The sequence below is a fragment of the Paracoccus methylovorus genome (genome assembly GCF_016919705.1).
Classification (GTDB): Bacteria; Pseudomonadota; Alphaproteobacteria; order Rhodobacterales; family Rhodobacteraceae; genus Paracoccus; species Paracoccus methylovorus.
On the sequence record NZ_CP070368.1, the window covers coordinates 1005118 to 1117986 of the forward strand.

Annotated in this window: 109 protein-coding genes, 2 tRNA genes and 1 pseudogene (1 of these 112 only partly in view); 41 read left to right on the top strand and 71 right to left on the bottom strand. The window is 64.0% G+C overall.

The genetic code is table 11. The features are described from left to right. Positions 1-108, top strand: partial view of a citramalate synthase gene (cimA, locus tag JWJ88_RS05025; protein ID WP_205295005.1) — the 3' portion only. 1515 nt of this gene lie to the left of the window's left edge; the window shows 108 of its 1623 coding nt (coding positions 1516-1623); the start codon falls outside the window, past its left edge; it ends in the stop codon at positions 106-108. Then, entirely contained in the window at positions 105-866 is a 762-nt protein-coding gene (locus JWJ88_RS05030) for a squalene/phytoene synthase family protein (protein ID WP_205295006.1), read from the top strand. The genes cimA and JWJ88_RS05030 overlap by 4 nt, the downstream gene beginning before the upstream one ends. A gap of 48 nt (positions 867-914) precedes the next feature. On the opposite strand, the gene eno is transcribed toward JWJ88_RS05030, so the two are convergent. The 4 genes from eno to JWJ88_RS05050 all read right to left on the bottom strand — a co-directional run bounded on the left by eno (position 915) and on the right by JWJ88_RS05050 (position 4875). Next, positions 915-2192, bottom strand: coding sequence for a phosphopyruvate hydratase (eno, locus tag JWJ88_RS05035; RefSeq protein WP_205295007.1), 1278 nt, complete (start codon positions 2190-2192; stop codon positions 915-917). Between the two features lie 65 nt (positions 2193-2257). Next, positions 2258-3040 carry an endonuclease/exonuclease/phosphatase family protein gene (locus tag JWJ88_RS05040; RefSeq protein ID WP_205295008.1) on the bottom strand — a complete coding sequence of 261 codons (783 nt, stop codon included), beginning with the start codon at positions 3038-3040 and terminating at the stop codon, positions 2258-2260. A gap of 18 nt (positions 3041-3058) precedes the next feature. Then, positions 3059-4474, bottom strand: coding sequence for a protein adenylyltransferase SelO (locus JWJ88_RS05045; RefSeq protein ID WP_205295009.1), 1416 nt, complete (start codon positions 4472-4474; stop codon positions 3059-3061). 62 nt (positions 4475-4536) lie between these two features. Beyond that, on the bottom strand, positions 4537-4875 hold the full coding sequence (locus JWJ88_RS05050; RefSeq protein ID WP_205295010.1) for a DMT family transporter: 339 nt from the start codon (positions 4873-4875) through the stop codon (positions 4537-4539). A gap of 128 nt (positions 4876-5003) precedes the next feature. Between JWJ88_RS05050 and obgE the strand changes: the two genes are divergently transcribed. Together obgE and proB are read left to right on the top strand one after the other, a co-directional pair. Then, positions 5004-6038: a GTPase ObgE gene (gene obgE / locus JWJ88_RS05055; protein WP_205295011.1), complete on the top strand. Its 1035-nt coding sequence runs from the start codon at positions 5004-5006 to the stop codon at positions 6036-6038. Next, positions 6026-7138 (top strand): glutamate 5-kinase, encoded by a 1113-nt coding sequence (gene proB / locus JWJ88_RS05060; protein WP_205295012.1) that lies wholly within the window; start codon positions 6026-6028, stop codon positions 7136-7138. The genes obgE and proB overlap by 13 nt, the downstream gene beginning before the upstream one ends. 151 nt (positions 7139-7289) lie before the next feature. Here proB and JWJ88_RS05065 read toward each other — a convergent pair whose 3' ends face one another. Next, complete coding sequence (locus tag JWJ88_RS05065; RefSeq protein WP_407673895.1) at positions 7290-8177, bottom strand: 1-acyl-sn-glycerol-3-phosphate acyltransferase; 888 nt, start codon at positions 8175-8177, stop codon at positions 7290-7292. Between the two features lie 70 nt (positions 8178-8247). Next, complete coding sequence (gene pepN / locus JWJ88_RS05070) at positions 8248-10797, bottom strand: aminopeptidase N (RefSeq protein WP_205295013.1); 2550 nt, start codon at positions 10795-10797, stop codon at positions 8248-8250. A gap of 152 nt (positions 10798-10949) precedes the next feature. Between pepN and JWJ88_RS05075 the strand changes: the two genes are divergently transcribed. The 6 genes from JWJ88_RS05075 (at position 10950) to JWJ88_RS05100 (ending at position 18194) form a co-directional block, all read left to right on the top strand. Next, entirely contained in the window at positions 10950-11624 is a 675-nt protein-coding gene (locus tag JWJ88_RS05075) for a hypothetical protein (protein ID WP_205295014.1), read from the top strand. A 167-nt stretch (positions 11625-11791) separates the two neighbouring features. After that, positions 11792-13939 carry a malate synthase G gene (locus JWJ88_RS05080; RefSeq protein WP_205295015.1) on the top strand — a complete coding sequence of 716 codons (2148 nt, stop codon included), beginning with the start codon at positions 11792-11794 and terminating at the stop codon, positions 13937-13939. Further along, positions 13936-14382 (top strand): methyltransferase family protein, encoded by a 447-nt coding sequence (locus JWJ88_RS05085; RefSeq protein ID WP_240200202.1) that lies wholly within the window; start codon positions 13936-13938, stop codon positions 14380-14382. Before JWJ88_RS05080 ends, JWJ88_RS05085 begins: the two co-directional genes overlap by 4 nt. Positions 14383-14394: 12 nt before the next feature. Then, positions 14395-15075 carry a D-lyxose/D-mannose family sugar isomerase gene (locus JWJ88_RS05090; RefSeq protein ID WP_205295016.1) on the top strand — a complete coding sequence of 227 codons (681 nt, stop codon included), beginning with the start codon at positions 14395-14397 and terminating at the stop codon, positions 15073-15075. 94 nt (positions 15076-15169) lie between these two features. Continuing rightward, positions 15170-16744, top strand: a complete 1575-nt coding sequence (locus JWJ88_RS05095; protein ID WP_205295017.1) for a Re/Si-specific NAD(P)(+) transhydrogenase subunit alpha — start codon at positions 15170-15172, stop codon at positions 16742-16744. Between the two features lie 10 nt (positions 16745-16754). Next, complete coding sequence (locus tag JWJ88_RS05100) at positions 16755-18194, top strand: NAD(P)(+) transhydrogenase (Re/Si-specific) subunit beta (protein ID WP_205295018.1); 1440 nt, start codon at positions 16755-16757, stop codon at positions 18192-18194. Positions 18195-18281: 87 nt separating this feature from the next. On the opposite strand, the gene JWJ88_RS05105 is transcribed toward JWJ88_RS05100, so the two are convergent. Beyond that, positions 18282-18575 carry a hypothetical protein gene (locus JWJ88_RS05105; protein WP_240200203.1) on the bottom strand — a complete coding sequence of 98 codons (294 nt, stop codon included), beginning with the start codon at positions 18573-18575 and terminating at the stop codon, positions 18282-18284. 116 nt (positions 18576-18691) lie between these two features. Then, positions 18692-19201: a L,D-transpeptidase family protein gene (locus JWJ88_RS05110; RefSeq protein WP_205295019.1), complete on the bottom strand. Its 510-nt coding sequence runs from the start codon at positions 19199-19201 to the stop codon at positions 18692-18694. Between the two features lie 180 nt (positions 19202-19381). On the opposite strand from JWJ88_RS05110, the gene JWJ88_RS05115 reads away from it, so the two are divergent. Next, positions 19382-20677, top strand: coding sequence for a DUF3422 family protein (locus JWJ88_RS05115; protein WP_205295020.1), 1296 nt, complete (start codon positions 19382-19384; stop codon positions 20675-20677). Between the two features lie 106 nt (positions 20678-20783). Beyond that, on the top strand, positions 20784-21128 hold the full coding sequence (locus tag JWJ88_RS05120) for an arsenate reductase family protein (protein WP_240200204.1): 345 nt from the start codon (positions 20784-20786) through the stop codon (positions 21126-21128). A gap of 19 nt (positions 21129-21147) precedes the next feature. Here JWJ88_RS05120 and JWJ88_RS05125 read toward each other — a convergent pair whose 3' ends face one another. The 9 genes from JWJ88_RS05125 to JWJ88_RS05165 form a co-directional block, all read right to left on the bottom strand. Next, positions 21148-21753, bottom strand: a complete 606-nt coding sequence (locus JWJ88_RS05125; protein ID WP_205295021.1) for a YitT family protein — start codon at positions 21751-21753, stop codon at positions 21148-21150. Between the two features lie 49 nt (positions 21754-21802). Beyond that, positions 21803-22813 (bottom strand): ABC transporter substrate-binding protein, encoded by a 1011-nt coding sequence (locus tag JWJ88_RS05130; RefSeq protein WP_205295022.1) that lies wholly within the window; start codon positions 22811-22813, stop codon positions 21803-21805. 69 nt (positions 22814-22882) lie between these two features. After that, positions 22883-24304: a mannose-1-phosphate guanylyltransferase/mannose-6-phosphate isomerase gene (locus JWJ88_RS05135; protein ID WP_205295023.1), complete on the bottom strand. Its 1422-nt coding sequence runs from the start codon at positions 24302-24304 to the stop codon at positions 22883-22885. A 144-nt stretch (positions 24305-24448) separates the two neighbouring features. Then, a complete protein-coding gene (locus tag JWJ88_RS05140; protein ID WP_205295024.1) occupies positions 24449-25369 on the bottom strand; it encodes a 2-hydroxyacid dehydrogenase in 921 nt (306 codons plus the stop codon). A gap of 12 nt (positions 25370-25381) precedes the next feature. Continuing rightward, the gene (gene rodA, locus JWJ88_RS05145; protein ID WP_205295025.1) at positions 25382-26524 is read right to left on the bottom strand and encodes a rod shape-determining protein RodA; all 1143 of its coding nucleotides are present in this window, start codon (positions 26522-26524) and stop codon (positions 25382-25384) included. Between the two features lie 3 nt (positions 26525-26527). Next, the gene (gene mrdA / locus JWJ88_RS05150; protein ID WP_205295026.1) at positions 26528-28471 is read right to left on the bottom strand and encodes a penicillin-binding protein 2; all 1944 of its coding nucleotides are present in this window, start codon (positions 28469-28471) and stop codon (positions 26528-26530) included. Positions 28472-28474: 3 nt separating this feature from the next. Continuing rightward, positions 28475-29005 carry a rod shape-determining protein MreD gene (locus JWJ88_RS05155; protein WP_205295027.1) on the bottom strand — a complete coding sequence of 177 codons (531 nt, stop codon included), beginning with the start codon at positions 29003-29005 and terminating at the stop codon, positions 28475-28477. Beyond that, positions 28998-29936: a rod shape-determining protein MreC gene (gene mreC, locus JWJ88_RS05160; RefSeq protein WP_205295028.1), complete on the bottom strand. Its 939-nt coding sequence runs from the start codon at positions 29934-29936 to the stop codon at positions 28998-29000. Before mreC ends, JWJ88_RS05155 begins: the two co-directional genes overlap by 8 nt. 13 nt (positions 29937-29949) lie before the next feature. After that, a complete protein-coding gene (locus tag JWJ88_RS05165) occupies positions 29950-30984 on the bottom strand; it encodes a rod shape-determining protein (protein ID WP_313351206.1) in 1035 nt (344 codons plus the stop codon). Positions 30985-31240: 256 nt separating this feature from the next. Between JWJ88_RS05165 and JWJ88_RS05170 the strand changes: the two genes are divergently transcribed. Then, positions 31241-32080 (top strand): putative rhamnosyl transferase, encoded by an 840-nt coding sequence (locus tag JWJ88_RS05170; RefSeq protein WP_205295029.1) that lies wholly within the window; start codon positions 31241-31243, stop codon positions 32078-32080. 30 nt (positions 32081-32110) lie between these two features. Here JWJ88_RS05170 and JWJ88_RS05175 read toward each other — a convergent pair whose 3' ends face one another. Beyond that, positions 32111-33673 carry a 2-isopropylmalate synthase gene (locus JWJ88_RS05175; protein WP_205295030.1) on the bottom strand — a complete coding sequence of 521 codons (1563 nt, stop codon included), beginning with the start codon at positions 33671-33673 and terminating at the stop codon, positions 32111-32113. Positions 33674-33999: 326 nt separating this feature from the next. Next, positions 34000-35262, bottom strand: coding sequence for a phosphoribosylamine--glycine ligase (gene purD / locus JWJ88_RS05180; RefSeq protein ID WP_205295031.1), 1263 nt, complete (start codon positions 35260-35262; stop codon positions 34000-34002). Between the two features lie 114 nt (positions 35263-35376). Between purD and xseA the strand changes: the two genes are divergently transcribed. Together xseA and JWJ88_RS05190 are read left to right on the top strand one after the other, a co-directional pair. Beyond that, complete coding sequence (gene xseA, locus JWJ88_RS05185) at positions 35377-36936, top strand: exodeoxyribonuclease VII large subunit (protein ID WP_205295032.1); 1560 nt, start codon at positions 35377-35379, stop codon at positions 36934-36936. A 137-nt stretch (positions 36937-37073) separates the two neighbouring features. Beyond that, a complete protein-coding gene (locus JWJ88_RS05190; RefSeq protein ID WP_205295033.1) occupies positions 37074-37397 on the top strand; it encodes a 2Fe-2S iron-sulfur cluster-binding protein in 324 nt (107 codons plus the stop codon). Between the two features lie 9 nt (positions 37398-37406). On the opposite strand, the gene JWJ88_RS05195 is transcribed toward JWJ88_RS05190, so the two are convergent. The 5 genes from JWJ88_RS05195 to JWJ88_RS05215 all read right to left on the bottom strand — a co-directional run bounded on the left by JWJ88_RS05195 (position 37407) and on the right by JWJ88_RS05215 (position 41957). Then, positions 37407-38042, bottom strand: a complete 636-nt coding sequence (locus tag JWJ88_RS05195) for a TetR/AcrR family transcriptional regulator (protein ID WP_205295034.1) — start codon at positions 38040-38042, stop codon at positions 37407-37409. A gap of 84 nt (positions 38043-38126) precedes the next feature. Then, entirely contained in the window at positions 38127-39947 is a 1821-nt protein-coding gene (gene typA / locus JWJ88_RS05200) for a translational GTPase TypA (RefSeq protein ID WP_205295035.1), read from the bottom strand. A 252-nt stretch (positions 39948-40199) separates the two neighbouring features. Continuing rightward, positions 40200-40628, bottom strand: a complete 429-nt coding sequence (locus JWJ88_RS05205; RefSeq protein ID WP_205295036.1) for a TIGR01244 family sulfur transferase — start codon at positions 40626-40628, stop codon at positions 40200-40202. 93 nt (positions 40629-40721) lie between these two features. Next, the gene (gph, locus tag JWJ88_RS05210; RefSeq protein WP_205295037.1) at positions 40722-41405 is read right to left on the bottom strand and encodes a phosphoglycolate phosphatase; all 684 of its coding nucleotides are present in this window, start codon (positions 41403-41405) and stop codon (positions 40722-40724) included. After that, entirely contained in the window at positions 41406-41957 is a 552-nt protein-coding gene (locus tag JWJ88_RS05215; RefSeq protein ID WP_205295038.1) for a thioredoxin family protein, read from the bottom strand. A 313-nt stretch (positions 41958-42270) separates the two neighbouring features. On the opposite strand from JWJ88_RS05215, the gene JWJ88_RS05220 reads away from it, so the two are divergent. Then, entirely contained in the window at positions 42271-42513 is a 243-nt protein-coding gene (locus JWJ88_RS05220) for a BolA/IbaG family iron-sulfur metabolism protein (protein ID WP_205295039.1), read from the top strand. A 52-nt stretch (positions 42514-42565) separates the two neighbouring features. Then, positions 42566-42928, top strand: a complete 363-nt coding sequence (gene grxD, locus JWJ88_RS05225) for a Grx4 family monothiol glutaredoxin (RefSeq protein ID WP_205295040.1) — start codon at positions 42566-42568, stop codon at positions 42926-42928. A gap of 88 nt (positions 42929-43016) precedes the next feature. Here grxD and JWJ88_RS05230 read toward each other — a convergent pair whose 3' ends face one another. The 3 genes from JWJ88_RS05230 to JWJ88_RS05240 all read right to left on the bottom strand — a co-directional run bounded on the left by JWJ88_RS05230 (position 43017) and on the right by JWJ88_RS05240 (position 45366). Continuing rightward, positions 43017-43694 carry a phage holin family protein gene (locus tag JWJ88_RS05230; RefSeq protein WP_205295041.1) on the bottom strand — a complete coding sequence of 226 codons (678 nt, stop codon included), beginning with the start codon at positions 43692-43694 and terminating at the stop codon, positions 43017-43019. A gap of 8 nt (positions 43695-43702) precedes the next feature. Next, positions 43703-44131 (bottom strand): DUF883 family protein, encoded by a 429-nt coding sequence (locus JWJ88_RS05235; protein WP_205295042.1) that lies wholly within the window; start codon positions 44129-44131, stop codon positions 43703-43705. Positions 44132-44238: 107 nt separating this feature from the next. Beyond that, the gene (locus JWJ88_RS05240) at positions 44239-45366 is read right to left on the bottom strand and encodes an aminotransferase class V-fold PLP-dependent enzyme (protein WP_205295043.1); all 1128 of its coding nucleotides are present in this window, start codon (positions 45364-45366) and stop codon (positions 44239-44241) included. Positions 45367-45507: 141 nt separating this feature from the next. Here JWJ88_RS05240 and JWJ88_RS05245 point away from each other — a divergent pair, with 141 nt between their 5' ends. From JWJ88_RS05245 to JWJ88_RS05255, 3 genes are read left to right on the top strand one after another with little or no spacing between them, the layout of a single operon-like run. After that, positions 45508-46218, top strand: coding sequence for a type 1 glutamine amidotransferase (locus tag JWJ88_RS05245; RefSeq protein ID WP_205295044.1), 711 nt, complete (start codon positions 45508-45510; stop codon positions 46216-46218). Further along, positions 46215-47573 carry a glutamine synthetase family protein gene (locus JWJ88_RS05250; RefSeq protein WP_205295045.1) on the top strand — a complete coding sequence of 453 codons (1359 nt, stop codon included), beginning with the start codon at positions 46215-46217 and terminating at the stop codon, positions 47571-47573. The genes JWJ88_RS05245 and JWJ88_RS05250 overlap by 4 nt, the downstream gene beginning before the upstream one ends. Then, complete coding sequence (locus JWJ88_RS05255; RefSeq protein WP_205295046.1) at positions 47570-48880, top strand: NAD(P)/FAD-dependent oxidoreductase; 1311 nt, start codon at positions 47570-47572, stop codon at positions 48878-48880. The genes JWJ88_RS05250 and JWJ88_RS05255 overlap by 4 nt, the downstream gene beginning before the upstream one ends. Here the strand turns inward: JWJ88_RS05255 and JWJ88_RS05260 are convergent. The 4 genes from JWJ88_RS05260 to folK form a co-directional block, all read right to left on the bottom strand. Then, positions 48877-49521 carry a DUF2062 domain-containing protein gene (locus JWJ88_RS05260; protein ID WP_205295047.1) on the bottom strand — a complete coding sequence of 215 codons (645 nt, stop codon included), beginning with the start codon at positions 49519-49521 and terminating at the stop codon, positions 48877-48879. The genes JWJ88_RS05255 and JWJ88_RS05260 overlap by 4 nt on opposite strands. 12 nt (positions 49522-49533) lie before the next feature. Continuing rightward, positions 49534-51651 (bottom strand): RelA/SpoT family protein, encoded by a 2118-nt coding sequence (locus JWJ88_RS05265; RefSeq protein ID WP_205295048.1) that lies wholly within the window; start codon positions 51649-51651, stop codon positions 49534-49536. A 21-nt stretch (positions 51652-51672) separates the two neighbouring features. After that, positions 51673-52029 (bottom strand): DNA-directed RNA polymerase subunit omega, encoded by a 357-nt coding sequence (gene rpoZ, locus JWJ88_RS05270; RefSeq protein WP_205295049.1) that lies wholly within the window; start codon positions 52027-52029, stop codon positions 51673-51675. A 70-nt stretch (positions 52030-52099) separates the two neighbouring features. Next, positions 52100-52693, bottom strand: coding sequence for a 2-amino-4-hydroxy-6-hydroxymethyldihydropteridine diphosphokinase (folK, locus tag JWJ88_RS05275; protein ID WP_205295050.1), 594 nt, complete (start codon positions 52691-52693; stop codon positions 52100-52102). 12 nt (positions 52694-52705) lie between these two features. Between folK and JWJ88_RS05280 the strand changes: the two genes are divergently transcribed. Then, positions 52706-53257, top strand: coding sequence for a LabA-like NYN domain-containing protein (locus JWJ88_RS05280; RefSeq protein ID WP_205295051.1), 552 nt, complete (start codon positions 52706-52708; stop codon positions 53255-53257). Between the two features lie 100 nt (positions 53258-53357). On the opposite strand, the gene JWJ88_RS05285 is transcribed toward JWJ88_RS05280, so the two are convergent. The 3 genes from JWJ88_RS05285 to JWJ88_RS05295 all read right to left on the bottom strand — a co-directional run bounded on the left by JWJ88_RS05285 (position 53358) and on the right by JWJ88_RS05295 (position 57024). Next, the gene (locus JWJ88_RS05285) at positions 53358-54749 is read right to left on the bottom strand and encodes a peptidoglycan -binding protein (protein ID WP_205295052.1); all 1392 of its coding nucleotides are present in this window, start codon (positions 54747-54749) and stop codon (positions 53358-53360) included. Further along, the gene (locus JWJ88_RS22045; RefSeq protein ID WP_205295053.1) at positions 54739-56385 is read right to left on the bottom strand and encodes a hypothetical protein; all 1647 of its coding nucleotides are present in this window, start codon (positions 56383-56385) and stop codon (positions 54739-54741) included. Before JWJ88_RS22045 ends, JWJ88_RS05285 begins: the two co-directional genes overlap by 11 nt. A gap of 84 nt (positions 56386-56469) precedes the next feature. Next, a complete protein-coding gene (locus tag JWJ88_RS05295) occupies positions 56470-57024 on the bottom strand; it encodes a gamma-glutamylcyclotransferase (protein ID WP_205295054.1) in 555 nt (184 codons plus the stop codon). A 101-nt stretch (positions 57025-57125) separates the two neighbouring features. Here JWJ88_RS05295 and JWJ88_RS05300 point away from each other — a divergent pair, with 101 nt between their 5' ends. Continuing rightward, on the top strand, positions 57126-58124 hold the full coding sequence (locus JWJ88_RS05300; RefSeq protein ID WP_205295055.1) for a DUF2125 domain-containing protein: 999 nt from the start codon (positions 57126-57128) through the stop codon (positions 58122-58124). On the opposite strand, the gene JWJ88_RS05305 is transcribed toward JWJ88_RS05300, so the two are convergent. The 11 genes from JWJ88_RS05305 to yajC all read right to left on the bottom strand — a co-directional run bounded on the left by JWJ88_RS05305 (position 58121) and on the right by yajC (position 66414). After that, complete coding sequence (locus tag JWJ88_RS05305) at positions 58121-59056, bottom strand: prephenate/arogenate dehydrogenase family protein (protein ID WP_205295056.1); 936 nt, start codon at positions 59054-59056, stop codon at positions 58121-58123. The two genes, JWJ88_RS05300 and JWJ88_RS05305, sit on opposite strands and share 4 nt — an antisense overlap. Continuing rightward, a complete protein-coding gene (hisC, locus tag JWJ88_RS05310) occupies positions 59056-60159 on the bottom strand; it encodes a histidinol-phosphate transaminase (protein WP_205295057.1) in 1104 nt (367 codons plus the stop codon). Before hisC ends, JWJ88_RS05305 begins: the two co-directional genes overlap by 1 nt. Before the next feature lie 135 nt (positions 60160-60294). After that, entirely contained in the window at positions 60295-60813 is a 519-nt protein-coding gene (locus JWJ88_RS05315) for a DsbE family thiol:disulfide interchange protein (RefSeq protein WP_205295125.1), read from the bottom strand. 13 nt (positions 60814-60826) lie between these two features. Beyond that, complete coding sequence (gene ccmD, locus JWJ88_RS05320) at positions 60827-60970, bottom strand: heme exporter protein CcmD (protein WP_205295058.1); 144 nt, start codon at positions 60968-60970, stop codon at positions 60827-60829. Further along, on the bottom strand, positions 60967-61692 hold the full coding sequence (locus JWJ88_RS05325; RefSeq protein ID WP_205295059.1) for a heme ABC transporter permease: 726 nt from the start codon (positions 61690-61692) through the stop codon (positions 60967-60969). The genes ccmD and JWJ88_RS05325 overlap by 4 nt, the downstream gene beginning before the upstream one ends. A gap of 52 nt (positions 61693-61744) precedes the next feature. Then, complete coding sequence (ccmB, locus tag JWJ88_RS05330) at positions 61745-62401, bottom strand: heme exporter protein CcmB (protein WP_205295060.1); 657 nt, start codon at positions 62399-62401, stop codon at positions 61745-61747. A gap of 10 nt (positions 62402-62411) precedes the next feature. Continuing rightward, complete coding sequence (ccmA, locus tag JWJ88_RS05335; RefSeq protein ID WP_205295061.1) at positions 62412-63044, bottom strand: heme ABC exporter ATP-binding protein CcmA; 633 nt, start codon at positions 63042-63044, stop codon at positions 62412-62414. Beyond that, positions 63041-63397 carry an Mth938-like domain-containing protein gene (locus JWJ88_RS05340; RefSeq protein ID WP_205295062.1) on the bottom strand — a complete coding sequence of 119 codons (357 nt, stop codon included), beginning with the start codon at positions 63395-63397 and terminating at the stop codon, positions 63041-63043. The genes ccmA and JWJ88_RS05340 overlap by 4 nt, the downstream gene beginning before the upstream one ends. Beyond that, positions 63397-64389 carry a protein translocase subunit SecF gene (secF, locus tag JWJ88_RS05345; protein ID WP_205295063.1) on the bottom strand — a complete coding sequence of 331 codons (993 nt, stop codon included), beginning with the start codon at positions 64387-64389 and terminating at the stop codon, positions 63397-63399. Before secF ends, JWJ88_RS05340 begins: the two co-directional genes overlap by 1 nt. A gap of 12 nt (positions 64390-64401) precedes the next feature. After that, complete coding sequence (secD, locus tag JWJ88_RS05350) at positions 64402-66066, bottom strand: protein translocase subunit SecD (RefSeq protein ID WP_205295064.1); 1665 nt, start codon at positions 66064-66066, stop codon at positions 64402-64404. Positions 66067-66081: 15 nt separating this feature from the next. Continuing rightward, complete coding sequence (yajC, locus tag JWJ88_RS05355) at positions 66082-66414, bottom strand: preprotein translocase subunit YajC (protein WP_205295065.1); 333 nt, start codon at positions 66412-66414, stop codon at positions 66082-66084. A gap of 180 nt (positions 66415-66594) precedes the next feature. Here yajC and mazG point away from each other — a divergent pair, with 180 nt between their 5' ends. Next, positions 66595-67431: a nucleoside triphosphate pyrophosphohydrolase gene (mazG, locus tag JWJ88_RS05360; RefSeq protein WP_205295066.1), complete on the top strand. Its 837-nt coding sequence runs from the start codon at positions 66595-66597 to the stop codon at positions 67429-67431. Beyond that, positions 67391-68359 carry a phosphotransferase gene (locus tag JWJ88_RS05365; protein WP_240200205.1) on the top strand — a complete coding sequence of 323 codons (969 nt, stop codon included), beginning with the start codon at positions 67391-67393 and terminating at the stop codon, positions 68357-68359. The genes mazG and JWJ88_RS05365 overlap by 41 nt, the downstream gene beginning before the upstream one ends. On the opposite strand, the gene dusA is transcribed toward JWJ88_RS05365, so the two are convergent. Both dusA and JWJ88_RS05375 read right to left on the bottom strand, forming a co-directional pair. After that, complete coding sequence (gene dusA, locus JWJ88_RS05370; protein ID WP_205295067.1) at positions 68343-69350, bottom strand: tRNA dihydrouridine(20/20a) synthase DusA; 1008 nt, start codon at positions 69348-69350, stop codon at positions 68343-68345. The two genes, JWJ88_RS05365 and dusA, sit on opposite strands and share 17 nt — an antisense overlap. A gap of 24 nt (positions 69351-69374) precedes the next feature. Beyond that, positions 69375-69451 (bottom strand) — tRNA-His (locus tag JWJ88_RS05375). 114 nt (positions 69452-69565) lie between these two features. Here JWJ88_RS05375 and JWJ88_RS05380 point away from each other — a divergent pair. Beyond that, positions 69566-69793, top strand: coding sequence for a DUF6324 family protein (locus tag JWJ88_RS05380; protein ID WP_205295068.1), 228 nt, complete (start codon positions 69566-69568; stop codon positions 69791-69793). Here the strand turns inward: JWJ88_RS05380 and JWJ88_RS05385 are convergent. From JWJ88_RS05385 to JWJ88_RS05420, 8 genes are all read right to left on the bottom strand, one after another. Further along, positions 69774-70250, bottom strand: a complete 477-nt coding sequence (locus JWJ88_RS05385) for an MmcB family DNA repair protein (RefSeq protein WP_205295069.1) — start codon at positions 70248-70250, stop codon at positions 69774-69776. The two genes, JWJ88_RS05380 and JWJ88_RS05385, sit on opposite strands and share 20 nt — an antisense overlap. A 329-nt stretch (positions 70251-70579) precedes the next feature. Next, the gene (locus JWJ88_RS05390; RefSeq protein WP_205295070.1) at positions 70580-71491 is read right to left on the bottom strand and encodes a DUF481 domain-containing protein; all 912 of its coding nucleotides are present in this window, start codon (positions 71489-71491) and stop codon (positions 70580-70582) included. A 425-nt stretch (positions 71492-71916) separates the two neighbouring features. Continuing rightward, positions 71917-72222, bottom strand: a complete 306-nt coding sequence (locus JWJ88_RS05395; RefSeq protein ID WP_205295071.1) for a hypothetical protein — start codon at positions 72220-72222, stop codon at positions 71917-71919. 102 nt (positions 72223-72324) lie between these two features. Next, positions 72325-72825: a transcription antitermination factor NusB gene (gene nusB / locus JWJ88_RS05400; protein ID WP_205295072.1), complete on the bottom strand. Its 501-nt coding sequence runs from the start codon at positions 72823-72825 to the stop codon at positions 72325-72327. After that, the gene (locus tag JWJ88_RS05405) at positions 72822-73373 is read right to left on the bottom strand and encodes a 6,7-dimethyl-8-ribityllumazine synthase (protein ID WP_205295073.1); all 552 of its coding nucleotides are present in this window, start codon (positions 73371-73373) and stop codon (positions 72822-72824) included. Before JWJ88_RS05405 ends, nusB begins: the two co-directional genes overlap by 4 nt. A gap of 4 nt (positions 73374-73377) precedes the next feature. Continuing rightward, positions 73378-74496, bottom strand: a complete 1119-nt coding sequence (ribB, locus tag JWJ88_RS05410; protein WP_205295074.1) for a 3,4-dihydroxy-2-butanone-4-phosphate synthase — start codon at positions 74494-74496, stop codon at positions 73378-73380. After that, positions 74486-75052 (bottom strand): hypothetical protein, encoded by a 567-nt coding sequence (locus JWJ88_RS05415; protein WP_205295075.1) that lies wholly within the window; start codon positions 75050-75052, stop codon positions 74486-74488. Before JWJ88_RS05415 ends, ribB begins: the two co-directional genes overlap by 11 nt. Then, complete coding sequence (locus JWJ88_RS05420) at positions 75052-75645, bottom strand: riboflavin synthase (RefSeq protein WP_205295076.1); 594 nt, start codon at positions 75643-75645, stop codon at positions 75052-75054. The genes JWJ88_RS05415 and JWJ88_RS05420 overlap by 1 nt, the downstream gene beginning before the upstream one ends. A 316-nt stretch (positions 75646-75961) precedes the next feature. Between JWJ88_RS05420 and JWJ88_RS05425 the strand changes: the two genes are divergently transcribed. The 3 genes from JWJ88_RS05425 to JWJ88_RS05435 all read left to right on the top strand — a co-directional run bounded on the left by JWJ88_RS05425 (position 75962) and on the right by JWJ88_RS05435 (position 80543). Beyond that, positions 75962-77266 carry a capsule biosynthesis protein gene (locus JWJ88_RS05425; protein WP_407673896.1) on the top strand — a complete coding sequence of 435 codons (1305 nt, stop codon included), beginning with the start codon at positions 75962-75964 and terminating at the stop codon, positions 77264-77266. Between the two features lie 98 nt (positions 77267-77364). Beyond that, positions 77365-78543 carry a polysaccharide biosynthesis/export family protein gene (locus tag JWJ88_RS05430; RefSeq protein ID WP_205295078.1) on the top strand — a complete coding sequence of 393 codons (1179 nt, stop codon included), beginning with the start codon at positions 77365-77367 and terminating at the stop codon, positions 78541-78543. Between the two features lie 5 nt (positions 78544-78548). Next, complete coding sequence (locus JWJ88_RS05435; RefSeq protein ID WP_205295079.1) at positions 78549-80543, top strand: capsular polysaccharide biosynthesis protein; 1995 nt, start codon at positions 78549-78551, stop codon at positions 80541-80543. Here JWJ88_RS05435 and ribD read toward each other — a convergent pair. Next, a complete protein-coding gene (ribD, locus tag JWJ88_RS05440) occupies positions 80540-81517 on the bottom strand; it encodes a bifunctional diaminohydroxyphosphoribosylaminopyrimidine deaminase/5-amino-6-(5-phosphoribosylamino)uracil reductase RibD (protein ID WP_205295127.1) in 978 nt (325 codons plus the stop codon). The genes JWJ88_RS05435 and ribD overlap by 4 nt on opposite strands. 14 nt (positions 81518-81531) lie before the next feature. Beyond that, positions 81532-81996 (bottom strand): transcriptional regulator NrdR, encoded by a 465-nt coding sequence (gene nrdR, locus JWJ88_RS05445; protein WP_205293127.1) that lies wholly within the window; start codon positions 81994-81996, stop codon positions 81532-81534. 245 nt (positions 81997-82241) lie between these two features. Here nrdR and JWJ88_RS05450 point away from each other — a divergent pair, with 245 nt between their 5' ends. After that, the gene (locus JWJ88_RS05450; RefSeq protein ID WP_205293128.1) at positions 82242-83366 is read left to right on the top strand and encodes a TRAP transporter substrate-binding protein; all 1125 of its coding nucleotides are present in this window, start codon (positions 82242-82244) and stop codon (positions 83364-83366) included. 72 nt (positions 83367-83438) lie between these two features. Here the strand turns inward: JWJ88_RS05450 and JWJ88_RS05455 are convergent, their stop codons facing one another. From JWJ88_RS05455 to cobU, 5 genes are all read right to left on the bottom strand, one after another. Beyond that, positions 83439-85223 (bottom strand): TRAP transporter large permease, encoded by a 1785-nt coding sequence (locus JWJ88_RS05455; protein ID WP_205293129.1) that lies wholly within the window; start codon positions 85221-85223, stop codon positions 83439-83441. After that, positions 85220-85843, bottom strand: a complete 624-nt coding sequence (locus JWJ88_RS05460) for a TRAP transporter small permease subunit (RefSeq protein ID WP_205293130.1) — start codon at positions 85841-85843, stop codon at positions 85220-85222. The genes JWJ88_RS05455 and JWJ88_RS05460 overlap by 4 nt, the downstream gene beginning before the upstream one ends. A gap of 134 nt (positions 85844-85977) precedes the next feature. Then, positions 85978-86745, bottom strand: coding sequence for an adenosylcobinamide-GDP ribazoletransferase (cobS, locus tag JWJ88_RS05465; protein ID WP_205293131.1), 768 nt, complete (start codon positions 86743-86745; stop codon positions 85978-85980). Continuing rightward, a complete protein-coding gene (cobT, locus tag JWJ88_RS05470) occupies positions 86738-87694 on the bottom strand; it encodes a nicotinate-nucleotide--dimethylbenzimidazole phosphoribosyltransferase (RefSeq protein WP_205293132.1) in 957 nt (318 codons plus the stop codon). Before cobT ends, cobS begins: the two co-directional genes overlap by 8 nt. Before the next feature lie 10 nt (positions 87695-87704). After that, positions 87705-88220, bottom strand: coding sequence for a bifunctional adenosylcobinamide kinase/adenosylcobinamide-phosphate guanylyltransferase (gene cobU / locus JWJ88_RS05475; RefSeq protein ID WP_205293133.1), 516 nt, complete (start codon positions 88218-88220; stop codon positions 87705-87707). Positions 88221-88351: 131 nt separating this feature from the next. On the opposite strand from cobU, the gene JWJ88_RS05480 reads away from it, so the two are divergent. The 6 genes from JWJ88_RS05480 (at position 88352) to JWJ88_RS05505 (ending at position 94478) form a co-directional block, all read left to right on the top strand. Beyond that, complete coding sequence (locus tag JWJ88_RS05480; protein ID WP_205293134.1) at positions 88352-89956, top strand: peptide ABC transporter substrate-binding protein; 1605 nt, start codon at positions 88352-88354, stop codon at positions 89954-89956. A 70-nt stretch (positions 89957-90026) separates the two neighbouring features. Continuing rightward, a complete protein-coding gene (gene oppB / locus JWJ88_RS05485; RefSeq protein ID WP_205293135.1) occupies positions 90027-90944 on the top strand; it encodes an oligopeptide ABC transporter permease OppB in 918 nt (305 codons plus the stop codon). 3 nt (positions 90945-90947) lie between these two features. Further along, complete coding sequence (locus JWJ88_RS05490) at positions 90948-91871, top strand: ABC transporter permease subunit (protein ID WP_205293136.1); 924 nt, start codon at positions 90948-90950, stop codon at positions 91869-91871. Between the two features lies 1 nt (position 91872). Next, positions 91873-92940: an oligopeptide/dipeptide ABC transporter ATP-binding protein gene (locus JWJ88_RS05495; RefSeq protein WP_205293137.1), complete on the top strand. Its 1068-nt coding sequence runs from the start codon at positions 91873-91875 to the stop codon at positions 92938-92940. After that, positions 92937-93950, top strand: a complete 1014-nt coding sequence (locus JWJ88_RS05500; protein ID WP_205293138.1) for an ABC transporter ATP-binding protein — start codon at positions 92937-92939, stop codon at positions 93948-93950. Before JWJ88_RS05495 ends, JWJ88_RS05500 begins: the two co-directional genes overlap by 4 nt. Before the next feature lie 42 nt (positions 93951-93992). Next, positions 93993-94478 (top strand): HugZ family pyridoxamine 5'-phosphate oxidase, encoded by a 486-nt coding sequence (locus JWJ88_RS05505; RefSeq protein ID WP_205293139.1) that lies wholly within the window; start codon positions 93993-93995, stop codon positions 94476-94478. Between the two features lie 36 nt (positions 94479-94514). Here the strand turns inward: JWJ88_RS05505 and JWJ88_RS05510 are convergent, their stop codons facing one another. Both JWJ88_RS05510 and JWJ88_RS05515 read right to left on the bottom strand, forming a co-directional pair. Further along, positions 94515-96809 (bottom strand): glycosyl hydrolase family 28-related protein, encoded by a 2295-nt coding sequence (locus JWJ88_RS05510; RefSeq protein WP_205293140.1) that lies wholly within the window; start codon positions 96807-96809, stop codon positions 94515-94517. Between the two features lie 139 nt (positions 96810-96948). Beyond that, the gene (locus JWJ88_RS05515) at positions 96949-98538 is read right to left on the bottom strand and encodes a lysine--tRNA ligase (RefSeq protein ID WP_205293141.1); all 1590 of its coding nucleotides are present in this window, start codon (positions 98536-98538) and stop codon (positions 96949-96951) included. A 91-nt stretch (positions 98539-98629) separates the two neighbouring features. Here JWJ88_RS05515 and JWJ88_RS05520 point away from each other — a divergent pair, with 91 nt between their 5' ends. Then, positions 98630-99052 carry a tellurite resistance TerB family protein gene (locus tag JWJ88_RS05520; protein WP_205293142.1) on the top strand — a complete coding sequence of 141 codons (423 nt, stop codon included), beginning with the start codon at positions 98630-98632 and terminating at the stop codon, positions 99050-99052. Here JWJ88_RS05520 and JWJ88_RS05525 read toward each other — a convergent pair. The 7 genes from JWJ88_RS05525 to JWJ88_RS05555 all read right to left on the bottom strand — a co-directional run bounded on the left by JWJ88_RS05525 (position 99049) and on the right by JWJ88_RS05555 (position 108812). After that, positions 99049-100509: a D-alanyl-D-alanine carboxypeptidase/D-alanyl-D-alanine-endopeptidase gene (locus JWJ88_RS05525; protein ID WP_205293143.1), complete on the bottom strand. Its 1461-nt coding sequence runs from the start codon at positions 100507-100509 to the stop codon at positions 99049-99051. The two genes, JWJ88_RS05520 and JWJ88_RS05525, sit on opposite strands and share 4 nt — an antisense overlap. Further along, complete coding sequence (locus JWJ88_RS05530) at positions 100506-101123, bottom strand: nicotinate-nucleotide adenylyltransferase (RefSeq protein ID WP_205293144.1); 618 nt, start codon at positions 101121-101123, stop codon at positions 100506-100508. Before JWJ88_RS05530 ends, JWJ88_RS05525 begins: the two co-directional genes overlap by 4 nt. 3 nt (positions 101124-101126) lie before the next feature. After that, positions 101127-102794: a formate--tetrahydrofolate ligase gene (locus JWJ88_RS05535; RefSeq protein WP_205293145.1), complete on the bottom strand. Its 1668-nt coding sequence runs from the start codon at positions 102792-102794 to the stop codon at positions 101127-101129. 68 nt (positions 102795-102862) lie between these two features. Beyond that, positions 102863-103996, bottom strand: a complete 1134-nt coding sequence (locus tag JWJ88_RS05540) for an OpgC domain-containing protein (protein ID WP_205293146.1) — start codon at positions 103994-103996, stop codon at positions 102863-102865. Beyond that, the gene (gene mdoH / locus JWJ88_RS05545; protein WP_240200101.1) at positions 103993-106173 is read right to left on the bottom strand and encodes a glucans biosynthesis glucosyltransferase MdoH; all 2181 of its coding nucleotides are present in this window, start codon (positions 106171-106173) and stop codon (positions 103993-103995) included. The genes JWJ88_RS05540 and mdoH overlap by 4 nt, the downstream gene beginning before the upstream one ends. After that, complete coding sequence (locus tag JWJ88_RS05550) at positions 106170-107750, bottom strand: glucan biosynthesis protein (RefSeq protein ID WP_205293147.1); 1581 nt, start codon at positions 107748-107750, stop codon at positions 106170-106172. Before JWJ88_RS05550 ends, mdoH begins: the two co-directional genes overlap by 4 nt. A 189-nt stretch (positions 107751-107939) precedes the next feature. After that, positions 107940-108812 (bottom strand): hypothetical protein, encoded by an 873-nt coding sequence (locus tag JWJ88_RS05555; protein ID WP_205293148.1) that lies wholly within the window; start codon positions 108810-108812, stop codon positions 107940-107942. 128 nt (positions 108813-108940) lie between these two features. Here JWJ88_RS05555 and JWJ88_RS05560 point away from each other — a divergent pair, with 128 nt between their 5' ends. The 5 genes and pseudogenes from JWJ88_RS05560 (at position 108941) to JWJ88_RS05580 (ending at position 112727) form a co-directional block, all read left to right on the top strand. Continuing rightward, positions 108941-109348, top strand: coding sequence for a PepSY domain-containing protein (locus JWJ88_RS05560; RefSeq protein WP_205293149.1), 408 nt, complete (start codon positions 108941-108943; stop codon positions 109346-109348). Next, entirely contained in the window at positions 109345-110007 is a 663-nt protein-coding gene (locus tag JWJ88_RS05565; protein ID WP_205293150.1) for a response regulator transcription factor, read from the top strand. Before JWJ88_RS05560 ends, JWJ88_RS05565 begins: the two co-directional genes overlap by 4 nt. Then, positions 110004-111344 carry a sensor histidine kinase gene (locus JWJ88_RS05570; RefSeq protein ID WP_205293151.1) on the top strand — a complete coding sequence of 447 codons (1341 nt, stop codon included), beginning with the start codon at positions 110004-110006 and terminating at the stop codon, positions 111342-111344. The genes JWJ88_RS05565 and JWJ88_RS05570 overlap by 4 nt, the downstream gene beginning before the upstream one ends. 46 nt (positions 111345-111390) lie before the next feature. Then, positions 111391-111480, top strand: a tRNA-Ser gene (locus JWJ88_RS05575). Positions 111481-111966: 486 nt separating this feature from the next. Then, a pseudogene (locus JWJ88_RS05580) lies at positions 111967-112727 on the top strand (IS5 family transposase). Positions 112728-112869: the final 142 nt, after the last annotated feature.

Genomic DNA, 112869 nt, shown 5'->3' on the forward strand with positions numbered 1-112869 from the left:
CGCTGGTCCACCGTTGGCGTTTCGCCCAACATAGTCGATGCCAGTTTCGAGGCGCTGGTCGATGCGATCCGCTGGAAGCTGATCCGCGACCGGGTGACCCCGGCATGAGCCTTGAAGACTGCGCCAACGCTTTGCGCGCACATGACCCGGATCGCTTCGGCATTTGCCTGATGGTGGCATCCGAAGCGCGGCCTAAACTTCTGACGCTTTATGCGCTGAATCTGGAACTGGCGCGCGCACCGCTCGCCTCGACCGAGCCGCTGATCGCCGAGATGCGGCTGCAATGGTGGATCGAGCGGCTGGAGGATATCGGCGCGGGTAAACCGCAGTCGCACGAACTGTTGACGCCGCTTGCCGAAGCCTGGGGTCCGCGCGCGGCCGCCTTTGCCACCTTGGCCGAGCCACGGCGGCGCGATGCCGCGCGTGAGCCGCATAACGGGCCTGATGCAGTCGCCGCCTATGTGCGGGATACGGCCGTGCCGTTGGCGTCATTCGCCGCCGAGGCCCTAGATGGGCCGACGGCGGCGACGCCTGCCATTGCCGCGCAGGCCGAGGGGGTGGGGCTCGCCCATTGGCTTGTGGCCTTGCCAGCCTTGCAGGGGTTGGGGTTGGGTCTTTGGGATCCTTCGCCGCAGGCTTTGGGGCAGATCGCCACCAAGGCCCGCACGAAACTTGCCGAGGCAAAAGCGCAGCGCCGGGCAGTGCCGCGCCGTCTGGCGCCCCTGCTGTTTCCGGGTGCAGGCATCCAGGCGGCGCTGCAGGCCGCCCCGCAAGGTATCGAGGCGCTGGCCGGGGCCGCGCCTTCCGAATTCCGTCGCAGGCTTGCGCTTGGCGCCTTTGCGTTGGGCCATCGCTGGTGGATATGAAAAGGGCGGCCATCGGGGCCGCCCTGCATCATTCATCCGTTGCGGAAATCACCCGCGCAGGATCGTGCGGCCTGCATATTCCGCGGCGGCACCCAGCATTTCCTCGATGCGGATCAACTGGTTGTATTTCGCCAGCCGGTCGGAACGCGCGAGGCTGCCGGTCTTGATCTGGCCGCAGTTGGTCGCCACGGCGAGGTCGGCGATGGTCGCATCCTCGGTCTCGCCCGAGCGGTGCGACATCACGCTGGTATAGCGCGCGCGATCGGCCATGCGCACCGCGTCCAGCGTCTCGGTCAGCGTGCCGATCTGGTTCACCTTGACCAAAAGCGAGTTGCCGCAACCCTTGGCGATGCCTTCGGCCAGACGCGCGGGGTTGGTCACGAACAGATCGTCGCCGACCAGTTGCACGCGGCTGCCCAGCGTGTCGGTCAAAAGTTTCCAGCCATCCCAATCGTCCTCGGCGCAGCCGTCCTCGATCGACAGGATGGGGTAGTCGTTGCACAGCGCCTCAAGATAGGCGACGTTTTCGGCCGAGCTCAGCGACTTGCCCTCGCCGGCCATCTCGTATTTGCCGCCCTTGAAATATTCGGTCGAGGCGCAGTCCAGCGCCAGCATGATGTCGTCGCCGGGCGTGTAGCCGGCTTTTTCGATCGCCTTCAGGATGAAGTCCAACGCATCGCGGGTCGAGGACAGGTTGGGCGCAAAGCCGCCCTCGTCGCCGACGCCCGTGGCCAGACCCGCCGCCGAAAGCTCTTTCTTCAGCGTGTGGAACACTTCCGAGCCCATGCGCACGGCTTCGCGGATGTTTTCCGCGCTGACCGGCATGATCATGAATTCCTGAATGTCGATGGGGTTGTCGGCATGTTCGCCGCCGTTGATGATGTTCATCATCGGTACCGGCAACACGCGTGCGCCAGCGCCGCCGACATAGCGGAACAGCGGTTGCGCACAGGTCTCGGCCGCAGCCTTGGCCACCGCCAGCGACACGCCGAGAATGGCGTTCGCGCCCAGCCGACCCTTGTTGGGCGTGCCGTCCAGTTCACACATCATCCGGTCGATGGCGACCTGTTCGGTGGCATCCTCGCCGATCAGGTTCTCGGCAATTTCGCCGTTGACGGCCGCGACCGCCTCGAGGACGCCCTTGCCCATGTAGCGCGCCTTGTCGCCGTCGCGCTTTTCCACCGCCTCATGCGCGCCGGTCGAGGCGCCCGAGGGCACGGCGGCGCGGCCCATGGTGCCGTCCTCCAGCGTCACATCCACCTCGACCGTGGGGTTGCCCCGGCTGTCCAGAATCTCGCGCGCGAAAATGTCGATGATGGCCGTCATGTCTGCGTCCCTCTGCCTGACGAGTTTGGCAGGTGTTTACCCGACGGGGGGCAGGGGGAAAAGCGTCATTCTGCCCCGGTCACTCCATCCTCGCCGGGAATGCGCGAGGTGATGCGGGCCGGTTGATAGCCGCATGGGACGTCCTCATGCGCGTCGACAGCAAGATCGGCCCAGATCGGCAGGTGGTCTGAGGCCTGCCGGGCCATGTCGCTGTCCAGAACGCCGCAGTCCAGCACCTCGATACTGCGCGAGATGGCGAAACGGTCATAGCGCAGGCGCGGAAAGGGCGCGGGCCAGCTTGGACCGGGGGCGACGACGCGCAACGCATCCAGCGCCTCGAGCCCGCGCGAATCATGCCATTCGTTGAAATCGCCAGTCAGCACCAGCCGGTCGTGGCCAATGCGCCGCGCACGGGTGATGATGCGAGACAACTGAGCGCGGCGCGATGAACGCATCAACCCCAGATGCACCGCCACCACCGTCAGCCCCGGCAGGCGCAACACCAGCGCGCCGCGCGGTTCGATCCCCGGCAGCGGCAGCCGGCGGATTTCGGCCCGTTCGTGCAGATCCGGGCGCAGCAGAATGGTCTGTCCGTGCCAGCCCAGCGAGTTTTCGCCCGTGCCCAGAAAGGGGGCGGGGACCATGCCTGTGGTCTTTTCGATCAGCGCGCGGGGCAGGGCCTCGGGCCGGGCGCCAAAGCGGAAATCGACCTCTTGCAGCGCGACGACATCGGCACCCAGATCGGCGATGACGCTCAGATTGCGCTCGGGCGCATGCGGACCGGTCATGCCGCGGCACTTATGCAGGTTATAGCTGGCCAGTCTCAGGCGATCGGGACTTCTCGGCATGGGGCCTTTCGCTGTTTCTCAGGTGCCGCAAAAGGTGCGGCGCACGATCTCTTGGGGTTGCGGGGCCAGCGCATAATCGCGCCATTCCGGCCGATCCTCGAACGGCGCGCGCAGAGCGGCATCAAACGCGTGGAAGGGCGCATAATCACCCTCGCGTGCGGCCGTGATAACCTCTTCGATACGGTGGTTGCGCGGGATGCGGCGCGGATTGGCGCGCGCCATGACCTGTTGTGCGTCCGAAAGATCGCGGATACGCGCCTGCCAGTCCCGCGCCCAAGCGTCGAACTGATCGGTTGCGGTGAATTCGTCCCGTGCGCTGCCGTCCGACAGGCCGGCAAAGACACGGGTGAAATCGGCCTGCTGGTCCGCCATCAGTGCCAGCAATCGCTCGATCAGGGCACGATCTTCGGGGCGCGGGGCGCCGATGCCCAGTTTGGCGGCAAAGCGGTTTAGCCATTCGCGCTGGTAAAACTCGGGAAAACTGTGGACGATGCGGGTCGCCTCGGTCACCGCCGCGTCGTCATTACCCATCAGCGGCACGAGGCAACTGGCGAATTGCGCGAGGTTCCAAACCGCGATGTTTGGCTGTTCGTTCCAGGCGTATCGGCCCTGCGCGTCGATCGAGCTGAACACCATGTCGGGCCGGTAGCCGTCCATGAAGGCGCAAGGACCATAGTCGATGGTCTCGCCCGAGACAGACATGTTGTCGGTGTTCATCACCCCATGGATAAAGCCCAGTGCCAGCCATCCGGCGATGGTCGCCGCCTGCCGGGCAACCACGCCCTGCAACAGATCGCCCGCGCCCGCGGCATCGGGATAGTGGCGGGCAATGACGTGATCGGCCAGAAGCTGCAGCCGCTCGCGGTCACCGCGCGCGGCGTAGAATTCGAAGGTGCCGACGCGAATATGGCTGGAGGCGACGCGGGTCAGCACCGCGCCGGGCAGGATCGTCTCGCGGATCACGGTTTCGCCGGTTGTGACGGCTGCCAGCGCCCGCGTGGTCGGGATGCCAAAGGCCGCCATGAACTCGCTGACCAGATATTCGCGCAGCACCGGACCCAGCCAGGCGCGACCGTCGCCCCGCCGCGAAAAGGGCGTCGGCCCCGCGCCCTTCAACTGGATGTCGAAGCGCGCACCGTCGGGGGCCACCACCTCGCCCAGAAGAACCGCACGGCCGTCGCCAAGCTGCGGCACGAAGCCGCCGAACTGATGGCCGGCATAGGCCTGGGCGATAGGCTCTGCACCCTCGGGCAAGGCGTTTCCCGCAAGCACGGCCACGCCCTGCGGGCTGGCAAGCCAGTCCGCATCAAGTCCAAGCCGCTCGGCCAGCGGCCGGTTCAGCGCAATAAGCTTGGGATCGCGCACCGGAGTGGGACGGGTGCGGGTAAAGAAACCCTCCGGCAGTCGGGCATAGCTGTTGTCAAAGCGGATCATCGCGGCCCTCCTTCCTGATATTATCTAGCGGCGATTACCGGAATGTTAAGGGCGGAACGGTTTCAATGCGTCACGCTGGTCGAGAACATGTTCACGATGATGACACCGCCCACGATCATGGTCAGGCCGATGACCGCCGCCAGATCCAGCCGCTGGCCAAAGAGGAAAAGCCCGATCAGCGATACCAGTACGATCCCAAGCCCGCTCCAGATCGCATAGGCGATGCCCAGCGGCATGGCGCGCAAGGCCAGCGACAGGAAATAAAACGAGCCCGCATAGCACAATCCCATCAAAAGCGTCGGCATAAGCCGGGTGAACTGTTCGCTGCGCTGCAGGAACGTGGTGCCGACAACTTCCAGCGCGATGGCCGTGAAAAGCGTGGCATAGGTCAGGATCGGCATGGCGTCTCCGTTCGGTCATGGCCGGCCCATCTAGCCCGTCGGCAGGGGGAAAGTCACGCCGCCCTTGAACCGGCGGGTCCAAGCGCGTATCCCACGCTCTGCCCGCTTTCGCCGCAAGGATGCCACCCGTGAAATTTCTCGATCTCGCCAAGGTCTACATTCGCTCGGGCGGCGGAGGCGCGGGTTGCGTGTCTTTCCGCCGCGAAAAATTCATCGAATACGGCGGTCCCGACGGCGGTGACGGCGGTCGCGGCGGCGATGTCTGGGCCGAGGCGGTCGAGGGGCTGAATACACTGATCGATTTTCGCTTTCAGCAGCATTTCTTCGCCAAATCGGGCGGTCACGGCATGGGTGCGCAGCGCACCGGGGCGTCGGGCGACAATATCGAGTTGCGCGTGCCGGTCGGCACCGAGATACTGGACGAGGATCAGGAGACGGTGATCGCCGACCTGACCTACGCCGGCCAGCGGGTGCTTCTGGCCCGGGGCGGCAATGGCGGTTTCGGCAACCTGCATTTCAAAAGCTCGACCAACCGCGCACCACGCCACGCCAACCCCGGCCAGGCGGGGGTCGAACGCACGCTGTGGCTGCGGCTCAAGCTGATTGCCGATGCCGGTCTGGCAGGTTTGCCGAACGCCGGGAAATCGACCTTCCTTGCCGCGGTATCCAATGCACGGCCCAAGATCGCGGATTACCCCTTTACCACGCTGCACCCCAACCTGGGTGTGGTCGGTGTGGACGGGCATGAATTCGTCATGGCCGACATTCCCGGCCTGATCGAGGGCGCATCCGAGGGCAGGGGGCTGGGCGACCAGTTTCTGGGCCATGTCGAACGCTCGCGTGTGCTTTTGCATCTGGTCGATGGCACCGCCGAGGATGTGGCGCAGGATGCCCGCACCATCCTGACCGAGCTGGAAGCCTATTCCCCGGCGCTGATCGAAAAGCCCCGCGTAACCGCGTTGAACAAGATCGACGCGCTGGATCCCGAAACTCTGGCCGAGCGCAAGGCAGCGCTCGAGGCCGAGATCGGTGGGCCGGTGCTGCTGATGTCGGGCGTCTCGCGCGAGGGCGTGACCGAGGTGCTGCGCGCGCTTTGGTCGCGGATTGCACCATCGCGCAAGCCCGTTGCCGAGGACAGGGAAGACAAACCGTGGCAGCCCTAACACCCGAGCTTGGCCGCGCGCAGCGGCTGGTGGTCAAGATCGGCTCGGCGCTTCTGGTAGGCGCGGACGGGCTGCGCGACGCATGGTTGCGAGGCCTTTGCGAGGATGTCGCGAAGGCACGGGGACGGGGCACGGATGTGGTGCTCGTTTCCTCCGGTGCAATCGCCTTGGGGCGGCAGGTGCTGGGCCTGCCCGCCGGTCCGCTGCGGGTCGAGCATTCGCAGGCAGCCGCTGCCGTGGGCCAGATCAAGCTTGCGCGCGCCTATGAAGAGGCCTTGGCCCCGCATGGCGTCAAGACCGCGCAACTGCTGGTGACGCTGGACGATACCACCGACCGGCGCCGCTATCTCAACAGTCGGGCGACCATGCAGACGCTTCTTGGCCTGGGCGTCGTGCCCATCGTGAACGAGAACGACACTGTGGCGACCGACGAAATCCGCTTTGGCGACAACGACCGGCTGGCGGCGCAGATCGCAGTTACCTGCGGTGCGGACCAGCTTTTGCTGCTCTCGGACGTCGACGGGCTCTATACCGCCAACCCAAAAACAGATCCGACCGCGCGCCATCTGCCGCTAGTCGGGCAGATCACCCCCGAGATCGAAGCCATGGGCGGAGACCCGATCTCGGGCGTCAGCAAGGGCGGCATGAAGACCAAACTGCTGGCGGCACGCACTGCGGTGGCCGGCGGCTGCGCCATGGCGATCGCCGAAGGTTCGGTGCTCAACCCACTCTCCGCCGTTGCAAATGGGGCGCGCGTGACGTGGTTCCTGCCGGACACCGACCCGCAGGCCGCGCGCAAGCGTTGGATCGCGGCGATGAAATCCAAAGGCGAGATCACCGTCGACGCCGGCGCGGCACGGGCATTGGGACAGGGAAAATCGCTGCTGCCTGCAGGCGTAACCGCCGTTTCAGGCCGCTTTGGGCGCGGCGATCCGGTGGTGGTCCAGAGTGATGCAGGTGTGCGCTTGGCTTCGGGCCTGGTGCGCTATTCTTCAACTGAGGCGCGGGCGATCGCCGGGCATCGCAGTGACGAGATCGAGGATATTCTCGGCTATCCCGGCCGCGCCGCGCTGATCCATCGCGACGACATGGTGGTGTGAACCCCATTGGGGATGCGGTCTCTGCGTTTCTGTCGCATGGGTATTTTTACAACGAAGAAGTTCAGGGAACATCCCCAATTGGGTCCGTACTGCTCTTCTTCGTTGTAAAAAATACCCATCTGCAACCTGGGTTAATAGGGCGCCGCGCTGCTCATTCGACGGGATGCGGCTTGGCAAGGCCGTGGCGACGTTGGAACAGCCCACGGATATGCGACATGCGCACGGCGCTCTGCCCCGGTGCGGGCAACGCCAGAACCGCGTTCCGCAATAGCGCGATACCATCTTCGCTGCGGTTGGGCAGGGTTGTGGGCTGGATCGGGGCGCCGATTGTGACCCGGAAGGGCTGCCCGGCCTTGTTCAGCACCTCGTTGAACAGTGTTACATCGCGCAGCGTCGGGTGGATTGCATCCAGCAGATAAAACAGTGCCGAGTTCCGGGCCCGGATCCGCAGCGGGATGATGGGCGCGTCGAACTTGCGCGCGATCATCGCTGCGCTGGTCATCCAGGGCCGTTCCTGCAGCGTCAGGCCCTGACGCTTGGCCAATCGCCCGGAGGGGAAGATAAGTCCGATCCTGCCGCGGCCCAGTGCCTCTCGCGTGTAATCCAGTGTGGCCCGGGTTTTGGCGTGGCTGCGCTTTTCGGCTCTCCATTCGACCGGGGCGATCAGGCTGTCGAATTGCGGCAGGATGCGCAGGATGTCGTGGTTGGCATAGACGAAAAGATCGTCGCGCACCGCCGAGATCACCGCGTTCAACACGATGCCGTCAGCGATGCCGGTCGGGTGGTTCGACACGATCAGTGCCGGGCCGGTGGCGGGGATATGCTCCAGCCCCTCGACCATCAGATCACGCAGGATCAGCCCGGCGATGCGGCGCATGATCTCATCATTCGGCAGATCGCGGTATTCGGTCGCCAGCTCCAATGTGCGGGGATAGCGTAAAAGCCACATCAGTGCCTGACGGGCCAGTGCATGATGCCGATGGCCCGAAAAAAGCCATGGCGCCCGCTCGGCAATCAGCGGATCGAGACGGCGTTTCATATCCTCGCGGGCATCCATGGGGGCAGTATTGCCGCGCCCGCAGGAGACCCGCAAGGTGGTTCGATCATCGTCAGGCGGCGCCGGCAAGGATGCGCGTAACCATTTCGGCGGTGTTGCGCGACAGGCCCGGCATGGCGGCAAGACGGCTGAGGGCCGCGCGTGCATGCGCTTGCCGGCCAGCGTCGTAACGCGTCCAGGTTTCAAAAGCCGAACACATGCGCGCCGTGGTTTGCGGGTTCACCGGATCAAGCCGCATCAACCAATCCACGACGAAACCGTAGCCCGAACCATCGGCTGCGTGGAAGGCGGCGTGGTTCCCGGTCAGCCCGCCGATCAGGGCGCGAAAGCGGTTCGGATTCTTCCAGTCGAAATCCGGCGGCGCTGCAAGTTCGCGCGCGCGCGCTACTGCCAGGCCAGGTGCCGTGCGCAAAGGCTGGACCATGAACCATTTGTCCATGACCAGCCGGTTGGAGCCGAACTCCTGTGCGAAGGCAACGAGCGCGTCGCCATCCTTGCCGGTTGCGATCAGGCATTCAAGCGCACCCTGCCGCTCGGTCATGTTCGAGGCCGCGCCGAACAGTGTTCCGGCCCGTTTGCCGGCGTCGATCCGCGACAACAGGCCAAGGCAGGCCAGACGCAGACTGCGCCGCGCGCCCCCTTCGGCGTCGGGCCGATAGGGGCCGGGGTTGTCCATCGCGTCATAAAGCCTCGCCAGCGCCTGTTCATGGGCTGAGGCAATGTCGCGCGCTAGCGCCTCGCGTGCGGCATGGATCGCATCGGGGTCGGGGGTAAGGCCGCGGGTGGCGATGGTGGTGGCGATTTCCTCCTCGCCCGGCAGCCACAGGCAGAGCGCGGCAAAGGCCGGGTCCGATTCGGCGTCCGCAAGCAACCCGCCGATGGCGTGGCGGAATTCGGCGCCATCCGTGACGCCGGTTGCCCGCGCAATCAGCGCGTCCAATGCGAGGTCGTGCCCCGCCTGCCAGCGCGCGTATGGATCGGTGTCATGCGCCAGCAGCAACGCCTGCTCATCCGCGGTGATTTCGCGCGAGACGGTCACCGGGGCCGAAAAGCCGCGCAAGAGCGAGACGACCGGCCGCGCGCCAAGCCCGTCGAAGCGAAAGCTCTGCTCGGCCCAGGTCATCTCCAGCATCGTGGTCGGCAGCACCTCGTCACCGTTCGGGCCGATCAGGCCAAGCGCGATGGGGATCACGCGCGGCGGCTTGTCCGGTTGGCCGGGGGTCGGCACGGTTTCCTGCCGGAAGTTCAGCGTTAACGTGCCGTCGCGCCATTCTTCGGACAGCGACAAACGCGGCGTGCCGGCATCGGTATACCAGCGCTTGAACCGGGTCAGGTCGCGGCCGGTGGCGTCTTCGAAGACCGTGATCCAGTCTTCGATGGTGCAGGCTTGGCCGTCGTGGCGATCGAAATACAGGTCGAGCGCCTTGCGATAGCCTGCCTCGCCCACCAGCCGCTTGAGCATGCCGATGACCTCGGCGCCCTTTTCATAGACGGTGGCGGTGTAGAAATTGTTGATTTCCTGATAGTGATCGGGGCACGGCGGATGCGCCAGCGGCCCGGCATCCTCGCGGAACTGGCGCGCGCGCAACGTCTGCACGTCATGGATGCGCTTGACCGCGGCCGAGCGCATGTCGCTGGTGAACTGCTGGTCGCGAAAGACCGTCAGCCCCTCTTTCAGGCAAAGCTGGAACCAGTCGCGGCAGGTGATGCGGTTGCCGGTCCAGTTGTGGAAATATTCGTGGCCGATCACGCCCTCGATGCGCTCATAGTCGCCGTCCGTGGCGGTTTCCGCGCTGGCCAGCACCAGCTTGGAGTTGAAGATGTTCAGCCCCTTGTTTTCCATCGCGCCCATGTTGAAATCGTCCACGGCGACGATGTTGAACACGTCCAGATCATATTCGCGCCCGTAAGCCTCTTCGTCCCATTTCATCGAGCGGATCAGCGATTCCATGGCATAGCCGGCGCGGTCCTGATCGCCGGGCCGCACCCAGACGTTCAGCGCGACCTTGCGGCCCGACATGGTGGTGAAACTGTCGGATATCGCCACCAGATCGCCCGCGACCAAAGCGAAAAGATAGGCGGGCTTCGGCCAGGGATCGTGCCAGACCGCCTCTTTGGTTGTGTTCGACATCGGGTTGCCGTTCGACAGCAGCACCGGCTTGTCCGAGCGGATGGTGACGTGGAACGGCGCCATCACATCCGGCCGGTCGGGATACCAGGTGATGTGGCGAAACCCCTCGGCCTCGCATTGCGTGCAGAAGATGCCGCCGGAAAGATAAAGCCCCTCCAGCGCGGTGTTGGCCTCGGGGTCGATTTCGACCTCGGCTTCGAAGGTAAAGCTTTCGGGCAGGTCGGCGGCGGGGATCACCAGCTTTTCCTGGTCGGCGCGGATCAGTCCCAGATCAAGCGACCGCCCGTCTATGGCCAGCGACAGGGTTTTCAGCCCTGCACCGTCCAGCACCAGATCGCCTGTGTCCTTGCGGCGAAACCCGATTTGCGAACGCACCCGCGTTGTTCGGGGGGCAAGGTCGAATTCCAGCCGGGTCTGGGTGACCTCGAAGGGATAGGGGCGCCAATCGGCGAGATATTGCGTGACGGTCATGGGGCACCTTATGGGCAGGTGAAAAAAATTAGGCGATACGGGGAACTTGTGTGAAACCCAAGTGTTAGACGCAGGATAGCCGCGTCGCAAGCCGGGGTCTTGTCCTGGCCGACCAGCCGCAAAGCACGAACCAGAAGAGCGAGGAACCCTGAATGGCCCATTATGATCCCAACGATCCGAAGCGAACAGAAGGCATCGATCCCGAGCGTCCGGCTGTTGCGCCAGAAACCTATGTCGAGCCGGTCGAGCGGCGTGCCTCGCCCTTGCCGCTGATCATCGGCGTCCTGCTGGCGCTGGCCATCGCGTATTTCGTGCTGCAATATTTCATGGGCCGCGACGAGGGTGCGACCACCGGCGAAGATGCCGCCGTGACCACCACCGAGCCCGCCGACAGCACTGCCACGCTGCCCGCTGACACCACCACCGAACCTGCACCGGTTGAACCCGTCGAAACCCCGGCGGAAGCTGCCTCGGATGCGGCAAACGATGCGGCCGATGCGGCTGGCGAGGCCGCTGAAGCCGCTGGTGAGGCCGCCACCGACGCAGCCACTGCTGCCGGCGAAGCCGCCGAGGCTGCGGGCAATACCGTGAACGAGGCTGTCGATGATGCCGCAACTGCGGCGGGCGAAGCGGCCGAGGATGCTGCCAATGCTGCCGGCGAGGCGGCAAGTGCTGCCCAAGAAGCCGGCGAGAACGCCGCCGAAGCCGCGGGCGAGGCCCTTCAAAACGCGGGCGATGCGCTTGACGATGCCATCAGCGTCGAGGAACCCGCCGGCACCGTTACCACACCGCCGGCTGGCGAAACGACGACGCCTTCGGCGAACTGATCGACCGCTGGAAAGTCATGCCGCCGCCCGTTCGCTCGGGCGGCGCTTTCAATTTTTTCGCAAGGCTGAATCGCGGGAATGTTAAGGATCGGGCCGGTTGAAACATTTTTCCGTTTGGCATACCACGGTGCACCAAATCAGCCGGACATTGAATAAGGGGATGTGCGATGGGTCGCGTGGAAAAGGCAGGATTGCGGGTGGACGAGACGCTTGCCGCCTTCATCAACGAGCGTGCGCTGCCTGGCAGCGGGGTTGAGCCGCGCCAATTCTGGGAGGGGCTGTCGACTCTGATCCATGAGTTCGGCCCCCGCAACCGCGCGCTTCTTGACCGTCGCGAGGAACTGCAATCGGCCATCGATGCATGGCACATCGCCCATCACGCCGAACCGGCGGACGCGGGCGCCTATCGCGATTTTCTGGCCGAGATCGGCTATCTGGTTCCCGAAGGCGAGGATTTCCAGATCGAAACGCCCGAGACCGACCCGGAATTCGCCAGTGTCGCCGGCCCGCAGCTTGTCGTGCCGATCACCAATGCCCGTTATGCGCTGAATGCCGCCAATGCCCGCTGGGGCAGTCTTTACGACGCGCTTTACGGCACCGATGCCTTGGGCGACCTGCCGCAGGGCAAAGGCTATGATGCCGCACGTGGTGCCCGGGTGATCGCCTGGGGTCGGGACTTTCTGGATCAGGCGGTGCCGCTGGCCGGTGGGTCGTGGACCGCGATCACGGGGCTTTCGGTCCAGAACGGCGCCTTGGTTCCCGCGCTGCGCGACGGTGCCAAATTCGCTGGCTATCGCGGCGAGGCTGGTCAGCCCAGCGATATCTTCCTGACGAACAACGGCCTCTTGATCCGTATCGTCATCGACCCTTCGACCCCGGTTGGCGGGCAGGATGCGGCCGGCATCGCGGATATCGTGATCGAATCGGCGCTTTCCGCGATCATGGATTGCGAAGATTCGGTCGCCTGCGTGGATGGCGAAGACAAGACGTTGGCCTATTCCAACTGGTTGGGCCTGATGGACGGCACGCTGACCGAAGAGGTCGAGAAGGGCGGCAAAACCTTTACGCGCCGCCTGAATCCCGACGTGACCTTTACCGCGCCCGACGGCTCGGAAGTCTCCGCCAAGGGTCGCTCCCTGATGCTGGTGCGCAACGTCGGCCATCTGATGACCACGCCTGCCGTGCTCGACCGCGAAGGCAACGAGGTTTACGAGGGGCTGCTGGACGCCATGTTGACGGCGCTGTGCGCCAAGCATGATCTGAACCGCGAGGGGCCCAAGAACTCGGTCGCGCAGTCGATCTATGTGGTGAAACCCAAGATGCACGGACCGGACGAGGTGGCATTCGCCTGCGAGATATTCGATTTCGTCGAAGGCGTGCTGGGTCTGCCGCGCCATACTGTCAAACTGGGCATTATGGACGAAGAGCGCCGCACCTCGGCCAATCTCAAGGAATGCATCCGCGTGGCCAAGCACCGCGTCGCCTTCATCAACACCGGCTTCCTTGATCGCACCGGGGACGAGATCCACACCTCGATCGAGGCGGGTGCCATGCTGGCCAAGGGCGAGATGAAATCGCAGCCCTGGATCAGCGCCTATGAAGATCGCAACGTCGATATCGGGCTGGCTTGCGGACTGGCCGGCAAGGCGCAAATCGGCAAGGGCATGTGGGCCATTCCCGACCGCATGGCCGACATGCTGGAGCAGAAAATCGCCCATCCCATGGCCGGCGCGAACACCGCATGGGTGCCCAGCCCGACCGCCGCGACCCTGCACGCGACGCATTATCACAAGGTCGATGTCTTTGCCCGTCAGGCCCAGATCGCCGCGCTGCGCCGCCCGTCGCGGCTGGAGGACCTGCTGACCATCCCGCTGGCCGGCGGCCGCAACTACAGCGAGGCCGAGATTACCCGCGAGCTTGAAAACAACTGCCAAGGCATCCTTGGCTATGTCGTGCGCTGGATCGATCAGGGCGTCGGCTGCTCGAAAGTGCCCGACATCAACGATATCGGTTTGATGGAGGACCGTGCCACGCTGCGTATTTCGGCGCAGTCGCTGGCGAACTGGCTGCATCATGGCGTGGTCAGTGACCGGCAGGTCATGGACACCTTCCGCAAGATGGCCGTGGTGGTGGACTGCCAGAACGCCGATGACCCGGCCTATGTGCCGATGGCGCCGGGCTACGACGGCGTCGCCTTCCAGGCGGCTTGCGATCTGGTCTTCCTGGGTCGGATGCAACCCTCGGGCTATACCGAGCCGGTGCTGCATGCCCGCCGCCTGCAAGCCAAGGCCGAGCAAACCAGCCGCGCCGCATGATCGCCCGGCTGGCCGCCCTGCCGCAGGTCTGGCTGGTGCTGTTCGCATTGGCCGGGGCGGCGCTGGGGCGGCTGGTTCCTTTGGGCCTGCCCTTCGCCTTGCGCGGGGCGGGCCTTTTGCTGATCGTCGCTGCGCTTGCGCTGATGCTTTGGGCAGCCCTGACGATGCGGCGTGCCCGCACCACCGTCATGCCGGGTCGTCGGCCCGATACGCTGGTGACGGATGGCCCGTTCCGCTTTTCGCGCAATCCGATCTATCTGGCCGACCTGATTCTGCTGGTCGGGCTGATGCTGGCACTGCGGGTGCCAGCGGGATTGGTCATGGCGCCGGCATTCGGCCTGTTTCTTCAGCGCCGCTTTATCCTGCGGGAAGAGGTCGTGATCGCCGCCGCTTTCGGTCCGGCCTATGACCGCTATAGGATGCAGGTCAGGCGCTGGATCTAGGGAGGGGGCATCGTGGAACGCTCGCGCATCAATCGCATCATGACCGAGGCGGCCGAGATGATCGGCAAGGCGGGCTTTCACCTGCCGCCCTTTGCCCACTGGAGCCCGGAGGAGTTCCGCAGCCTTGCCACCCCCGCGATTCGCGATGGACGGCTGGGCTGGGACATTACCGATTACGGCCAAGGCGATTTCGACAGGCTGGGACTGTTCCTGTTCACGCTGCGTAACGGCCGGCTTGCCGACCTGCAGGCGGGCAGGGGCATGGTCTATGCGGAAAAGCTGCTGATATCGCAAGAAAACCAGATCAGCCCGATGCATACCCATGTCATCAAGACCGAAGATATCATCAATCGCTGGGGCGCCACGCTGGCCATCCGGCTTTGCGGATCGGATGCCAAGGGGCGTATGGACCGCACCGCGCCTTGCCGGGTCGATTGCGACGGAATCACGCGCGAGGTTGCGCCGGGGGGCGTGTTGCGGTTGGCACCGGGCGAATCCGTCACGCTGCGGCCCGGCGACTGGCATGAATTCTGGGCCGAGGGCGGGTCGGTGCTGATCGGCGAGGTCTCGACGGTGAACGATGATTTGACCGACAATATCTTTGCCGCGCCCATCGGACGCTTTGCCCGGATCAGCGAAAATGCGCCGCCGTTGCACCTGCTGGTAAGCGATTACGATTCTGACGTCAGGTAACGTTCCGGGAAAATGCCGCTTCTCACTCTCTTGTGAAAGATTGTTGCGCTCTGCTATGGGGGACGCTGAAAGTCGCTAACAGGGGAGACGGCCCGTGAAGATCGGCGCTTTGAAAGAGAGTTACGAGGGGGAGGCGCGGGTTGCGGTGACTCCGTCCTCTGCGGCCCATCTGCAAAAATTGGGCCATGAGGTTTATGTGGAATCGGGCGCCGGCGTGCGTGCGGGCTTTTCCGACGCTGCCTATCAGGCCGCCGGGGTAACGGTCGAGCCGAATGCCGCCGCGCTGATCAACGATGTCGATGTCGTGGTCAAGGTCCGCACACCCAGTGCCGCCGAGATCCGGGCGATGCGCCGCAGCCAGACGCTGATCTCGCATTTCTGGCCGGCGCAGAACCCGGACCTGCTGGAGCTGGCGCGCGAACAGGGCGTCACCGCCATCGCGATGGACATGGTGCCCCGCATCTCTCGCGCGCAAAAGATGGACGCGCTCAGCTCGATGGCCAATATCGCCGGCTACCGCGCGGTGATCGAGGCGGCGAACAATTTCGGCCGCTTCTTCACCGGGCAGGTGACGGCGGCGGGCAAGGTGCCTCCGGCCAAGGTGCTGGTGGTGGGCGCGGGCGTCGCCGGTCTTGCCGCCATCGGTGCGGCGACCAGCCTTGGCGCGCAGGTCTATGCCTTCGACGTGCGCCCCGAGGTGGCCGAGCAGATCGAATCAATGGGCGCCGAGTTCGTCTATCTCGACTTTGCCGAACAGACGCAGGACGGCGCGGCGACGGGCGGCTATGCTGCCCCCTCAAGCCCCGAGTTCCGCGAAAAGCAGCTTGAGAAGTTCCGCGAACTTGCGCCGCAGATGGATATCGTCATCACCACGGCGCTGATCCCCGGCCGTGACGCGCCCAAGCTTTGGACCGCCGACATGGTCGCGGCGATGAAGAACGGCTCGGTCATCGTCGACCTTGCGGCCGAACGCGGCGGCAACTGCGACCTGACCGTCCCGGACGAGCGTATCGTCACCGAGAACGGCGTGGTCGTCATCGGCTATACCGACTTTCCCTCGCGCATGGGCGCGCAGGCGTCCGAGCTTTACGGCAACAACGTCCGCCACATGCTGGCCGATCTGACGCCCGGCAAGGACGGCGTGATCGTGCAGAACATGGAGGACGACGTCATCCGCGGCGCCACCGTCGCCTTTGACGGCGACGTGACGTGGCCACCGCCGCCGCCCAAGGTCGCGGCCATCGCCGCCGCCAAACCGCGTGAAAAGGTCAAGGAACTGACCCCGGAAGCGCGACGCGAAAAGGAAATCGCCGAGTTCCGTGCCCAGACGCGTTCGCAGGTGACCCTGCTGGGCGTCGGCGCGGTGCTGATGCTGCTGGTCGGCATGTTCGCGCCCGCCAGCTTCCTGTCGCATTTCATCGTCTTCGTGCTGTCGGTCTTTGTCGGCTTCCAGGTGATCTGGAACGTCAGCCATTCGCTGCACACGCCGCTTATGGCGATCACCAACGCCATTTCCTCGATCATCATCGTCGGTGCGCTCTTGCAGATCGGCTCGGGTGGCTGGCTGGTGGTGCTCTTGGCGGCGCTGTCGGTGCTGATGGCTGGCGTCAATATCTTTGGCGGCTTCCTGGTCACGCGCCGGATGCTCGCCATGTTCCAGAAGTCGTAAGGAGGGGATGATGGAATACGGATTCACCACCGCTGCCTATGTGGTCGCCGCAGTCCTGTTCATCCTGTCGCTCGGCGGGCTTTCGGGACAGGAAAGCGCCAAGCGCGCGGTCTGGTACGGCATCGTCGCCATGGCGCTGGCCGTGGTCGCGACGCTGATCGGGCCGGGCTATGGCAATTGGGGCCTGACGCTGATCATGCTGGCCATCGGCGGCGCCATCGGCTGGGTCGTTGCCATGCGCGTGCAGATGACCGAGATGCCGCAACTGGTCGCTGCCATGCACAGCCTTGTCGGTCTTGCCGCAGTGCTGATCGGCTTCAACGCCCAGTTGGAGCTGGGCCGCGTGCTGCGCGCCCGTGCCGCCGACGCAGCGGCCGAGTTCCACGGCTTTGCCGCCGTGCTGGCGCACAAGACCCCGGCCGAGATCGCCATGCTCAAGGTCGAGGTGGCGCTTGGCATCTTTATCGGTGCGGTGACCTTTACCGGCTCGATCGTGGCGTTCGGTAAGCTGGCGGGTAAAATCGACGGCAAGCCCAAGAAACTGCCGGGCGGTCACCTGCTGAACGCAGGCGCGGCCGCGCTGTCGGTTTTGGCAGTGATCCTTTACTGCACCGCCGGCGCGCCGGTGTTGTGGCTGGTGCTGATCACGCTGCTGGCGTTTTTCATCGGCTATCACCTGATCATGGGTATCGGCGGGGCGGATATGCCGGTCGTGGTCTCGATGCTGAACAGCTATTCCGGTTGGGCGGCGGCGGCCATCGGCTTTACGCTGGGCAACGATCTGCTGATCGTGGTCGGCGCGCTGGTCGGCTCATCGGGTGCGATCCTGAGCTATATCATGTGCAAGGCGATGAACCGCAACTTCGTCAGCGTCATCCTTGGCGGCTTTGGCGGCGAGACCGGCCCGGCCATGGAGATTGAGGGCGAGCAGATCGCCATCGACGCCGACAGCGTGGCTGCGGCGCTGAACGAGGCGGATGAGATCATCATCGTTCCCGGCTATGGCATGGCGGTGGCACAGGCCCAGCAATCGGTTTCCGAACTGACCCGCAAGCTGCGCGCCAAGGGCAAGAAAGTGCGCTTTGCCATCCACCCGGTCGCCGGGCGTCTGCCGGGGCACATGAACGTGCTCTTGGCCGAGGCCAAGGTCCCCTATGACATCGTGCTGGAAATGGACGAGATCAACGAGGACTTCCCCTCGACCGACGTGGCTATCGTCATCGGCTCGAACGACATCGTGAACCCCGCAGCGCAAGAAGATCCCAACAGCCCGATCGCCGGCATGCCGGTGCTGGAGGTCTGGAAGGCGAAACAGGTCTTCGTGTCGAAACGCGGCCAGGGCACGGGTTATTCCGGCATCGAGAACCCGCTGTTCTATAAAGAAAACACCCGGATGTTCTACGGCGACGCCAAGAAATCCATCGACCAACTGCTGCCGATGATCGAGTGATCGGGCGTCAGCCATGAAACGACGAAAGGCGGGCCTTGTGCCCGCCTTTTTCATGGGCGATCCGTGCACCCCACCGATTTCGCCCGATTAAGTTGCGTCCAGCATCGACTTGACGACATCGGCCGGCAGCGACGGATGCACCGCAAGCTTGCGGGTGCGCTTGCCCTTGCGCGGAATCAGCAATGCGCAGCGGGTGGCGATAGCCCGCGACTGCTGGGCCGAACTGGCGACGATCACCCCCGCGCGCCAGCGTGATTGCGGGCTGAAACGCAGGACGCTTTCAATGATTCCGGGGACATAACCGTCGGTCTCGGCGGTATCGATGAGGGCGTCGTGAATAATGGGGGGCAGGTACATGTGGTGGGGACTTGCGATTGACATTTTGGCGCATTGTTAGCCGCTAACACCATAGATGGACACCTGCCCTTTTAAACAGGACTGCCATACAAGTTAAACGCGTGTGCCCGAGCAGCCGCTCACCCTATAGCAGAGATCCCCTATGGCGTGATCAGGATCGGCGTCCCGTCGCGGACCATGGCATAGATATCCTCGACCTCGGCGTCGGTGACGGCGATGCATCCCACTGTCCAGTCGCGACGCGACTGTGAAAGTGCACGACCTTCGGGGCCTTGCCCGTGGATAAAGATATCGCTGCCCGCGCTTTGTCCCAGCGCCGCCGCCAGCGCCGCGTCCTGCGGGTTGGGGTAGGAGATACCGATGGACAAGTGATAGCGGCTGTCGGGGTTGCGGCGGTCGATATAGTATAGCCCCTCGGGTGTCTTGCCATCGCCTTCGAACTGCTTGTGGCCGATGGGTTCGTTGCCCAACCCGATACGATAGGCTTTCAGCAGCGTATTGCCGTTCAGCAGCAGCATTTGCCGCGCGCCCTTGTTCACCACGATCTGGGTGACCGGCGGGCCGGAATAGGTTTTGAACTTGCTGGGCCCGCAAGCGGCAAGCCCCAGCAAAAGCGCAAGCGCCACGATACGTCCCAGCCAGCCCGTCATTGGTGTCCGCCCCTCGATCCGGTATTTTGCGCTATTTTGCCCGCACGGGGCCTGCCGGGCAATGCAGCAGTGCTTCACGAAATCCTGATGCGCTGCCGATCGCGTGGCAGATTTGCCAGAGCCGCGGAATCGCAGGGTTTTCCTGTTGCGGGAAAACGTCCTGCCGCTCATCATGCGCGCATGAACGATGAAGACGAACACCCCCAGCGCTATGCCTTGGTGAATGAGTTGCATGCCCGGCCCTCGCCTCGGCTTTCCGCGCCCTGCACCGCCGTCTATCTGGCGATCAAGGAGCCGCGCGACGCCGCCAACCGGGACCGGGGCAGGGATGTCGCGCATCTGGCCGAGCTTTGCGCCCGGCACGGCGCGCCCCGCCCCGACACCAGCGCCGGCCATTACACCGCCCAGTTGGGCCGTCACCAGTTGCGCTGGGAAAGCCATACCGAATTCGTGACCTATGCCGCCTTTGCACCGGGGCTGCCGCCGCGCCCCTTCGACCCTTCTGCCGCGGCGGTCTTTCCGCAGGACTGGCAGCATCACGCGCCCGGCAAACGCGTTGCCGCGGTGATGATCCAGATAGATATCCTGCCCGATAATCCCGGCGATATCCTGCCGCGCCTGACCGAGTGGTTCGCGGCTGACAGCCTTGCCTCGGTCTGGGTGCTGGAAGAAGCCGCGGTGGTCGCCGGCGATTTCCGCATCGATCCGGCCGGCTGGATGCGCTTTGCGCTGTTCGTCAGGCCTGGCACCCAGGCCGGCCGGATCGGGCGCATCGTGCAACGGCTGCTGGATCTGGAAACCTATCGCGCCATGTCCATGCTGGGCCTTGGCCGCGCGCGCGACCTGACCCAGCAGCTCAATGCGCTGGACCCGCAGCTTAGCGACATCGTGCAGGGCATGAGCGATGAAAGCCGCCCGGCCGATGCCGTGCTGCAAGACCTGCTTTCCGTCTCGACGCGGTTGGAAAGCGCGGCGACGCAGCATGCCTTCCGCTTTGGTGCCAATGCCGCCTACGAGGCGATCGTCATGGACCGCGTCGCCTCGCTGCGCGAGTCGCGTTTCATGGGCGGACAGATGCTGACCGAGTTCATGGCACGGCGCTATCTGCCGGCCATGCGTACCGCGAAATCGGCCGAGAACCGGCTGGCCGCCATGCTGGACCGGAGCGAGCGGGCGGGCGAGTTGCTGCGCACCCGCGTCGATGTGCAGCGCAGCGCCCAGAATCAGGAGTTGATGCAGCGCATGGACCGGCGCGCCGACCTGCAACTGCGGCTGCAACATACGGTCGAGGGGCTGTCGGTGGTGGCCATCAGCTATTACGCGGTGGGCCTGTTGGGTTATGCGCTTTATCCTCTGGCGCAGGCGCTTCACATCGACAAGGCGGTGCTGGTCGCCGCGCTGACCCCCATCGCCGTGCTGTCTGTCTGGCTGGGCATGCGGCGCATCCGGGCGCGGTTGCATGACGGCGGCCATTAGCCGCCGCCCTTGTAGATACCCGAACCCGAAGCCCGAACCTGAAGAAGGAGAGAAACGTGAAATATTCCCTTTTCCCCATGTGCGGCCTTGCAAGAGGTGTTCGGTAATGGCGGGCCGGCTTGATATGTATGGTCTTGGCCATTGCTCGACCTGCCAAAAGGCGCAGGCTGAACTGGAGGCTGTCGGCTGGAAGGTCGATTTTCGCGACGTGGCCAAGGCACCGCTGGATCAGGACGAATGGCAGCGCATGATTGCCGAATTCGGCGAAAAGCTGGTGAACCGGGCCAGCCTGACCTGGCGCGGCATGTCCGAGGACGAACGCGCCGGCACACCCTTGCAGATGCTGTCCTCCAAGCCTTCACTGATGAAACGTCCCGCCATCGTCGAAGGCGATAAGCGCCTGCTAGGCTGGACCGCCAACGTGAAACGGGCGCTGGGGGTGACGGCCTAACAGTCGCCCCTATGCCGCTCTATACGACATAGCGGTCGCGGCGGTGATTGATGGCGATCACCAGATTCAGCACCAAGGCGCCCAGAAAGGACCAGCCGACGGTCTGCCAGTCCCGCAGCAACAGCGCGCAGGCAAAGATGCAGGCATCGAAAATCAACTGTGTCCAGCCGGCACGAAATCCCGTGGCGTCCTGCAAATACAGCGCCACGATGCCGACGCCGCCCAGCGAGGCACCATGGCGAAACAGCGCCAGCAAGGCCGAGCCGGTCAGAAAACCGACCAGCAACGCGCCCACTGCCGGATGGACATGGCCAAACTGCAATGTCGGCGGCAGGATGGCGACCAGCACCGACATGGTTGCCACTGCGGTAAAGGATTTCAGCATGAAACCCAGCCCAAAGCGCCGGTAGCCCAGCCAATAGAACGGCAGGTTCACCACGAAGAAGACCGGCGCGAAGCCCCAGCCCGTGCTATAGGAAATCAGGATCGCCAGCCCCGCCGTCTGGCCGGTGACGAAGCCCAGATGCGTCAGCAGCAGCACGCTGACCGCGGCCATGAAGCTGCCGTAGGCCAGACCCTGCGCATCCTCAATCGGGCTGTGACGTTGGGAAGATGTATCGCTCATGCGCCCTCTCTTGCCTGCACCCGACAAGGTCGGCAAGGGGGAGGGTGCATCAGCGCAGCGGCGTAGGGTCCGGCCCGGTCGTGGCGGCGGATGCGGCCGGTGCGGCGCGATCGCTGATCGCGGTGGTAAAGGCGCCCCGGGGTTCGCGGCGAAGCACGGCGTTCGGGCCCCCGGCACGCAGGTTCTCGACCGTGCGGCGATATTCGCCCTCGTCCAAAGCGCCGGTGACAGACAAAAGCCCGTCGATGCGGCGCAGCATCCCGGCCTGCCGCTGCAAGGCATCGGGGTCCGGGTCGGGGCCAAGGATCAGCCGGGCGCTGGTCTCGGGGTCGGCCGTCGCATCGCGCCAGCCTTTCATACTGGCGCGCAGGAACCGCGCCAGCCGGTCTTCGGCTGCCGGATCGGACAGTTGCCCGGACAGGGCGTAAAGCCCATCCTCCAGCACCGATGCGCCCTGGCTGTGCGGATCGAGTTCGACCAGCCCCTCGCCCGCGACCGGATCATAGCTGAGCGTGCTGATGCAGACGGCCTGTTTGTGACGCAACATCTCGGCCCCCGGCGGCCATTGCGCAAGCAAGGCCACGCCGGACAGGCTGTCGTCGGCCACCAGCCCCAGCCGGTTCAACCATGCCAGCAGCGGGTATTCCTGACCGTTGAACCAGTTGGCGATGGACTTGCCACGCAAGTCGGCGGCCCCCGTCACGCCTGCTTCGCGCAGGCATGTCAACCGCAGCGCCGGGCGGTCGAATAACTGCGCGATATTGACCACCGGCAAGCCGTTTTCCCGCGCAACCAGCGCGGTGGGCATCCATGCCACTGCCAGATCGGCCTCGCCCCGCGCCAATGCCTCGAAAGGCGGGGTATTATCGGCGGGGCGCAGATGGACGGTCAGCCCCTCATCGGCGTAATAGCCGTGCGCCTCGGCGACCAGAAAACCAGCGGATTCTGCCAGCGCCGGGCCCCGCAGTTGCACGGTCAACTCTTCGGCCTGCGCGGAAAGCGCGGCAAGAGCCAGCATCATGGCCGGTAAGGTGGCCGGAATCAGCGATATCGGTTTCATCGCCGGCCATGGTTAGACGGCCGGCATCATGCCCGCAAGCCGCTGCCCTGCACGATGCCGCGAGCGGTGTCAGTCGCGTGAATAAACATCTTCGTAACGGATGATGTCATCTTCGCCCAGATAGGCGCCGGTCTGCACCTCGATCAGGACCATCGGGACCTTGCCAGGGTTTTCAAGCCGGTGGACCGCGCCCAGCGGCACATAGATCGACTGGTTTTCGGTAAGCAGCGTCACCGTGTCGTCCACCGTCACCCGCGCGGTGCCGGAAACCACGATCCAATGTTCCGAGCGGTGGAAATGCGATTGCAACGACAGCGCCCCGCCCGGGTTGACGACGATACGCTTGACCTGAAACCGGTCTGCCAGCGCCAGGGTCTCGAACCAGCCCCAGGGGCGGTGATCGCGCAGGAAATGTTCCGCCTGACGCGCACCCTTGGCCTTGAGCGCCGAGACCGCCATGCGCACCTCTTGCGCACGATCCATGCCGGCGACCAGCACCGCGTCGTCGGTGGCCACGACCATCACGTCCTTCAGCCCGATGCCCACGACCTCGATCCCTTCGTCCTGCGAACGCAGCAGGACGTTGTCGCAGTCGATGGCGGTCGAGCGGTTGTCGGTCACGGCGCCGCGTTCGGCGGGCTCGGTGTCCTGCGTCTCGCGCCAAACCGCATCCCAGCCGCCAAGGTCGGACCAATGACCGGAAAAACGCACGACCGAAAGATTATCGGCTTTTTCCAGTACAGCGTAATCGACAGAAAGATCGGGCAGCCGGTCCCATGGTTCGGGTGCCAGACGAAGGAAACCCAGATCGGTATGCGCCTCGGTCAGTGCGGCCTGCACCGGTTCCAGGTATTCGGGCGCATGGGTGCGAAAGGCCTCGATCATCGTGCGCGCGGCGAACAGGAAAATGCCGGCGTTCCACAGGAAATTGCCCTGCGCGATCATCCGCGCCGCATTCTCGGCATCGGGCTTTTCGACAAACCGCTTCAACACCAAGGGGCCGGCGCCATTTCCTTCGGCCTCCATATAGCCATAGCCGGTTTCGGGGCGGGTTGGGGTGATGCCGAAGGTGACGATGCGACCGGCCTCTGCGGCGGGCAGACCCAGTTCGACGGCACGGCCGAAAGCCTCGGCATCGGGCACCACGTGATCCGAGGGGGCGACCAGCAATACCGCCTCGGGGTCTTTTTCGGCGGCGGCGAGTGCGGCGGCCAGAATTGCCGGGGCGGTGTTGCGGCCGGCCGGCTCGATCATGATGGCTGCCGGAGCGATGCCGATCTGGTCCAGTTGTTCGGCAACGATAAAGCGGAAATCGGCATTGGTCATCACCAGCGGCGCACCATAGCGCGCCCCCGAAAGGCGACGCGCGGAGGCCTGAAACAGGCTTTCCTCGCCGACCAGCGGCGCGAATTGCTTGGGAAAACTCTTGCGCGAGACGGGCCAGAGCCGGGTGCCCGACCCTCCGGCAAGCAAAACAGGGGTGATCGTCATGAAAATCGCTCCATCGGCACCGGGCCGCTAACATCAATTCCCGTTATCCGCCGGGCGCCTTGCCTGCGCAAGCTGCGCAAAACGTCAGGATCGCCGGTGCTTATGCCAGATAACATGCAGCGTGCCGCCCGACAAACCGGTGCGTCAATAGCCGTGTATCCGGTCCACCAAGTGCAAAAGCGGCTCACCCCGCATCGCGCGGCGCAGGTTTTCGGCCACCACTGGTGCGGCGCTGGCCGGGCGCGTATCAGCGGCGACATGCGGCGTCACGGTGACGCGCGCATGCGCCCAGAAAGGATGGTCGGGCGCAAGCGGCTCGCTGCGAAACACGTCCAGCACCGCATGCCCCGGCCGGCCAAGGTCCAGCGCCTTCAGCAGGGCCGTTTCGTCTATCAGCGTGCCGCGCCCGGCATTGATGATCGTGGCGCCGGGCGGCAAAAGCGCCAGCCTTTCGGCATCCAACAGGTTCCGGGTCTGGGCGGTATCGGGCAGCAGGCAGATAAGGATTTCGGCGCGGCTCAGGGCTTGGGGCAGGGCGGGACCTGCCAGAACCTCGATCCCCTGCACCGGACGTCCCGACTGCGACCAGCCGGTGACGCGAAAGCCAAGGCCCGACAGTGCTGCGGCCACGGCCCGGCCCAGCTCACCCATGCCCAGCACCGTTATCCGCCGTTGCGAGGCCAGCGGCGGTGTCAGATGGTTGCGCCAGATGCCGTCCTGCGCATAGCCGTCCATTCCCAGATGCGCCCGCAGCGCCCAGCCGGTGCAATATTCCACCATGCCCTGCGTCAGCCCCGGATCGACCATTCGGCACAGCGGCTGGGTCAAGGTGGGGTTGGTTACGATACGCTCGACCCCCGCCCACAGGCTTTGCACCACCCGCGCACGGGTGAAGGCCGAAAAGTCCAGCGTGCTGCCGTCCTCGGGGTAGCCGGGCGCGTAGATCAGCGCGTCAAAGCTGTCGGGCCTGCCTTCGCGGCACAGTTCCATCTCGGGGCAGGCGTCGCGCAGGGCCGGGGACCAGAGGTCCCATTTGCGCGCAGGGGCGGCGAAAAGAACCTTCATGCGTGCGATCCGTCAGCCACGGGGACGATGGACATGCGCCGATTGCACGATGCCAAAGGCCATCAGCAGGATCATCAGCGAGGTTCCTCCGTAACTTACCAGCGGCAGGGGCGAGCCCTTGGCGGGCAGCATGCCCATCACCGTTGCCATATTGATGGAAAAGTAAAGAAAGAACGTCCCCGCGATGCCGATGGTGACAAGGCTGGCGAAACGGTCGCGGTTGGTCAGCGCCGAATACAGACAGAACCCCAGGATCAACACGTAAAGCATCAGCAGGCTGAAGGCGCCAACAAAGCCGAACTCCTCGGCCAGCGAGGTGAAGATGAAATCGGTGTGCTTTTCAGGCAGGAAGTTCAGTCGCGATTGTGTGCCCTGCATGAAGCCGCGCCCCGACCAGCCCCCCGAACCCAGCGCGATCTGCGCCTGGGCGATATTGTAGCCCGCGCCCAGCGGGTCCGAGCCGGGGTCGAGGAAGGTGTCGATGCGGCGGAATTGATAGTCGTGCAGCAATTGCCAGTCGGTGCCCCGGCTTTCCAGCACGGTCGTGACGCCGGCAACGACGATGGCGATGACGGCGGCGAAATACCACAGGCTGACGCCCGCCGCGAACATGACGATCCCGCCGCCCGCTATCAGCATGATCGAGGTGCCAAGGTCGGGCTGCATCAGCACCAGCCCCGTCGGCAGCAGGATCAGGATGACGGGGATCAACACCCAAAGGGGGCGAGAGACCTTGTCGACCGGCAGCCAGTCGTAATAGGCCGCCAGCGTCAGCACGAATGCCACCTTGGTCAGCTCGGAGGGCTGGATGCGGATCGGCCCCAGAACCAGCCAGCGCTGCGCGCCCATGCCGACATGGCCCATCACCTCGACCAGCACCAGCAGGCCGACGCAGATCACGTATGAGGCGACCGAGATCGATCGCCAGAACCAGATCGGCACGAAGGCCAGCGCAAACATCAGCACCATGCCGGCCGCGAAACGCTCCATCTGCGGGCCGGCCCATCGGTCCAGATCGCCGCCCGAGACGGAATACAGCATCAGAAAACCGATGCAGCTTACGGCGGTAACCAGAAAGACCAGCGGCCAGTTCAGATGCAGGATCTTGCGCCAGCCCGTCGGAACCTGTGCGACATGATAGTCCAGATAGCTCATGCGTCAGGCCCTTGCACGGCCCTCGCCCTTGCGGGTCGAGGGGGTCAGCTTCATGCCCGACCAGATCTCGCGCACCTTTGCGCGCTCGCCCTCGGGATAGGCGGACAGCGGCGGCAGCCCGTCCGCCAGCGCATAAAGCAGGATATCGCGGGCGATGGGCGCGGCCACGGCGCCACCGCCGCCGCCATGTTCGACCACCACCGAAACCGCATAGCGGGGCGCGTTATAGGGGGCGAAGCAGACGAACAAAGCATGGTCGCGCCGGTTCCACGGCAACTGGTCGTTCGAAATCACGCCGCGGGCACGTTCGGCGGCGGTGATGTTGCGCACCTGACTGGTGCCGGTCTTGCCCGCCATCTGCCATTCCGGCGCAACAATGCGCGAGCGCCGTGCGGTGCCCCGCGGAGAGTTCATCACCGCGTCCATGCCACCCCTTGCCGTGCGCAGATGCAGCGGATGGATGTCCAGCGCAGGCCATTCCGGCACCTGCTCGGCCTGCCCATCGATGGCGCGCACCAGACGCGGCGAGACCGCGCGCCCCGTCGCCACCCGCGCGGTCATCACCGCAAGTTGCAGGGGCGAGGCCAGCACATAGCCCTGACCGATAGAAGCGTTAAGCGAATCGCCTACCTGCCATTCCTGGTCATAGCGCGCCCGCTTCCATGCGCGGTCAGGCGCGATGCCTTCGGCGATGGCGGACATGGGCAGGTCGTGGCGCACGCCAATCCCAAGTTGGCGCGCCATGGCGGCGATGCGGTCGATGCCGACCCGCTGCGCCAGTTCGTAATAATAGACGTCGCAGGAATGTTCCAGGCTGTGCAGGGCATCGACCATGCCATGGCCACCCCGGCTCCAGCAATGAAAGCGGCGACCGGCGACCGTCGTGTAGCCCGGGCAGTAAAAGCTGGAACCCGAGTTGATGACCCCCGATTCAAGCCCCGCCAGCAGCGTCACCATCTTGAAGGTCGAACCAGGCGGATAGACGCCTTGCACGGTCTTGTCGGCCAGCGGGCGGTGGTCGTGTTCCATCAGCGCGCGATAATCCGGCCCGGAAATGCCGCGCACGAATTTGTTGGGATCGAACACCGGCGAGGACGAGATGGCCAGAATATCGCCATTGACCACGTCCATCACCACCGCAGCGGCGCTTTCGATGCCAAGTCGCTGGGTCGCGAAATTCTGCAGCCCGGCGTCCAGCGTGGTTTGCACGGTGGCGCCCTGCTGCCCCTCTTGCCGCGACAGCTCGCGCATCTCGCGGCCGGCGCTGTTTACCTCGACCCGGCGCGAACCGGCCTTGCCGCGCAGCGCCTCTTCCAGCTTGGTCTCCATCCCGACCTTCCCCAGTTGGAATTCGGGCAGGCGCAGGACGGGATCGGGGTTCTCGATCTTGGACAGGTCGTAATCGGACACCGGGCCGACATAGCCCAGCACATGGGCGAAATCGCCGCCGCGAGGATAGCTGCGCGACAAACCAGCCTCGGGCGTCACGCCGGGCAGGGCAGGTGCATTCAACGCGATCGAGGAAAAGGCCGGCCAGCTTAACCTGTCGGCGACAAGGACCGGCGTAATGGCACTACGCTTATGGATTTCTTCAAGGATATCAGCGGCCTGCCGGTCGGTCATCGGGATGATATGGCGCAACCGCGCGATGACGGCCGAGACATCGCCGGCTTCCTCGCGGGTCAGCGTGACGCGATAGTTCTGCTCGTTGCCGGCAATGATTGTGCCGTGCCGGTCCAGAATCAGCCCCCGCGCCGGTGGCAGCAGCCGGATCTTGATCGAGTTGCCGTCCGACAGCATGCGGTATTCGTCTGCATGCTCGACCTGCATCGAGCGAAGCTTCAGCCCCAGCGCCGAGACCACCGCGGCCTGAATAACCCCCAGCATCAGCACCCGTCGGGTGATGAGACGGTTGCTTTCGACGACTTCGCGTTCGGACTTGCGCATGGCTCAGCGGTGCCTCGTGTCTAGTTCGGCGCGGTGACGCGGCAGGCCCAATGCCCAGCCGGCAAGACCCGCGACCAGCGGATAGGCGGCCAGCGTGGCGATAAATTGCAAGATGACCTGCCCAAGCGGCGGCAAGGGCAGGAAAAAGACCGCCAGCAGCATCCTGTTCGCCACCATCATCAGCGCGATGAGCATACCCACGCGCAACCATTCAATCATGAAAGGCAGTTCGCGCCAACGCTGCTCGCGCTTTCTTGCGGCCTCGGTTCCGATCACAGCCAGAGCAGCGCCCAGACCCAGCGGCCGCATGAGCAGGATGTCCTCGATCAGAAACAGAAGCGCAATGGTCAGGACCGGAACCTGCTCGGGGCGGCGCAGCACCCAGACCAGCACCAGACACAAGGCCAGGTCCGGCCCCGGCCAGCCGATGCGGCCCGGTGCCAGCGGCACGAGACGCCAGAACAGGATCGCCAGAAACAGCAGCACGAACAGTGCCTGCCCAAGGGTCCGCTGGCGGCGCGCGGGCTCAATCATCCGCGGCCTCGGAATCGGCCTCGGCGGTCGCGGCTTGCAGATCGGCAAGCGGTGGCATGGGCGGGCCGATAAAGTCCTGCCGCGGCGGCGGGATCAGCATGCCGGTATCGGCCAGTTGCTCGGCCGGATGGCTGCGCAGCACCCGCAGAAACTCCAGCCGGCCGTAATCGGCAGCCAGCCGCACCCGCAGCCGGCCGTCGCTGGCTTGCGCCACCTGTCCGACCGGCAGGCCCGGCGGGAACACTCCGCCATCGCCCGAACTGACCACCCGGTCGCCGGGCCGCAGGTTTTCGGGGCTTTCGATGAAATCCAGCGCGGGCAGGGCGGTGTTGTCGCCTGTCAGCAACGCATGCTGACCCGAAGGCAGAATGGTCACCGGGATGCGGCTGGAGGGATCTGTCAGCAGCATCACCCGGCTTGTCGATTGCCCCACGCCAGAGATGCGCCCGACCAGCCCCAGCCCGTCCATGGTCGCCCAGCCGTCGACGATCCCGTCCCGCGCGCCGACATTCAGCAGCACCGACTGCCTGAAAGCGGTGCCGCTGTCGGTCAGCACCACACCCGAGACCGAGGTCAGCGCCGGGTCGATACGCACGCTGTTTTGCGCAAGAAGCTTGGCGTTTTCCTGTTCCAGTTGCACCGCGGCCTCTTTCCAGGCCGACATCTTTTGCAACTCGCGCCGCAGTTCCTGGTTCTGCTCGTAAAGTCGGGCATAGGACTGAAAGCCCGCGACCATCCGCGAGACCCGGGTCACAGGCGCCATCACCCATTCGAAACTGGGCACGAAGCGGTCGATAAAGGCCGCACGCATCCGTTCGGCTCTGGGACTGTCGATCTGCCAGAACAGGAATACCGCCAGCAACACCAGCACCAGCAGCGAAACCAGAATGCGACGGACCGGAGCCGCGTAATCAGGGCCCTTGCGCGCCATGGGCCGAACCCGCTTAACTGTCGTAGTCGATCACGTGGCGCAGCTGCTTTTCGAATTCAAGCGCCTTGCCGGTGCCAAGCGCCACGCAACTCATCGGCTGATCGGCAAGGCTGATCATCAGGCCGGTCTGCTCGCGCAGCGCCAGATCCAGTTCGCCCAGCATCGCGCCGCCACCGGTCAGCATGACGCCGCGATCGACGATATCGGCGGCAAGGTCGGGGGGCGTTGCCTCCAGCGCCACCATCACCGATTCGCAGATCTGCTGAACCGGCTCGGACAGGGCTTCGGCGACCATGGCCTGGGTGATTTCCATCTCTTTCGGGATACCGTTCAACAGGTCGCGACCGCGCACCATGATCGCGGCTCCGCGCCCGTCGTCGGGCATGCGGGCGGTGCCGATCTGGGTCTTGATGCGCTCGGCCGTGGAATCACCGATAAGCAGGTTATGATTGCGGCGCAGATAGTTGATCAGAGCATCGTCCATCCGGTCGCCGCCAATGCGGACCGAACGGGCATAGACCACATCGCCCAAGGACAGAACGGCGACCTCGGTCGTGCCGCCACCGATGTCCACGACCATGCTGCCGGTAGGTTCGGTGATGGGCATGCCGGCACCAATCGCGGCGGCGATGGGCTCGGCAATCAGCCCGGCGCGGCGTGCACCGGCGGAAAGGACCGACTGGCGGATGGCGCGTTTCTCGACCGGGGTGGCACCATGGGGAACGCAGACGATGACCTTGGGCTTGGAAAAGCTCGTGCGCCGGAACACCTTCTTGATGAAATGCTTGATCATTTCCTCGGCGCTGTCGAAGTCGGCGATGACGCCTTCGCGCATGGGCCGGATGGCTTCGATCGAACCGGGGGTGCGGCCCAGCATCAGCTTGGCGTCCTCGCCCACGGCCAGGACCTGTTTCTTGCCGTCCTTGACGTGATAGGCAACGACCGAAGGCTCATTCAGGATGATGCCCTTGCCCTTGACGTAGATCAGCGTATTCGCGGTCCCCAGATCGATCGCGATGTCGGTGGAAAACAACCCGCCAAAGGCCATGTGAATACCCCTTTCGCCGTCCCTGCCATGACGGCCGTTTCGCCGTTCTTTTCGAACGGCCATTGCCCGATACCCCGACGAGTTGCCCCGTCGAAGGTGTCGGACATATAGGCTGTGCCCGAGCGCGGGGAAACCCGAAAAAATGAACCGCACCGTGCTGCGCAGCAACGATCCGCGTGGCCAGCCCCGTAGCTTGACCGGACGGCGCGGCCTGATAGGGTTTCGGCGGTTCGGGTGACGATAAAAGGGGCAGGGTTTGCGGGACGATATCGTGGGGATCTGCCGCTTTTCCTTTCTGGGCAGGTGCGACTGGGCCGGAACGGCGGGGCAGGCGGTCAGTATCGCCGATCTTCTGGCGCAGCGCCGCGCCATGCTTTATGCGCCCGAGCGGCTGGAGCGACGCTTTATCGCCTTTGAGACGCTGTGCCTGCCCTCGGTCATGGCACAGACCGACCCGGATTTCCGCTTCTGGATCCTGACCTCGCCCGAAATGCCGCGACCTTCGCTGGACCGGCTGCGCGATCTTTGCGCCGGAGTGCCGCAGATCCGGCTGATCGTTTCGGACAAGCGCGAGACGGTGAATGCGCTGCGCGAACCCCTGCGCGAAGCGGCCGAGGCGGCCGGCCAGCCGGTGATCCAGTTCCGGGTCGATGACGACGATGCCCTGAGCCGCCATCACGTTGACCGCATCCGTCGCCACGCCCGGCGCTTTTCAGACCTGCCGGGCTTTGCCATCAGCTATCCGCAGGGACTAGTCATGGGCAGCTATGAGGGGCAGCCGATCAGCTACTGGCGCGCGCATCAGCCCTTTCTGGGGGCAGGTGCCGCAGTGCGCATGCGCGGGCCGGGGCGCTGCATCTATGCCTATAACCACTTTCAGCTGCCCAAGCACCTTCCCGCCTTCACCGATATCGACGGTCTGGGCTATGTGCAGACACGCTGGGACGAGGGCGATTCCGTCGCCACCATCGTCGCCAAATTTCCAAAATGGTTCCAGCAACTCAGCCCGGCCGAGTTCCAGCATGAACTGGCCGACGATTTTCCCTTTCTCAAGGGCATCGACCTTGGCTTCGTAGAACGCAAAGGGGCGGCCTGACCGCCGCCCCTTGCCTTTAATCGTTCAGCATCAGTGCGAATACATGCTGACCTGCTTGGCATCGGCGCCTTCGCCGACCATGTCGCGACGCGCTTTCAACCGGTTCAGCGCCCCGACATAGGCCTTGACGCTGGCCAGGATGGTATCGGTGTCCGAGGCTTGCCCAGTCGCGATCCGCCCCTCTTCCTCCATCCGCACGGTGACGGTGGCCTGGGCGTCGGTGCCCTCGGTCACGGCGTGAACCTGATAAAGCTGCAGGCGCGCCTTGTGCGGCCAGATCATCTTGACGGCGTTGAAGCACGCATCGACCGGGCCGTCACCCTCGGCATGAACGGCCTGTTCCTCGCCGCCGACCAGCATCGTCAGATCGGCGGATTGCCCGTCGGTGCCGCAGACGACGCGCAGATGCTTGACCTGCAGATAATCGTCCTCGGTATTCGTGGTGGTATCCTGCACCAGCGCAACCAGGTCGTCGTCGTAGACCTCTTTCTTGCGATCGGCCAGCGCCTTGAAGCGGACAAATACATCCCGCAACTGGTTGTCGCCCATCTCATAACCCAGCTCTTTCAGCTTGGCGCGCAGAGCGGCACGGCCGGAATGCTTGCCCATGGCAATATTGGCCTCGTGCAGGCCGATATCGGCGGGCTTCATGATCTCGAAGGTTTCGACATTCTTCAGCACGCCATCCTGATGAATGCCGGATTCGTGCAGAAAGGCGTTCTTGCCGACCACGGCCTTGTTCGGCTGCACCAGAAAGCCCGAGGCCTGCGATACCCGGCGCGACAGGCCCATGATCTTGGTGGTGTCGATACGGGTCGTATAGGGCATGATGTCGTGACGCACCTTCAGCGCCATCACCACTTCTTCCAGCGCGGTATTGCCGGCGCGCTCGCCCAGTCCGTTGATCGTGCATTCGATCTGCCGTGCCCCTGCCTCGACTGCGGCCAGCGAGTTCGCCGTCGCCATGCCCAGATCGTTGTGGCAATGCGTGGCAAAGATCACCGTATCCGCGCCCGGCACCCGCTCCAGCAGCATACGGATCAGCTCGGCGGATTCGCGCGGCGCAGTATAACCTACGGTATCGGGGATGTTGATGGTGGTTGCGCCGCATTTGATGGCGATCTCCACTACCCGGCACAGATAGTCATGCTCGGTTCGGGTGGCATCCATGGCCGACCATTGCACGTTGTCGCACAGGTTGCGGGCATGGGTCACGGTCTCATGAATGCGCGCGGCCATCTGGTCCATGTCCAGATTGGGAATGGCGCGATGCAGCGGCGAGGTGCCGATAAAGGTGTGGATGCGCGGCTGTTTCGCGTGCCTCACGGCTTCCCAGCAACGGTCGATATCGGGGATTTGGGCGCGGGCCAGACCGCAGATCACCGAGTTCTTCGCGCGCTTCGCAATCTCCGAAACAGCGGCGAAATCGCCTTCCGAGGCGATGGGGAAACCGGCCTCGATCACATCGACGCCCATCTCGTCCAGCATTTCGGCGATGTCCAGCTTTTCGGTATGGCTCATGGTGGCGCCGGGCGACTGCTCGCCATCGCGCAGCGTGGTGTCAAAAATCAATACGCGGTTCGGATCGGTCATTTGGGAATCCTTCTTCAAGCTTGCAGGGTCCGGGCACGAACCTGACTGAGCGGCGGCCCGGAGACCCGCTCAGCGCAGCGTAAGAAGAAGGAGACCGCGGAGGTTCACAGCAGGCCGCGTGCCGTCATGGGCGTGCGGGTCCGTGGCAATGATCTGCTGCATCCGAGTCATGGCGCGGACTATAAGTCCGCCGCCACCCGCTTGAAAAGACAAAAAACACGCAGGATTTGAAATCATCCGCCCGGAGCCGCACAGATGCACCGCCACACCGCGCAGATTTCTTCGTTGCCCAAATACCCATGCGGCCGCGCCAACTGCGCAACGCCTCAAAGTGCGCGCCAGCCGATGTCGCGGCGGCAGAACCCCTGCGGCCAGTCGATGGAATCGACCAGTGCATAGGCGCGCTCATGCGCCTCGGCCAGCGTCGCGCCACGCGCGGTCGCGGCCAGCACCCGACCGCCGGTAGCAACGATCTGCCCCCCCCGACGTACGGTCCCGGCGTGAAAGACCATGCGGAAACTATCCTCGGCCAGAGTATCCAGCCCACGGATTACGCTGCCCTTTTCATAAGCACCGGGATAGCCCTGCGCGGCCAGAACCACGGTCAGGGCATGATCATCCGCCCAACTGACCGTCATGCCGGAAAGCCGGCCCTCGGCGCAGGCAAGGATCAGGTCCAGCGCCTGCGCGCCCAGCCGCATCATCAGCACCTGGCATTCGGGATCGCCGAAGCGGACATTGTATTCCACCAGCCGCGCGCGACCGTCCGCGATCATCAAGCCCACGTAAAGCACGCCCTGGAACGGTGTGCCGCGCCGCGCCATCTCGGCCACGGTTGGGCGCACGATCTGATCCATCACCTGATCCTGCAGGGCTTGGGTCAGCACAGGCGCAGGGGAATAGGCCCCCATGCCGCCGGTGTTCGGCCCGGTGTCGCCGTCGCCCACACGCTTGTGATCCTGAGCCGTGCCGATGGGCAGACAGTCCTTGCCATCGCACAGGACGAAAAAGCTCGCCTCCTCGCCTTCCATGAACTCCTCGATCACCACCTCGGCGCCCGCATCGCCGAACGCGCCGCCGAAAGCATCATCCACGGCGGCAATGGCTTCGGCCTCGGTCATCGCAACCGTGACACCTTTGCCGGCGGCAAGCCCGTCCGCCTTGATGACGATGGGCGCGCCCTTTTCACGGATATAGGCGCGCGCCGGGTCGGCGGCGTCAAAGCGCGCCCATGCTGCGGTAGGTGCGCCGCAGGCATCGCAAACCTCTTTGGTAAAGCTTTTCGAGGCTTCCAGCATCGCGGCCGCCCTGGACGGGCCAAAGGCCAGTATTCCGGCCGCCCGCAAAAGATCGGCTATGCCCGCCGCCAGCGGGGCCTCGGGGCCGATCACCACCAGATCGATGGCATTTTCTTCGCAAAAGCCGATCACGGCGGGGCCGGACAGGATGTCCAGATCCGCAAGCCGCGCCATATGCTCCATCCCGGCGTTGCCCGGCGCGACGAACAACCGGTCGCATTTGGGATTTTGCCGGATCGCCCAGGCCAGCGCATGTTCGCGCCCGCCGCTGCCCAAGATCAGGATGTTCATGCGAAAGGCCCCTTTGCGAATGTCTGGGGCCTTCTAGGAACTGGTCCGCGCGGGATCAATAGCCAAGGCATCCGGCCCCTTGATCCCACGCGCACCACGCGCCACAACCGGGGTATGGAACTTTTCGAAGACACCGCCCCCAGCAATATCCATGAATTCACCGTATCCGAGATTTCGGGGGCGGTGAAACGCGTGCTGGAAGGGGAATTTGGCCGCGTCCGGGTGCGGGGCGAGATCGGCCGCGTCTCGCGCCCCTCGTCGGGGCATCTTTACTTTGATCTCAAGGACGACCGCGCGGTGATTTCGGCCGTGACCTGGAAAGGGCAGGCGGCGCGTTTGTCCACCCGCCCCGAAGAGGGGATCGAGGTCATCGCCACCGGCCGGCTGACCACATTTCCCGGCCAGTCGAAATATCAGCTGATCGTCGAAGAGATCGAGCCGGCCGGCGCCGGCGCCCTGATGATGATGTTGGAAAAGCGCCGCAAGGCGCTGGCGGCCGAGGGGCTTTTCGACGAATCCCGCAAGCGCCCGCTGCCTTATCTGCCGAGGGTGATTGGTGTGGTGACCTCGCCCTCGGGTGCGGTAATCCGCGATATCCTGCACCGGCTGCGCGACCGTTTCCCAACGCATGTGCTGATCTGGCCCGTGGCCGTGCAGGGCGAGGCCTGCGCACCTCAGGTCACTGCCGCGATCCAAGGCTTCAACGCGCTGCCCAAGGACGGCCCTGTCCCGCGCCCCGACCTGATCATTGTCGCACGCGGCGGCGGCAGCCTTGAAGATCTGTGGGGCTTCAACGAGGAGGCGGTGGTCCGTGCCGCAGCCGACAGCCAGATCCCGCTGATCTCGGCCGTGGGGCACGAAACGGACACCACGTTGATCGACTTCGCCTCGGATCGCCGCGCGCCGACGCCCACCGCCGCTGCCGAGATGGCAGTGCCGGTGCGTGCCGAACTGGCCGCCCGCGTGACCGAGATTCAGGTCCGCATGATGCGCGCCGCGCAGACCCGCAGCCAGCGCCAGCGCCAGCGGCTGACGGATCTGGGCCGCGCGCTTGGCCGGCCGCAGGCGCTGACTGCCCCGGCCCGGCAGCGGTTCGACCTGTTCGCCGAACGGCTGGAGCCGGCGCTAAGGGGTTTCGTACGCGCCCGCCGCGACCGGTTGAGCGCGCTGCCGCTGTCGCTTTCGGCTTTGCGCGGCATGCTGCGCAACCGCAGCGATACGCTGCAAGCGCAGGCACAACGTCTGCCGCTGTGTCTGGCCCGGCTTAATCAGCGCCGGGCCGAACGTCTGGCCGATCTGGGCCATCGGCTGGAGCGGGCGCGGGGAAGAATGCTGGCCGACACCGCGCGCCAGATCGCCCGGGACCGCGGCACGCTGGACCGGCGGGCGGCAAGGCTTTCCGCCGTGGCCGTGCGCATCCTGCCGCCGCGACGCGAGGCGCTGGAGCGGCTTGACCGGTTGCGTCAGACGCTGGGTTACAGGGAAACCTTGCGCCGGGGATTCGCGGTTGTGCATGGACCCTCGGGGTTACTTGTCAGCGCAACAGAGGCTGCGCAGGCGCCCCGTTTCGAGATCGAGTTCCTCGATGGTCGGTTGGTCGCACGGCCCGACACACCCCCGGCCAAATCACCTCGCAAGCCGCCAGAGCCCAAGGGCCAGAAATCACTGTTCTGACCCGTCCGCCCGGCGGAAAATCGGGCTGGCGCCATTTGCCGGATATCGGCGGAATGCCGGAAACCAAGACAGGGGGCAGGGCTTTTATCTGGCGGCGCAATGACCTATTTGCGACGGAAAGCGCAAGGAAGGCACCCATGGCCAAGATCACTTATATCGAGCACAACGGCACCGCCCATGAAATCGACGTCAAACCCGGCATGACGGTGATGGAGGGCGCGCGCGACAACGGTGTTCCCGGCATAGATGCGGATTGCGGCGGCGCCTGTGCCTGTTCGACTTGCCATGTCTATGTCGCGGCGGAATGGGTGGACCGGCTGCCGCCCCGCGATCCCATGGAAGAAGATATGCTGGATTTCGCTTGGCAACCCGATCCGGTGCGTTCGCGCCTGACCTGCCAGATCAAGGTGACGCCGGAACTGGACGGGTTGGTCGTGAACCTGCCCGAACGCCAGATCTAGGCGGAAATCTCAGCCGTCCTTGCCGGCGGCCACGGCATTGGCCCGAACCAGATTGCCCATGAACTCGGCGAAAATCCTTTCGGAAAGTTCGCGGGTCGAGCGGGTGTCGCCATCGAACCAGGGATCAGTGCTGCGTGTCAGGAACATCATGTTCCCGCCCTTGACCAGGCAATGCAGCATCATGATCGTAAGCTCAATGTCCGTATCTTCGGCCAGGATACCCAGCCGCTGCGCCTCGGTCAGCTTGCGGTGATACAGATCGCGCATCGAACTGGTGTAACGGTGCAGTGCGCTGTCCGGCTTGATCGGGCCATTAAGCCCCTCGACCATAAGCCGGAACAGCGTCGGGTTCCGCTCTGCCCAGTCCAGATAGCTGTGCGCGATCGAATGCATCTGTTCGATAGGATCGCTGGCATTGGCCTTGATCACACCCTCGCGCAGCGCATCGTTCAAAAGCGTGACCGTGTGATAGATCAACGCCTCATGCAGCTCTTCGGTCGAGCGGAACATGCTGTGAATTTCGGCCTCGGTCGCCTCTGTGCGCCGCGCAAGCTCAGCAGGATCTGCCGGAAGACTCCCGGTTTCCTCCAGATGCTTCTGGGCTGCGAAAATCAAGCTCTGATAGATATTGCCCCGGCCTTCCATTCGCCGCTCCCGAAGCGATTTGCACTAAATCTAACAGGCTTTCGTCAATACGAAAGCCTGTAATCCATTGGCGATGAAATAAGTTCAACCTTCGGCGCGGGATTGGCGCTTGCGTTCATGCGGGTCCAGATAGCGCTTGCGCAGGCGAATGCTTTTCGGCGTGACCTCGACCAGTTCGTCATCGTCGATATAGGCAATGGCCTGTTCCAGCGACATGCGGACCGGGGGCGTCAGGCGCACGGCCTCGTCCGTGCCCGAGGCACGCACGTTGGTCAGCTTCTTGCCCTTGAGCGGATTCACCTCAAGATCGTTGTCGCGCGAATGCTCGCCAATGATCATGCCCTGATAGATCTGTTCCTGCGCGCCGATGAACATCTTCCCGCGCTCTTCCAGGTTCCACAGCGCATAGGCCACCGAAACCCCGTCTTCCATTGAGATCAGCACCCCCTGACGGCGACCCTGGATCGAGCCCTTGTAGGGTGCCCAGCCGTGGAAGATGCGGTTCAGCACCCCGTTGCCACGCGTGTCGGTCATGAAATCGCCATGATAGCCGATCAACCCGCGCGAGGGCACATGGGCGATGATGCGGGTCTTGCCATGGCCAGCGGGGCGCATGTCCACCATCTCGCCCTTGCGATCACCGGTCAGCTTTTCGATGACTACGCCGGTATATTCGTCATCGACATCGATGATGACTTCTTCGATCGGCTCCAGACGCACGCCGTCTTCTTCGCGGAAGATCACCCGCGGGCGCGAGATCGACAGCTCGAACCCCTCGCGGCGCATATTCTCGATCAGGACGCCCATTTGCAGTTCACCGCGGCCGGAAACGATAAAGGCATCGCCGCCGGGCGTGTCCTCGACCTTGATTGCGACGTTGGTTTCGGCCTCTTTCATCAGCCGCTCGCGAATCACCCGGGACTGCACCTTGCTGCCGTCGCGACCCGCAAGGGGGCTGTCGTTGATGCCGAAAGTGACGCTGATCGTCGGCGGATCGATGGGCTGCGCGGGCAGGGCGGTGTCCACCTCGACAGCGCAAAGCGTATCGGCCACGGTGGCCTTTGACATGCCGGCAAGGGTGACGATGTCGCCCGCTTCGGCCTGCTCGATCGGCTGCTGGGTCAGGCCGCGAAAGGCCAGAACCTTCGAGATGCGGAACTGCTCGATCCGCTCGCCGTCACGCGACAGCGCCTTGATCGTATCTCCGGCCTTGGCACGCCCGGCCTCGACCCGCCCGGTCAGGATGCGGCCGATAAAAGGGTCGGCGCCAAGCGTCGTTGCCAGCATCTGGAAGGGTTCGTCCTGACGCGCGATCTGCTTGGGCGGCGGAACGTGGCGCAGCACCAGATCGAAAAGCGCGGACATGCCATTGCGCGGTCCGTCAAGGGCTTCATCTGCCCATCCGCCAATGCCCGAGGCGTAAAGATGCGGGAAATCAAGCTGTTCGTCACTGGCGTCGAGGTTTGCGAACAGGTCGAAGACCTCGTCCAGCGCCTTGTCGGGGTCGGCGGCGGGTTTGTCGACCTTGTTCAGGATCACGATGGGCCGCAGCCCCAGCGCCAGCGCCTTCGATGTGACGAACTTGGTCTGCGGCATGGGACCTTCCGCCGCATCGACCAGCAGGCAAACACCGTCCACCATGCTGAGGATACGTTCGACCTCGCCACCGAAATCGGCGTGGCCGGGGGTGTCCACGATATTGATGCGCGTGCCTTTCCACTCGACCGAGGTGGCCTTGGCTAGGATGGTGATACCGCGCTCGCGTTCGATATCGTTGCTGTCCATCACGCGTTCAGCCACAGCTTGGTTTTCGCGGAAACTGCCCGATTGCTTCAGCAGCTGATCGACCAAGGTCGTCTTGCCATGGTCGACGTGGGCGATGATCGCGATATTGCGGATGTCCATATGGGGCCTTTTTCAGAATTTGCGCCTCCGGTAACGCAGAGGGGCGCGAAAGGCCAGCACAATCGCAGGTGACGTCAGCGTAGACCAAGAAGTCCAAGGATGAACAACACGACGACGACAAGGCCAACAAGATAGATGATCGAGTTCATGGCAATTACTCCGTTGGGCGGGCCAAACGGGGTATCCGTCCTGCCGCAGGCCGTTGCATGGGAAACCCGTCAACGGCCTCGCAGGTTCCAGATCGCGGGCAGATCAGTCGCCTTGCCGGGCCAGTGATTCGAGCAATGGCCGGACCCCCGCAAGATCGTAACCCGCACGCGCTGCGGTTTCGAGCAGGTCCGACACCGGCTCTTGCCCGGCACGCGCCAGTGCCCAAAGCACGGTCGAGCGGTTGCCCGAGCGACAATAGGCCAGCTTTGGACCGGGCGACGCCAGCGCCTGAGCCTGGGCCGAGATCATCTGCGGGGTGATCTGCCCGGGGGTAAAGGGGTTGAAATGGTATTCCATCCCTGCCGCTTCGGCCGCCGCGCGCATCGCCTCGTGATCCTCTTCCGGGCCGACCTCGTCATCAGGGCGGTTGTTGATCAATACGCGAAAACCGGCCTCGGCCAGGGCGGGCAGGTCCTCGGGGTGGATCTGGGGCGCGACGGCAAGGTCGGGGGTCAGTTGTCGAAGGTCCATGCAAAGCTCCTTGGGCTTCGGTCCGGCCGGGATGGCGGCATGCGGCGACGGATCGTTCCGTTTCGGCGTTCTGTCAAGCACCCGCAAGCAGACCTAACCGACGGCTGCGGTCTCTTCCACCAGCAGGGGCAGGCTTGCGAAATCGTCGAAGGTGCCGTGATGCGTCATCTTTTCCACCGGCGTCTTGCGATAGCCGCGGGTGAACAGCAGGAAAGGCACGCCGGTATTGCGGGCGCATTCCTCGTCGAATTCACTGTCGCCGACATAGACCCCGCGCGGCTTGTGCGGATCGGCGCCCAGCCCGGCGAATGCCGCAAGCAACGGCGCCGGATCGGGCTTGCGTTCAGGCAGGGAATCGCCGCCCACGACCACGCCGAATAACTGCGCTAGGCCGAAATGATCCAGAATCGCCCGTGTCGGTCCCAAGGGTTTGTTGGTGCAGATCCCCAGCGGATAGCCCCGATCAGCCAATACCCCCAAGGTCTCGGCCACATTGGGGTAAAGCCGGGTCAGGCCGGTGGCGTCGTGATAGCGGGTCATGAACGAGGCCACCAGATCACGATGCGCTTCGGTCGGCAGCCGGGTTGCGCTGATGACCCGGCGCCACAGCAGATCGACGCCACCGCCGACGAACCCGCGGACCTGATCCAGTGTCAACGGGGAAACGCCATGAAGGCGCAAGACCGCGTTCACGCAGGCATGAATGTCGGGGACGCTGTCGATCAGCGTGCCATCAAGGTCGAAAACCACGGGGCAGGGGGCAAAGCAGATATTCATTCACGCCTTCCATTTGATTGAACAGCCCATCGAGGCCACCTGTTCGCGCGGACCCTGCCCGGTTTCGGCGATCTGCGCCATGGCCTCGAACAGCTCGCGCCGGGCATCTGGTGGTGCCGGATTTCGTCCCGAGGCATCGAGCCTGCCGCGATACTGCAATTCTCCGGCGGCATTGTAGCCAAAGAAATCCGGCGTGCATTCGGCACCATAAGCGCGCGCAACCGCCTGACTTTCATCGTAAAGATACGGGAAGGTAAAGCCGTGCTTTCGGGCTTCGATCTTCATCTGCATGGGCGCATCCTGCGGGTATTCATCGGCATCATTGGCCGAGATCGCCACCACGCCCACGCCAAGTTTCTGCAGCTCGTCCGCGTCGCGCCGGATGCGGTCAATCACTGCCTGCACATATGGGCAATGGTTGCAGATGAACATCACCAGCGTGCCGCGCGCGCCCGAGATGTCGCCGTATGAAAACATGCGCCCATCAGGATCTGGCAGCGTGAAGTCCGGCGCCTTGGCACCGAAATCGCAAACCGGAGGACGAACGGCCATGGGATCTCCTTGCATATGATCGCCGCTTGGCGTGATTGCGGAAATTACGGTGGATTCGCTTCGCAGGCTATGCCCCGAAGGCAAGGAAAGAAAGTGCTGGTGCGGGAATTGGATAATAAGTCGTAAACTGGGCGGATGAAGCAAATCGGGAGCCATTTATATTACATAATCCCGGTTATCAATATAAACTCCAGACACGCCGGCGAGCTGTCTTCTTCGGGCATGGTCGGGTCCGGCAGCAATGCCGCAGCGGTCGATCTTGCGGCCCGCGCGGGCATCCCCTACATCATGGAGAACAAAGAAAGGATCCGCCATGGCGATGGAAGCCCAGGACATCGAAAACCTGATCCGCGCTGCATTTCCGCAAGCCAAGATCACGATCACCGACCTTGCCGGGGACGGAAATCATTATGCCGCCGAGGTGATCGACGAAAGCTTCCGCGGCCAGAACCGCGTGCAGCAGCAGCGGGCTGTCTATGCCGCCTTGCAGGGCCATATGGACGGGCCCAGCGGGGCTTTGCACGCACTGGCGCTGACCACCAAGGCACCGGAATAAGATCAACCGTAAGCGTCGCAACCGCGGCGGCGCTTTAGTAAGGACCAGCAGAATGACCGACGCACGCCAGCAGATTCAGAAGACGATCGACGGAAACGATGTCGTCTTGTTCATGAAAGGCACCAAGGAAATGCCCCAATGCGGCTTTTCCAGCCGGGTTGCCGGGGTACTGAATTATATGAACGTCCCCTATCAGGACGTGAACGTCCTTGCCGATGAAACGGTCCGGCAAGGGATCAAGGATTTCTCGGATTGGCCAACGATTCCTCAGCTTTATATCAAGGGCGAGTTTGTGGGAGGCTGCGACATCATTACCGAGATGACGCTGTCGGGCGAGCTGGACCAGCTTCTGGACAAGGCTGGCATCGCCTATGACAAGGATGCCGCCAATAAAATCCGCGAGGCGAATGCCTGACAGCAGGCTCCTGCCCCGGAACAAAGGACCCCGCCATCGGCGGGGTCTTTATTATCAATTGGTTGCAAATACTTCTTAGTAAGAGTCGTCAGTCCCAATCCTTGGCACCGTTGTCGCGGTGTCGCCGGTTTTGCAGACGCGTGGCCAAAGTGATGCCCACGGCGAAAGCTCCGATCAGCGGCGCGAAGGGAGCGGCGCGCGATTGCGATGCCTCGTGCAACTGACCCGAGGCCCGGCGCAATGTATCAGGCGATAACCCCAGCTTGTCGGTGACGGTTTCGCCTGCCCTGCGGGCTGCCCCATAAACCCGCGCCTCGGCCCGGTCGACCATCAGATCGGCCTTGTAGGACAGGTTATCCGTGACAGAATGCACCCTTTGTTCGGCCTGCTCCATCAACCGGTTGGCTTTTTGCGAGGCACGCTCTAACGCTGCATCTGCCGCGCCGGTGGCTTTGCCGATGGCTGCATCGGCAACCAGCATCAGCCGCTCTTCCACCTCGGATTTCAACTCGTCGGTGGTGGGCACCGGATGGCGTTCCTTTTTCGCCATCAGCATCACCACCAGCCCGATCAGGACAAAGCCGATGCCGATGGCCAATGAAGCGCCCAGCGACCCCCAACCCAGATGATGCGCAAGCCAGGTCCATAACGCCGCCAGCAGAAAGCCCGCCCCGACCAGCAGTGCAACCCCTGCCCCGGCGCCAAGCCCGGCGCGGCGCAGCTTGTCCGTCAGGGCAAGCTGCAGGTTTCTGGAATAGTCGAACATCCCGGTTCTCAGCGACGCGCGATGATCAGGCCCAGTAGGAAGCCGACACCGGCCGCGATACCCAGTGCCTGTGCGGGATTGCGGCGCACCATGTCCGAGACCTCGTCGTAATATTCCTCGGCATGGGCTGCGACTTCACCGGCCTGACGCTCGCCCTGCCTGTAAAGACGGCGGGCCTCGTCACGGGCGCGTTCGGCATATTCATGGCCGCGTTCACGCACCGTTTCCGCATATTCCGCACCGCGTTTCTTGGCCGTCTCGACGTATTCGGCCCCTTTCTCGCGAGCCGTCTCGTAAAGCTCGGCGCCTTTTTCCCGGGCGGTGTCAAGGGCCTCTCCGGCCTCGTCGGCCGCACGGCGGGCGTGGCGGCCGACGTCGTCAGCCGCGTCACGTGCCTTGGCTTTCAACTCGTCTGCGGTGGCTTCGTGATTTGCCATGATAATGTCCTTTCAGAGGGTGTATCCATTTTCAGATGACAAACCCGCAAGGAGCGCAGATCGTTCCCGGCGGGCCGCGAATTCCTGCCCGCCGGGAAAATATCGGGTCAAAGCGCCGCGTCAAAGGCCGGGATCAGCCGTGCCAGCGTTCCGTCGACGTCGCCAAGCTTGTCGAGCCCGAACAGCCCGATACGGAAGGTGCGGAAGCCTTCGCCTTCGCCGACTTGCAAGGGCACGCCCGCCGCGATCTGATAGCCGGCGGACAGGAACTTGCGCCCGTTTTGCACCTCGGGGTCGTCGGTATAGCAAACGACGACGCCTGGCGCGGCAAAATCCGACGCCGCGACCGAGCGCAGCCCGCGGCGCGCCAGCTCTTCGCGCACCGCATCACCCAGCCGCCATTGCGCCTCGCGGGCCGCCTCAAAGCCGAAATCGCGTGTCTCGTTCATCGCATCGCGCAGGCCCAGCAGCGCATCGGTGGGCAGCGTGGCGTGATAGGCATGGCCGCCGTCTTCATAAGCCTTGGTGATCGCGCGCCATTTTTTCAGATCCAGTGCGAAGCTGTCACTGGTCGTCGCCTCCAACCGATCTGCACCGCGCGGCGACAACATCACCATCCCGGCCGAGGGCGAGGCCGACCAGCCCTTTTGCGGCGCCGAAATCAGCACGTCCACGCCGGTCTTGCGCATATCGACCCAGATCGCGCCCGAGGCGATGCAATCCAGCACCATGATCGCCCCCACCTCATGCGCGGCATCGGCCAGCGCCTTGATGTAATCGTCGGGCAGGATCATGCCGGCCGCCGTCTCGACATGCGGGGCAAAGACCGCATCGGGGCGGGTTTCGCGGATCTTGGCCACCACCTCGTCAATCGGCGCGGGGGTAAAGGGCGCGCGGGGCTCGTTGCCCTGAGGCCGCGCCATCATCACCGTGGTCTGGCGCGTGAAACCGCCGGCCTCGAAGATCTGGCTCCAGCGATAGCTGAAAAAGCCGTTGCGGACGATCAGCGCATGGGCGTCGCGGCCGAATTGCCGGGCGACCGCCTCCATCGCGCAGGTGCCGCCGCCCGGGACCAGCGCTACCGCCTCGGCCCCATAGACCTCGCGCAGCGTTGCCGAGATGTCGCGCATCGCGCCCTGGAACTTCTGCGACATGTGATTGAGCGAGCGGTCGGTGAAAACGACCGAGAATTCCTGCAACCCATCAGGGTCAACATCGGGGCGAAGTCCAGCCATGGCCGATCCTTTCTGCTGATTTCGCCGCAACCCTAGCGCGCGTCCAGCCCAACGGCCAGCCCCGCCAAAAGGGCTACGGCCTCTTGCCCGGAAGGCCGCGCCCGACTAGCTTCGGGGGGAACAACCGACAGGCCAATCATCATGCGCATCGGCATTCTCAAATGCGGCCAATCGCCCCAGGAACTCCGTGGCGAGTTGGGCGACTATGACACCATGTTTGAACGGCTTCTTGCCGGCAGGGGCTTTAACTTCGACAGCTATCATGTGGAAAACATGGAGTTTCCGCATAGCGTCCACGACGCGGAGGGCTGGCTGCTGACCGGCTCGCGCCATGGGGTCTATGAAGATCATGCCTTCATCGCCCCGCTGGAGGGGTTCATCCGCAGCGCCTATGCCGAACATATCCCAATGGTCGGCATCTGTTTCGGCCATCAGATCATCGCCCAGGCGCTAGGCGGCAAGGTGGTCAAGCACCCGCGCGGCTGGGCCGTCGGTGCGCAGGATTACGATTTCGGCGGCGAACGCGTGACGCTGAACGCCTGGCATCAGGATCAGGTCATCGACCGGCCCGACGGCGCCGAAGTCGTCGCCAGCAGCCCGTTTTGCGAGAATGCAGCACTTGTCTATGACGACCATGCCTTTACCGTGCAGGCGCATCCGGAATTCGACGATACCTTTATCCATGGCCTGATCGAGCACCGGGCCAAGGGGAACGTGCCCGAGCCGCTTCTGGACGGCGCGCGCGCGCGCATGGGCGAGGCGCGGCAATCCGCAGGCATCGCCGACCGGATCGAGGCCTTTTTCAAGGCGCCGCGCGCTTTTCGAGAACATATCAAACAGGGGGCGGCATGAAACCGCATTGGATCGAGGAAACTCCGCAGGCCGCCCAGGACTATGTGGCCGGCCGCCGGCTGGACGAGGTGGAATGCATCGTCGCTGACATTGCGGGGGTGGCGCGCGGCAAGGCCATGCCCGCCTCGAAATTCGCGCATCAGGAACGGTTCTATCTGCCGAATTCGATCTTTTTGCAGACCATTACCGGCGATTGGGCCGACAACCCCTCGGGGGCGTTCACCGAGCCGGACATGATCCTGACGCCGGATTTCTCGACCACGGCCGCAGCGCCATGGACGGCGGACGTGACCTTGCAGGTGATCCACGACGTCAGCGATCAGAATGGCAACCCGGTGCCGATTGCGCCGCGCAACGTGCTCAAACGCGTGGTGGACCTGTATCGGCAGCGCGGCTGGCGCCCCATCGTCGCGCCCGAGATGGAGTTCTTTCTGGTCGCGCGCAACATCGACCCGAACCAGCCGATTATGCCGCCCATGGGCCGCACCGGCCGCCGCGCCGCCGCCAAGCAGGCCTATTCGATGTCGGCGGTGGACGAATACGGCAAGGTGATCGACGACATCTATGACTTTGCCGAGGCGCAGGGGTTCGAAATCGACGGCATCCTGCAGGAAGGCGGCGCCGGTCAGGTCGAGATCAACCTGAACCACGGCGATCCGGTGCATCTGGCCGACCAGATCTTTTTCTTCAAACGCCTGATCCGCGAGGCGGCACTGCGCCACGACTGTTTCGCCACTTTCATGGCCAAGCCGATCGAGGGCGAACCGGGCAGCGCCATGCATATCCACCACTCGGTCGTGGGACTGGCCGACGGGCGCAACATCTTTTCCGACGAACAGGGACGCGAGACCCCGGCCTTCCTGCATTTTATCGCCGGTATGCAAAAGCACCTGCCCGCGTCGGTCGCGCTGCTGGCGCCCTATGTCAACAGCTATCGTCGATATGTCCCTGATTTTGCAGCGCCAATCAACCTGGAGTGGGGGCGCGACAACCGCACTACCGGGCTGCGCGTGCCGGTTTCGGGCACCGAGTCGCGGCGGGTGGAAAATCGGCTGGCCGGTATGGATTGCAACCCCTATCTGGGGCTCGCCGCCAGTCTTGCCTGCGGCTATCTGGGCCTGATCGAAGCCGAGAATCCGCGCCCCGAATGTCTGGGCGACGCCTATATGTCCGAGGACGAGTTGCCCTATAACCTGGGCGACGCGCTGGATCTGATGGATGAGAACCCGGCGATGCGCGACGTGCTGGGCGCCGAATTCATTGCCGTCTATCAATCCGTCAAGCGAAATGAATACAAGGAATTCCTGCAAGTCATCAGCCCGTGGGAACGCGAGCATCTGTTGCTGAACGTATGAACCTGCTGTTTTCCAACGACCGGCTTGGGGAATATCCGCCCAGCCTTTACGCCGCGAACCGCGACCCCCTGCCCGGCTTTCCCCAGCAGCGGGGTGAAGAGCGCGCCGACGTGGTGGTGATCGGCGCAGGCTATACCGGCCTGTCCGCCGCGCTGCATCTGGCCGAGGCGGGGCGCGACGTGATGCTGCTTGAGGCGCATCGCGTCGGCTTTGGCGCGTCGGGGCGCAATGGCGGCCAGCTCGGCTCGGGCCAGCGGCTGGAGGTCGATGAACTGGAAAAACTGGCCGGTATCGAGACCGCACATCGGCTTTGGGACATGGCCGAAGAGGCCAAGCGTCTGACCCGCGATCTGGCAACGCGCTCTGGGGTGCCGGTTGCCGACGGCATCGCGCATGCCTTCCGCAAGTCGGCCGAATTCGACCATGCCTGCGCGATGATCGACAAGCTTTCCCGGGACTACGGCTATGACCGCATCGAGGCGCTGGATCGCGACGCCTTTCGCGCTCTGGTCCCGTCGCAGGCCTATATCGCGGGCGAGCTGGACCATGGCGCCGGACATCTGAACCCGCTGGATCTGGCCATCGGCATGGCTCGTCTGACCGATGCCGCCGGTGCCCGCATCCGCGAACTAAGCCATGTCCACCATATCCGCCACGCAAGGCGCGCGGGCGAAAAGACCGTAGTGCAGACCGACAAGGGCAGCGTGACCTGCGATCATGTCATTCTGGCGACCAATGGTTATCTGGGCAATCTCGATACCCATGTCGCGGCCCGCGTCATGCCGATCAACAATTTCATCGTCGCGACCGAGCCTTTGGGCGCGCGCGCCGCCGAGGTGCTGACCCGGGATATCGGCGTGCATGACACGAAATTCGTGGTGAACTACTGGCGGCTGGACCCCGAGGGCCGGCTGATCTTCGGCGGTGGAGAAAACGTCAGCTATCGCTTTCCCGCCGATATCTTTTCCAAGGTGCGCAAGCCGCTGTTGCAGATCTATCCCGGTCTTGCCGATGTGAAGCTGACTCACGCCTGGGGCGGCACGCTCGCGATCACCATGAACCGCATGCCCTGTTTTGCCCGGCCTGCGCCGAATTGCCTGTCGGCCAGCGGCTATTCGGGGCATGGGCTGGCGCTGGCAACGCTTGCCGGCAAGCTGATGGCACAGGCGGTTCTGGGTCAAGGCGCGGGATTCGATACCATGGCCGCCCTGCCCTCACCGGCATTTCCGGGCGGGGCTGCGTTGCGCTGGCCACTGCTGGTCGCCGGCATGAGCTGGTATTCGCTGCGCGACCGTCTGGGTTTTTAGCGCTTTTGCGCCAGTTCCTGCTCGCGCCGGGCCTTGGCGCGGGCAATACGCTCGGCCATCTGCTTTTCGCGATGGCGGTGATAGGCGCGGATCAGCGGCACGGTCATGTAATGCGCCGCGATCGCGACGGCCAACCCGGGCAGGATACCCCCCACCAGATAGGGCAGGAAGATCTGCTCGTTGAATTGCAGCAACTGGTCCCAATGCGCTGTGCGTTCGGCACTTAGCGGGGCCAGCAGGTTGTTCCACAACTCACTGCCCGCACGGGCGAATTCGTCAAAGATCAGGTGCGGGGTGAACTTGCCTTCGGTCCCCAGCATCCAGCGACCCAGCCCGACCGAGGTCAGCGCGATAAAGGGCGTGGTCAGCGGATTGCCGATGAACGTGCCCAGCAGTGCCGCCAGGATATTGCCGCGAATGATCCAGGCCAGAGCCGCGGCACCCATGAAGTGAAAGCCGAAAAGGGGCGTGAAGGAAATGAAGATGCCGCAAGCCCAGCCGCGCGCCACCCGATGCGGCTGATCCGGCAAGCGGCGCAGCCGATGCAGCACATATTTCGACGCGCGCTTCCACCCAGAGCGTGGATAAAACATTTCGGTCCACATCTGAGCATAGCTCAGCGGCTTGCGTCTTTTGAACATGCCGGTCCCGCCTCAGCTAAGGTGGGCGGAAGGATCGCGGATGCGCGAAACCTGCGCCACGTCGCTTTCGGTTTCCAGTGCCGTCAGCAGCGCGTGCAGATGTTCGCGGTCGCGCAATTCGACCTCGACCCGCAGGCGATAGAAATCCGGCTTGCGATCAAGAAATTCCAGATCCGAAATATTCGCGCCCTGCGCGCCGATCAGCGTGCAGATCCGGCCCAGCACGCCCGCGTCATGGCGAATGGTCAGCGACAGCATGGTCGAATACGCCGCCGGGTGTTGACCCTCGCGCCAGTGCAGATCGACCCAGCGTCCCGGGCTTTCCTCGAACTCGGCCAAGACCGGGCAGTCGATGGCATGGATCACCACGCCCTTGCCGCGATAGGTGATGCCGATGATACGCTCGCCAGGCAGCGGATTGCAGCAAGGCGCGCGGGTGAATTCCTGATCGGCTTCCAGCCCCGCCACCGCGCGCTTGGCGTCGATCTCGCTGCGCTTTTCGGCCAGTTCGGGATAAAGCGTGGTCAGCACGTCATGGGCCGAGATCTCGGCACTGCCGATCCGCGCCAGCAGCTCATCCGCATCCGGCAGCGCCATGGTCTTGGCCGCGGTGCGCAATGCCTTGTCGCTGACCTTGCGGCCCATGTGTTCAAAGGCCACCCGGACCAGTTCCGAGCCAAGACGGATAAAGCGCGTCCGATCCTCTTGCCGCAGCGAACGCCTGATCGCCGCCTTGGCGCGGCCGGTGACGACGATATCCAGCCAGGTGGCCTGCGGGCGCTGGCCGGAAGCGGCGATGATATCGACCGACTGTCCGTTCTTGAGCCGCGTCCACAGCGGCACGCGGATGCCGTCCACTTTGGCCCCGACGCAGGAGCTGCCCAGCCGGGTATGGATGGCATAGGCGAAATCCAGCGGTGTCGCGCCTTTCGGCAGCGGGATCACGTCGCCCTTGGGCGTAAAGCAGAATACCTGGTCGGAATACATTTCGAGCTTCACATGCTCGAGGAATTCGTCGTGATCCTCTTCGCCGAAACGCTCGGTCAGGCTGGCGATCCATTCGCCCGGATCGACGGCAAAGGGGTTTGCCGTGCGCACCCCGTCGCGATAGGCCCAATGCGCGGCCACGCCGGCTTCCGCAACCTCGTGCATCTGACGGGTGCGGATCTGAACCTCGACCCGCTTGCCGTCCCGGCCCGAGACGGTGGTGTGGATCGAGCGATAGCCGTTCGCCTTGGGCTGGCTGATGTAATCCTTGAACCGGCCCGGCACCGCGCGCCAGCGGTGATGGATCACGCCCAGCGTGCGATAACAGTCCGGCTCGGTCCGGGTAATGATGCGAAAACCGTAAATGTCCGACAGCCGCGAGAAGGAAAGCTGCTTTTCCTGCATCTTGCGCCAGATGCTGAAGGGACGCTTGGCGCGGCCATAGACATCGGCCTCGATCCCCTCGCGTTCAAGTTCGGACCGGATATCGGCGGTGATCTTTGGGATGACGTCGCCGGATTCGCGTTGCAGGCTGACAAAGCGGCGGATGATGGAATTGCGCGCCTCGGGGTTGAGAACCTTGAAGGCAAGGTCTTCCAACTCTTCGCGCATCCATTGCATGCCCATGCGGCCGGCCAGCGGCGCATAGATGTCCATGGTCTCGCGCGCCTTTTGCGATTGCTTGTCGGTGCGCATCGACTTGATGGTCCGCATATTGTGCAGACGGTCGGCCAATTTCACCAAAATCACGCGAAGATCGCGCGACATCGCCATGAAAAGTTTGCGAAAATTCTCGGCCTGCTTGGAATGCGCGCCCGAAAGCTGCAGGTTGGTCAGCTTGGTGACCCCGTCGACCAATTCGGCGATTTCGCGCCCGAATATCTGCGCAACCTCGGCCCAGGTCGAGCGTGTGTCCTCGATCGTGTCATGCAAAAGCGCGGTGACGATGGTGGCATCGTCCAACCGCATTTCGGTCAGGATGGCAGCGACGGCCACAGGATGGGTGAAATAAGGCTCGCCCGAGTGGCGGAACTGCCCCTCATGCATGCGACGCCCGTATTCATAGGCATCGCGGATCAGATCGGCGTTTGTGCGCGGATTGTAATTGCGGATAAGCGCGATGAGGTCTTCGACGTCGATCATGATGTGCCGAAGACCTTTGGATCAGTTCCTGCCCTGGGCTTCCAGCATCATGCGCAGCATGCGCTCTTCCGACTCTTCGTCGGCGGGCTTGGGACGGTCGATCTCGGCGCCAAGCAGCAGGGCCATCGCGTCTTCTTCGGGCTCATCGACCTCGATCTGGGTCTGATTGGCCTCGATCATGCGTTCGCGCAGCTCGTCCACCGGCTGGGTTTCATCCGCGATCTCGCGCAGCGAGACAACGGGGTTCTTGTCGTTGTCACGATCGATGGTCAGCGGGCTGCCAGCCGCGATTTCACGCGCGCGATGGGACGCCAGCATCACCAGGTCAAAACGGTTTGGAACCTTATCGACGCAATCTTCGACTGTAACGCGGGCCATCGGTCACCTTATCAGCTGGAATCGGGGTGCAGGGGCAAAGCCGGATATTTGGGGGCTTGTCGTGGAAATGTCAAGCACCCGCAGGCCTCATTCCTGCCAAAGCTTCGGGTGGCAAAGCAGCAAGCATCTGCGCCACGCTTAGCCCCAATGACGGATGCACCCAGCCCGGCGCGATCTCGGCCAAGGGCGCCAGGACGAATCCGCGATCCTGCATGCGGGGATGGGGCAGGATCAGCCGCTCGGGGGCCAGCAGCGCCTGTTTTGTGGGCGGCAGGTCGCGCCAGTGCTGCTGCATCGCGGCATCGGGCAGCACCAGATCGCCGTGGGCCAGCAGATCCAGATCCAGCCCGCGCGCCTGCCACCGCGCGCCGTCGCGCTTGCGGCCCAGTTCAGCCTCGATCGCGTGCAGCTCGCGCAAAAGTTGTTCCGGCGGATAGGCGCAGCGAAAAGTGGCCGCGGCATTCACATATTCGGGACCCGAACCGGGGGGAAAAGCCGGCGTAATCCAGAGACGGCTTACGGCAAGCGGCACAACCTGAGGTAATTCCAAGATTTTACCCAAGGCAAACCGCAGACTGTCCGCCGGCAAACCTGCCGAACTAGTCAGGTTTGCACCCAGCGCAACGAGGACTAAGTTCGCATTCTGATTTAGGTTTCGAGACATCTCGGGGGAAACGTGTTTTACAAGGACGACCGGCTGGCGTTGTTCATTGACGGGTCGAATCTATATGCCGCGGCAAAGTCGTTGGGATTTGATATCGACTACAAATTGCTACGACAGGAATTCGAACGGCGCGGAAAACTGGTCCGCGCCTATTATTATACGGCACTGCTGGAGAACGAGGAATATTCACCAATTCGCCCTTTGGTTGATTGGCTGCATTACAATGGCTATTCCATGGTAACGAAACCTGCGCGCGAATATACCGATGCGCTGGGTCGCCGCAAGGTCAAGGGCAACATGGATGTCGAGTTGGTGGTCAATGCCATGGAGCTGGCGCCACGACTGGACCACGCGGTCCTGTTTTCGGGCGACGGCGACTTCCGACCGTTGGTCGAGGCGCTTCAGCGCCTGGGCGTGCGTGTCTCGGTGGTGTCGACCATGCGCAGTCAACCACCGATGATCGCCGACGAATTGCGTCGTCAGGCCGACAATTTCATTGAACTCGACGCGTTGCGCGACATTATCGGACGCCCGCCACGCGAACCCGCACCGCAGGAAAGCTGATCCCGCAGCGCGCCGCCCGGCCTGTGACCGGGGCCAGAGGGCGGTTCATACTTGCTGCGGGAATAATCCATTAGGCGCGACCGATGCGTCGTCATCGTGCCTAGCGTTCGGTCAGTTTCAACTCGATCCGGCGATTCTGGGCCCGGGCCTCGGGCGTGTCCCCCTGTGCCACCGGACGGGTGTCGGCAAAGCCGGCAGGTGCAAGGCGGGTCGCCGGGAAGCCCAGCTCATCCACCATGTAGCGCACCACCGCCAGCGCCCGGGCCTGGCTGAGTTCCCAGTTGTCACGATAGCGCCCCAGCCCCGAAAGCGGCAGGTTGTCGGTGTGCCCGTCGACGCGGATCATCCAGTCGATTTCCGGCGGTATATCGCCGGAAATCTGCTTGAGCATGTCCGCCACCCGGGCGATCTGCGCCTGACCTTCGGTCGAGAGCGTTGCCTCGCCCGTCGCAAACAGCACTTCGGATGAAAAGACAAAGCGGTCGCCCACGACCTGCACGCCTTCGCGTCCCGCAAGGATCTGCGACAGCCGTCCGAAGAATTCAGAACGATAACGCGCCAGATCCTTTGCCTCGGTTTCGGCCTTCACGCGCGCCTCTTCTTCCAGTGCACGGCGCTTGCGTTCCTCTTCGGTGGCGCGCAGCAGGGCGAGGTTCAGTTGCCGCCCCAGATCCTCGGCCCGCAGATCGGCCTCCTTGCGCTCCTCGCCGGTCGCGTCCAGCACGGCGCGGAGGCTGCCCAATTGGTCGTTCAACTGCGCCACCTGCTGATTGAGCAACGCGACACGGCGCTGATCCTCGGTCGAAAGCGCCTCTTGCTGGGAAAGCTGCTGCTGGGCCAAGGCCAGCAGGGCAGCCTGTTTCTGGGCCTCGCTGGCCTGGGCTTCCGCCTGCTCGCCCAGTTCCGATTTCGCAGCCTCGGCGGCGGCAAGCAGGGTCAGCGTTTCCTCGGCCTGCTTACGCGCCGCTTCCAGTTCCAGCGTGGTGGCGTCAAGCTCGGCATCGGCATTCGCCAGACGTTCGCGCAGGGCCTCGGCGGCAGCAGCATCTGTCAACCGCGCGGCTTGGGTTTCGTCCAACTCCTGCTGCGTTTCAGTATTACGGCGCCGTAAATCGACGATCAACGCCTCCAGCGCCTCGCGTCGGGCGGCTGCCAGCCGCGCCGCCTCGGTCTGGGCGTCGATTTCGGCGCGGGCGCTGGCCACCGCCTGTTCCGAACTCAATAGGCGCGCGCGCTCCGCCACGAGGTCACGGTCAAGCGAAGCGGCCTGCGCCTGCGAGGTGGACAGGGCCTCGGAAAGCTGGGCCACCTGTTGGCCAAGCTGATCCAACTCGCTGTCCTGCGTGACGATCTGGTCGCGCAGCACGGATTGCACCAGCAAAAAGATGGTCAGCACGAACATGATGACCATCAGGAGTGCCGTCATCGCGTCGACGAATCCCGGCCAGATCGTCGCCGAAAACCGGTTGCCGCCGCCTCGGCTAAGCCCCATCGCCGCGCTCCATATTGCGGATGGCGCGGGTCAGGGCCGCCAGATCGCTGCGCAACTCGGCAATCAACCCATCGCGGTTGCTGGCCGTTTCTTCGACCAGCCGGCCCAGTTGCACATCGATCGAACGCAGCCGCATCCGTGCCTCGGGATCGTCGCCCGCGGTTGGCCGCTGCGCGCCAAGTTCCAGAATACGATCCTGCCCCTCGGCAAGCCGCTCCAGCGCACGAACCAGCCGCGAGTTGTCCACTGCCGGCACGGGCGCCTCGGCCAGTGTCACCAGCCGGGCCTGCCCATCGGCCAGCCGATCAAGCACCCCGTCCAGCGCGGAAGGATCGAAGGCGGGTGGAGGCGGCACTTCGGCCAGCGTAGCAAGCCGAGCCTGACCTTCGGCGACCCGCTCGACCGCCGCCAGCAGCGCCGGATCATGCCGCGGTTCGGCCGCCAGCCGGTCCAGCGCGGCAAGCAGATCTGGGTCGCGTCGCGGCTCGGCCAAGGCCGCAACTGCACGTTCCACACCGGCCAGCGCCTGCGCCGTCACCTCGCGTTCAGCGGCAAGGGCTGCGCCCAGTTCGTCACGGTCCGAGCCAAGCAGTCCGGCCAACCGCTCCACCCCCTGCGCCAGCGCCAGCGAGCGTTGGTCGGCGGCAGTGGCCTCTTCGTCGCGCAATTCATCGCGCTGCAGATAGAATTCCTGCATGCCGGCAAGCTGCGCCTCGACGCGCTCGACAAAGCCGGCCAACGCCGCCTCGCCCAGTCCCTGCCCTTCTGCACCGCCAAGTCCGATGCGGGTGAACCCCGACATCCATTCCTCAAGCTCGCGATAGAAGCGGTTCTGGCCATGGCTCACGAACAGTTCCAGCAACCCCACCACCAGTGAGCCGGCGAGGCCCAGAAGCGAACTGGAAAAGGCGGTCGCCATGCCGCCAAGCTGCGTTTCCAGCCCCGACATCAGCTTGTTAAAGACTTCAAGCCCGGTCTCGCCCTCCTTGGGCGACAGCGCGCGGATAGTGTCGACCACCGCAGGCACAGTGGTGGCGAGGCCATAAAACGTCCCCAGCAGACCCAGAAAGATCAACAGGTTGGCCAGATAGCGGGTGATGTCGCGCGCCTCGTCGATCCGGGTCGCCACGGATTCCAGCATCGAGCGCGAGGATTCGGTTGAGATCGCCCCGCCCGCCGGCCCACGCTGGCCCAACAACGCGGCCAAAGGCGCCAAGAGGCGCGGCGCATCGTCGGGGCCGGTCGGTTCAGCCGCGTCGATGCCCCTTTCGGCGGCATTGCGGCGGCGGGCTGCGAAGCGCTCGATCCAACTGACGGATTTGACGAGTTCGGCCACCTGCAGAAAGCACCCCAACACGCCCATGACAAAGACGGCGAGGATCAGCCCGTTGAGGTATTCGTTCGAGTGAAAGATCGAAACGATCCGGCCATAGGCGAACCATGCCCCGGCCACGACCAGCACGAGGACGATCAGCATCAACAGGATCTGCCGTACGGGCTGCGAGAATTGCGGCTGCGAAGGGCCGCCCCCACTTGGTCCCGCGTCGCGCGTGGCCGCCAGTCGGGCGGCGCGAGAGCGGCGGCCTTCGGGTGTGGCGGGTGGACCCTCGGGCGGTTCAGCGTCAGTCCGGGACAAGTTCGACCCCCATGCTGCTATTCGACCCCGACTGTAGAGGCCGCACCCGCGCCTGCCAAGCGTCCCCTGTGGGGGAAATCGCGTCTATTTCCCACCCGGTTGCAACAAGCCCCGCACCTGTTGCGCCAATTCATCCATTACCCGATCCTCGACCCCCATCTGGGCCAGATGCCGGGTGGTGTTGAACAGGTAATCCGCGTTGGCCCCGCGCCCGCCTCGTGCCCGTGCGATGATTCGGGCCTGTTCCTGCAGGTTCAGCGGGCCGCTATACTGGTCGTGATCGCGCCGGATGACATAGGTGATGGCCTCGATGGCCCGGCCGTCCTCCAGCACCAGCGGCAAAACCAGTTCGGCATAGGCGTTGGTGGTCAGTTCGCGCTCGCGCAGGCCAAGCAGCGTCTCGGGCCAGTCCGGCTCGGCCACGCGCAGCGCAAGGCCGCGACAATGTGCCTCGGGATCGGCGTCAAGCCCCAGCACCAGCCCCGGCGCCTCGATGGTGCCACGATAGACAACCGAGCGCAGGCAGAAGCTGCGGGCATAACCGTCAAGCCGGGCCAGGACCATCTCTGCCACGGGAAAGCCCGGGTCCCACATCAGCGAGCCATAGGCAAAGACCCAATGCTCCGGCCGTTCACCCATTCTTTACTCCGCCGTCCTAGATAATACAGTCGGGAAAAACTTAGGACAGCAGGACCGGCGTTCCAAGACGCCATGACAACCGCGAGGATATGATGCGCCGAATGCTTGCCCTGTTGGTCGCCCTTGCCCTGGTTCTGGGCGGGCTTTGGCTGGGTGGCGAAAGCCTGCTGGCGCAGCAGATGCGCCGCCTTGCGGCCGAACAGCCCATGACGGATCTGGGCGCAGTGCAGGAATTGCGCGATCCGGGCCGATTTGGGGTGCGAGCCTTGGGCCTTGAATTGCAAACCGATGCCGGACGGCTTGGCTTGCAGCAAGCCGAGCTTTGGCTGAGCCCCCTGCACCCCACCACCTTGCGATTTGCCCTGGCACCCAAGGGCATGCTGGATGCTGGTTCTGGCCCGTTGGAGCTGGGTCTGGGCGATGCCATGGCCCAACTGCGCTTCTCACCGTGGAACGGACTGGGTCTGGCAGCAGCCCAGATCAAGGCTGGACCCTTGACCATCGCGGGGACAGAGCTTGCGACAGCGGTGCGGATCAATGCTGTGGGGCGCACATTGGATCAGGATGCGCCAAGCGGGGCCGCAGTCAGCTATGATCTGAACCTGACACTGCATGGGCTGGACCCCGGCGCGTTTGCGACCTTATCCCTGCCCGGCCCGTTAAACGCGACCGCTACGGGACGGATCTGGCTGGATGCCCTGCCCCAGCCATGGACGTTGACGCCCGATCTGGCCCCCCTGCCCGTGGGCTTGCGGCTGGACGAGGTGGAATTGCAATTGGGCGGGTTGCAGGCACGTATCATCGGCCGGGTCCAAGCCGATGCGCAGGATCGCGCCGAAGGTCGGCTCGTGCTTTACACCACCGACGCCAAGCCGCTTTTGCAGGCGGCTGCCAGTGCCGGGCTGATTCCGTCCAGAGTGGTGAGATTGGCCGGCACCATGTTGAAGACCATCTCGGACCTGCCATTGCCGGACGAGGACGGCCAGCGCTTTCCACCCCCGGCCGAGGGTGAGTTGCGCCTGCCGCTGCGATTTGCCGATGGCAAGGTCAGCCTCGGGCCGCTGACGCTCGGTCCGGCGCCAGTCTTTCCACGCCGCTAGGGTTTGGACGTATCGCCCGCTGCCAGACTGCGGCCGAAATCCGGCGCCGCCGTGTCCTGCCCGGCCTCGATGATGCCGCGGCGGATCGCCCGTGTGCGGGTGAAGTAATCGTGCAGTTGCTGACCGTCACCCATGCGGATGGCGCGCTGCAGCACGAAAAGCTCCTCGGTGAACCGGCCGAGGATGTCCAGCACCGCATCCTTGTTCTGCAAGAACACATCGCGCCACATGGTCGGATCCGAGGCCGCGATGCGGGTAAAGTCCCGAAACCCGGCGGCGGAATATTTGATGACCTCGCTTTCGGTGACCCGCTTGAGATGATCGGCCACGCCGACCATGGTATAGGCGATCAGATGCGGCGTATGGCTCGTTACCGCCAGCACCAGATCATGATGCGCTGCATCCATGGTTTCGACATTGGCCCCCATAGCGCGGATCAGCGCCGAAAGCCGTTCCACCGCTTCCAGCTCACCACCTTCGACGGGGGTCAGAAGCCACCAGCGGTTCTGAAACAGCGAGGCAAAACCCGAACGCGGCCCGGAATGTTCAGTCCCTGCCAGCGGATGGCCGGGAATAAAATGCACGCCCGCAGGAATATGCGGAGCAACCTCGTCTATGACCGCCTGCTTGACCGAACCCACATCGGTCACCGTCGCGCCCGGCTTCAGATGCGGCGCGATTTCGGCCATCACCGCGCCCATGGCGCCAACAGGAACAGCCAGAACCACCAGATCAGCGCCGGCGACGGCCTCGGCTGCGGTTTCGGTCACCTGATCGACCAGCGCGATCTCGCGCGCAACGGCGCGGGTCTCGGGACTGCGGGCATGGCCGACGATCTCGCCCGCCAGCCCCGCCTCACGCATGGCCAGCGACATGGAGCCAGCGATAAGGCCAAGCCCGATCAGGGCAACGCGATCATAGATCGCCGCCATCAGCGACGCCCCGCGCGTTCGGCCATGAACTGGCCGACGACATGGGCCACGCGCCGGCAAGAGGCCTCGTCGCCCACGGTGATGCGCAGGCACTGCGGCAGGCCATAGCCGCCGACCCGACGCACGATCAGCCCCTGGGCCTTGAGGTATTCGTCGCAGGCCTCGGCCGTCATCACATCGGCAAAGCGGGCCAGAATGAAATTCGCACAAGAGGTATCCGAAGGCACCCCCTTCTCGGCCAGCGCCTCGGCCAGCCACGCCCGCATCCTTGCGTTTTCGGCTTGGCAACGGGTGATATGTTCACGGTCGCGCATGGCAGCCTCGGCCCCTTCCAGCGCGATACTGGACAGGTTGAAGGGACCACGGATACGATTCAACACATCCACGATCTCGCGCGGACCATAGCCCCAGCCGACCCGCAGCCCGCCAAGCCCATAAATCTTCGAAAAGGTCCGGGTCATGAACACATTGGGCAGCCGACTCGCCAGTTCGGCACCGCCGTCGTATTCCTCGACATATTCCGCATAGGCCGCATCGACCACCAGGATCGCCTGCGGCACGGCGCGTGCCAGCCGCTCAAGCTCGGGCAGGCCGATCATGGTGCCGGTCGGGTTGTTGGGATTGGCGACGAAAATCAGCCGTGTCTGTTCGGTTGCGCCCTCGATCAGCGCGTCGACGTCGGTTACCCGGTCGCGCTCGGCCACCTGAACCGGGGTAGCGCCTGCGGCATGGGCGCTGATGCGATACATCAGGAAACCATGTTCGGTAAACAGCACCTCGGTTCCCGGCCCGGCATAGGCCTGGCACAGCAGGTGGATGATCTCGTCAGAGCCCACGCCGCAGATGATCCGATCGGGGTCCAGCCCATGCACCTCGCCGATCGCACCGCGCAGACCGGCGTGGTCGGTGTTGGGATAGCGATGCATACTGTGTGCAGCCCGGATCACCGCTTCGCGCGCCTTGTCCGACGGGCCAAAGGGATTCTCGTTCGAGGAAAGCTTCACGACATTCTCGACCCCCGCCACCTTGGAAGCCCCGCCTTCGTAAAGCGAGATCTCCATGATGCCGGGTTGCGGAGCGATGGTCGTCTGGTTCTGCGACATGGCGGTCCTCTTGCAAGCCCGGCTGTCTTAGCGCCCGCAGCAGGGCTTGGAAAGCCTTGTCCACAGGCGAACCGCCAACTGCTTCTTCGTTGCCCAAATACCCCATGAAAGGGCGCCAATGGGCCAAAGCGGGTCTCACTCGGCCGCCAGCGCCTTTTCCAACTCGGGCAGGAATCGGCTCTGGTAATCCTCGCGCACCAAGGGCCCGGCATAGCGGTAAAGGATCTGTCCCTTGCCATCCACGATAAAGGTCTCGGGCGGCGCGGTCACACCCCAGTCTATGGCGATGCGCCCGCGTGGATCGGTGGCCAGCGCGTGATAGGGATCGCCATGTTCGGACAGAAACCCCAAGGCGGCGGATTCCGGATCCTTCAGATCCACGCCATAAACCGGCAGGCTCTTGGAAAGCTCGGTCAGGGTCGGATGCTCGGCCCGGCAAGGAGGGCACCAACTGGCCCAGAAATTCACCAGCTTCACGCCCGGTTCGCGCAGCATTTCATCGGTCAACTGGGTCTTGCCTGGCAAGGTGGTCTCGCCCACCGCGGGCGCCTCGCGCCCGATCATGGCCGAGGGCAGCGCATCGGGATCGTTGCGCATCAATGCCCAACCGGCAAGTCCGGCAAAACCGGCAAACACCGCCACCGGCAGCAGCATCATCGGTGAAAACCTAGCCACGGCGCTCGTGCTCCTGCAATTCGCGGCGGGCACGGGCATTGGCCAGCACGGTCTGCACGATAATGCCGATCAGCAGCACCAGAGTTGCGCCGTAGGCAGCCAGAACGGTTCCGGCATATCTGCCAAGTTCGGTCATGCACGGTTCTCCCTTGCCAACAGCGCGGCGAGGCGGCGGCGGCGGATCTCGGTCCGGGTGCGGATCAAGAGCAGCGCCAGAAACAGCAGGAAGAACCCCGCCATGCTCAGATAAAGCGGATAGCGATAGACGGCCGCCATCCGCTCTCCGGGCGCCAAGGACAGCGAGGCGCCCTGATGCAGCCCCTGATTCCAGAAATTCACCGCATAGCGCGACAAAAGCGCAAAGACCGAACCGACAAGGCACAGCACTCCGGTCAGGTCGGCGGCGCTGTCGGGGTTTTCGACCGCCTCCCACAGCGCCATATAGCCCAGATAGAACAAAAGCAGAATCAGGAACGAGGTCAGTCGCGGATCCCATTCCCACCATGTTCCCCACATCGGTTGGCCCCATACCGCGCCGGTGATCAGCGCGATCAGCGTCATCACCGCCCCGACAGGCGCGGCGGCCTTGGCGGCAAGCGCGCTGACATGGTGGCGCCGGATCAGCCAGATCAACGAGGTCACCAGCATCATCAGCCAGATGTTGATCGCCATCAGCGCGGCAGGCACATGCAGGAAGACGATCTTGACGGTCGATCCCTGCTTGTAATCCTCGGGGGTCAGAAAGCCCCAGACCAGCCCGGTCACGGTGCTGAGCACCGCCGCGGCAATCACCCATGGCAGAACCGCGCCCGACGTGCGCATGAACTTGACGGGGTTGGCATATTCCCAAATCGACATGCTAGTTCCCTACTCTGGCCTTGCCGCCCGCTCAAGTGCCCAGACGCCGCATTCACCGCAGATTGACACGCAGTGCGGCGGCTGCGGCAAAAGGTGACAGGGCCAATGTGGCCAGCGTGATCCCCGCAAGAAAGACCAAAGGCGTGCCTGCCTCGGCACCTACGGCACCGCGCCGCACCGCTTCGGCTCCGAAGATCAGTGTCGGCATATAAAGCGGCAGCACCAGCAGCGATAAAAGCAAACCGCCGCGCCGCAGCCCCACCGTCACCGCCGCACCAAAGGCCCCCAGCATCGACAGAGCCGGAGTTCCCAACACCAGCGAGGCGACAAGCCAGGGATAGGCCGGCCCCGGCAGATGCAGCAGCAGCGCAAAGACCGGCGCAGAAAGCGCAAGCGGCAGACCGGTCACCAGCCAATGGGCCAGCGCCTTGATCGCCACGGCGCCCTCCAGCGGCAGGGGCGCGGTGGCCAACAGGTCAAGGCTGCCATCCTCGAAATCCAGCGCGAATATCCGGTCCAGCGACAGCAGGCAGGACAGAAGCGCGCCCACCCACAGGATACCGGGCGCAATCCGCGACAATGTGCCGCCCTCGGGACCGACGCCGAACGGCACCAGCGTGCAGACGATAAGGAAAAACGCCAGCGCCAGCCCAAATCCTCCACCGGCACGGGTGGCAAGCCGCAGGTCGCGGATCAGTAGCGCCTTCATCCGCCCATCCTCATCCGAATGCCTCGTTGAAACCGGCTGGCCTTGATTCGCAACGCAGGTTCGCGGCACGGAATGTGCCAAGCTCAAGAATCCCGGCTTCGGGCAGGCCCAGTTCGATATGGGTGGCGATCACCGCCGCCCCGCCGCGCCCCAGATGGTCGCGCAGCATCGAAACGAGCAGCGCGACCGAATCGTGGTCCAGCGATACCGTCGGTTCATCCAGCAGCCAGACCGGCCGTCCCGTCACCATCAACCGCGCCAGCCCAAGCCGCCGTTTCTGCCCGGCGGAAAGCGCATGGGCCGGCCGCGCGGCCAGTTCGCGCAGGTTCATTGCCCCAAGCGCCGGCGCAATTTCCCGACTGCCAAAGATATCGGCCCAGAAGCGCAGGTTCTCGGTCACGGTCAAGGCCGGTTTCAGCCCGTCGGAATGGCCTGCATAGGCGATGGCGTCAGGCGCAGCCTCGACCGTGCCCGCGACAAGGGGCTGCAAGCCCGTCAACGTCCGCAAAAGCGTGGTCTTGCCGATACCGTTCGGCCCCCGCAGCACCAGCGCGCTGCCCGCGTTCAGGATGAAACTGACGCCCTCGATGGCACGTAGCCCACCCCGTGCCACAGCGACGTCGCGGACGGAAAGCAGGCTCATAATGGGATCAGCGCACAGGCCACGCGCCGGCCTTCGGACAGCGTGACGTTATAGCTGCGCGCGGCCGAGGGGGAATTCATCGGCTCGGCCATCACCCCTGCTTCTTCCAGCGCAGCGCTCAGCGCGCGTGGCGGAAAGGCGATCTCGGCCCCCATGCCTAGAAACAGCACATCCACCCGACCGGCCAGCGCCAGCAATCCGGCGTGATCGTCAAGTCCCCCCCAAGGTTGCACACCGTCAGGGGTGACGATCACCGACCCATAATGCACCACGCCGCCGACACGAAAAAAACCGGGCCCGTAGCCGTCCACCGGCACGGCCCCAGAAAATTCGGTCGGCGTCATCGTGGGCATCAGGGCGCGTCCCGGAAGGCGGCTGGAATGTCCTCGCCCGGCGCCTTTTCCTTGGGATCGGGTTTGGACCAGTCGCGTTTGACGCCCAGCCACAGCACGATGTTCTTGGCGACGTAGATCGTCGAGTAGCAGCCGACGACCACCCCCCAAAGCATGGCGATGACGAATTCGCGCACCACGTCGCCACCAAAGATCAGCATGGCGGTCAGCGCAATGGCGGTGGTTACGGCGGTCATGATGGTGCGCGACAGAGTTTCGTTCACCGTCAGGTTCATCACGTCGATCAGCGGCATGGTCTTGTATTTGACCAGATTTTCGCGCAGCCGGTCAAAGACCACCACGGTATCGTTGACCGAATAGCCCAGCGTGGTCAGCAGCGCCGCAATGGTCGTCAGGTCGAAACGCAGCTGGAACGCGGCGAACAGCCCGACCGTCAGCAGCACGTCGTGGACCAGCGCGACCACGCCGCCAAGCGCGAACTGCCATTCGAAGCGCAGCCAGATATACAGCAGGATGCCAATGGTCGCCGCGCCCACGGCATAGAAAGCCGTCTTGATCAGCTCACCCGACACCTTGGGCCCGACCGATTCGACGGCGGCAAAGACCACCTGCGGATCGACGGTTTGCAGCGCCGCCTCGATCTCGTTCAACTGCTCGGGTGTAACCGATCCGGTCTCGTCCATGGTGCCGATTCGGATCATGGCGACATGCTTGGTCGTGCCAAAACTGGGATCGAAAACCTCGGTGATCGAGACGTCGCCCAGATTCAACTCGTTCAGGGCCTGACGATAGTCGCCGACTTCAAAGGCGGTGGGGCTTTCGGTGCGGATCGTGGTGCCGCCCTTGAAGTCGATGCCGAAGTTCAGTCCCATCGTCAGGATGAGCACCACCGAGGCGACCATGGCCACGGCCGAGATGCCGAAAGTCAGCCATTGCCAGCGAAAGAAGTTATAGCTCGTATTGTCGGGAACGAGTTTCAGACGAAATGCCATGGTCCTGCTCCCTTACAAGATCAATTCTTTGGGTTTACGCCATTCCAGCCAGAACACGATCAGCAGCCGCGTCAGATAGATCGCGGTGAAGACCGAGGTGACCAGACCGATGGTCAGCGTGACCGCAAAGCCTTTCACCGGACCGGAGCCGAGGAAGAACATCACCGCCGCGGCGATGAAGCTGGTGACGTTGGCATCGATGATTGCGCTCATCGCCTCGCTGAAGCCGTCGTCGATGGCTTTCACCACCCGCTTGCCGGCGCGCAACTCTTCACGGATGCGTTCATAGATGATGACGTTGGCGTCCACGGCGGTGCCAACGGTCAGCACGATACCCGCGATACCCGGCAGCGTCAGCGTTGCCCCCATCATCGACATGATCGACAGGATAAGGATGATGTTGACGATGACCGCGATCGAGGCGAAGGCACCGAAAAGACCATAGCTTGCAATCATATAGGCCACCACCGCCACCGTGGCGATGACCGCGGAAAGCCGTCCGGCGTCGACGGAATCCTGCCCCAGTTCCGGGCCGATGGTGCGTTCTTCCAGGAAGGTCATCTCGGCGGGCAGCGCGCCGGCGCGCAAAAGCACGGCGAGCCTTGTGGAATCCTCGACGTTCATCGCGCCCGAGATCTGGCCCGAGCCGGTGGTGATCGCCTGCCGGATCACAGGGGCCGATATCACCTGATTGTCCAGCACGATGGCGAAGGGCTGGCCGATATTGGCCGAAGTATATGCCCCGAACCGCTTGGCGCCCGAAGGGCCGAATCGGAATTCCACCGCCGGAGCGCCGTTCTGGTCAAAGCTGGGCCGGGCGTCGGTCAGATCCTCGCCGGTAACGACGGGGCTTTCCTCGATGATGTAAAAGACGCCGGGCTCATCCATCGAGGGCAACAGGACATTGCCGGGACCGGGGCGTGCATTGGCGTCCGAGGTGCGGCTGATGACCGGGTTGAAGGTCAGTTTCGCCGTGGTGCCGATCAGTTGCTTCAGCTCTTCTGCCGAGCCGATGCCGGGCACCTGGATCAGGATGCGATCCTTGCCCTGCCGCATGATCGTTGGTTCGCGCGTGCCGACCTCGTCGATGCGGCGGCGGATGATTTCCAGCGACTGCTGTACCGTGCGGTCGTCGGTCGCGGCCTTTTCAGCCTCGGACAACTGCACGCTCAACCGGTTGCCGTTGGCCGAGATCGCAAGATCGCTTTGCCCCGCCCCTGTCAGCGAGGCGACCGGGGTGGCAAGACCACGGGCGATTTCGACCGCCTTGGCCATCTGATCGGGATTGCCGATCTCGACCGCAAGCTGGCCGTCGGGCGCCTGAACGCGGCGAACCGCGCCCACGACATCGCGCTGCGCCGCCAATGCATCGCGCAACTCGGGCCAAAGCGCATCCATACGCGCCTTGTAGACATCCTGGACATGCACCTCGCCCAGAAGATGGGCCCCGCCGCGCAGGTCGAGGCCCAGATTGACCAGACCCGAGGGCAGCCAGTTCGGCCAGCCCGCGCGGGCCGCAGCCTCGTCGGGGGTTTCGAAACCGTTGCGTTCGACGGCGGCGATGGCGTCGTTATGCTGCTCGACCCGATTATAAAACAGGTTCGGCGCGGCATAGAGCAGTCCCAGGGCGACAAGCCCCAGGATCAGCAGACGCTTCCAGAATGGGATGTCCAGCATTGTGCGTGATGGGCCTTAGCTGTTGGCGGCGGCGGGTTGGGTGCGGTTCACGAGGCCGGTCACGGTCGAGCGGACGACGCGAACCTTGACGCCGGGCGCGATCTCGACTTCCAGTTCGCTGTCGCGAACCGAGGTGACCTTGCCGATCAGACCGCCTTGGGTCACGACCTCATCGCCTTTTTTCAGCGCCTCGACCATGGCGCGATGTTCTTTCATGCGCTTCTGCTGCGGGCGGATCATCAGGAAATACATGATGACGAAAATCAGGACGAGCGGCAGGAACGAGGCGAGTCCAGCAGCGCCGGAGGCGCCTCCTGCGGCCTGAGCATAGGCGGGGGTCACGAGCATTAAGTCTATCCCTGTGCTGTCGTTCTCCGGGAGATCCCCCGGCGGAATTGGCGCGCACCCTATCCCCGGCCGGAACCGATGGCAAGAAAGCCCGGTGCCCAGCACGGTGGGTAACGCGACGTGGACATGGGCCCGCGCATGTGGCAGGTCAACGCGACAAGCCGACCAAGAGGGATCACGATGGATCAGGATAACGCGACCCATCCCGCACTGGCCCGCGATGCCGCGGATCGCACCGGCATCCGCCGCCTGCTGGCGATCATGGCCGCATTGCGCGACCCGCAATCCGGTTGTCCCTGGGATGTCGAGCAGGATTTCTCCTCGATCGCGCCCTATACCATCGAAGAGGCGCATGAGGTCGCCGATGCCATCACGCGGCAGGCCTGGGAAGAGTTGCCGGGCGAGTTGGGCGATCTGCTGCTGCAGGTGGTTTTTCACGCGCAAATGGCCGAAGAAGCGGGAATGTTCGATTTCACCGACGTGGTTCGCGCAGTTTCGGACAAGCTGATCTTCCGCCATCCGCATGTGTTCGGCGACGAATCGCGCGACAAATCCGCCCAACAGCAGATCAAGGATTGGGAGGCGATCAAGGCCCGTGAACGCGCCGCCAAGGCGGAAAAGGGCGTGCTGGACGGGGTGGCGCTTGGCCTGCCGGCGCTGACCCGTGCGATCAAGCTGCAAAACCGTGCCGCCCGCGTCGGTTTCGACTGGCCGGGTCCCGCCGACGTGCTGGACAAGATCGCCGAGGAAAGCCGCGAACTGGTCGAGGCAAAAGACAGTACCGATCACGCCCATTTGACCGAGGAATTCGGCGATCTGATGTTCGTGATGGCGAATCTGGCCCGGCATCTGGACATCGACCCCGAAGAGGCGCTGCGTCTGGCCAATGCCAAGTTCACCCGCCGCTTCGGCGCCATCGAGGCCGCGCTGGCCGCGCAAGGCCGCCACCCCGAGGACAGCGACCTTGCCGAGATGGATGCGCTTTGGAACGAGGCCAAGGCTGCCGAGCGCGCCTGATCCCTCGCCGATCCTGCCGGAAATCGCGCAGCTTGCCGGGGCCCGGTCGTTGCGCCTGTTGCGTGACCGCCCCGACCGGCTGGTGGTGCAGATCAGGCTGGGCGACGGCCGCATCGCCTGGCTCAAGCAATTCCGCAACACCGATCCGGCCGCCAGCGTGGATCAGGCCGAAGCGCGTCTGCAAGAGGCGGCACGGGCCTTGGGTCAGGGCTTCGATGCCGTTGCCCCACCCCTGCTGGCGCTGCCCGAACAGGGCATCCTGATCACCGCACCTGCGCCGGGTCAACCGGCCGCGCTGGCCTTGGCGGATGCGGATGATGCGCGGCGCTCCGAGTTGATCGCCCGCATGGGGATATGGCTGCGCAATCTGGCAGCCACCACCCGGACACGCGGCACTTTTGGTCCCCGCTATTGGATTGGCGGGCTTGAGGCGCGGGTGGCGGCGGCCGCGGGCGGGTGGATAGATCGCGATCTGGTCGCCCGCCATATGCAGCGGATGCGTGCCGCGGCCGAGCCGTTGCGCGCTGCCGCCGTCGAGCGCGGGCTTTGCCATGGCGACCTGACGCCGGACAATTTGTTTCTGGACACCCCTCGTCCGGGCGCAACGCGGCTGACCGCCATCGACACGCAGGGCAGCACCGTCATGGCGCTGGCGCGCGACATGGCCCGGCTGCTGGTTTGGCTGGAAAGCCGGCGCAATGAACCGCCGCCCAAGACCCGCGATGGCATCGCCCTGCCCGACTGGCAGGCGTTGACCGGGGTGCCGGGGCTTTTGGCACCCGATCAGGCCCCTATCCTGCACTTTCTGATCGGAGAGCTTATGTTGGCCTATTATCTCGACAGCGCCCGCCAGCCGGTGCGACGCAGGGCGCTGGTCCGGGGAATGCAGGCTTGGGCAGGCGACCCGGAGGTCAGGCCGGGGCCATGACCTCGGCCAGCGCTGCATCATAGACCGCCAGCGCCTCGGCCCGATCATGGGCACGCGATGCGCCTTCGGACAACTGCCGCCGCCAGCCCCGCGCGCCGGGACGTCCGTGGAACAGGCCCAGCATATGGCGCGTCACCTGATGCAGCCGACCGCCCAGGGTCAGATGCGCATCGACCAGTTCGCGCAATGCCCGCGCCGCCTCCAGCGGATCTGCAAAGCGCGGCTCCTCGCCCCAAAGCCGGTCGGCCTGTCCCAATATATCCCAAGGCTGGTGATAGGCGGCGCGTCCGATCATGACCCCATCCATGGCGTCCAGATGCCCGCGCGCTGTGTCGAGCGAGGCGATTCCGCCGTTGATCGACAGATGCAATTCGGGAAACTCCCGCTTCATCCGGTGCACCAAGGGATAGTCCAGCGGCGGGACTTCGCGATTCTCGCGCGGGGACAGCCCCTGAAGCCAAGCTTTGCGGGCATGGATGGTTATCCGCCGCACACCTGCGTCGCGCATGCGATGCAGGAAATCGGGCAGCACATCCTCGGGCGTCTGGTCGTCCACGCCGATGCGGCATTTCACCGTGACCTCGACCGGGCTGGCCGCCATCATCGCCGCAACACATTCAGTGACAAGGTCCGGCCGTGTCATCAGCACGGCGCCGAAGCAGCCCGATTGCACCCGGTCGCTGGGGCAGCCGACGTTCAGGTTGATCTCGTCATAGCCCCAATCGGCACCGATCCGCGCCGCTTCGGCCAGTTGCGCGGGATCGGAGCCGCCAAGTTGCAGCGCGACGGGGTGCTCGGTTGCGTCGAAATCCAGAAGCCGGGCGGGATCGCCGTGGATCAACGCCTGTGCCGTCACCATTTCCGTATAAAGCAGTGCGCGGCGCGACAGCAGCCGATGCACGCGCCGGCAAAGGCGATCAGTCCAGTCCATCATCGGCGCGACGGAAAGCCGCGCCGCATCCGCGATGCCATTGTTCTGGACCGGGGTCATGGATTTCCGACTGCCTGATTGCGATGGTACCGCCTGCCCGGTTCGAACGGGCGACCTCTAGATCCACAATCTAGCGCTCTAACCAACTGAGCTAAGGCGGCACTGGCGGCTATCTAGCGCCAGCCTCCCTCCTGTGCAAGCCCGTCTTGCCGGATTTTCGCCTGCGGGTTAAGGAAAATCCCCAGATCCACAGGCTAAGCGCCAGGAGAGCCAGCATGAGCATCAACAGCCAAAGCGATATCGCCGCGAATATCCAGATCGGCCCCACCGACCGCGGCATGGTCAGGATCTATATCGAGGCAGAGAATGTCGACCTGCCGCTGGATTTCGACCCCGAAGAGGCCGAGGAAATCGCCGAGGAACTGCTTGCCGCCGCCGAAGCCGCGCGCAGCATGGGCAGCCCGGGCAAACCCGGCAAGGGCGTCAAGAAGCCGCGTCGCTGATTCCCAGCGGATCGGTCAGCGCCAACAACCGCAAAGTCGAGATGCGGGCGATGTCGCGCAAAAGCCTTGTGCGCCGGGCGCCCGCCAGTCGTGATTCGGGCGCCATGCGGATAAGTTCGGCACCCCAGGAATCGGCGCGGATCAGGCCCGAGCCCTCGGGCAGCAGCTCTTCGGGGAAATCCGCGTCCACCGCCCAGAAAAAGCGGTCGCAGAACTCCAGATAGCCCTGCCATTTCCGGTCCGAGACAAAATCGGCCCGGCAGCTTTTGCATTCCACCACCCAGATCTCGCCCCGTGGCGATACCGAGATCACATCGACCCGCAGCCCGCCGGTCGGCACGAATTCCGGCAGCGCCGCATGGCCAAGCCCGGTCAGCATCCGCGCCACGCCGCGCGTAAGCCTCTGCCCCGGCAGCGCGGGCAAAAGATCATCGGTCTGATCGGCAGGCATGCTCATGCGCAAACCATGAACGAAACGGAAACATCATGCAAGCCCACCCTGCCCTTGCGGCGGACGGGCCAGAGTCCTATCTACGAAGGTGGCGGGTTTCTGCTCTTCTCGTGCGTGGCCATTTTTCTCACTGGCCTATAATTTCACCGAGGGGGCTGGCTCTGTCGGGGCCCTGGTCCCGTTATCCGGCTCCCACCTGGACATCCAGGCTTTCGGGGAAACCTGCGCCGCCACGGTTGCTGCGGTTCCCGCCACCTCTTCCCTCCTGCCTCTTGTGAAAAAAAGGGCGACCCGAAGGCCGCCCCGAGAGAGAGGAGGGATCGTCTTTCCGAAGATCAGAAGCCGTAGACCAGCGACACGCCAAGCGTGTTGTCGGTGCGGATCGCGCGATCCGAGACATATTCGGTCTTGTAGGACACGCGGGTCGCCAGAGCATCCGACATCTTGAAGTTCAGACCCAGCTCGTTGGTGGCCGTGTCGTTGCTGTCCGAGGTCAGATAGTCGGTGTCGTTGGTCACGAAGAAGGTTTCGTTGATGCGGTGATAGAAACGCGACGACAGGATGTAGCCGACTTCCGTGTCCGAGGTGAAGGTAGAAGGATCGGTGTCTTCCAGCTCCACTTTTTTCGTGTAGCGGATACCCACACCGGCTTGGACGCGCCATGCGGTGGTGTCGTTGTTCACGATGCGATAGCCCGGACCAACGCCAAGGAAGGCGTCGCGTTTCAGACGACCCTGCTGATCGGCAATCTCTTCCGCCGTCAGCCCGTCAAAGTCGCCGGCCAGGCCGTCGGTCGCAAGACGACCCAGGGCAAATGCATAGAAGCGATCGTTGACGTTATAAATACCATCATAGATCACATAGGTCTTTTCGGTGTCGGTATCGCCGTCGTCGTCTTCGCCATATTCAAGCAAGATGCCGACAGATTGCGAGAAGGCACCCTGGTTATGCGACAGGCGGCCGGCCAGGCTGAAGTCCTGGTTTTCATTGTTGCCGGTGCGGCCGGTATAGGTCAGGGCGACCGAGCCGAAAGTGCCTTGGCGGCGCTCGGGGTTGCCAAAGCGATAAGCGTCCGATGAGCGGTCGAAATCGTCGCGAACCGCGTCTTCGACATCTCTCATCTGTTCGCTGACTTCCGAAATGCCGGTGGCGTTGGCACCCGTGGCGATCTCGGATTGTGCAAAAGCTGGGGCCGAGAACGAGGCGGCCAAAGCCGTGGCACCGACGAGGTAAGCTAGCGTTTTCATTTTTGTCAGTCCTTTTCCGAACCGTTTCGTGTCCGCGGCTCCGGCGTTCCGGGACCACGAGCATCTCTGCTGGGTCAGAGGTAGAGCCGTCCCACCGGTCCATAAAGGGGGGCGAAAAACAGCACAGAAGATCGCAAAAACGTGAAATTTCCCGGGAACCAAACGGTCGGCGGAAAAGGGATCACGCAAAATCGTGATGAAACTTTTTCTCCTGAAGGTTGCGCAGAAATTTCCGGCGCGACGTCAGTCGGTAAAAGGGCACCACACCCCTCACGAAAGATGAATATCCGGAAACATGCAGAGGACAGTGTCCGCATGCATAAAAAAAAGGCACCCTCAGGGTGCCGATTTTCAGGTAAAAATGTTGCGAAAGGTCCACAGTGGCGAGGTAAAAATATCGCACCTCTCTAAACTGGATGTGAAGATCAGGGCTGGCGAGGGCGCACAGTGGCCAGCGCAGACACGGTTTGGCGGCGAATCCGCTGCCGCAACCCGCCGCGCGGATCGTCCGGTCGGGCCATCAGCATGACCCGGATGCCGAACTGCACGCCGGAAAACAGGACGGTATGGAAAAAGACCAGCATCAGCACCGCGATCCAGCCGCCGCGCGTCGCCGTCACCAGATGCCGCAGCGTGCCGATATCCAGCGCCAGCAGCAGTGCTGTGAACACCAGCGCCAGCACAAAGCCTATGGCGATGCTGATGATATACAGCCGGACGAGTTTCGGCATGACTTTCCCCGGGATCAGATGACGCGGACCCATCTTAGCGCGGATCACGGCAAACCCCGAGGAGAAAATACCGCCCGCGCCCTGTGTCAGATCGTCCCGCGTTCAGAACGCTTCCGGCCGCGCCTCGCGCGCCATGTGGTCCAGCACCGCATTGACGAATTTCGACTCGCGCCCCTCGGCAAAGAAGGTCTGCGCCAGCCGGACATATTCGGTGATAACCACCTTGGGCGGTGTCTTTGGCGTCATCAGCTCCGCCCCCGCCGCACGAAAGACCGAGCGCAGCACCGGGTCGATACGGTTGATCGGCCACTTCGCCACCAGCGCACGGTCGGTCATCTGGTCGATCTTCGACTGCCAGGTGACGGCATCGTCCACGATGCGGGTGAACAGCGCCTGATCCGCCTCGTCCGATACGATATCGTCGTCCTCGTCCTCGCGGCCGATGCGCCAGTTCAGGAATTCGCGCTGCACACGGTCGGCCGACACGCCTGCCGCCTCCATCTGAAACAGCGCCTGCACTGCATAAAGCCGCGCGGCCGCTGCGCGGGCCTGCCGCGCCTGACGGTCGCCGGAGCGGCCCGATTTATCGCCCGAGCCACTCATGCGCTGCCCGGCCCGTCGATTTCGCCCGCCAGCCGGATCACGTCCTTGGGCACCGCCGCCTTGTCACGCGACGTCTGCGTCTCCCACCCCCGTTTGAGCGCGATCAGATGCAATGCCGCGGCAGCAGCGCCGCCGCCCTTGTTCTGACCCAGAGGATCGGCGCGCACCTCGGCCTGGGGCATGTTCTCGACGGTCAGGATGCCGTTGCCGATGCAATGCCCCTGCAGGCCCAGCAGCATCAGCCCGCGTGAGCTGTCGTTGCAGACGGTGTCGTAATGGGTCGTCTCGCCCCGGACGATGCAACCCAGCGCGACATAGCCGTCGTAAAGATTGCGGCTGGCGGCCAGCGCGATAGCGGTGGGGATTTCCAGAGCACCGGGCACCTCGACCAGATCGACAGCGGCGCCGGCGCCTTCGGCCACGGCGCGCGCGCCGGCGATCAGCCCGTCGGCGATCTGACGGTAATAAGGCGCGACCACGATCAGCAGGCGCAGGCTGCCCTCGATCCGGGGCAGCGGCAGTTGGTCATGTTCGATGCTGGCAGCCATTGAGTCACTCTTTGGGAATCGAACGCGTGGAATGGATCGAAAGCCCGTAGGCGTCAAGCCCGACCGCCCTGAGCGGCGCGGAATTGGTCAGAACCACCAGTTCCGACAGGCCAAGCGCCGACAGGATCTGCGCGCCCAGCCCGTATTGCCGCAACACATGCGAAGAGACCTCGTCCTGACGCGGCAGCCGCGACTCGAGATCGCGGAACAGCACGACGACGCCCCTGCCTTCCTGAGCGATCAGGTCCATGGCGGCGCCAAGCGTGCCGGCGTTCTGGCGACCGATGCCCAGTACGTCATGCAGCGGGTCCAGCACATGCATGCGCACCAGAACCGGGCCGGGGGCGGTCAGGTCGCCCTTGGTCAGCACCATATGCTCGGCGCCCGTGGTTTCGTCGGCAAAGATGCGCATCATCCATTCGCCGCCAAAAGTCGAGTGCACTGCACGCTGGGCGCGCTCGGCGATCAGATTGTCATGGCGGCGACGATAGGCGATCAGGTCGCTGATGGTGCCGATCTTCAGCCCGTGACGTTGTGCAAAGGCGACCAGATCCGGCAGCCGGGCCATCGAGCCGTCCTCGTTCATGATCTCACAGATCACGCCCGAGGGGTTCAGCCCGGCCAGCCGCGCCAGATCGACCGCCGCCTCGGTATGGCCGGCACGCACCAGCACGCCGCCATCGCGGGCACGCAAAGGAAAGACATGGCCGGGCGTGGCGATATCGGCCGCACCCTTGCTGGGGTCGATGGCCACCGCGACGGTATGGGCGCGGTCATGGGCCGAGATGCCGGTGGTCACGCCCTCGCGCGCCTCGATCGACATGGTGAATGCGGTCTCGTGCCGGCTGGAGTTCTTGGGGCTCATCAATTGCAGGCCAAGCGCGTCGATGCGCGTGCCGGGCATCGCCAGACAGATCAGGCCGCGGCCATGAGTCGCCATGAAATTGACTGCCTCGGGCGTCGCCATCTGGGCGGGAATAACCAGATCGCCTTCGTTCTCGCGGTCTTCGTGGTCGACGAGAATGAACATACGACCGTTGCGGGCCTCGTTGATGATCTCCTCGGTCGGAGAGATCGCTTCGGACCAGTCGCGCTCGACGGGTCCCGGCTTGTCATAGTTCATCCGCCGCTCCTGCAAAGAACTGCTGGCCGGTGACGAACCCCGCCAGCCCGGCCGCTATCATCATTTCGCGCTCATGTTCGGTTTCGCCGATCATCAGCACCGCATCCCCGGGCAGGCCCTGCGTCCGCAGCCAGCCTTTCATCCTGTCCCGCATCGCCGACCAGCTGGTGCCAAAGGGCGGCAGGCTTCCGGCCGAGATCGCACCGATTTGCACCGCGATCACATCCGGCGCAAGCCCCGGCGCGCAACCCAGGTGCGGTGCAGCCGCGCTTTGCGCAATGCGGCGGCGTTCGGCGGGGGCGACCTTGTGGTCGTTGCGAAATACCCCCAGCGCGTTCGTCGAATAAAGAAAGGCGATCAGATCGCGGCCGGTCGTCGCCCGCACACCGGCATAGGTCTTGTAATCCAGCCCCAGGTCTTTCGCGCGGCGCAGGTGCATGCGCACCACCTCGACCGGCAACCGCGCGCCCAGCAATTCGCGCCGCGCGACCGACCAGCAATGGGTGCGAAAGCCGCTGCCGGCGGCGGGGCCGCGATTGTGGCCGATCCCGGCCATCACCCCGCCTCGGCCAGCCGCGCGACATAGCGCGCCAGCGTGTCGATTTCCAAATTGACCTGATCGCCCGGCTGAGCCTCGCCCCAGATGGTCACGGCCTGCGTATGCGGAATCAGGTTCACGCCGAAACGGCTGCCCTGCACCTCGTTGACGGTCAGCGAGGTGCCGTTCAGCGCCACCGACCCCTTGGATGCGATAAAACGGGCCAGCGCATCGGGGGCGCGCAGGGTGATACGAGTGCTGTCGCCCTCGTCATGCATCTCTTCGATGACGGCGACGCCATCGACATGACCCGAAACGATATGCCCGCCCAACTCGTCCCCGACGCGCAGCGCGCGTTCAAGGTTCAGCCGCTTGCCCGGCGCCCAGCCATTGGCGCCGATATTGGTCTTGGAGAGGGTCTCGGCCGAGATATCGACGTCGAACCAGTCCGCCCCTTTCTCGACCACGGTCAGGCAGATGCCGTCGCAGGCGATCGAGGCACCCAGATCGACCCCCGCCATCTCGTAATGGCAGGAAATCCGCGCCCGCATGTCGCCGCGCATCTCGACCCGGGAAACCTCGCCGATATCGGTGATGATGCCGGTAAACATGGACGCTCCCCTTCTTTTGCTGCCCGAGAAGTAGAGCCTTGGCGCGTGATCTTCAAGCAATGCCGCAACGTGATATCGCGTTACATCAGGAAAGGTCGTGACAGCGGCGGGATTTTGGTGAAATCAGAAAGTGCATGACCTCGGTGGTAGGGCCCCGCCTGTAGCGAAAAGCCCAATTCCTGTATCGTTTCCAGTTGCCAAGGTTCCCATGCTTAGCCCCACGCCCCGTACGCGCGATCATCGTGACGTTTCCTCTGCGGCGACCCCGACCAGGAAGACGGTCAAGCCGACATTGGCAACGCCCAAGCTTGCGCCAGTGACTGCCACGGCCTCGCTGCCCGCGGCGAAGCGGGTTTTTCTGTTGCTGCAAGGTCCGCATGGCCCGTTCTTCGACGGGGTCGGCCGACTTTTGCGCGATACCGGGGCGCAGGTCTGGCGGGTAGGCTTCAATGCGGGCGACGAATTCTTCTGGTCCGACAAGGCCTGCTTCATCCGCCATGGCAGCGGCCCCGAGGATTGGCCCGAGCATCTGGAGCGTATCATCGTCGAAAAAGGCGTGACCGACATCATGCTTTACGGCGATGTGCGCCCGATCCATGCCGCCGCACGCGAGGCGGCGCAGCGTCACGATCTGGTGCTGCATGTCTTCGAGGAAGGCTATCTGCGTCCGTTCTGGATCACTTACGAGCGCGGCGGCTCGAACGGGCACTCGGCCCTGACGCATATCCCGCTGCGAGAGATGCGCAATGCGCTGCACGACCGTATCGCCGAGATGAACCGCCCCCCTGCGCGCTGGGGCGACATGCGGCAGCACAAATTCTATGGCGCGCTTTATCATTTTCTGGTGCTGGCGGCGAACCGGCGTTATCCGGGCTATCGCACGCATCGCCAGATCGGCGTGTTCCAAGAGTTCCAGCTGAACCTGCGCCGCTTTCTGCTGACGCCCTTTGACATGTTTGCCCGCATGCGCGAGGCGCGCGCGGTGCGTCGCGGCGGCTTTCCCTATGTTCTGGTGCTGATGCAGCTTGAACATGATTCGAATTTTGTCGCCCATTCGCCATACTGCCGCATGTCGGAATTCACCGATGAGGTGCTGACGGCCTTTGCCCGCTCGGCGCCTGCCCACCACCGCATCGTCTTCAAGGCCCATCCGCTTGAGGACGGGCGCGGCGGTATTCGTCACGCCATCATCGCCAAGGCCCGCGAACTGGGGATCGAGCATCGGGTGCATTTCGTGCGCGGCGGCAAGCTGGCAGGGCTGCTGAATCAGGCCCGCGCGACGGTGACGGTCAACTCTACCGCCGCACAACAGGCGCTGTGGCGCGGCCTGCCGGTCAAGGCCATGGGACATGCGGTTTTTGACAAACCCGGCCTTGTATCTGACCAAAGCCTTGACGAATTCCTGCGCGATCCCCGTCCGCCCCACGCCCCGGCCTATCGCCGCTATCGCGATTTCCTGTTGGAAAGCAGTCAGGTGCCGGGGGGATTTTATGCCGCACGCTCGCGCGCCCACGCACTGCGCATCGTGGTGGACATGGTTCTGGCGTCCGAGGATCCTTATCAGGCGCTTTTTGCCGGGCGTGGTAAATATCGGCAACAGATGGGCGTCAACGACGATTAAACAGGGCAAAAATATGGAAAACCCCCGGATGCTGCGCTAACGTGCCGGAAAATAATGCCTGCGATCCGGGAATCGCGCGAGAGGACAGGAGTAACAGTTTGACGCAAGCAGCTTTTTCACCCCTTCGAACCGGGACGGCACCGGTTCGCGCGCGCCGTATCGCCGCCCGGCTGGGGCGGGCCATGATTCTGGGGGGGATGCTTCTGGTGTCGGCCTGCGGGCTGCCGCGCTCGGGTCCCACCAAGGGGCAGATCCTTTCCAGCTCGGTCGAAAGGGGCGGCACCACTCATATCGTGAATGTCGACGACCGGGTGAACCGCGCCGCGAACTATACTCCGGCCTACGGTTTCTCGGCAGATTTCCGCGCCGCCAGCGCGGTTGCCGCCGATGATATCCGCCCCGGCGACGTGCTGGGCCTGTCGATCTGGGAAAACGTCGATGACGGCCTTCTGGCCTCGATGGGGTCAAGCTCGACCCAATTGTCGGAACTGCAGGTGGACAGCCAGGGCTATATCTTCGTGCCCTATGCCGGCCGGGTTCTGGCCGCAGGCAACAGCCCCGAGGAGCTGCGCCGCATCATTACGCAAAAACTGGAAACCCAGACCCCCGACCCGCAGGTCATGGTGACCCGTGTGGCCGGCGATGGCGCAACCGTTTCGGTCATGGGCAAGGTCAACTCGCAAGGCGTCTTCCCGATCGAACGCCCGACTCGCACCCTTTCGGCAATGCTGTCGCGGGCCGGCGGCGTTTCCATCGAGCCCGAGATTGCGGTGGTCACCGTCAAGCGCGGTAACTCCAGCGGCAAGGTCTGGCTGCGTGACCTGTATTCCAATGCCCGCAACGACATTGCGCTGCGCCCCGGCGACGTCATTCTCGTCGAAGAGGATGAACGCAGCTTTACCGCGCTTGGCGCGCTTGGCGGCCAGACAAAGGTGCCGTTGGGCAACGACCAGATCAACGCGATCGAGGCAGTGGCGATGGTCGGTGGTCTCAGCACCACGCTGGCCGATCCCAAGGGTGTGTTCGTCCTGCGCGACGAGCCGCAAAGCGTGGCGCGCGCCGTGCTGGGCCGTCAGGACATCTATGGCAACCAGCGTGTCGCCTATATCCTGGACCTGACCAAGCCCGACGGCATGTTCCTGGCGCGAGATTTCGTCATTCGCGACAGCGATACCGTCTATGTGACCGAGGCGCCCTTCGTCCAATGGAGCAAGACGCTGCGGTCGATGCTGTCCCCCGCCACCGAAATCGCTTCGGTGAACAACTCCTTCGACTAAGGGGCATGGAACCTGTGAACAAAGCCGCCGGGGATTCCCGGCGGCTTTTCATATGCAACGGCGGTTTCCTGACCCGGCCGCGCCTGCGCCGCATCCTGCAACTGGCGGGCTGGTCCCTGCGCGTTGGCCTGCCCGGCCCCGGCGATCATGTCGGCATCTGGGGCAACAGCCCGACCGCATGGCGGGGCAAGGCATTGGCCGAATGGCGTGGTGTTGGACTGGTACGGGTCGAGGATGCCTTTCTGCGTTCGGTCCTGCCGGGGCGGGCGCGTGGCGCGGTGGCGCGGCGCGGGCCCATCGGTCTGTTGATCGACCCCATCGGGCTGCATTTCGACCCCGAATCCCCTTCGCTGATCGAAACCCTGGTCCATGCGCCCGCATCGCAGGCGCATCTTGACGCCGCCCGACAGGGTATCGCGCGGCTGATCGCCGCCGATCTGTCGAAATACAATGCGCATCTGCCCGAGGTCGCACCGCCCGAGCCCGGCTACGTTCTGGTCATCGACCAGACACGCGGCGATGCCTCGCTGCTGGGTGCAACGCGCGCAGATTTTCTGGACCTGCTGACCGCTGCCCGCGACGAAAACCCCAGTCTGCCACTGGTGATCCGCAGCCACCCCGAGACCGCCCGCGGCCTGCGTCCCGGCCACTTCACCCCGCAGGACCTGCGCCCGGGCGAGGTTTTTTGCGAAACTGCCGTCTCGCCCTGGGCGCTGTTGCGCAATGCCGCACGGGTCTATGCGTTCTCGTCGCAGATGGGATATGAGGCGATGCTGGCCGGCCATCGGCCCCGCATCTTTGGCCGTCCGTTTTATGCCGGCTGGGGGCTGAGCGACGACCAGAGTCCTATCCCTCGCCGCAGCCCTGCCAGTATCGAGCAGCTTTTCACCGCCAGCCATCTGCTGGCCCCGGTCTGGTATGACCCCTGCCGCGACCGGTTGACCGATTTCGAAGGTGCGCTTTGCCAGATCGAGGCCGAGGCCCGCGCCTGGCGGCAGGACCATGCCGGTCATCTGGCCTATGGCATCCGGCTGTGGAAGCGTCCCTTCATGGCACGGTTTTTCGGCAGCGGCCGGGGTGTGCGCTTTACCGCCAGCCCCGGCCCCAATGTCACCCTGGCCTGGGCCAACCGCGCCAAGGAAGTATCGGGCGCGCTGCAGGTCGAAGATGGCTTTATTCGTTCGCGTGGCCTTGGCGCCGCGCTGGTGCCGCCCCTGTCTTTGGTCGCCGACGATCTGGGCATCTATTACGATCCCGGCCGCGAAAGCCGGTTCGAGCGGTTGATGGCCGAACCCCTGCCCCCCGGTGGCCGTGAACGCGCCCTGCGGCTTGCCCACGATCTGATTGAGGCCGGGATCACCAAATACAACCTGTCCGGCCAGCCGCCCGCCCTGCCTGCCGGGCATCGCATTCTGGTGCCGGGACAGGTCGAAAATGACGCCTCGATTCGGCTTGGTGCGACGGGGGTGTGCACCAACCTTGCGCTGCTGGAACGCGCGCGGGCCGAGAACCCGCAGGCCGTGCTGATCTATAAACCGCATCCCGATGTCGAGGCCGGCCTGCGCCCGGGCCTGATCCCCGAGGCCGACCTGCTCCGGCTGGCGGATATTGTTGCCCGCAACACAGCAGCCGATACGCTGATGGCCGAGGTCGATGAGGTCTGGACCATGACCTCGACCCTGGGTTTCGAAGCATTGCTGCGCGGTATAGCCGTTACGACGCTGGGCGCGCCTTTCTATGCCGGTTGGGGGCTGACGCGCGACCTCGGGCCGGTCCCGGCACGGCGGCGCATGCAGGCCGATCTGGCGCAACTGGCTCATTGCGCGCTGATCGCCTATCCGCGCTATTTCGATCCGGTCAGCCGTCTGCCCTGCCCGCCTGAAGTTGCGCTGGAACGGCTACGCGATCCGCGCTTTGGGGCTGCGGGCGGCCCGGCGCTGCGGCTGCTTTCCAAGGCGCAGGGCCTGCTGGCCGGTCATGCGTGGATCTGGCGGCGCTAGTCGCGCAGCCAGCAATGCATGATATCCGGCCCGATCCGGCGCATCTCGGCCAGTCGAAAGCGCGGCGCATCGGCCAGATGCTCCAGTCCCAATGCACCGATCCCGGCCCGGCCGTCACTGCCCAGCACGACCCCGGCGCTATAGCCGATCAACTGATCGACCAGCCCGGCGCGCAAAAGACTTGCCGCCAACACTCCGCCGCCTTCGCAAAACACCCGGGTCAGGCCACGCGCGCCAAGCTCGGCCATGAATGCCTCGGGAGCACCCGACACCTGCCACAACGGGCCGTGTTCAGCCCCCTCGGCCGGCAGGTCCGGCAAGGGGCGCGACGAAACGACGATCCGCACCGGCTGACGCAGCGGGCCAAAGCCGCGCACGTTCAGTGCCGGGCGGTCGGCGCGGGCCGTCTTGCCGCCCACCATCACCGCATCATGGGCAAGACGCAGAGCATGGACGTGGCGACGGGCCTGCGCATCGGTGATCCACTGGCTTTCGCCAGACGCGGTGGCGATACGGCCATCGAAACTGCTGGCCAGTTTCAGCGTCAGCATCGGCCGGCCATGCTGAAGGCGGGTCAGGAAACCGCGTTGCACCTCGCGCGCCTCGGCTTCCCAGACGCCCTCGCTGACCGTGATCCCGGCCGCGCGCAGGATGGCATGACCGCGTCCCGCCACGCGCGGATCGGGATCGGTCAGCGCAGTCACAACGCGCGCGACACCGGCCCGGACCAATGCCTCGGCGCAAGGGGGGGTCTTGCCGTGATGGGCACAGGGTTCAAGCGTGACATAGGCCGTGGCGCCCTTCGCCGCCCTGCCCGCCTGAGCCAGCGCCATGGCCTCGGCATGGGGTCGCCCGCCGGGCTGGGTCCAGCCGCGTCCGACCACGACTCCTTCGCGGACCATCACGCAACCCACCGCGGGATTCGGCCAGACATTGCCCAGACCGCGCCGCGCAAGCGCAAGCGCATGGCGCATGTGGCGGCGGTCGCTCACTCTTCGACGAGGCCCGGCCGCAGTTCCGAGACGAATTTGTCGAAATCGTCCGCCGCCTGAAAATTCTTGTAAACGCTGGCAAAGCGCACATAGGAGACGGTATCGATCCGGGCCAGAGTCTCCATCACGATCTCGCCTATGACTTTCGAGGGGATATCGGTGTCGCCCATGCTTTCCAGCCGGCGCACGATGCCCGAGATCATCTGGTCGATCCGCTCGGGCTCGATGGGGCGCTTTTGCATGGCGATGCGGATCGAGCGTTCCAGCTTGATACGGTCGAAATCCTCGCGACGGCCGCTGGATTTCACGACCACCAGATCGCGCAACTGCACCCGTTCATAGGTGGTGAAACGCCCGCCGCAGGCCGGACAAAAGCGGCGTCGGCGTATCGCCACGTTGTCTTCGGCCGGACGCGAATCCTTGACCTGCGTATCGACATTTCCACAGAACGGACAGCGCATCCCTTGTTCCCCCAAAGCCCCGGACCCCTGCCAGTATAGGCAAGCCCAAACCACTTGGGTAGTCCGTTGAGCATACTACAAGATCGGCGATGGTCCGACCCGGTCACCTGACGCTGCGACAATGCCGCACGCTTGCGCGCATCCGGTAAAAATCGGGTGCGGGCGTCTCGACAGGGTATCGGTCGCATGCAACATTCCCTGCGACATCGGCCGGCAGAAAAAGGCCAATCCAAGCGGAGGAATCCATGAAGACCAGCAACCAGTTCGACCGGCGCGCCTTTCTGACCCGCGCCACGGTTGGCGGCGCAACGGCAGCGGCCGGGGCCGCTTTGGCCGCGCCCGCCATCGCGCAGGAAATGCCCGAGATCACATGGCGCATGACCTCGTCCTTTCCGAAATCGACCGAGGCGCTTTACAATACCGGCCTTTACCTGAGCAACGCGCTGGCCGAAGCGACGGACGGCAAGTTCCGCCTTCAGTCCTTTACCGCGGGCGAAATCGTCGGCGGGCTTCAGGCCGCCGACGCGGTGATGGAGGGCACCGTCGAGGCCGCCCACACCGTGGGTTATTACTATTGGGGCAAGGACCCGGCCTGGGCGGTGGCATCGGCCATCCCGTTCTCGCTGAACTATCGCGGCATGAATGCCTGGAACTATGCGGGCGGTGGGGTTGATCTTTACAACGAATTCCTGGCGGGCCATGGTCTGGTCGGCTTTCCGGGCGGCAATACCGGCGTGCAGATGGGCGGCTGGTATCGCAAGGAAATCAATACGCTGGACGACCTGAAGGGGCTGAAGTTCCGCGTCGGCGGCTTTGCGGGCTATGTCCTGGAACGGCTGGGCGTCGTGCCCCAGCAGTTGGCTGGCGGCGACATCTATCCGGCTCTGGAAAAAGGCACGCTGGACGCGGTCGAATTCACCGGCCCCTTCGACGATGAGAAGCTGGGCTTCTTCAAGGTCGCACCCTATTATTATTCGCCGGGCTTCTGGGAAGGTGCACCGACCGTGCATTTCTTCTTCAACAAGCAGAAGTTCGAGGAACTGCCGAAAAATTACCAGGCGATCCTGCGCAATTGCTGCCGCGCCGCCGATCAGGAAATGCTGGCCCTATACGACTGGAACAACCCCAAGGCCCTGATGCGGCTGGTGCAGCAAGGGGCACAGTTGCGGACCTTCTCGCCCGAGATCATGTCGGCCGCCTTCGACGCCGCCAACCAGATCTATGCCGAGATGTCGGAAAAGCACGAATGGTTCAAGAAGCTGTGGGACTCGATCACGGCATTCCGCTCCGAGCATTACACCTATACCCAGCTCGTCGATTTCCAGTATGATTATTACATGATGCAGTTGAACGGGCAGCAGCGGCTGTAAAACGCCGTCGCGCTGGTTTCGATATGCCGGCGAAACGAAAAAGGCCCCCGGATTTCCGGGGGCCTTTTGGTTTCAGTTCGAAGGATTCAGTCCGGGGGGCGGCGCCAGCCCCGGCAGGCTGTTCGCCGGCGCAATCGCAGGGGCGGCTGGCGGGGCCATGCCCTCCAATCCCGGCGGTGCCGCAAGTCCGGGCAGACCGCCCGTCACGTCGCCCAATCCGCCCGGCAGACCCGGAGAGGGAAGAGTGCCGCCAAGCGCAGGCAGTTCAAAGGCGGATTCCGGGGCCAGACGCTCGGGTTCGGCGCTGGTGACCAGCCCGGGGAAGAATACCACCGCGGCCGCCATCGCAAGCTGGATCAGCATGAAGGGGATCGCGCCAAAGTAGATCTGTCCCGTGGTCACTGGCTGCATCCTGCGCCCGGTCACACTGTCCACATAGGGCCGACGCGGCGCGACCGAGCGCAGGAAGTGCAGCGAAAACCCGAAGGGCGGATGCATGAACGAGGTCTGCATGATCAGTGCCAGGATCACCCCGAACCAGACAAGGTCGATGCCGATGGCCTTGGCAGGCATCACCAGCAGCGGCACGATGATGAAGGCAAGTTCGAAATAATCGAGGAAGAACGCCAGGAAAAAGATCAGCGCAGCCACGAAAAAGACAAAGCCCATCTCACCGCCGGGCAAAGACACCAGCAGGTGCTCGATCCACAAATGGCCGTTCACACCGTAAAAAGTCAGCGAGAACACGCGCGCGCCCATGATGATGAACATCACGAAAGCCGAAAGCCGTGCCGTGCTTTCCAGCCCTTGCCGCAGCAGGCTCCAGGTCATCCGCTTCTTGGCGATGGCCATGATCAGCGCGCCGGCCGCGCCCATGGCGCCGCCCTCGGTCGGCGTGGCGATGCCTAGAAAGATGGTGCCCAGCACCAGAAAGATCAGCGCCAGTGGCGGTATCAGCACGATCACCACCTGCTGCGCCAGATGGGACATCAGTCCCAGCTTCAGGTGCCGGTCAGCCAGCGCCAATACATAGGCCAGGGCCGCGCCGGCCATCACGCCGACAATATCGGCATCGACGCCCATTGTCGGATGAAGCCAGTTGAAGGCCGCATATGCAGCACCTGCGGCAATGGCGATCACCACCAGCAGCGAGATCACGCCCGAACCAAGCGTGCGCGCCTCGGGCGGCAGGGCGGGAACGAAATCGGGCCGCACGAGCGACAGGATAAAGACGAAAATGGCATAGCAGCCCGCCAGTATCAGCGAAGGCAGCAGCGCGCCGGCATACATCGAGCCGATATCCACCGTAAGCTGGTCGGCCAGCACGATCAGCACCAGCGACGGCGGCACGATCTGCGCCAATGTCCCGGAACTTGCGATCACCCCACTTGCCACCCGGCGGTCATAGCCATAGCGCAGCATGATCGGCAACGAGATAAGCCCCATTGCGATGACGGAAGCCGCGACCACGCCGGTCGTTGCGGCAAGAAGTGCGCCCACAAGGATCACCGCATAGGCCAGACCGCCGCGGATTGGGCCGAAAAGCTGGCCCACCGTGTCCAGCAGGTCCTCGGCCATGCCGGATTTCTCCAGCACGATCCCCATGAAGGTAAAGAACGGAATGGCCAGCATCGTGTCATTGGAAAGCTGCTGCCACATCCGGTTCGGAAGCGTGCCCAGCAGCGACCAGTCAAGACTGATGACGCCCCCCGAAAGCGGCGCAAGCTCGACGCCAATGATAAAGAAGAACAGCCCGTTCGCGGCCAGCGCGAAGGCAACCGGATAGCCGAAGAGCAGAAAGAACACCAGCGAGGCAAACATGATCGGCGCCATGTTCTGCGCGATGAAAACCATCATTTACGGGTCTCCTCGCCCTGCTTTTCATCTTCAAGCGCGGCCGCCATCTCTCGTGCCAGAATATCGCCTTCCATGGCGGCAGCTTCGTGCGTCGAGATGAAGGGAGTCGGATCCTCGATGATGCCCCGCATGATGGCGATTTTCTTGATGATTTCGGAAATACCCTGAAGGAACAGCATGATAAATCCGACCAGCAGAAGCATCTTGGCCGGCCAGACCGTCAACCCGCCGGCATTGGTCGAAACCTCACCACTACGCCAGGACCGCATCACCCATGGGTAGAGATACCAGATCATCACCGTGGCGAAGGGCATCAGGAAAAAGACATGCCCGATCAGGTCGATCCAGTGCTGCCGGCGGCGGGTCCATATGCCGTAAAGGATGTCGATGCGGATATGTTCGTTTTCCTTGAGCGTATAGGCTGCGGCGCCCAGAAATGCGGCGCCGTAGAGATACCACTGCAATTCCAGCCAAGCATTGGACGAGGTTTGAAACACCTTGCGGATGATCGCGTTACCCGCGCTGACAAGCACGGCGGCCAGAATCAGCCAGCTTACGCCTCGACCGATGATTGTATTGACGCGGTCGATGCCGCGAGAAAGCCCCAGCAGGGCACCCATATGAGAAACCTCCCTATATATCGGCCGCCCCTTGGCTTGGAGAGCAGCAGGTAGTCTCGACCTCTTCATGTAGGCGCTGGGTATGGGTGAACCGCCAGAACGCGTCAAGAAGAACGCGACGCGACGTAACGACCCTAGGCAAGCGCCGTCAGGACCACCAAACCCGCGACCTCGCCCACCTGCTGCATGGCGCCCAGCACGTCGCCGGTCTGGCCGCCAAGCGTCCGCAGGGCACGGCGGGCAAGCCAGATCTGCGCCAAAGCCACAGCCAGCAGAAGCGCCAGCCAGACCGCGACCGGCTGCGACAGGAACAGCGCGGGCCACAGCAAAACGGCCGCTCCAAAAAACAACGCAACCGCAGTCGTGCCGCGCGTCGGCCGTCCAGCCGCGCGGCCCAGGCCATCAGGCCGCGCCGGCGCCATGAATCCCAGCCCCGCCGCCATACCCGCGCGAGAAGCCGCCGCCAGCCCGATCACGGCAGCCACCGCCAGCCATGGATCGTCGAAAAGCGCGGCGATGGTTGCCACGCGCAACCCGACGATCAGGATCAGCGCCAGCACACCATAGCTGCCGATGCGGGAATCGCGCATGATCTCCAGCCGGCGTTCGCGCGTGGCGCCCCCGTTGCCATCGGCGAAATCGGCCAGCCCATCCTCGTGCAATCCACCGGTGGCAAGGATCATCATGCCGACGGCCAGCAGCGCGGCAACGCTGGCAGGCAGGCCGGTCACGGAAGCCAACGCCAAAGGAAGGGCGCCGATCAACCCGACCACCAGCCCGGTCAGGGGAAAGGCCCAGACTGCTTGCGCGAGCACCGGAGGCGCGGCGGGCAAAAGCCGGCCGACAGGCAACCGGGTCAACCAGACCAGCGCCAGCACCGCCTGCGCGAGACGCTTAGCCAATCCCGGCCTCGGCAAAGGTGGCCATGCGGTTGTGGCATTCCAGCGCCGCCCGCAGGATGAGCAGCGCCACCGCCGCGCCCGAACCCTCGCCCAGCCGCATATCCAGCGTGACCACCGGCTCTTTTTTCATCACCGCGATCAGGCGGCGATGGCCCGGCTCGGCGCTTTGATGGCCGATCAGGCAATGATCCAGCGCGTTGGGGTCATTTACCAGCAGCACCCCCGCCGCAGCCGAGCAGATGAACCCATCCAGGATCACCGGAATCCCCAGCTCGCGCGCCCGGATCACCGCGCCGCAGATCGCGGCCTGTTCGCGCCCACCATAGGAGCCAAGGATCGAGGCCGCCGTGGCCGCCCCCTTGTGCCGCTTGAGCCCGGCATCGACAGCGCGCAGCTTGTTGGCCATAATTTCGTCCACAGCGCCCGTGCCGGGGCCGACCCAATCCTGGGCCGTGCCGCCAAAGGTTGCCGCCGCCAGCACCGCCGCGACGGTGGAATTGCCGATCCCCATCTCGCCCAGCAGGATGACATCGGCCTCTGGGTCCACGGCGTCATTGCCTGTCTGGATGGCCGCGACCAGCTCGTCGACCTCCATCGCCATGCCTTGGGTGAAATCCCCGGTCGGCCGGTCCAGATCCAACGCGATTACCTGCAGATCGGCCCCGGCGAGCCGACAAAGCTGGTTGATCGCCGCGCCGCCCTGGCGGAAGTTCTCGACCATCTGGGCCGTGACCTCGACCGGAAAGGGGTTGACGCCCTGCCGGGTGATGCCGTGATTGCCGGCAAAAATCAGGGCTTGGGCACGGTTGATCTGCGGGCGCTCGCGGCCCTGCCAGCCGGCCATGAACACCGCCAGCTCTTCCAACCGGCCAAGCGATCCGGGGGGCTTGGTCAGTTGATCCTGACGGTTGCGGGCGGCGGTGGCGGCGGTTTGATCGAACTCTTTCACGATGTCCCTCTTATGGTTTCAGGCGCAGGGGCAGGCCGCTGACGGCCATCCAGACCTCGTCCGCGGCCCCGGCTACCGCCTGGTTCATCCAGCCATGCTCGTCCCGGAAGCGGCGGGCAAGCGCATTTTCGGGCACGATGCCCAACCCCAGTTCATTCGTCACCAGAACGACCGGGCTTTTCTGCGCGGTCAGCATCTGACACAGCGCGCGGATCAGGGGGGCGGGTTCAGCCACTGCCATGACATTCGACAGCCACAAGGTCAGGCAATCGACCAGCCGCACACCTTGCCCGTCGGTGCGCGACAATGCCCCGGCAAGATCAAGCGGCTCTTCGACCGTCTGCCAGCCGGCGCCGCGGCGGTCGCGGTGCAGGCCAATGCGCTGCGTCATTTCGTCATCCCACGCCTGGGCGGTAGCGATATAGATCCGCGGGTCCTGATGGCGGGCGACAATGGATTCGGCCAATGCGGACTTGCCCGAACGGGCGCCGCCGGTGACCATGATGATGCGCGGATCGGTGCTCATGATGGTCTTGTTTCACATGGGCGGGCGCTGCGAAAGCCGGAAATCGCGCTTGCTGTCTTACAGGTTTTACGCTCAATTTTAACCATTCGCGCGGACCAGGCTCCGCGACGCGAAACATCAAAGAGGTGCCCATGACGCGTCTGTTCCTGACAACCGCTCTGGTCGCGGGGATTGCCCTGCCGGCGCTGGCCGTTGCGCCCACAGAGGGCGAGAAACTGGCCGAGAACCAATCCTATACCTTCTGGCTGCTGGACGCGATCAAGACCGCCGATCCGCAGAAGAACACCGATGTCGAGGGTTCAGACATCATTCGCCAGCTTTTCGAAGGGCTGTTGAACGAAGATCCCAAGGGCGCACCGGTGCCGGGCGTCGCGACCTCGTTCGATGTCTCGGATGACAAGCTGACCTATACCTTCCACCTGCGCCCCGAGGCAAAGTGGTCAAACGGCGATCCGGTCACGGCGCATGATTTCGTCTATGCTTGGCGGCGCCTCGCCAATCCCGACACGGCTTCGGAATACGCGTGGTTCATGGAGTTGATGAACGTCGAGAACGCCAATGCCGTGGTCAAGGGCGAGAAAAAGCCCGAGGAACTGGGCGTTACAGCCACCGACGACCACACGCTGCAGGTCAGGCTTTCTGCACCCACCCCCTATTTCCCCAAGATGGTCACCCATGGCTCGACCTTTCCGGTCAACCAGAAGGTCATCGAGGCCGAAGGCGACAACTGGACCCAGCCCGGCAAGCTGGTTGGCAACGGCGCCTATATCCTGAAAAGCCACGACCTTGGCGTGCAGATCAGCATGGAGAAAAATCCCGATTACTGGGACGCCGGAAATGTCGTCATGGAGCGCATTCAGGGCCTGACGGTGAACGACAACAACGTCGCGCTGACCCGCTATCAGGCGGGCGAACTTGACCGCGTGCAGATCCCGGCCGGGCAATATCCGCGCCTGAAAGAGCAACTGCCCGATCAGGCGGTCTCGATCCCCTATTCCTGCACCTATGCCTATCTGATGAATGTCAGCGAGAAAGGCCCCGAGGCGCTGAAGGACGTGCGCGTGCGCAAGGCGCTGTCTTATGCCATGCAGCGCGACGTCGTGGTCGATCAGATCCTGCAAGGCGGCCAAAAACCGGCCTATAACTGGGTGCACTGGGCCATCGAGGGCTTCCAGATGCCTGAAATCGACTATGCGGCGTGGTCTCAGGCCGAGCGGCTGGAAAAGGCCAAGGCGCTGCTGGCCGAAGCGGGCTACGGCCCCGACAAGCCGCTGAAGCTGACGCTGCAGTACAATACCGACGAGAACCACAAGAAGATCGCCGTCGCCGCGCAGCAGTTCTACAAGCAGCTTGGCGTTGAGCTGACGCTGAACAATGTCGAATGGAAGGTGCATACCGACCGCATGCAATCGGGCGATTTCGAGCTGGCCCGCTATGCCTGGTGCGCGGATTACAACGAAGCCTCGACCTTCCTCGATTATTTCCGCAGCACGGGGATGAACTACGGCAAGTACTCCAACCCGGAATTCGACAAGCTGATGGACCAATCCAAGACCGCCGATGACCCGAACGTCCAGTATAGTGCCGCCGAAAAGATCCTGGCCGAGGACATGCCGCTGGTGCCGGTCTATCAATACTCCAAGGTCGATATGATCCGCGACGACATCAGGGGCCTTTCGACCGAAAACGTGATGAACGACTGGTACGCCAAGGACATCTATCGCATCCAGAAGTAAGCCTTGGGGGGGCGGACAACTGCGCGCCCCTTCCGTCCTGTCCGGCACCTGTCTCCTTGGGAACCTGCGCATGTTCGGCTTTATCCTGCGGCGGCTTGCGGTCGCCATTCCGACCCTGCTTTTGCTGATCGTCGTGTCGTTCCTCTTGATGCATGCCGCCCCCGGCGGGCCATTCACGCAGGAACGCCCCCTGCCGCCGCAGGTGCTGGCCAACCTGAATGCCAAATACGGCCTGGACGAGCCGCTTTGGCGTCAGATCGCCGGCTATGTCTGGGGGATCGTCGCGCATTTCGACTTTGGCCCCAGCTTCGTCTATCCCGACCGCTCCGTGAACCAGATCATCGCCGCCGGCTTTCCGGTGACGCTGACCTATGGCGGCATCGCCTTTGTCGTCGCGGTGGTGGTCGGCGTCGGTCTGGGGGCCGCCGCGGCGATCCGGCAGAATTCGTGGCTGGACTATCTTGCCGTCGGCATTTCGATCGGGGCGCAGGTGCTGCCGAATTTCGTCATGGCGCCGATTCTGGTGCTGGTCTTTACGCTGTGGCTGGGCTGGCTGCCGGGCGGGGGCTGGGGCGGCCCGATTTACTGGGTCATGCCGGTCATCGCGCTTTCGACCAGCTTCATGGCCTCCATCGCGCGCATCACCCGCAGCTCGATGCTGGAGGTGCTGGGCTCCAACCATATCCGCACCGCCCGCGCCAAGGGCCTGCCAGAGCGCAGCGTGATCCTGCGCCACGCGCTGAAGCCCGCAATGCTGCCGGTGATCAGCTACCTTGGCCCGGCTTTCGTCACCATGATCACCGGGTCTGTGGTGATAGACATGTATTTCTCGACCGGCGGCATCGGCCGCAGCTTCGTCGATTCAGCACTGAACCGCGACTATGCGGTGATGATGGGGATCACCATCCTCGTTGGGGCGTTGACCATTCTTTTCAGCCTTGTGGTCGATGTGCTTTACGCCTGGATCGATCCGAAAATCCGGTACTGAGCCATGATCGACACCCATCAGATGCAATCGCTGGCCGCACGATTTTCGGAACCCGAGGTCAGGGGCCGCAGCCCATGGGCGGATGCCCGCCGCCGCTTTCGCCGCAACAAGGCCGCCATGGCCAGCCTTGTGGTGCTGATCGCGGTTGGACTCTTCGCGGTGTTCGGCAACCAGCTTGCCGTCTGGTCGAATGAAGAGATGGATTTCGCGATCATGGGTCAGGCGGCGCAGCTTGGCGGGCCAGGCTGGTCGAACGGTCATTATTTCGGCACCGACGATCTGGGGCGCGACCTGTTCTCGCGCACGGTGCAGGGCACGCAGGTCAGCCTGATGGTCGGGCTGATCGGCGCCGGCATCGCGGTCGTGGTCGGCACGCTTTACGGCGCGACGGCCGGCTATGTCGGCGGCCGCACCGATGCCGTCATGATGCGTGCGGTCGATGTGCTGATGTCGATCCCCTATATGTTCGTGCTGATCCTGCTGCTGGTGATCTTTGGCCGCTCGATGTCGATGCTGTTTCTGGGCATCGGGCTGATTTCCTGGCTCGACATGTCCCGCATTGTGCGCGGCCAGACCCTGAGCCTGAAGAACCGCGAATTCATCGAAGCCGCCCGCGCCACCGGCGTCCCGGCATGGCGGATCGTGCTGCGCCATATCGTACCAAACCTGATGGGCGTGGTTGCGGTCTATGCCACGCTTCTGGTGCCGCTGATGATCCTGTCGGAAAGCTTCATCAGCTTTCTGGGCCTTGGCGTGCAAGAGCCGCTGACGTCTTGGGGGGCGCTGATTTCCGAAGGCGCTGGCACGATGAACTACGGCACCTTGTGGCAACTGGCTTTTCCGCTGTTCTTCTTTTGCATCACGCTGTTCGCCTTTTTCTTTGTCGGCGACGGTCTGCGCGATGCGCTCGACCCGAAGGATCGCTGATATGGCCCTGCTGGAAATCCGCGACCTGAACGTGCGCTTTGCCACCACCGACGGCGAAGTTTCGGCAGTGAACGGCATCGACCTGGACCTTTCGCGCGGGGAAACGCTGGGCATCGTGGGCGAGTCGGGCTCGGGCAAGTCGCAACTTGCCTTTTCGATCATGGGGTTGCTGGCCCGCAATGGCCGCGCCTCGGGTTCGGTCAGGTTCGATGGAACCGAGATCCTGAATGCGGCCCCAAGGTTGATGAACCAGATCCGAGCCCGCCGCATCGCCATGGTCTTTCAGGACCCGATGACCAGCCTGAACCCCTATATGCGGGTCTCGAACCAGATGGCCGAGGTCCTGATGCTGCACAAGGGACTGGGCAAGTCCGCCGCCGTGGCCGAGGCGGTGCGGATGCTCGACGCGGTGAAAATCCCCGATGCCCGCGCCCGCATCCGGCTTTATCCGCACGAGTTCTCGGGCGGGATGCGCCAGCGGGTGATGATCGCCATGGCGCTGCTGTGCCGCCCGGACCTGTTGATCGCCGATGAACCGACGACGGCGCTGGACGTGACCGTGCAGGCGCAGATCATGGAGTTGCTGGCTGACCTGCGCCGCGAATTTGGCATGGCGATGATCCTGATAACCCACGATCTGGGGGTGGTCGCAGGGGCTTGCGAGCGGGTGATGGTCATGTATGGCGGCCGGGTGATGGAGCGAGCACCGGTGGAGCCGATCTTTGCCGATCCGGCGCACCCCTATACGCAAGGACTGCTGGCAGCGATCCCGCGCGTGGACCAAAAGGGGGCAAGGCTGTCGGCCATTCCCGGCAGCCCGCCCAACATGACCAGCCCTTTGCCCGGCTGTCCCTTTGCGCCGCGTTGCGCCTATGCAATGCCGGTCTGCGAAACGCTGCCGCCGCTTGATCCCTTTGCGCCGGGGCGCGAACGCGCCTGCCATGCCGGTCTTGCGCAGGTGCGCGCCGGCCATGCGCCCCTGCCCGGGCCTGCCACCGCCGATCTGGCCGGGCTGCCCGGCGCTCCCCCGCCAGACACCGGCACAACGGGTGCAGAGATCTGGCCATGACCAACCAGCCGCTGATCCGGGCGCATGATCTGCGCGTTACGTTCGAACTGCCCGCAACGGGCACCCTGCCCTGGGCCAAGCCGCGTCTGCTGCATGCCGTGGCTGGGGTCGATTTCACCCTCATGCCCGGAGAGACCTTGGGCATCGTCGGCGAATCCGGGTCGGGCAAATCGACGCTGGCCCGTGCTCTGATCGGCCTTGTCCCGGCCACCGGTCAGGCGTTCTGGCAGGACGGGACTGATCTGATCGGCCTCACGCCGCGCAAAATGCTGAAATACCGCCGCGAAATCCAGATGGTATTTCAGGACCCGTTGGCGAGCCTCAACCCGCGCATGACCGTGGGCCAGATCATCGCCGAACCCCTGACCACCCACCACAAGGGCCTTGGCCGCGACGAGGTCAAACGTCGCGTCAAGGACATGATGGACCGCGTCGGGCTGCTGCCCAACCAGATCAATCGCTATCCGCACGAATTCTCGGGCGGGCAATGCCAGCGCATCGGCATCGCACGGGCGCTGATCGTCCAGCCGAAACTGGTGATCTGCGACGAGCCGGTCTCGGCGCTGGATGTCTCGATTCAGGCGCAGGTCATAAATCTGCTCGACGATCTGAAACGCGACCTTGGGCTTGCGCTGATCTTCATCGCCCATGATCTTTCGGTGGTAAAGCATATCAGCGACCGGGTGCTGGTGATGTATCTAGGCCGCGTCATGGAGCTGGCCGAGGCACAGGCGCTTTATGCAGGTCCGCGCCACCCCTATACGCAGGCGCTGCTTTCCGCCGTGCCGATCCCCGATCCGGCGTTGGAACGCGATAAGCGCATGATCCCCTTGCAGGGCGAATTGCCATCGCCGATGAGCCCGCCCTCGGGTTGCGTCTTCCGCACCCGTTGTTCGCGGGCACAAGGCATCTGCGCCAGCCACCGACCCGCGCTGGAGGGTGGCGGGCATCTGACCGCCTGTCATTTCCCCGGCGCGCTGCGCCCCGAAGAGTTGATGACCGGCACTTGAAGCGGGTTGTCTGCACACCCGCTCCGGGCGCAGCATTCCGCCATGAACAAGGACCCGATTCGCGAAACGACCGATGATGCCCGCGCACTGGCCCGGCAATTGCTCGAGCGCGCGCGCCATGCCAGCCTGGGTACGCTCGACCCAGAAACGGGCGCGCCTCTGGTAACCCGCATTGCCCTGCAATCCGACACCGATGGTGCGCCGCTTGCCCTGCTGTCGGGGCTTGCCACACATAGCCGTGCGTTGGCCACCGACCCGCGCGTCGGATTGCTGATCGTGGCCGAGGCTGACAAGGGCGACGCCATGACCCATGCCCGCCTGTCGATTCTTGGCCGCGCCCTGCCCGTGCAGCCGGACGACCGGCGCCGCGCTCGTTGGCTGGACCGCGATCCCAAGGCGCGGGTCTATCTGGATCTGCCGGATTTTCGCTTCTGGCGGATCGAGCCGGTCTCGGGCCTGCTGAACGCGGGTTTCGGTCAGGCATTCCGACTGCAACCCGGTGACATGCTGAAACCCCCGGCGGAATGATCCGCCGAGGGCAAAAGACCGGGGCAAGAGCGGTCTTCAGTCCGGGTTGTCCATGCGCAGGCGCAACCTGACCGAGCCGCGCACCGCTGTGCCCCAGTTCACGGCAACCTGCTGCCGCGCCGTGCCCACGGCGGCCTGCACCCAAGGCATCTCGGTGATGCGCGTATTCCCGGCATTGGTGATCTGGCTGGTCGCATGAATGGATTCGACATTGCGCACCCAGCCGTTGAACGGCAGCGCCTGATTCACCGTCAGCAGCCAGCGGTTCGAGGCGGTGGATTGCGTGTGCGACACATCCACCGGGTTGGCGACATAGGTGTTCACGCCGTTGAACATATTGCCCTGAAAGTGAATGTTGCGCATCCGCTGATAGTTCAGGCCGGCAAAGGTGGTATCCACCTTTTCGACACGGGCGATCTTGGTGAACAGCGATTTGAACACATTGCCCATTACCGACAGCCCATGGATGAAATGCCCGCTGCCATAGGGCTTGACCACCAGCCAAGTGAACCCCGACGTGGTGTTCGAGGCCAGAAAGGTGTTGCCGGTGATCGTCAGCCCGCCGAACGAGTATTCGTCCCCCTCGAAATTCGGAAAAGGGTCATGTTCGTTCGTCCATTCGATCGAGCAATTGTCGATATAGTTCCCCACAACCGTTGCCTGCACATTTGTCTGGGTCAGCACCAGCCCCCCGAAGCGGACGCCATTCTGGGCATTGTCACCCTGAAACCAGTGGTTGCCTTCGATCATGTGGCCGCCGCCGTTCATGACGGCGAAATGCGCGAAACGGTTAAAGCGGCTGTGGCGGATCTTGGTGTCGTTGTTGTTGACGTTCAGCGCGATGGTGGAACGGTTCTGGGCCAGCGCGCTCATCTCATTCGACAAGAACTCGCAGCGCTCAACCAGCATCCCCTGACAGGCCGTGCCGATCGAGGTGATGCCGCGATCCTTGGGACGGGTGAAATAGCAATCGCGAAAACAGTTCATGTTGCCGGTCTTGGCCAGCATGACGCCACTGGCATTTCCCTCGAGCACGAATTCGATATCGTCGAAGTTGAAGCGGCTGAGATGCTCCATCTCGGAAAAATCGAAAGCATAGCGATAGCGCGTAAAGGTATAGGTGCGCGTGGCAGCCCCACCGTAAAGCGGCTGCGATAAAGTCAGCGTGCCCGCCGCCACGTTCTTGGCCGTGACATAAACCTCGCGCCCGACGCCATTGCCCGAGACGCGCGCGCCGATCTCGATATTGGCGATATTCTTGACGGCAGTAAGCATTTGCGACTTCGCCGGATCATAGGTCCCGGCCGATGTCACCACCCGCGTATCCCAGGCCGTGCCCGGCACGATGCTGATCTGGCCATTGGCAATCACGCGGCGGTTGGCAAAGCTGGTCATGCCCGGAACCGCGCCGGAAATGGTGATCGGTTCGTCCAGATGCACGTTGCGTCCGCACAGATCCAGCACCGAATGATCGGTAAAGCCCAGCAGGGCCTGCAAGGCGCGTTTCATCCCCTCGGTCTCGTCGCCGAAGGCAGCGGCATAGGTGGGATAGTCAAAGCTGCGGGTCAGCGCCAGCCGGGCAGTGCGCGGCATGGTCAGCGTGCCGACAAAGCGAATGGGCGAAGAAATGTTAAGGTCCGAACCGATGTGATAGCGCCCTTCGGGCACCAGCACCTGCCGCCCCGCCGCGGCCTGATCGGCAGCGACGAATGCACCGCGATCATTGGCCACCCCGTCACCGACAGCGCCGAAATCGCGCACATCGACCCAATCCAGCATCCCCGGCACGAAGGCCGCAGTCACGTCCTCGATCACCAGGCTTTCGATGCGGATCGAGCCGTTGTTGTCGCCTGTCAGGTCCAGTCCGAAATGCCCGAAAGTGGCATTGCGTCCCCAAGGCATGTCCACGCCGTCGCGTCGTCCGGTGCCGACGATGGCACTGACCTCGACCACCTGGCCGTAACCCGGCAGCGTGACCGCAGGTCCGGTTTGCGTGACGCCGGCCACGTTGTTTCCCGCGGCATTGCCGGCGAAGGCGGCGATACGCACCTGCGGCAAGTTGCCGGCAATGGCTTTCACCCGGGTCGAGATGCGCAGATAACTGCCCGGGTTGATGGGTGTCCGCTGCATATAGCGGATCGAGGTCACGGCCGCTTGCTTGAGGATTTCCAGACAACTGCCGAAATCCTCATCCGCCGGAACGATGGCCGCGTTCGCCGCCCCTGCCCATGTCGGAGATCCCGCCCGGCCATCGGTCTGGGACCACAGATTCAGGCCCAGCCGAAAGGCCCGCGGCATCAACGACTGGGTGCCGATAATCGCAATGGTCATGCCAATTCTCTCCTAATCCAGAACATGCGGGGCGGTTGCCCGCGCGGTCCGGCAGGAATTTGGCAATCTCACGTTAACCAGTCGTTAACCATGCGCGCGCGGCAACGCGGCCGCGCGCAACCGGTTCACGGACTGCGGATCAGGCTGTTGGTTCGGAAACCAGCTCTCCGGCCAGCGCCCGTTCGATCAGCACCCGCGTCTCATCCACGCCGTAAAGCGCGATAAAGCCACCAAAGCGGGGACCCTGATCGGCGCCCAGAAGCACCTGATACAGCGTCTGGAACCAGTCCTTCATCGGCTCGAACCCATGTTCTCGGCCGATGGCAAAGACCATGGTTTGCAGGGCCTCGGCATCGGCGGGCTGGTCCCATGCGGCCAGACGACCTGCCAGATCCTCCAGGGCGCGGCGCTCGACCTCGGTAGGCGCGCGGAAGGTCCGGGTCGGAGCCACGAAGTCCGTGAAATAACGCACGGCAAACTCGGCGGCCTGATCCAGCGTCGGGTGCGTCTTGGGGCTGGCCTCGGGCGCATAGCGGCGGATAAAGCCCCACAACCCGGTCTTGTCCTTGGCCCCAGCAACCGAGGCGAGGTTCAGCAGCATCTGGAATGGTACCACCATGTCCGAGGCCGGCACATCGCCGCCATGGATATGCCAGACAGGATTGGCGAGTTGCTGCTCGGCCGTCTGGTCGGGATAGGCGCGCAACTGCTGGTGATATTCGTCCACCGCCTTGGGGATGACGTCGAAATACATCCGTTTCGCCGTCTTGGGCTTTTGGAACATGAAATAGGACAGGCTCTCGGTCGCGGCATAGGTCAGCCATTCGTCGATCGAAAGACCATTTCCCTTGGATTTGCTGATCTTCTGGCCGTGCTGGTCCAGGAACAGCTCATAGGTGAAATGTTCCGGCGCCCGCCCGCCCAGAATATTACAGATCGAATCGTAGATCGGCGTGTTGGTGGAATGATCCTTGCCGTACATCTCGAAATCCACGTCCAGCGCCGCCCAGCGAGCGCCGAAATCGGGCTTCCATTGCAGCTTCACATTGCCGCCGGTGATGGGCAGCGTCGTTTCCTCGCCCTCGTCGTCAAAGGTGATCGTGCCGTTTTTCGCATCGATATGCTTGATCGGCACATACAGCACCCGGCCCGATTTGGGGCTGATCGGCAGGAAGCAGGAATAGGTCTGCTGCCGCTCCTCGCGCAGAGAGGCCAGCATGACCTCCATGATGGCGTCGTATTTCTCGGCGGCTTTCAGCAGCGTCGCGTCGAACTGGCCCGACTTGTAGAACTCGGTCGCGCTGATGAATTCATATTCGAAACCAAAGGTATCCAGGAACCGGCGCAGCATGGCGTTATTATGGGCGCCGAAACTGTCGTATTCGCCGAACGGGTCCGGCACGGTGGTCAGCGGCTCTTGCAGATGCTGGTGCAGCATCTCGTTGTTGGGCACGTTGTCGGGCACTTTGCGCATCCCGTCCAGATCGTCCGAGAAACAGAACAACCGCGTCGGAATATCCGAGATCATCTGGAACGCCCGGCGCACCATCGTCGTGCGCGCCACCTCGCCAAAGGTGCCGATATGCGGCAGACCCGAGGGGCCGTAGCCGGTCTCGAACAGCACATAACCCTTGTCGGGGTCCTTCTTTTCATAGCGTTTCAGCACGCGGCGGGCCTCTTCAAAGGGCCAAGCCTTGGATTTCATCGCGGCATCACGCAGGGCGGTCATCGGGAGTTCTCCATTTCACAGGCCTTTCCCCGTATTGAAACGCGGACGTTTGGTCAATAATTACACCGGTAACCCGACGGAGAGAAATAGCATGACCGACAACCTGCCCTCGTTCTCGCCCTGCGACGCACTGGTTGCGGTCATGGTGGCGGTCTCGGCCTCGGACCAGAACCCCCGCACCTCGGAACTCGTCGCGATCGAGCGTGCGGTCAACCATACGCCGGTCTTTGCCTCTTACGACATCGACCGCGTCCGCGCCGTGTCCCAGACCGTGGTGACGCTGTTCGAGGAAGAGGATGGGTTGGACGCCCTGTTCGGCCTTGTGCGTCAGGCGCTGCCGGAAAAGCTGTTCGATACGGCCTATGTGCTGGCCTGCGACGTTGCGGCATCCGACGGCCGGCTGGGCGAGATCGAGGCCGAGATGCTGGCCGAGATCCGCGATCAGCTGGATATCGACCGCCTGCACTCTGCCGCCATCGAACTGGCCGCCCGCGCCCGCCATCGCGTGCTTTAAGGCGAAAGCCTTGCGCCCTGAACGGTGGCGACGGGGGCCGGCACACCGAATTCGACAAGCCAACCCTCGATCAGCGCCTGCTGCAACGCTTTCGCGCGTTTGGTCCAGCCCATCACCCCCTCGGGCAGTTCCTGGCCTTCGCTTGCGGCGCGGCGTGCCTCGTCGGCCGCAAGGATGGCAAAGGCCAGTTCCCGCCCATCCGGAGCCTGCGCATAACCCGCCAGGTTCGAGACGAAGTTCAGCGTGCCGGTCTTGGCCTCGATGCGAATATCGCTGTCCTTGCGCTTGCCGCGCGCATCCCTGAGCGCAATCAGCTTCATCAACCCACGCAGATCGCGCACCCGCCCCGGTCCTGCCATCAGCGCGGCCAGAGTCCCGGCGCTGATCCGGTTTTGCGGCGACAGGCCGGAATGGTCGTGAAAGACGAAATCCCCGGCGATTCCCTGTTCGCGCAGCCATTCGGCCATGACAGCCGCCGAAGCCGCCACATCGCCCGATCCGCTTGCGGCCAACCCGATCACCTCGGCTGTCAGGTTGGTCGAATACTCCATCATGTCCTGCACGATCTGGCGCAGGGGCGGGCTGTCGTGCCGGGCAATCTCGGCCCCTTCGGGCAATATCTCGATTACCTCTGGATTTGGCAGCGCCAGACCGCGGGCGCGGCACAGCGTCTGGAAAACGTCACCGGCGTAAAGTTCGGGACGGCGGACAGGCAGCCAGCGGCTGCCCGATTTGCCAAGGCTGCTGCGCGCAATGGTCCAGTTTTCCAGTTTGCCCGCCTCATAGGTGAACAGCGGCAGCCCCCGGTTCACCGCCGCAACAGAGGCGGTATAGGCACGCGGCGACAGTTTGCGACCCCGCGCCTGCAAGGACAGTTGGTATCCCTTGTCGCCCTGCCGCCAATCCAGATGCACCCGGTTGAAGTTCAGGATCATCCCCGAGATCGAGGGGTTATAGGGCAAATGCTCATCCTGCGCCGGGTCCAGCCGATCGATGCGCGGCAGCGCCCCACCCCAGACGGCAAAGGCGGTCGGCGCGGGACGGCCTGCGGCCAGTTCATCTGCCACCGCAGCGGCGGCCAGTTCGTCCAGCGCGTCCGTGTCCAGCACCGGATCGCCGCCGCCCGCCAAGATCAGCGTATTGCCGGCCCGGATGACCCGGGTGGTAAAACGATGCCCTTCGCCCAGCCGGTCCAGCGCATAAAGCGCCGTCACCGATTTCAGCGTGCTGGCCGGGGCCATCGCCCGCTGGCCCTGCCGCTGGGCCAGTACCTGACCCGTGGCCGGGTCGATCACCGCGAAACCCACCTCGCCGCCAAGCGCCGCGCCCGCGATCAAGGCTTCGACGTCAAAACCCGAGGGGCGCGCGGCGGGCCTTTGCTGGGCAGCCGTCATGCGGGGGGCCAGCGCCAACAGCCCCAGTCCCGCCACAAAACCGCGCCGCGTCAATCCGTTCATGAGCGTCCCTTCTCGTCGCCCTGCCCCGCCCCCGCGCGGATCGCGCTGGAGCTCAGCTTGTTCAGCGGCAGGTTTATCATTACCCAGGCCGGAGGCATAGCGCGCGCCAGCCGCCGCGCCTGCGTCTCGGGCAGACGGGCGCGCCACAGCATCCGCGCCGCACGCGAAAACCGCGCCGGCATCTGCCAGCCGGGACGCGCGATCACGCCGATCGGCACACGGGCGGCGATGTCCTGCCAACGGTCCCAGCGGTCGAACTGCACCAGATTGTCCGCCCCCATCAGCCAGACAAAATGCACGCCGGGGTAAAGCCGTTGCAGCGCCACAAGGGTGTCGCGGGTCATGCGGGTGCCCAGCCCCGCCTCGATCCCGGTGATCTCGACCCGGGGATTGCGCATGATCCGCCGGGCGCGGGCGATACGTTCGGCCAGCGGCGCCGGGCCATGCGGCTTTAGCGGGTTGCCGGGGCTGACCAGCCACCAGATGCGGTCAAGCCCAAAGCGGCGCAACGCCTCTTCGGTGATCTGCACATGGCCTTCATGCGCGGGGTCGAAGGAACCGCCCAAAAGGCCGACCGTCATGCCCGGCCGCGCGATGGGAAACCCTGCGCGCATCAATCAGAACAGGCCCTGGACATGCCCGTCAGCATCCAGCCCCACGCGCAGCGCCGCAGGATCGCGCGGCAGGCCCGGCATCGTCATGATGTCGCCGCAGATCGCCACCACGAACCCCGCGCCGGCCGCCAGTCGAACCTCGCGCACGGGAATGGTAAAGCCCTCAGGCGCGCCAAGTGCCGCCGGATTGGCGGAAAAGGAATATTGCGTCTTGGCCATGCAGACCGGCAAATGGCCGTATCCGGCGGCCTGCCACTCGTTCAGCCGTTCAAGGATATGCGGCAGGAACTCGACCTGATCGGCGCGATAGATGCGGCGACAGATGGTTTCGATCTTTTCGGCCAGCGGCATTTCGTCGGGATAGAGCGGCGTAAAATCCCCACCTCCCTCGGTAAGTGCGACCACGGCATGGGCCAGTTCCTCGGCGCCCCGGCCGCCCTCGGCCCAATGGCGGCACAGCACCGCCTGAACGCCATGTTCGCGGCAGTAATCGGAAAGCGCGGCGATCTCGGCATCGCTGTCCCCCGAGAAATGGTTGATCGCCACCACCACCGGCAGGCCAAAACTGCGCATATTCTCGATATGGCGGCCCAGATTGGCACAGCCCGCCTGCAATGCCGCGACATTTTCCGCCGCAAGATCGGCGCGCGCGACGCCGCCGTTCATCTTCAGCGCCCGCACCGTGGCCACCAGCACGGCGGCGTCGGGCTGCAGGCCGGCCAACCGGCATTTGATGTTGAGGAATTTCTCGGCCCCCAGATCCGCACCGAAACCGGCCTCGGTCACCACGTAATCCGACAGCGCCAAAGCCGTGCGTGTGGCCATGACCGAGTTGCAGCCATGCGCGATATTGGCGAAAGGCCCGCCGTGGACCAGCGCCGGGTTGTTTTCCAGCGTCTGCACCAGATTGGGCTGCAAGGCATCGCGCAGCAGCACGGTCATCGCACCCTCGGCCCCCAGATCATGCGCGGTCACCGGCTTGCGGTCAAAGGTCTGGCCGATGACGATACGTCCCAGCCGCGCCTGCAAATCGGCCAGATCCGAGGCCAGACACAGGATCGCCATCACCTCGGAGGCGACGGTGATGTCAAAGCCGCATTCGCGCGGCACCCCGTTTGCCGGACCGCCAAGCGCCACCACAACCTGACGCAACACCCGGTCGTTCATGTCCATGACCCGCCGCCATGTCACCCGACGCGGGTCGATACGCAGCGCATTGCCCCAATGGATATGGTTGTCGATCATCGCCGCCAGCAGGTTGTGCGCGCTGGTCACGGCATGGAAATCGCCGGTGAAATGCAGGTTCATGTCCTCCATCGGCACGATCTGCGCGTAACCGCCGCCCGCGGCCCCGCCCTTCATGCCGAAATTCGGACCCAAGGATGCCTCGCGGATGCAGACGGTGGCCTGCTTGCCGATCCGGTTCAGTGCGTCGCCCAGACCGACCGTGGTGGTGGTCTTGCCCTCGCCCGCCGGGGTGGGGTTGATCGCGGTGACCAGGATCAGCCGGCCCTGTGGACGCCCGGCAATACCCGCAATGACCTCATGCGCGATCTTGGCCTTGTCATGGCCATAGGGCAGGAAATCGGCCTCGCCCAACCCCAGCCGGGCTGCAATCTGCGCGATGGGCAGCTTTTCCGCCTCGCGGGCGATCTGGATATCCGATTTCATGATCTCTCCTCGACTTGCGGGGGATAGTTGAGCGTTTTGCGCCGGGCGGGGCAACCCTGCCCGGCGGCTTAATCCAGCCCGAGGCGTGCCCGCAATGGCGGCAACCACCCCTCGCGCCGCATCCATATCGCTGCGATGACCCAAAAGGCGGTGATCAGCCAGATGTCGATGGCCAGCCGCAACCACAGGTTTGCCGGACCCGGCTGCACCGTCATATCCAGCGCGTCGCCCCAGATCGACAACATCACGCAGACGATAAAGGAAAACAATCCGCCGCGCCCGATCTCGGCCAGCGCCTCGCCCGGGACGGTGGCGGCCATCCACGCGAAAGGCCGCGCCAGCGGCACCGCGACGATCCAGCTTGCCGCCAGAATGGTGATGAAGCGCACGAAATCCAGCGACCACTTGTCGATGCCGCCGGTGATCTGGCGCAGGAACAGGCTGACCGGCTTGGCGGGGGCGCCGATCCTCCAGCTCACGACGATCACGAGGCTGAACAGCAGCACCCCCACCGAAGCCCAGGTCAGCAAAGCTGAGTGGCGTCGAAGCACCGGCATGATCCTGTCGCGAAAGGCCCCCATCGCCACGCCGGCAAAGAACAGCAACTGCCAGCCGAAAGGGTTGAACAACAGACCCGGCCCCGGCCGCTGGTTCGGGATCAGCGCGTTCAGCGGCTGCGCAAAGATCCAGATCGCCACGGACACCGCCATGGCCAGCCATGGCCAGCGCAAAAGGAACGGCACCGTCAAGGGAACGGTCGCGATCAGCAGCACATAAAGCGCCAGCACATCCAGCAGGTTCGGCTGCATCCACATCAACGCCACCGTGGCGACATAGCCGATGGGATGCTCGACGATCCAGCGCGCATATTGGAACCAGACCGCGGTATGGTTCAGTTGCAGCTTGAACAGCAGCGCCGAGAACAGTGCCAGCAGGATGGCCCCTGCGATAAGCGCCAGCCAGACTTGCACCGCGCGGCGCAGAAACCGCAGTTGGGCGGCGCGCAGGCCCTGACGCGCCTCGACCTTGACCCAGACCATGCCGACCAGAAAACCCGACAGCAGCACGAACAGCTCGGCCGCATCGAATACGGCGAAATTGGTCAGCGTCAGGTTGCGCAGCACCCCGATCGGCATGTGGTCCAGCATGATGCAGACCAGCGCATAGCCGCGCAGCATGTCCAAAGCGGCGATACGTTTCATGCGGGCAGCTTCGAAAAGGCTTCGATCAGCGCGCGGTTCTCGACCAGCGCCAGTTGCTCGGACGGGTCAAGAAAGCCAAGCGCCTGCGTCTGCGAGGCGGCATGGGCGATCTTGGCTTCGGCCGAAATGGCGTCCAGCCGCTCTTCCACCGGCCCATGCGGATTATCCGGCAAAAGTCCCAGGATGCGCGCGCGCAATGCTGCGTCCTGCCCCAAGGCGCCCAGTCCTGACGGCAGGTCGCCGCCGATGCGGAAATCCAGCGCATGGGCTGCGGTCAGCACCTCGGGCGGCTGGCGTTCTTCGGGCGTGACCAGCAGGCCCTGCCGGCGCGCCCAACGGCCGAAGACCGGACTTGCCGACCAGCGCGAAGTCAGAGGCGACAGGATCAGCCCCGCCAGAATCGGCGACAACCACACCAGTTGCCACGGCGCCAGGAACGCCAGCACGATCAAGGTCGCCAACCCGGTCACGACATGGATGGCATGGCGCCGCAGCACCACGCTCCACGGCGGGACCTGACCGGCCCTGACCTGTGCCTCCCAACCGGAATCGCGGCCGCGCAGTATCTCGATGATCTGCCGGGTCTGGATCAGCATCTGAACCGGCGCAATCAGGGCAGAAAGGACGATCTCGAACATGGCCGAGGCCAAAAGCCGCGCATTACCCCCCGAATCCTTGGCCAGAGGCCGCAGCCACGCCCGGAAGATCGCGATGAATTTCGGCACCAGCAGACAGGACATGGCAGCCACGAACAGCCACAGCATCCGCACCGGGTCGAACGTCGGCCATGTCGGGAAAAGCTGATAGGTCTGCGGAAAGTAATCCGGGCGCGACAGCAGAACATTGGCTGACAGCGCAAGGCCGACAAGGATCATCGCCAGCCAGATCGGAGACATCAGAAAACCCAGAATGCCGATGACGAAGTGCACCCGGCTGATCCAGGCGAAACCGCGCGAAAAGATCAGCCGCGCATGTTGCAGGTTGCCCTGCGCCCAGCGGCGTTCGCGCACGGCCATATCCAGCAACGTGGGCGGGCAACCCTCGAAGCTTTGGCGCAGATCGTGATCCAGCCGCACCTTCCAGCCAGCACGGCGCAACAGCGCGGCCTCGACGAAATCATGGCTCAGGATGGCGCCGCCGAAGGGCGGCTTGCCCGGCAGTTCCGGCAAGCCGCAACATTGCGCGAAAGCACTGACACGGATGATCGCGTTATGGCCCCAGAAGTTGCCACTGTCGCCCGACCATGCCGCGACGCCGCGGGCGATGGCCGGGCCATAGATGCGGCCGGCGAATTGCGTCAGCCGGGCAAAGATGGTCTGGCCGCCGACCAGCATCGGCATGGTCTGGATCAGGCCGATGGCCGGATCGGCGTTCATCCGCGCGGACAAGGTCTTGATCGTCGCGGCGCCGACGACACTGTCGGCATCCAGCACAACCAGTTGGTCATAGCGCCCGCCCCAGCGGCGCACGAATTCGCCGACATTGCCGGCCTTGCGGCCCCGGTTGCTGCTGCGGCGCCGATACCAGACCGGTACCGGAGATATGTCGCGCAAGCGGCTGATCGCCGTCATCTCTTCCAGCACGGCATCGGGATCATAGCTGTCGGAAAGGACAAAGATCTCGGCCCGATCACCCAGACCCTCGCGGAAAAGGTCGCGCGCCAAGGCGGCAAGCAAACCTGCCGTCGCCGCCGCGTTTTCGTGATAGACCGGCATGACCACGGCGATCCTTGCGTCGTTCGGTCCATCGGGCGTGCGCAGGCGACGCGCGAAAATACCCGCCATCATCGAGGTAAAGGAAAATCCGACCCAGGTGAACGTCACCGCGAACAGCACCAGCAACACCGATTGCAGCAAGGTCACGTTCGAGCCGAAGGTCAGCACCATCTGCCGCCAGCCGATCCAGGCAATCGCCGCCGCGCCGCCAAAGGCAACCAGCCGCGCGGCAATGGCGCCGAGTCCGGGCCAGCGGCTGTCGGGCCCCATGGGCGGACGGGCGCGGAAATCCTGCTCGGGCATGTCCAGCGGCGCCTCGGGCGGCGTGGCCGGTCCCTGTGGCTGCGGCAGATCCAGCGCCACCCACCCCTCCTCGGCCGAAAGCGGCAAGTTCCGCGCCTTGCTGGCCGGATAAGATCCCGGCTGGCTTGTGGTCTCGCTCACCTCGTTCACGTCGATCACTCGCGTGTCCAGCGGGCGATCCACGTCTCGCTGAGCGGACCTTCCGGTCCATTGAGCACCGCCGACAGATCGGCCAGCTTGGCGCCCTCGGGCAAAAACTCAAAGGCCAGACGCATCCGGCCCTGTTCGGGCAGACGCAGCAGGTAACTGTGCCCGATCCGCCCGGCCGAGGCGCGCAACTGCGGCACCGGATCATCAGACCCAAACAGCCCCAGTTCAAAATCGACGATATAGGTGCGGGCGTTGGAATTGTTGATCGCCCGACCTGACATGGTTTCCATCACGCGAGAAATCGGCGCACTATCAGGTATTTCCGCGCCGAATGTCAGAATATAGTTGAAGTCGTAGCGATTGCCTTTGACCAGCGGATCGCCCGGCTGCCAGAACGCCACGATATTGTCGTTGAACTCGTTTTCGACCGGAATCTCGATCAGTGTCACCGCGCCTTTGCCCCAGCTGTCCTGCGGCGCGATCCAGGCCGAAGGACGTCTTTCATAGCGCGCCTCGGCATCCTTGTAGGATTCGAAATCCCGTGCCCGTTGTGCCAGGCCAAAACCCATCGGGTCATTGTCCATGAACGCCGAGACCTGCAGGGTGCTGTGCGCCGAAAGCACCCGCCAAAGCCTCTGTTCGCTGCCGGTCAGCATCTGCAACCCGTCGCTGTCATGCACGGCTGGGCGGTAATCGTCCACGCGCGACCTGTCGGTCGGACCGAACCAATACATCGAGGTCAGCGGCGCAATGCCGGCGTTGCGCATGTCGCGGCGCGGGAACAGCGCCACGCGGGTATCGAAAACCGTTTCGGCGCCCGGTGTGATGCGGAACTCGAACGCACCCGAAACCGAACGGCTGTCCAGAAGCGCATGGACCAGCACCGAACGGTCCTGCGGTCCCGGCTTGTGGATCCAAAAGCCGCGAAACAGCGGAAACTCCTCGCCCTCGGGGCTGCCGGTGCCGATGGCAAGACCGCGCGCAGACAGGCCGTAAAGCGTGCCGCGCGATACGGCGCGGAAATAACTGGCGCCCTGAAAGACCGCGATTTCGTCCATGACGTCGGGTCGGTTCAGCGGCGCCCGGATGCGGAAACCGGACCACCCCATGTTCCCCAGCGTTTCATAGTCCACGCCATCAGGGAACTGCGCAGGGTCGAAGTCGAACATATGCGGGTCGAACCTCAGGGGGATCGCCACGCCCTCATCGACCAGATTGATATCCACCGGCTCGTGGAAGATCGCGCCGGGCGGCAACAGGTCCAGCGCGAAATCGCGGCTGCCGGCCCAAGGATCGCGATCGCTGCGGAACCGAATACCGCGATATTGGTCATAGGTCAGGTTGCCGAAGGTGCCGATCAACTCGGCATCGCGATACTCATAGGGCTTGTCGGCCAGTTCCTTGGCCAAGGCCGCCACGTCCTCAAAGTCAAATGGCTTGGCCGCGGGTTCCTCGACCGGCTCGACCGCGGCTTCCGGCGCAGTTTCGGGGGCTTCCTGCGCAAAGGCCGCCCCGAGAGGGGATGACAGTGCGCTGACGGCCGTCATGGCCGCACCGGCAGAGATGACAAATTCGCGACGACGCATTGATCGACCCCTTATTCGGGCAGGAAAGCCCGGAAATTCCGAGGGGATTTCGCATTGCCGCGCGCATCAGGCAAGCCTTTTCGCGACCGAAGGCAGGGTCTTGCCGAGAGTTGATCGGAATTGAGCTGCCAAAGGGGCTGCGCCGGCCCGAAAGCCCGCGCAGCCCCATCGGCCTGTAGCCAAGCAGCCTTAGAGGTTGATTTCCCGCTTGACCTGCCCTTTCGGGCTAAGTTCGACCTTGACCGGCTCGCCCTCGGGGTTGATTGCCTGCGCCATGATGCGAGGCCCGTCCTGCGTGATCTCACCGATCCGGCTGTAGCCAGCCGCCGTCAAGGCCATGCGGACTTCGCCGGGATCAAGCTGGGTCGGGGCCAGCGCGCCCTGACGCTGCGGCGCATCGGCAGCAGGCGGCTGGGGCGCGGCACCGGCCGGCGGCATGTCGCGACCCGGCCCCCGGTCTCCGCGCGGCCCGTGGTCGCGCCCGCGGTGATCGTCGCGGCGGTCGTGTCCGCGATGCGCGCGGCCCTTGTCACGGTGGTCACCCGGCCGCTTGCCCTGCCAGCCATCGCCACGATCCGCATCGCCCCGACCAAAGCGCATCAGGGTGCCATCCTGGGTAAAGGCGGCGCGAAGCTTGTTCTTTTCGCCATCCTGTCCGGCCAGCATCACGCCACGCTCGCCGGTAAACACCGCCTTGAGATCGCCCAGCTCGCCAAACACCGCGCTGTCGCGCACGGCCTGCGGCACAAGCTGATCGGTCAGTGCCTTCGGCAGGGTTGCCTCGCCCCGGGCGCGCAGTCCGCGAAGCTGGCCCTTGTCATCCAGCATGGCGTCGATCTGCGTGCCATCGGGCAGCTTGCCCTCGATCCGGGTGGCGCCGCGCGGGCCGCGCTTGCTGGTCACGTCGCTGAGCCCTGCATCCTTCAACGCCTGGGGCAGTTCCGCCGGTGCCTGTGCTTGGGCCGCAGGCGGCACGGCCGGCGTTTCTTGCGCAAGCACCGGCGCCGACAGGGCCGCCAACAGGGCCGAAAGCGCGATCGAGGTTGAGAGTTTTCTGCTCATCTCTGGTTCCTTCGTAATCGGGGCATCGTCAGCAGCCCCGGACGAATCGGTGATAGCGCCTCGCCGGTCAACCAAAGACCAACAACCCGTTTGGCTTTTGTTTGGATTTCGCCCATTAAATAGATCCAATGAAACGCTTGCGCATCATACTCTTGCCGCTTCTTGTCGCGCTGGCACTGGCGCTGGCGCTGCCCACCTTTGGCGATGATGACCGCCGGCACGATCACGATGCCCCCTGGCCCGAAGATTGGGCAACCGAGTTCGAAAGCCTCAAGCAGCATGATTTCCGCGTCCTGCCGCTCAAGCGCGCGGTCGAGATCGCAGGCGAAAGGTTCCGCGGCCGGCTGATTGCGGCGCGTATCGTGCCGCCGCGCCCCGATGAGCGTGCCCGCGGCGTGATCCTGGTGCATGAACTGCGCCTGCTCACGCCAAAGCGCGACGTGCTGATGATCCGGCTGGACGCGCATAGCGGTGATTTTCTGGAAGTGGCGGGCGCGGGACTGACCGATGCCCGCCGAAAGGACGACAAACCATGAAATGCCTGATCGTCGAGGATGATCCGACGCTGTCCTCGCAACTGGCTGCCGCAATGCGCGACGGCGGCTTTACCTGTGACATCGCCGCTGACGGAATACAGGGCGAATTTCTCGGTTCGACGGAAACCTACGATCTGGCCATCCTTGATCTGGGCCTGCCGGGCCTGCCGGGGATCGAGGTGCTGACGCGCTGGCGCGAAGGGAACGTGACCATGCCGGTGCTGATCCTGACCGCGCGCGGCGACTGGACCGACAAGGTGGCGGGCTTTCGCGCCGGGGCGGATGACTATGCGGTCAAGCCCTTTCGTCTGGAAGAGGTGGTGATCCGCGCCCAGACCCTTGTGCGCCGTGCTGCCGGCCATGCGCAGGCCGTCATCAAGGCCGGCCCCCTGCGGCTTGACACCCAACTGGGCATCATCACCCGCAACGGGCTTGCGTTGAAGCTGACCGCCTTCGAGACCCGTATCCTTGCCTATCTGATCCACCACCAGAACCGCGTGGTCAGCCGCAGCGAAATGTCGGATCACCTTTACGATTCCGCCGCTGACCGCGATTTCAAATCCATCGAGGTCGTGATCGGCCGCCTGCGCCGCAAGATCGGCGAGGGCCTGATCGAGACCCGGCGCGGCGAGGGCTACGTTCTGAGGACCGAGGCTTGATCCTGCCGCGCGATTCGATCCGCGCGCGGCTGCTCGGGCTTGCCGCGCTGCTGATCGGGGTGGCGCTGGTCGCGGGCTATCTGGCCATCGCCGCGATTTTGGAGGATTTCATTACCGGGCGTTTCGATGCCGAGACCGAGGCCATTGCCGATGCGCTGATCGCCGGCGCCGCGATTGATGCCGAGGGCCATTTGATCGCCGGTCCTGCCCCCACCGATCCGCGTTTCCAGATGCCGCTTTCAGGCTGGTTCTGGCAGCTGACGCAAGACGATCAGGTGATGGCGAAATCGCCTTCGCTTTTCGACAATGTGCTGAACCCGCCACAGGCCGATTTTCAGGGTGGCCCGGGCCTTGGTCCGGCGGGCGAGCCGCTGCGGGTCACGCGCCATCTCTTTACCCTGCCCGATTCCGCCTCGACACTGGCCGTGACTGTAACCGCCCCCCGGGCCGAGATCGACCTGGCCGTGGCGCGGCTGCGGCGACCGCTGGCCATCTCGCTTGCCGTTCTGGGCCTGGCGCTGGCGGCGGCCAGCGTGCTGCAGGTCGCGACGGGATTGCGCAGCCTGGACCGGCTTGGCCGCGATTTGCGCAGCATCCGCGCCGGCCGGACCGAGGCGCTGCCGCTGCCCGCCGTGGCCGAGTTGCGGCCCATCGCCACCGAGATCAATGCGCTTTTGGAGCAGAACCGCGCCGTGCTGGGCCGGGCGCGCGAACATGTCGGAAATCTCGCCCATTCGCTGAAAACGCCGCTGGCGGCGCTGGACAATGCCTTGCCGCCCGACCATCCTGGCCACAGCCTGATCGCACGCATGGATCGCCAGATCGGCTGGCACCTGAAGCGCGCCCGCAGCTCGGCCGCGCCCCGGCTTTTGGGGCAACGCACGCCGGTTGTGCCCGTGGTCGAGGACATCCTGTTGGTGCTTGGCGGTCCGATCCGCGATTCGGGCCTGCAGGTCGATATCCGGGCGGACAGCGATACCGCCTTTGCCGGCGAGCGGCAGGACCTTGAAGAAATGATCGGAAATCTGCTGGAAAATGCGGTGAAATGGACCTCGACTCGTGTCCGGATCACCGCCTTGCGCGAAGCCGACCAACTGCGCATCATGATCGAGGACGACGGCCCCGGCATGCCGGACGAAGATCACGCGCTTGCCCTGACGCGCGGTGCGCGGCTTGATGAGACGGGTCCCCCGGGCACCGGACTTGGCCTTGCCATCGTCGCCGATCTTGCCGCGCTGCATGGCGGAGAACTGACGCTGGAAAGCTCGGATTTGGGCGGGCTCAAGGCCGGTCTTCGTCTGCCTGCCGTGGTCCGGATCACCGCGCCGCGGGGCTAAATTCCTCTTGCCTAGCGCCCGATGCCGGCCTATCCCCTGCGGGCTTGGAAGCGTGGCCGAGTGGTTTAAGGCTCTGGTCTTGAAAACCAGCGTGGGGGAGACTCCACCGTGGGTTCGAATCCCACCGCTTCCGCCAGCTATCATTTTTTTATCAATAAAATCAGTAACTTAGAAGTCGATCGGTGGATTGCTTATCATCCCGCCTATCCAACCAGATTCAATGCGTCCCGATACGCCCGGCTACAGAATCATTGACACCATTGCAGGAACAAAATAGGAACAAATAGCGCCCGGCTCTCCCCTCCATCCCTCTGTAGCCGGGCGCGTTCCCCCGAACAGATCACGGCAAACATGGTCAGGCGCAGCACCCCCCAGCACAAGATAGATGACCCGGCGTTCCCGGTACGAATCTTCCTGCTTGTTCCACCGTACGGGTACGGCACAATGCTGGATGATGTGCACAGATGGCTAGACGAACAGCTTGGCCGGGATAACTATGCCATCCACAGCGGCGGGACGCTATCAAGCTGCCTAGGGCGTGTTGACAAAAGGGATTCACCGGGCGCGGTGATCGTGATTCAAGCTGGTATCTGCAATGGAGACCAGCGTGGCACGAAACCTGATGTCGAACGACGAGTGGGCGTTCTTTGAACGCTTCATCCTGGCTGTCCGTTCTCCGAACGGCCGCAAGCCCACGAACCATCGGCTTGTTCTGGATGGGATTTTCTGGATCGCCCGAACGGGGTCGCCCTGGCGCGACCTGCCGGAAGAGTTCGGCAAATGGTCGTCTGTCTATCGGCAGTTCCGGCGCTGGACGTTGGCGGGGCTGTGGGAACAGATCCTGGAGGCGCTGAACGAGAGCCGGATCGTGCCGGATGCGCTGCAGATGATCGACAGCACCGTGGTTCGCGCTCATCATCAGGCAGCGGGCGCAAAAGGGGGACTCCGCGCCAAGGTTTCGGCCGCTCGCGAGGTGGCTTCACGACCAAGATCCATCTGCGGGTCAATGCGGCAGGCCTGCCCATGAGAACCGAGATCACGGCCGGGCAGACATCGGACTACCTCGGCTTCGATCTGGTCATGGCTGACAACCTGCCCGAGCCAAGCGTTCTGCTCGCAGACCGCGGCTACGACTCCGACAACATCCGCAAGACCATGGAGGTGCGCGACGTGGTGCCGGTCATCCCCATGCGCAAAACCCGGAAGCTACGGGTCGCCGTTGACCGCAGGCTCTACCGCCTGCGCAATCTCGTTGAGCGGTGCTTCAACAAGCTCAAGAATGCCCGTCGCGTCGCCACCCGCTACGACAAGACCGCCGAAAGCTTCCTGGGCTTCATCGACATCACGTCGATCCGCCTCTGGCTCCGCCATTTGTCAACATGACCTAGATTCAATGGCTGTTTATTTCCGGCACCCTCGGCACGGCGCGGCGTTTCTCGACGCCTTTCCAAAGTTGGAACTTGCTGACGGCACCGCGCAGCCCGGTTACTCGTCGCCGGGCTTGCCGTTCGGAAGGGGCTGAATG

Coding starts and splice junctions, on each gene's coding strand:
- JWJ88_RS05105 (WP_240200203.1), bottom strand. CDS start 18,575: ATGTCAATCGCAAGTCCCCACCACATGTACCTGCCCCCCATTATTCAC.
- JWJ88_RS05550 (WP_205293147.1), bottom strand. CDS start 107,750: ATGCGTCGTCGCGAATTTGTCATCTCTGCCGGTGCGGCCATGACGGCC.
- JWJ88_RS05080 (WP_205295015.1), top strand. CDS start 11,792: ATGGGTCGCGTGGAAAAGGCAGGATTGCGGGTGGACGAGACGCTTGCC.
- JWJ88_RS05130 (WP_205295022.1), bottom strand. CDS start 22,813: ATGAAACCGATATCGCTGATTCCGGCCACCTTACCGGCCATGATGCTG.
- ccmA (WP_205295061.1), bottom strand. CDS start 63,044: ATGAGCCTGCTTTCCGTCCGCGACGTCGCTGTGGCACGGGGTGGGCTA.
- JWJ88_RS05555 (WP_205293148.1), bottom strand. CDS start 108,812: ATGAGCAGAAAACTCTCAACCTCGATCGCGCTTTCGGCCCTGTTGGCG.
- mazG (WP_205295066.1), top strand. CDS start 66,595: ATGGATCAGGATAACGCGACCCATCCCGCACTGGCCCGCGATGCCGCG.
- JWJ88_RS05260 (WP_205295047.1), bottom strand. CDS start 49,521: ATGTTCAAAAGACGCAAGCCGCTGAGCTATGCTCAGATGTGGACCGAA.
- JWJ88_RS05450 (WP_205293128.1), top strand. CDS start 82,242: ATGAAGACCAGCAACCAGTTCGACCGGCGCGCCTTTCTGACCCGCGCC.
- JWJ88_RS05565 (WP_205293150.1), top strand. CDS start 109,345: ATGAAATGCCTGATCGTCGAGGATGATCCGACGCTGTCCTCGCAACTG.
- JWJ88_RS05405 (WP_205295073.1), bottom strand. CDS start 73,373: ATGGCTGCCAGCATCGAACATGACCAACTGCCGCTGCCCCGGATCGAG.
- JWJ88_RS05045 (WP_205295009.1), bottom strand. CDS start 4,474: ATGATCCGCTTTGACAACAGCTATGCCCGACTGCCGGAGGGTTTCTTT.
- JWJ88_RS05525 (WP_205293143.1), bottom strand. CDS start 100,509: ATGAACGGATTGACGCGGCGCGGTTTTGTGGCGGGACTGGGGCTGTTG.
- hisC (WP_205295057.1), bottom strand. CDS start 60,159: ATGTCGCAGAACCAGACGACCATCGCTCCGCAACCCGGCATCATGGAG.
- JWJ88_RS05215 (WP_205295038.1), bottom strand. CDS start 41,957: ATGGCCGTTCGTCCTCCGGTTTGCGATTTCGGTGCCAAGGCGCCGGAC.
- eno (WP_205295007.1), bottom strand. CDS start 2,192: ATGACGGCCATCATCGACATTTTCGCGCGCGAGATTCTGGACAGCCGG.
- secF (WP_205295063.1), bottom strand. CDS start 64,389: ATGGCATTTCGTCTGAAACTCGTTCCCGACAATACGAGCTATAACTTC.
- JWJ88_RS05295 (WP_205295054.1), bottom strand. CDS start 57,024: ATGGGTGAACGGCCGGAGCATTGGGTCTTTGCCTATGGCTCGCTGATG.
- JWJ88_RS05240 (WP_205295043.1), bottom strand. CDS start 45,366: ATGGCTGGACTTCGCCCCGATGTTGACCCTGATGGGTTGCAGGAATTC.
- JWJ88_RS05365 (WP_240200205.1), top strand. CDS start 67,391: ATGCGCTTTGGAACGAGGCCAAGGCTGCCGAGCGCGCCTGATCCCTCG.
- xseA (WP_205295032.1), top strand. CDS start 35,377: ATGGAACTTTTCGAAGACACCGCCCCCAGCAATATCCATGAATTCACC.
- JWJ88_RS05540 (WP_205293146.1), bottom strand. CDS start 103,996: ATGAAACGTATCGCCGCTTTGGACATGCTGCGCGGCTATGCGCTGGTC.
- JWJ88_RS05175 (WP_205295030.1), bottom strand. CDS start 33,673: ATGACCGATCCGAACCGCGTATTGATTTTTGACACCACGCTGCGCGAT.
- JWJ88_RS05235 (WP_205295042.1), bottom strand. CDS start 44,131: ATGGCAAATCACGAAGCCACCGCAGACGAGTTGAAAGCCAAGGCACGT.
- JWJ88_RS05100 (WP_205295018.1), top strand. CDS start 16,755: ATGGAATACGGATTCACCACCGCTGCCTATGTGGTCGCCGCAGTCCTG.
- oppB (WP_205293135.1), top strand. CDS start 90,027: ATGTTCGGCTTTATCCTGCGGCGGCTTGCGGTCGCCATTCCGACCCTG.
- JWJ88_RS05395 (WP_205295071.1), bottom strand. CDS start 72,222: ATGCCGAAACTCGTCCGGCTGTATATCATCAGCATCGCCATAGGCTTT.
- JWJ88_RS05115 (WP_205295020.1), top strand. CDS start 19,382: ATGAACGATGAAGACGAACACCCCCAGCGCTATGCCTTGGTGAATGAG.
- folK (WP_205295050.1), bottom strand. CDS start 52,693: ATGTCTCGAAACCTAAATCAGAATGCGAACTTAGTCCTCGTTGCGCTG.
- JWJ88_RS05255 (WP_205295046.1), top strand. CDS start 47,570: ATGAACCTGCTGTTTTCCAACGACCGGCTTGGGGAATATCCGCCCAGC.
- JWJ88_RS05305 (WP_205295056.1), bottom strand. CDS start 59,056: ATGGCGGCGATCTATGATCGCGTTGCCCTGATCGGGCTTGGCCTTATC.
- JWJ88_RS05500 (WP_205293138.1), top strand. CDS start 92,937: ATGACCAACCAGCCGCTGATCCGGGCGCATGATCTGCGCGTTACGTTC.
- JWJ88_RS05085 (WP_240200202.1), top strand. CDS start 13,936: ATGATCGCCCGGCTGGCCGCCCTGCCGCAGGTCTGGCTGGTGCTGTTC.
- JWJ88_RS05455 (WP_205293129.1), bottom strand. CDS start 85,223: ATGATGGTTTTCATCGCGCAGAACATGGCGCCGATCATGTTTGCCTCG.
- JWJ88_RS05125 (WP_205295021.1), bottom strand. CDS start 21,753: ATGAGCGATACATCTTCCCAACGTCACAGCCCGATTGAGGATGCGCAG.
- JWJ88_RS05435 (WP_205295079.1), top strand. CDS start 78,549: ATGGAACCTGTGAACAAAGCCGCCGGGGATTCCCGGCGGCTTTTCATA.
- ribD (WP_205295127.1), bottom strand. CDS start 81,517: ATGCGCCATGCGCTTGCGCTTGCGCGGCGCGGTCTGGGCAATGTCTGG.
- JWJ88_RS05315 (WP_205295125.1), bottom strand. CDS start 60,813: ATGCTGCTGCCGGTGGCGGTGTTTGCCGGTTTTGCCGGACTTGCCGGT.
- JWJ88_RS05460 (WP_205293130.1), bottom strand. CDS start 85,843: ATGGGTGCCCTGCTGGGGCTTTCTCGCGGCATCGACCGCGTCAATACA.
- JWJ88_RS05110 (WP_205295019.1), bottom strand. CDS start 19,201: ATGACGGGCTGGCTGGGACGTATCGTGGCGCTTGCGCTTTTGCTGGGG.
- JWJ88_RS05535 (WP_205293145.1), bottom strand. CDS start 102,794: ATGAAATCGGATATCCAGATCGCCCGCGAGGCGGAAAAGCTGCCCATC.
- gph (WP_205295037.1), bottom strand. CDS start 41,405: ATGAATATCTGCTTTGCCCCCTGCCCCGTGGTTTTCGACCTTGATGGC.
- ccmD (WP_205295058.1), bottom strand. CDS start 60,970: ATGACCGAACTTGGCAGATATGCCGGAACCGTTCTGGCTGCCTACGGC.
- purD (WP_205295031.1), bottom strand. CDS start 35,262: ATGAACATCCTGATCTTGGGCAGCGGCGGGCGCGAACATGCGCTGGCC.
- JWJ88_RS05385 (WP_205295069.1), bottom strand. CDS start 70,250: ATGAGCATGCCTGCCGATCAGACCGATGATCTTTTGCCCGCGCTGCCG.
- JWJ88_RS05155 (WP_205295027.1), bottom strand. CDS start 29,005: ATGATTGAGCCCGCGCGCCGCCAGCGGACCCTTGGGCAGGCACTGTTC.
- rodA (WP_205295025.1), bottom strand. CDS start 26,524: ATGAGCTATCTGGACTATCATGTCGCACAGGTTCCGACGGGCTGGCGC.
- JWJ88_RS05040 (WP_205295008.1), bottom strand. CDS start 3,040: ATGCCGAGAAGTCCCGATCGCCTGAGACTGGCCAGCTATAACCTGCAT.
- cobU (WP_205293133.1), bottom strand. CDS start 88,220: ATGAGCACCGATCCGCGCATCATCATGGTCACCGGCGGCGCCCGTTCG.
- JWJ88_RS05340 (WP_205295062.1), bottom strand. CDS start 63,397: ATGCCCACGATGACGCCGACCGAATTTTCTGGGGCCGTGCCGGTGGAC.
- JWJ88_RS05390 (WP_205295070.1), bottom strand. CDS start 71,491: ATGAAAACGCTAGCTTACCTCGTCGGTGCCACGGCTTTGGCCGCCTCG.
- rpoZ (WP_205295049.1), bottom strand. CDS start 52,029: ATGGCCCGCGTTACAGTCGAAGATTGCGTCGATAAGGTTCCAAACCGT.
- typA (WP_205295035.1), bottom strand. CDS start 39,947: ATGGACATCCGCAATATCGCGATCATCGCCCACGTCGACCATGGCAAG.
- JWJ88_RS05515 (WP_205293141.1), bottom strand. CDS start 98,538: ATGACCGCCCTGCGTGATGCCGCGATGAAATCCAAGGCTTGGCCCTTT.
- JWJ88_RS05220 (WP_205295039.1), top strand. CDS start 42,271: ATGGCGATGGAAGCCCAGGACATCGAAAACCTGATCCGCGCTGCATTT.
- mreC (WP_205295028.1), bottom strand. CDS start 29,936: ATGGCGCGCAAGGGCCCTGATTACGCGGCTCCGGTCCGTCGCATTCTG.
- JWJ88_RS05050 (WP_205295010.1), bottom strand. CDS start 4,875: ATGCCGATCCTGACCTATGCCACGCTTTTCACGGCCATCGCGCTGGAA.
- JWJ88_RS05195 (WP_205295034.1), bottom strand. CDS start 38,042: ATGGAAGGCCGGGGCAATATCTATCAGAGCTTGATTTTCGCAGCCCAG.
- JWJ88_RS05495 (WP_205293137.1), top strand. CDS start 91,873: ATGGCCCTGCTGGAAATCCGCGACCTGAACGTGCGCTTTGCCACCACC.
- ccmB (WP_205295060.1), bottom strand. CDS start 62,401: ATGAAGGCGCTACTGATCCGCGACCTGCGGCTTGCCACCCGTGCCGGT.
- JWJ88_RS05560 (WP_205293149.1), top strand. CDS start 108,941: ATGAAACGCTTGCGCATCATACTCTTGCCGCTTCTTGTCGCGCTGGCA.
- JWJ88_RS05075 (WP_205295014.1), top strand. CDS start 10,950: ATGGCCCATTATGATCCCAACGATCCGAAGCGAACAGAAGGCATCGAT.
- ribB (WP_205295074.1), bottom strand. CDS start 74,496: ATGAACTATGACAAGCCGGGACCCGTCGAGCGCGACTGGTCCGAAGCG.
- JWJ88_RS05490 (WP_205293136.1), top strand. CDS start 90,948: ATGATCGACACCCATCAGATGCAATCGCTGGCCGCACGATTTTCGGAA.
- JWJ88_RS05285 (WP_205295052.1), bottom strand. CDS start 54,749: ATGGGGCTTAGCCGAGGCGGCGGCAACCGGTTTTCGGCGACGATCTGG.
- grxD (WP_205295040.1), top strand. CDS start 42,566: ATGACCGACGCACGCCAGCAGATTCAGAAGACGATCGACGGAAACGAT.
- JWJ88_RS05530 (WP_205293144.1), bottom strand. CDS start 101,123: ATGCGCGCAGGGTTTCCCATCGCGCGGCCGGGCATGACGGTCGGCCTT.
- mrdA (WP_205295026.1), bottom strand. CDS start 28,471: ATGCGCAAGTCCGAACGCGAAGTCGTCGAAAGCAACCGTCTCATCACC.
- JWJ88_RS05380 (WP_205295068.1), top strand. CDS start 69,566: ATGAGCATCAACAGCCAAAGCGATATCGCCGCGAATATCCAGATCGGC.
- JWJ88_RS05510 (WP_205293140.1), bottom strand. CDS start 96,809: ATGACCATTGCGATTATCGGCACCCAGTCGTTGATGCCGCGGGCCTTT.
- JWJ88_RS05480 (WP_205293134.1), top strand. CDS start 88,352: ATGACGCGTCTGTTCCTGACAACCGCTCTGGTCGCGGGGATTGCCCTG.
- nrdR (WP_205293127.1), bottom strand. CDS start 81,996: ATGCGCTGTCCGTTCTGTGGAAATGTCGATACGCAGGTCAAGGATTCG.
- JWJ88_RS05520 (WP_205293142.1), top strand. CDS start 98,630: ATGACCGACAACCTGCCCTCGTTCTCGCCCTGCGACGCACTGGTTGCG.
- JWJ88_RS05420 (WP_205295076.1), bottom strand. CDS start 75,645: ATGTTTACCGGCATCATCACCGATATCGGCGAGGTTTCCCGGGTCGAG.
- pepN (WP_205295013.1), bottom strand. CDS start 10,797: ATGACCGTCACGCAATATCTCGCCGATTGGCGCCCCTATCCCTTCGAG.
- JWJ88_RS05505 (WP_205293139.1), top strand. CDS start 93,993: ATGAACAAGGACCCGATTCGCGAAACGACCGATGATGCCCGCGCACTG.
- JWJ88_RS05245 (WP_205295044.1), top strand. CDS start 45,508: ATGCGCATCGGCATTCTCAAATGCGGCCAATCGCCCCAGGAACTCCGT.
- JWJ88_RS05120 (WP_240200204.1), top strand. CDS start 20,784: ATGGCGGGCCGGCTTGATATGTATGGTCTTGGCCATTGCTCGACCTGC.
- dusA (WP_205295067.1), bottom strand. CDS start 69,350: ATGACCCCGGTCCAGAACAATGGCATCGCGGATGCGGCGCGGCTTTCC.
- yajC (WP_205295065.1), bottom strand. CDS start 66,414: ATGCTCGTGACCCCCGCCTATGCTCAGGCCGCAGGAGGCGCCTCCGGC.
- JWJ88_RS05265 (WP_205295048.1), bottom strand. CDS start 51,651: ATGATCGACGTCGAAGACCTCATCGCGCTTATCCGCAATTACAATCCG.
- JWJ88_RS05135 (WP_205295023.1), bottom strand. CDS start 24,304: ATGACGATCACCCCTGTTTTGCTTGCCGGAGGGTCGGGCACCCGGCTC.
- JWJ88_RS05325 (WP_205295059.1), bottom strand. CDS start 61,692: ATGTCGATTTGGGAATATGCCAACCCCGTCAAGTTCATGCGCACGTCG.
- JWJ88_RS05230 (WP_205295041.1), bottom strand. CDS start 43,694: ATGTTCGACTATTCCAGAAACCTGCAGCTTGCCCTGACGGACAAGCTG.
- JWJ88_RS05205 (WP_205295036.1), bottom strand. CDS start 40,628: ATGGACCTTCGACAACTGACCCCCGACCTTGCCGTCGCGCCCCAGATC.
- JWJ88_RS05415 (WP_205295075.1), bottom strand. CDS start 75,052: ATGGCCGGGATCGGCCACAATCGCGGCCCCGCCGCCGGCAGCGGCTTT.
- JWJ88_RS05165 (WP_313351206.1), bottom strand. CDS start 30,984: ATGGCCTTTGGCGGGTTGTTTTCCACCGACATCGCGATCGATCTGGGG.
- nusB (WP_205295072.1), bottom strand. CDS start 72,825: ATGAGTGGCTCGGGCGATAAATCGGGCCGCTCCGGCGACCGTCAGGCG.
- JWJ88_RS05140 (WP_205295024.1), bottom strand. CDS start 25,369: ATGAAGGTTCTTTTCGCCGCCCCTGCGCGCAAATGGGACCTCTGGTCC.
- JWJ88_RS05190 (WP_205295033.1), top strand. CDS start 37,074: ATGGCCAAGATCACTTATATCGAGCACAACGGCACCGCCCATGAAATC.
- JWJ88_RS05065 (WP_407673895.1), bottom strand. CDS start 8,177: ATGAAACGCCGTCTCGATCCGCTGATTGCCGAGCGGGCGCCATGGCTT.
- JWJ88_RS05300 (WP_205295055.1), top strand. CDS start 57,126: ATGCTTGCCCTGTTGGTCGCCCTTGCCCTGGTTCTGGGCGGGCTTTGG.
- JWJ88_RS05250 (WP_205295045.1), top strand. CDS start 46,215: ATGAAACCGCATTGGATCGAGGAAACTCCGCAGGCCGCCCAGGACTAT.
- JWJ88_RS05030 (WP_205295006.1), top strand. CDS start 105: ATGAGCCTTGAAGACTGCGCCAACGCTTTGCGCGCACATGACCCGGAT.
- secD (WP_205295064.1), bottom strand. CDS start 66,066: ATGCTGGACATCCCATTCTGGAAGCGTCTGCTGATCCTGGGGCTTGTC.